108 protein-coding genes, 3 riboswitches and 1 other annotated feature (2 of these 112 cut by a window edge) are annotated in these 115,343 nt (G+C 54.1%); of the genes, 77 read left to right on the forward strand and 31 right to left on the reverse strand.

Features of this window, described 5'->3' with window-relative positions; all coding sequences use genetic code 11:
• From M2298_RS01550 to M2298_RS01580, 7 genes are all read left to right on the forward strand, one after another.
• On the forward strand, window positions 1–712 hold the 3' portion of the coding sequence (locus M2298_RS01550) for an iron-containing alcohol dehydrogenase (RefSeq protein ID WP_280648140.1). The gene continues 434 nt to the left of window position 1, outside the view; 712 of the gene's 1,146 nt are visible here — the last part of the coding sequence; its start codon lies beyond the left edge, outside the window; it ends in the stop codon at window positions 710–712.
• 14 nt (window positions 713–726) lie between these two features.
• Window positions 727–2,109 carry a hypothetical protein gene (locus M2298_RS01555; RefSeq protein WP_122963000.1) on the forward strand — a complete coding sequence of 461 codons (1,383 nt, stop codon included), beginning with the start codon at window positions 727–729 and terminating at the stop codon, window positions 2,107–2,109.
• A gap of 65 nt (window positions 2,110–2,174) precedes the next feature.
• Complete coding sequence (locus M2298_RS01560; protein WP_167470242.1) at window positions 2,175–3,548, forward strand: NAD-dependent succinate-semialdehyde dehydrogenase; 1,374 nt, start codon at window positions 2,175–2,177, stop codon at window positions 3,546–3,548.
• Between the two features lie 294 nt (window positions 3,549–3,842).
• Window positions 3,843–4,586: a metal ABC transporter ATP-binding protein gene (locus M2298_RS01565; RefSeq protein ID WP_122963002.1), complete on the forward strand. Its 744-nt coding sequence runs from the start codon at window positions 3,843–3,845 to the stop codon at window positions 4,584–4,586.
• Window positions 4,586–5,446: a metal ABC transporter permease gene (locus M2298_RS01570; protein WP_063228571.1), complete on the forward strand. Its 861-nt coding sequence runs from the start codon at window positions 4,586–4,588 to the stop codon at window positions 5,444–5,446. The genes M2298_RS01565 and M2298_RS01570 overlap by 1 nt, the downstream gene beginning before the upstream one ends.
• 18 nt (window positions 5,447–5,464) lie before the next feature.
• Window positions 5,465–6,409, forward strand: a complete 945-nt coding sequence (locus tag M2298_RS01575; protein WP_173596131.1) for a metal ABC transporter substrate-binding protein — start codon at window positions 5,465–5,467, stop codon at window positions 6,407–6,409.
• Window positions 6,410–6,620: 211 nt separating this feature from the next.
• On the forward strand, window positions 6,621–7,340 hold the full coding sequence (locus tag M2298_RS01580) for a YebC/PmpR family DNA-binding transcriptional regulator (RefSeq protein WP_122963004.1): 720 nt from the start codon (window positions 6,621–6,623) through the stop codon (window positions 7,338–7,340).
• A gap of 314 nt (window positions 7,341–7,654) precedes the next feature.
• Here the strand turns inward: M2298_RS01580 and M2298_RS01585 are convergent, their stop codons facing one another.
• Entirely contained in the window at window positions 7,655–8,605 is a 951-nt protein-coding gene (locus tag M2298_RS01585; RefSeq protein WP_122963005.1) for an ABC transporter substrate-binding protein, read from the reverse strand.
• 93 nt (window positions 8,606–8,698) lie between these two features.
• Complete coding sequence (locus tag M2298_RS01590; protein ID WP_167470235.1) at window positions 8,699–8,851, reverse strand: hypothetical protein; 153 nt, start codon at window positions 8,849–8,851, stop codon at window positions 8,699–8,701.
• 69 nt (window positions 8,852–8,920) lie between these two features.
• Between M2298_RS01590 and M2298_RS01595 the strand changes: the two genes are divergently transcribed.
• The 18 genes from M2298_RS01595 (at window position 8,921) to M2298_RS01680 (ending at window position 29,110) form a co-directional block, all read left to right on the forward strand.
• Window positions 8,921–9,787, forward strand: a complete 867-nt coding sequence (locus tag M2298_RS01595; RefSeq protein ID WP_122963006.1) for a LysR family transcriptional regulator — start codon at window positions 8,921–8,923, stop codon at window positions 9,785–9,787.
• Between the two features lie 164 nt (window positions 9,788–9,951).
• Window positions 9,952–11,358, forward strand: a complete 1,407-nt coding sequence (locus M2298_RS01600) for a YfcC family protein (RefSeq protein ID WP_173596133.1) — start codon at window positions 9,952–9,954, stop codon at window positions 11,356–11,358.
• 31 nt (window positions 11,359–11,389) lie between these two features.
• Window positions 11,390–12,499: a mandelate racemase/muconate lactonizing enzyme family protein gene (locus M2298_RS01605; RefSeq protein ID WP_173596134.1), complete on the forward strand. Its 1,110-nt coding sequence runs from the start codon at window positions 11,390–11,392 to the stop codon at window positions 12,497–12,499.
• Between the two features lie 106 nt (window positions 12,500–12,605).
• A complete protein-coding gene (locus tag M2298_RS01610) occupies window positions 12,606–13,022 on the forward strand; it encodes a VOC family protein (RefSeq protein ID WP_122963009.1) in 417 nt (138 codons plus the stop codon).
• A gap of 189 nt (window positions 13,023–13,211) precedes the next feature.
• Window positions 13,212–13,316: riboswitch (glycine riboswitch) on the forward strand.
• A gap of 229 nt (window positions 13,317–13,545) precedes the next feature.
• Window positions 13,546–13,884 (forward strand): iron-sulfur cluster biosynthesis family protein, encoded by a 339-nt coding sequence (locus tag M2298_RS01615; RefSeq protein ID WP_167470236.1) that lies wholly within the window; start codon window positions 13,546–13,548, stop codon window positions 13,882–13,884.
• Window positions 13,885–14,013: 129 nt separating this feature from the next.
• Window positions 14,014–15,426, forward strand: a complete 1,413-nt coding sequence (gene lpdA / locus M2298_RS01620) for a dihydrolipoyl dehydrogenase (RefSeq protein WP_280648141.1) — start codon at window positions 14,014–14,016, stop codon at window positions 15,424–15,426.
• A gap of 14 nt (window positions 15,427–15,440) precedes the next feature.
• Window positions 15,441–15,544, forward strand: a riboswitch (glycine riboswitch).
• 2 nt (window positions 15,545–15,546) lie between these two features.
• Window positions 15,547–15,627: riboswitch (glycine riboswitch) on the forward strand.
• Window positions 15,628–15,730: 103 nt separating this feature from the next.
• Window positions 15,731–16,984 carry a serine hydroxymethyltransferase gene (gene glyA / locus M2298_RS01625; protein WP_280648234.1) on the forward strand — a complete coding sequence of 418 codons (1,254 nt, stop codon included), beginning with the start codon at window positions 15,731–15,733 and terminating at the stop codon, window positions 16,982–16,984.
• 15 nt (window positions 16,985–16,999) lie between these two features.
• Complete coding sequence (locus M2298_RS01630; RefSeq protein WP_122963013.1) at window positions 17,000–17,518, forward strand: serine dehydratase beta chain; 519 nt, start codon at window positions 17,000–17,002, stop codon at window positions 17,516–17,518.
• Window position 17,519: 1 nt separating this feature from the next.
• Window positions 17,520–18,392: an L-serine ammonia-lyase, iron-sulfur-dependent, subunit alpha gene (gene sdaAA, locus M2298_RS01635; RefSeq protein WP_122963014.1), complete on the forward strand. Its 873-nt coding sequence runs from the start codon at window positions 17,520–17,522 to the stop codon at window positions 18,390–18,392.
• A gap of 20 nt (window positions 18,393–18,412) precedes the next feature.
• Entirely contained in the window at window positions 18,413–19,528 is a 1,116-nt protein-coding gene (gene gcvT, locus M2298_RS01640; protein ID WP_280648142.1) for a glycine cleavage system aminomethyltransferase GcvT, read from the forward strand.
• A gap of 53 nt (window positions 19,529–19,581) precedes the next feature.
• A complete protein-coding gene (gcvH, locus tag M2298_RS01645; RefSeq protein WP_274875030.1) occupies window positions 19,582–19,971 on the forward strand; it encodes a glycine cleavage system protein GcvH in 390 nt (129 codons plus the stop codon).
• Window positions 19,972–19,994: 23 nt separating this feature from the next.
• Window positions 19,995–21,329 carry an aminomethyl-transferring glycine dehydrogenase subunit GcvPA gene (gene gcvPA, locus M2298_RS01650; protein ID WP_429827471.1) on the forward strand — a complete coding sequence of 445 codons (1,335 nt, stop codon included), beginning with the start codon at window positions 19,995–19,997 and terminating at the stop codon, window positions 21,327–21,329.
• A gap of 25 nt (window positions 21,330–21,354) precedes the next feature.
• The gene (gcvPB, locus tag M2298_RS01655; RefSeq protein WP_429827470.1) at window positions 21,355–22,839 is read left to right on the forward strand and encodes an aminomethyl-transferring glycine dehydrogenase subunit GcvPB; all 1,485 of its coding nucleotides are present in this window, start codon (window positions 21,355–21,357) and stop codon (window positions 22,837–22,839) included.
• Window positions 22,820–23,698: a lipoyl synthase gene (gene lipA / locus M2298_RS01660; RefSeq protein WP_280648145.1), complete on the forward strand. Its 879-nt coding sequence runs from the start codon at window positions 22,820–22,822 to the stop codon at window positions 23,696–23,698. Before gcvPB ends, lipA begins: the two co-directional genes overlap by 20 nt.
• A gap of 149 nt (window positions 23,699–23,847) precedes the next feature.
• Complete coding sequence (gene purU, locus M2298_RS01665) at window positions 23,848–24,723, forward strand: formyltetrahydrofolate deformylase (protein WP_122963020.1); 876 nt, start codon at window positions 23,848–23,850, stop codon at window positions 24,721–24,723.
• Window positions 24,724–25,194: 471 nt separating this feature from the next.
• Window positions 25,195–26,901, forward strand: a complete 1,707-nt coding sequence (locus tag M2298_RS01670) for a DUF262 domain-containing protein (RefSeq protein ID WP_280648146.1) — start codon at window positions 25,195–25,197, stop codon at window positions 26,899–26,901.
• Between the two features lie 430 nt (window positions 26,902–27,331).
• Window positions 27,332–27,769, forward strand: a complete 438-nt coding sequence (locus M2298_RS01675; RefSeq protein WP_063228592.1) for a hypothetical protein — start codon at window positions 27,332–27,334, stop codon at window positions 27,767–27,769.
• Window positions 27,770–27,784: 15 nt separating this feature from the next.
• Window positions 27,785–29,110, forward strand: a complete 1,326-nt coding sequence (locus M2298_RS01680; RefSeq protein WP_173598395.1) for a hypothetical protein — start codon at window positions 27,785–27,787, stop codon at window positions 29,108–29,110.
• A 68-nt stretch (window positions 29,111–29,178) separates the two neighbouring features.
• Here M2298_RS01680 and def read toward each other — a convergent pair whose 3' ends face one another.
• Both def and M2298_RS01690 read right to left on the reverse strand, forming a co-directional pair.
• A complete protein-coding gene (gene def / locus M2298_RS01685; protein WP_122963023.1) occupies window positions 29,179–29,697 on the reverse strand; it encodes a peptide deformylase in 519 nt (172 codons plus the stop codon).
• 26 nt (window positions 29,698–29,723) lie between these two features.
• Window positions 29,724–29,966, reverse strand: coding sequence for a helix-turn-helix domain-containing protein (locus M2298_RS01690; protein ID WP_122963024.1), 243 nt, complete (start codon window positions 29,964–29,966; stop codon window positions 29,724–29,726).
• 200 nt (window positions 29,967–30,166) lie between these two features.
• On the opposite strand from M2298_RS01690, the gene M2298_RS01695 reads away from it, so the two are divergent.
• From M2298_RS01695 to M2298_RS01705, 3 genes are all read left to right on the forward strand, one after another.
• Window positions 30,167–31,327 carry a M24 family metallopeptidase gene (locus M2298_RS01695; protein WP_229049848.1) on the forward strand — a complete coding sequence of 387 codons (1,161 nt, stop codon included), beginning with the start codon at window positions 30,167–30,169 and terminating at the stop codon, window positions 31,325–31,327.
• Between the two features lie 295 nt (window positions 31,328–31,622).
• On the forward strand, window positions 31,623–33,359 hold the full coding sequence (locus M2298_RS01700; protein WP_217021915.1) for an ABC transporter ATP-binding protein: 1,737 nt from the start codon (window positions 31,623–31,625) through the stop codon (window positions 33,357–33,359).
• A 1-nt stretch (window position 33,360) separates the two neighbouring features.
• On the forward strand, window positions 33,361–35,208 hold the full coding sequence (locus M2298_RS01705) for an ABC transporter ATP-binding protein (protein WP_280648147.1): 1,848 nt from the start codon (window positions 33,361–33,363) through the stop codon (window positions 35,206–35,208).
• 401 nt (window positions 35,209–35,609) lie between these two features.
• On the opposite strand, the gene M2298_RS01710 is transcribed toward M2298_RS01705, so the two are convergent.
• Window positions 35,610–36,350, reverse strand: a complete 741-nt coding sequence (locus M2298_RS01710; RefSeq protein WP_280648148.1) for an MBL fold metallo-hydrolase — start codon at window positions 36,348–36,350, stop codon at window positions 35,610–35,612.
• 83 nt (window positions 36,351–36,433) lie between these two features.
• Window positions 36,434–36,700 (reverse strand): CD3324 family protein, encoded by a 267-nt coding sequence (locus M2298_RS01715; RefSeq protein WP_122963030.1) that lies wholly within the window; start codon window positions 36,698–36,700, stop codon window positions 36,434–36,436.
• A 215-nt stretch (window positions 36,701–36,915) separates the two neighbouring features.
• Between M2298_RS01715 and M2298_RS01720 the strand changes: the two genes are divergently transcribed.
• Window positions 36,916–37,329, forward strand: coding sequence for a hypothetical protein (locus M2298_RS01720; RefSeq protein WP_280648149.1), 414 nt, complete (start codon window positions 36,916–36,918; stop codon window positions 37,327–37,329).
• Complete coding sequence (locus tag M2298_RS01725) at window positions 37,286–37,840, forward strand: ABC transporter substrate-binding protein (protein ID WP_280648150.1); 555 nt, start codon at window positions 37,286–37,288, stop codon at window positions 37,838–37,840. The genes M2298_RS01720 and M2298_RS01725 overlap by 44 nt, the downstream gene beginning before the upstream one ends.
• A gap of 60 nt (window positions 37,841–37,900) precedes the next feature.
• Here the strand turns inward: M2298_RS01725 and M2298_RS01730 are convergent, their stop codons facing one another.
• Window positions 37,901–38,782 carry a LysR family transcriptional regulator gene (locus tag M2298_RS01730; protein ID WP_122963031.1) on the reverse strand — a complete coding sequence of 294 codons (882 nt, stop codon included), beginning with the start codon at window positions 38,780–38,782 and terminating at the stop codon, window positions 37,901–37,903.
• A gap of 147 nt (window positions 38,783–38,929) precedes the next feature.
• On the opposite strand from M2298_RS01730, the gene M2298_RS01735 reads away from it, so the two are divergent.
• The 3 genes from M2298_RS01735 (at window position 38,930) to M2298_RS01745 (ending at window position 41,889) form a co-directional block, all read left to right on the forward strand.
• Window positions 38,930–40,162 carry an MFS transporter gene (locus M2298_RS01735; protein WP_280648151.1) on the forward strand — a complete coding sequence of 411 codons (1,233 nt, stop codon included), beginning with the start codon at window positions 38,930–38,932 and terminating at the stop codon, window positions 40,160–40,162.
• 619 nt (window positions 40,163–40,781) lie between these two features.
• A complete protein-coding gene (locus M2298_RS01740) occupies window positions 40,782–40,997 on the forward strand; it encodes a hypothetical protein (RefSeq protein ID WP_173596149.1) in 216 nt (71 codons plus the stop codon).
• Between the two features lie 61 nt (window positions 40,998–41,058).
• Window positions 41,059–41,889, forward strand: a complete 831-nt coding sequence (locus M2298_RS01745) for a prohibitin family protein (protein WP_122963035.1) — start codon at window positions 41,059–41,061, stop codon at window positions 41,887–41,889.
• Window positions 41,890–41,956: 67 nt separating this feature from the next.
• On the opposite strand, the gene M2298_RS01750 is transcribed toward M2298_RS01745, so the two are convergent.
• Both M2298_RS01750 and M2298_RS01755 read right to left on the reverse strand, forming a co-directional pair.
• Window positions 41,957–42,346 carry a VOC family protein gene (locus tag M2298_RS01750; protein ID WP_063228603.1) on the reverse strand — a complete coding sequence of 130 codons (390 nt, stop codon included), beginning with the start codon at window positions 42,344–42,346 and terminating at the stop codon, window positions 41,957–41,959.
• Between the two features lie 20 nt (window positions 42,347–42,366).
• The gene (locus M2298_RS01755; RefSeq protein WP_122963036.1) at window positions 42,367–43,230 is read right to left on the reverse strand and encodes an S-layer homology domain-containing protein; all 864 of its coding nucleotides are present in this window, start codon (window positions 43,228–43,230) and stop codon (window positions 42,367–42,369) included.
• Window positions 43,231–43,417: 187 nt separating this feature from the next.
• Here M2298_RS01755 and M2298_RS01760 point away from each other — a divergent pair, with 187 nt between their 5' ends.
• Window positions 43,418–43,867, forward strand: coding sequence for a DinB family protein (locus M2298_RS01760; RefSeq protein ID WP_173596151.1), 450 nt, complete (start codon window positions 43,418–43,420; stop codon window positions 43,865–43,867).
• On the opposite strand, the gene M2298_RS01765 is transcribed toward M2298_RS01760, so the two are convergent.
• On the reverse strand, window positions 43,864–44,685 hold the full coding sequence (locus tag M2298_RS01765; RefSeq protein WP_122963038.1) for an MBL fold metallo-hydrolase: 822 nt from the start codon (window positions 44,683–44,685) through the stop codon (window positions 43,864–43,866). The genes M2298_RS01760 and M2298_RS01765 overlap by 4 nt on opposite strands.
• A gap of 174 nt (window positions 44,686–44,859) precedes the next feature.
• Here M2298_RS01765 and hrpB point away from each other — a divergent pair, with 174 nt between their 5' ends.
• Window positions 44,860–47,382: an ATP-dependent helicase HrpB gene (hrpB, locus tag M2298_RS01770; protein ID WP_242772220.1), complete on the forward strand. Its 2,523-nt coding sequence runs from the start codon at window positions 44,860–44,862 to the stop codon at window positions 47,380–47,382.
• Between the two features lie 156 nt (window positions 47,383–47,538).
• Here hrpB and bluB read toward each other — a convergent pair whose 3' ends face one another.
• The gene (gene bluB, locus M2298_RS01775; protein WP_063228607.1) at window positions 47,539–48,222 is read right to left on the reverse strand and encodes a 5,6-dimethylbenzimidazole synthase; all 684 of its coding nucleotides are present in this window, start codon (window positions 48,220–48,222) and stop codon (window positions 47,539–47,541) included.
• A 139-nt stretch (window positions 48,223–48,361) separates the two neighbouring features.
• Here bluB and M2298_RS01780 point away from each other — a divergent pair, with 139 nt between their 5' ends.
• The 6 genes from M2298_RS01780 (at window position 48,362) to M2298_RS01805 (ending at window position 54,450) form a co-directional block, all read left to right on the forward strand.
• Complete coding sequence (locus M2298_RS01780) at window positions 48,362–49,045, forward strand: response regulator transcription factor (protein ID WP_122963040.1); 684 nt, start codon at window positions 48,362–48,364, stop codon at window positions 49,043–49,045.
• Window positions 49,038–50,444 (forward strand): HAMP domain-containing sensor histidine kinase, encoded by a 1,407-nt coding sequence (locus M2298_RS01785; RefSeq protein ID WP_122963041.1) that lies wholly within the window; start codon window positions 49,038–49,040, stop codon window positions 50,442–50,444. Before M2298_RS01780 ends, M2298_RS01785 begins: the two co-directional genes overlap by 8 nt.
• Window positions 50,445–50,603: 159 nt before the next feature.
• The gene (locus M2298_RS01790; RefSeq protein WP_274875041.1) at window positions 50,604–52,241 is read left to right on the forward strand and encodes an efflux RND transporter periplasmic adaptor subunit; all 1,638 of its coding nucleotides are present in this window, start codon (window positions 50,604–50,606) and stop codon (window positions 52,239–52,241) included.
• Between the two features lie 3 nt (window positions 52,242–52,244).
• Complete coding sequence (locus M2298_RS01795) at window positions 52,245–52,967, forward strand: ABC transporter ATP-binding protein (protein WP_122963043.1); 723 nt, start codon at window positions 52,245–52,247, stop codon at window positions 52,965–52,967.
• Window positions 52,964–54,181: an ABC transporter permease gene (locus M2298_RS01800; protein ID WP_122963044.1), complete on the forward strand. Its 1,218-nt coding sequence runs from the start codon at window positions 52,964–52,966 to the stop codon at window positions 54,179–54,181. Before M2298_RS01795 ends, M2298_RS01800 begins: the two co-directional genes overlap by 4 nt.
• Before the next feature lie 53 nt (window positions 54,182–54,234).
• A complete protein-coding gene (locus M2298_RS01805) occupies window positions 54,235–54,450 on the forward strand; it encodes a hypothetical protein (RefSeq protein WP_063228613.1) in 216 nt (71 codons plus the stop codon).
• Between the two features lie 405 nt (window positions 54,451–54,855).
• On the opposite strand, the gene M2298_RS01810 is transcribed toward M2298_RS01805, so the two are convergent.
• On the reverse strand, window positions 54,856–55,188 hold the full coding sequence (locus M2298_RS01810; RefSeq protein ID WP_173596155.1) for a protein kinase family protein: 333 nt from the start codon (window positions 55,186–55,188) through the stop codon (window positions 54,856–54,858).
• A 235-nt stretch (window positions 55,189–55,423) separates the two neighbouring features.
• Between M2298_RS01810 and M2298_RS01815 the strand changes: the two genes are divergently transcribed.
• The 3 genes from M2298_RS01815 to mscL are packed head-to-tail and all read left to right on the forward strand — an operon-like array spanning window position 55,424 to window position 57,678.
• Entirely contained in the window at window positions 55,424–56,272 is an 849-nt protein-coding gene (locus M2298_RS01815; RefSeq protein ID WP_173598389.1) for a nucleoside hydrolase, read from the forward strand.
• Window positions 56,269–57,201 carry a nucleoside hydrolase gene (locus M2298_RS01820; RefSeq protein ID WP_122963047.1) on the forward strand — a complete coding sequence of 311 codons (933 nt, stop codon included), beginning with the start codon at window positions 56,269–56,271 and terminating at the stop codon, window positions 57,199–57,201. The genes M2298_RS01815 and M2298_RS01820 overlap by 4 nt, the downstream gene beginning before the upstream one ends.
• Window positions 57,202–57,213: 12 nt before the next feature.
• Window positions 57,214–57,678 carry a large-conductance mechanosensitive channel protein MscL gene (gene mscL, locus M2298_RS01825; RefSeq protein ID WP_063228617.1) on the forward strand — a complete coding sequence of 155 codons (465 nt, stop codon included), beginning with the start codon at window positions 57,214–57,216 and terminating at the stop codon, window positions 57,676–57,678.
• Window positions 57,679–57,809: 131 nt separating this feature from the next.
• On the opposite strand, the gene M2298_RS01830 is transcribed toward mscL, so the two are convergent.
• The 4 genes from M2298_RS01830 to M2298_RS01845 form a co-directional block, all read right to left on the reverse strand.
• Window positions 57,810–58,511, reverse strand: coding sequence for a YczE/YyaS/YitT family protein (locus tag M2298_RS01830; protein ID WP_122963048.1), 702 nt, complete (start codon window positions 58,509–58,511; stop codon window positions 57,810–57,812).
• Between the two features lie 270 nt (window positions 58,512–58,781).
• Window positions 58,782–60,509 carry an amidohydrolase family protein gene (locus M2298_RS01835; protein WP_122963049.1) on the reverse strand — a complete coding sequence of 576 codons (1,728 nt, stop codon included), beginning with the start codon at window positions 60,507–60,509 and terminating at the stop codon, window positions 58,782–58,784.
• Window positions 60,510–60,845: 336 nt separating this feature from the next.
• Window positions 60,846–61,823: a LacI family DNA-binding transcriptional regulator gene (locus M2298_RS01840; RefSeq protein WP_122963050.1), complete on the reverse strand. Its 978-nt coding sequence runs from the start codon at window positions 61,821–61,823 to the stop codon at window positions 60,846–60,848.
• Window positions 61,824–62,003: 180 nt separating this feature from the next.
• Window positions 62,004–62,774: a YheC/YheD family protein gene (locus M2298_RS01845; protein ID WP_173596279.1), complete on the reverse strand. Its 771-nt coding sequence runs from the start codon at window positions 62,772–62,774 to the stop codon at window positions 62,004–62,006.
• Between the two features lie 181 nt (window positions 62,775–62,955).
• Here M2298_RS01845 and M2298_RS01850 point away from each other — a divergent pair, with 181 nt between their 5' ends.
• The 8 genes from M2298_RS01850 (at window position 62,956) to M2298_RS01885 (ending at window position 73,393) form a co-directional block, all read left to right on the forward strand.
• Entirely contained in the window at window positions 62,956–63,882 is a 927-nt protein-coding gene (locus M2298_RS01850; RefSeq protein WP_173598387.1) for a helix-turn-helix transcriptional regulator, read from the forward strand.
• Window positions 63,883–63,972: 90 nt separating this feature from the next.
• On the forward strand, window positions 63,973–64,350 hold the full coding sequence (locus tag M2298_RS01855) for a VOC family protein (RefSeq protein WP_173596164.1): 378 nt from the start codon (window positions 63,973–63,975) through the stop codon (window positions 64,348–64,350).
• 233 nt (window positions 64,351–64,583) lie between these two features.
• Window positions 64,584–66,530 (forward strand): transporter substrate-binding domain-containing protein, encoded by a 1,947-nt coding sequence (locus tag M2298_RS01860; protein ID WP_173596165.1) that lies wholly within the window; start codon window positions 64,584–64,586, stop codon window positions 66,528–66,530.
• On the forward strand, window positions 66,511–67,878 hold the full coding sequence (locus M2298_RS01865) for a sigma-54-dependent transcriptional regulator (protein WP_173596166.1): 1,368 nt from the start codon (window positions 66,511–66,513) through the stop codon (window positions 67,876–67,878). Before M2298_RS01860 ends, M2298_RS01865 begins: the two co-directional genes overlap by 20 nt.
• A complete protein-coding gene (locus M2298_RS01870; RefSeq protein WP_173598386.1) occupies window positions 67,875–68,885 on the forward strand; it encodes a TAXI family TRAP transporter solute-binding subunit in 1,011 nt (336 codons plus the stop codon). Before M2298_RS01865 ends, M2298_RS01870 begins: the two co-directional genes overlap by 4 nt.
• A 283-nt stretch (window positions 68,886–69,168) precedes the next feature.
• The gene (locus M2298_RS01875) at window positions 69,169–70,488 is read left to right on the forward strand and encodes an MFS transporter (RefSeq protein ID WP_122963056.1); all 1,320 of its coding nucleotides are present in this window, start codon (window positions 69,169–69,171) and stop codon (window positions 70,486–70,488) included.
• A 198-nt stretch (window positions 70,489–70,686) separates the two neighbouring features.
• Window positions 70,687–72,102 carry an FAD-binding oxidoreductase gene (locus M2298_RS01880; protein WP_280648152.1) on the forward strand — a complete coding sequence of 472 codons (1,416 nt, stop codon included), beginning with the start codon at window positions 70,687–70,689 and terminating at the stop codon, window positions 72,100–72,102.
• Window positions 72,095–73,393, forward strand: coding sequence for a (Fe-S)-binding protein (locus M2298_RS01885; protein ID WP_280648153.1), 1,299 nt, complete (start codon window positions 72,095–72,097; stop codon window positions 73,391–73,393). Before M2298_RS01880 ends, M2298_RS01885 begins: the two co-directional genes overlap by 8 nt.
• 73 nt (window positions 73,394–73,466) lie before the next feature.
• Here the strand turns inward: M2298_RS01885 and ytvI are convergent, their stop codons facing one another.
• Entirely contained in the window at window positions 73,467–74,498 is a 1,032-nt protein-coding gene (gene ytvI / locus M2298_RS01890; RefSeq protein WP_122963059.1) for a sporulation integral membrane protein YtvI, read from the reverse strand.
• 264 nt (window positions 74,499–74,762) lie between these two features.
• Between ytvI and M2298_RS01895 the strand changes: the two genes are divergently transcribed.
• From M2298_RS01895 to ileS, 13 genes are all read left to right on the forward strand, one after another.
• Window positions 74,763–76,037 (forward strand): cation:dicarboxylate symporter family transporter, encoded by a 1,275-nt coding sequence (locus M2298_RS01895; RefSeq protein ID WP_122963060.1) that lies wholly within the window; start codon window positions 74,763–74,765, stop codon window positions 76,035–76,037.
• 182 nt (window positions 76,038–76,219) lie between these two features.
• Complete coding sequence (locus M2298_RS01900) at window positions 76,220–77,128, forward strand: NUDIX hydrolase (protein ID WP_122963061.1); 909 nt, start codon at window positions 76,220–76,222, stop codon at window positions 77,126–77,128.
• 24 nt (window positions 77,129–77,152) lie between these two features.
• Window positions 77,153–77,998 carry a TIGR02452 family protein gene (locus M2298_RS01905; RefSeq protein WP_280648154.1) on the forward strand — a complete coding sequence of 282 codons (846 nt, stop codon included), beginning with the start codon at window positions 77,153–77,155 and terminating at the stop codon, window positions 77,996–77,998.
• Window positions 77,995–78,708, forward strand: coding sequence for a nicotinamide riboside transporter PnuC (gene pnuC, locus M2298_RS01910; RefSeq protein ID WP_122963063.1), 714 nt, complete (start codon window positions 77,995–77,997; stop codon window positions 78,706–78,708). The genes M2298_RS01905 and pnuC overlap by 4 nt, the downstream gene beginning before the upstream one ends.
• Entirely contained in the window at window positions 78,696–79,718 is a 1,023-nt protein-coding gene (nadR, locus tag M2298_RS01915; RefSeq protein ID WP_173596173.1) for a multifunctional transcriptional regulator/nicotinamide-nucleotide adenylyltransferase/ribosylnicotinamide kinase NadR, read from the forward strand. The genes pnuC and nadR overlap by 13 nt, the downstream gene beginning before the upstream one ends.
• 78 nt (window positions 79,719–79,796) lie before the next feature.
• Entirely contained in the window at window positions 79,797–80,384 is a 588-nt protein-coding gene (locus tag M2298_RS01920) for a DUF1802 family protein (RefSeq protein ID WP_280648155.1), read from the forward strand.
• 128 nt (window positions 80,385–80,512) lie between these two features.
• Window positions 80,513–81,493, forward strand: a complete 981-nt coding sequence (locus tag M2298_RS01925) for a quinone oxidoreductase family protein (RefSeq protein WP_173598382.1) — start codon at window positions 80,513–80,515, stop codon at window positions 81,491–81,493.
• Window positions 81,494–81,531: 38 nt separating this feature from the next.
• Window positions 81,532–82,008, forward strand: a complete 477-nt coding sequence (locus M2298_RS01930) for a GNAT family N-acetyltransferase (RefSeq protein ID WP_280648156.1) — start codon at window positions 81,532–81,534, stop codon at window positions 82,006–82,008.
• 216 nt (window positions 82,009–82,224) lie between these two features.
• Complete coding sequence (locus M2298_RS01935; RefSeq protein ID WP_122963068.1) at window positions 82,225–82,665, forward strand: Rrf2 family transcriptional regulator; 441 nt, start codon at window positions 82,225–82,227, stop codon at window positions 82,663–82,665.
• Between the two features lie 74 nt (window positions 82,666–82,739).
• A complete protein-coding gene (locus tag M2298_RS01940; RefSeq protein WP_173598380.1) occupies window positions 82,740–83,132 on the forward strand; it encodes a hypothetical protein in 393 nt (130 codons plus the stop codon).
• 36 nt (window positions 83,133–83,168) lie between these two features.
• Complete coding sequence (locus M2298_RS01945; protein ID WP_173596176.1) at window positions 83,169–83,732, forward strand: thioredoxin family protein; 564 nt, start codon at window positions 83,169–83,171, stop codon at window positions 83,730–83,732.
• A gap of 32 nt (window positions 83,733–83,764) precedes the next feature.
• Complete coding sequence (locus tag M2298_RS01950; protein ID WP_122963071.1) at window positions 83,765–84,970, forward strand: MFS transporter; 1,206 nt, start codon at window positions 83,765–83,767, stop codon at window positions 84,968–84,970.
• Window positions 84,971–85,040: 70 nt separating this feature from the next.
• Window positions 85,041–85,299, forward strand: a binding site (T-box leader).
• 52 nt (window positions 85,300–85,351) lie between these two features.
• Window positions 85,352–88,432: an isoleucine--tRNA ligase gene (gene ileS, locus M2298_RS01955; RefSeq protein ID WP_280648157.1), complete on the forward strand. Its 3,081-nt coding sequence runs from the start codon at window positions 85,352–85,354 to the stop codon at window positions 88,430–88,432.
• A 54-nt stretch (window positions 88,433–88,486) separates the two neighbouring features.
• Here ileS and M2298_RS01960 read toward each other — a convergent pair whose 3' ends face one another.
• Together M2298_RS01960 and M2298_RS01965 are read right to left on the reverse strand one after the other, a co-directional pair.
• Window positions 88,487–88,867: an ArsR/SmtB family transcription factor gene (locus M2298_RS01960; protein WP_122963073.1), complete on the reverse strand. Its 381-nt coding sequence runs from the start codon at window positions 88,865–88,867 to the stop codon at window positions 88,487–88,489.
• Window positions 88,868–89,281, reverse strand: coding sequence for an SRPBCC family protein (locus M2298_RS01965; protein WP_122963074.1), 414 nt, complete (start codon window positions 89,279–89,281; stop codon window positions 88,868–88,870).
• A 198-nt stretch (window positions 89,282–89,479) separates the two neighbouring features.
• Between M2298_RS01965 and M2298_RS01970 the strand changes: the two genes are divergently transcribed.
• From M2298_RS01970 to M2298_RS01985, 4 genes are all read left to right on the forward strand, one after another.
• Window positions 89,480–90,049, forward strand: coding sequence for a TetR/AcrR family transcriptional regulator (locus M2298_RS01970; RefSeq protein ID WP_280648158.1), 570 nt, complete (start codon window positions 89,480–89,482; stop codon window positions 90,047–90,049).
• Window positions 90,050–90,145: 96 nt separating this feature from the next.
• The gene (locus tag M2298_RS01975) at window positions 90,146–91,399 is read left to right on the forward strand and encodes an efflux RND transporter periplasmic adaptor subunit (RefSeq protein WP_280648159.1); all 1,254 of its coding nucleotides are present in this window, start codon (window positions 90,146–90,148) and stop codon (window positions 91,397–91,399) included.
• Window positions 91,392–94,496 carry an efflux RND transporter permease subunit gene (locus tag M2298_RS01980; RefSeq protein WP_280648160.1) on the forward strand — a complete coding sequence of 1,035 codons (3,105 nt, stop codon included), beginning with the start codon at window positions 91,392–91,394 and terminating at the stop codon, window positions 94,494–94,496. Before M2298_RS01975 ends, M2298_RS01980 begins: the two co-directional genes overlap by 8 nt.
• A gap of 117 nt (window positions 94,497–94,613) precedes the next feature.
• A complete protein-coding gene (locus M2298_RS01985) occupies window positions 94,614–95,570 on the forward strand; it encodes a Gfo/Idh/MocA family protein (protein ID WP_348521711.1) in 957 nt (318 codons plus the stop codon).
• 94 nt (window positions 95,571–95,664) lie between these two features.
• On the opposite strand, the gene M2298_RS01990 is transcribed toward M2298_RS01985, so the two are convergent.
• On the reverse strand, window positions 95,665–96,630 hold the full coding sequence (locus M2298_RS01990) for a DHH family phosphoesterase (protein ID WP_280648162.1): 966 nt from the start codon (window positions 96,628–96,630) through the stop codon (window positions 95,665–95,667).
• Between the two features lie 163 nt (window positions 96,631–96,793).
• A complete protein-coding gene (locus tag M2298_RS01995; protein WP_122963080.1) occupies window positions 96,794–97,684 on the reverse strand; it encodes a LysR family transcriptional regulator in 891 nt (296 codons plus the stop codon).
• 116 nt (window positions 97,685–97,800) lie between these two features.
• Here M2298_RS01995 and M2298_RS02000 point away from each other — a divergent pair, with 116 nt between their 5' ends.
• Together M2298_RS02000 and M2298_RS02005 are read left to right on the forward strand one after the other, a co-directional pair.
• Complete coding sequence (locus tag M2298_RS02000; RefSeq protein ID WP_122963081.1) at window positions 97,801–98,961, forward strand: MFS transporter; 1,161 nt, start codon at window positions 97,801–97,803, stop codon at window positions 98,959–98,961.
• A 649-nt stretch (window positions 98,962–99,610) separates the two neighbouring features.
• The gene (locus M2298_RS02005; protein WP_280648163.1) at window positions 99,611–99,802 is read left to right on the forward strand and encodes a hypothetical protein; all 192 of its coding nucleotides are present in this window, start codon (window positions 99,611–99,613) and stop codon (window positions 99,800–99,802) included.
• 123 nt (window positions 99,803–99,925) lie between these two features.
• On the opposite strand, the gene M2298_RS02010 is transcribed toward M2298_RS02005, so the two are convergent.
• Window positions 99,926–100,816 carry a LysR family transcriptional regulator gene (locus M2298_RS02010; protein ID WP_173596184.1) on the reverse strand — a complete coding sequence of 297 codons (891 nt, stop codon included), beginning with the start codon at window positions 100,814–100,816 and terminating at the stop codon, window positions 99,926–99,928.
• A 148-nt stretch (window positions 100,817–100,964) separates the two neighbouring features.
• On the opposite strand from M2298_RS02010, the gene M2298_RS02015 reads away from it, so the two are divergent.
• The 6 genes from M2298_RS02015 to M2298_RS02040 all read left to right on the forward strand — a co-directional run bounded on the left by M2298_RS02015 (window position 100,965) and on the right by M2298_RS02040 (window position 107,710).
• Window positions 100,965–101,900, forward strand: coding sequence for a dipeptidase (locus tag M2298_RS02015; RefSeq protein ID WP_122963261.1), 936 nt, complete (start codon window positions 100,965–100,967; stop codon window positions 101,898–101,900).
• 26 nt (window positions 101,901–101,926) lie between these two features.
• Complete coding sequence (locus M2298_RS02020) at window positions 101,927–103,018, forward strand: DmpA family aminopeptidase (protein WP_280648164.1); 1,092 nt, start codon at window positions 101,927–101,929, stop codon at window positions 103,016–103,018.
• Window positions 103,019–103,074: 56 nt separating this feature from the next.
• A complete protein-coding gene (locus M2298_RS02025) occupies window positions 103,075–104,391 on the forward strand; it encodes a serine hydrolase domain-containing protein (RefSeq protein ID WP_280648165.1) in 1,317 nt (438 codons plus the stop codon).
• 368 nt (window positions 104,392–104,759) lie between these two features.
• Window positions 104,760–105,908 carry an ABC transporter substrate-binding protein gene (locus M2298_RS02030; protein ID WP_370641104.1) on the forward strand — a complete coding sequence of 383 codons (1,149 nt, stop codon included), beginning with the start codon at window positions 104,760–104,762 and terminating at the stop codon, window positions 105,906–105,908.
• A 17-nt stretch (window positions 105,909–105,925) separates the two neighbouring features.
• On the forward strand, window positions 105,926–106,876 hold the full coding sequence (locus tag M2298_RS02035; RefSeq protein ID WP_280648166.1) for a carbohydrate ABC transporter permease: 951 nt from the start codon (window positions 105,926–105,928) through the stop codon (window positions 106,874–106,876).
• Complete coding sequence (locus M2298_RS02040; protein WP_280648167.1) at window positions 106,877–107,710, forward strand: carbohydrate ABC transporter permease; 834 nt, start codon at window positions 106,877–106,879, stop codon at window positions 107,708–107,710.
• Window positions 107,711–107,715: 5 nt separating this feature from the next.
• Here the strand turns inward: M2298_RS02040 and M2298_RS02045 are convergent, their stop codons facing one another.
• From M2298_RS02045 to nikB, 9 genes are all read right to left on the reverse strand, one after another.
• Window positions 107,716–108,594: a phosphotransferase family protein gene (locus M2298_RS02045; RefSeq protein WP_280648168.1), complete on the reverse strand. Its 879-nt coding sequence runs from the start codon at window positions 108,592–108,594 to the stop codon at window positions 107,716–107,718.
• 75 nt (window positions 108,595–108,669) lie between these two features.
• Window positions 108,670–109,116, reverse strand: a complete 447-nt coding sequence (locus tag M2298_RS02050; protein WP_122963089.1) for a hypothetical protein — start codon at window positions 109,114–109,116, stop codon at window positions 108,670–108,672.
• 99 nt (window positions 109,117–109,215) lie between these two features.
• On the reverse strand, window positions 109,216–110,109 hold the full coding sequence (locus M2298_RS02055) for a DMT family transporter (protein ID WP_280648169.1): 894 nt from the start codon (window positions 110,107–110,109) through the stop codon (window positions 109,216–109,218).
• A gap of 64 nt (window positions 110,110–110,173) precedes the next feature.
• Entirely contained in the window at window positions 110,174–111,490 is a 1,317-nt protein-coding gene (locus tag M2298_RS02060; RefSeq protein ID WP_122963091.1) for a sodium:solute symporter family transporter, read from the reverse strand.
• Window positions 111,487–112,191: a response regulator transcription factor gene (locus M2298_RS02065; RefSeq protein ID WP_122963092.1), complete on the reverse strand. Its 705-nt coding sequence runs from the start codon at window positions 112,189–112,191 to the stop codon at window positions 111,487–111,489. The genes M2298_RS02060 and M2298_RS02065 overlap by 4 nt, the downstream gene beginning before the upstream one ends.
• 5 nt (window positions 112,192–112,196) lie before the next feature.
• Window positions 112,197–112,991 carry a sensor histidine kinase gene (locus M2298_RS02070; RefSeq protein ID WP_122963093.1) on the reverse strand — a complete coding sequence of 265 codons (795 nt, stop codon included), beginning with the start codon at window positions 112,989–112,991 and terminating at the stop codon, window positions 112,197–112,199.
• Window positions 112,992–113,086: 95 nt separating this feature from the next.
• Complete coding sequence (locus M2298_RS02075; RefSeq protein WP_280648170.1) at window positions 113,087–114,076, reverse strand: ABC transporter ATP-binding protein; 990 nt, start codon at window positions 114,074–114,076, stop codon at window positions 113,087–113,089.
• A gap of 4 nt (window positions 114,077–114,080) precedes the next feature.
• The gene (locus M2298_RS02080; protein ID WP_122963095.1) at window positions 114,081–115,103 is read right to left on the reverse strand and encodes an ABC transporter ATP-binding protein; all 1,023 of its coding nucleotides are present in this window, start codon (window positions 115,101–115,103) and stop codon (window positions 114,081–114,083) included.
• 12 nt (window positions 115,104–115,115) lie between these two features.
• Window positions 115,116–115,343, reverse strand: partial view of a nickel ABC transporter permease gene (nikB, locus tag M2298_RS02085; RefSeq protein ID WP_122963096.1) — the 3' portion only. It continues 693 nt past the right edge of the window; only the last 228 of its 921 coding nucleotides appear in the window; its start codon lies beyond the right edge, outside the window; its stop codon occupies window positions 115,116–115,118.

The following is a 115,343-nucleotide window of genomic DNA, read 5'->3' on the forward strand; positions in this document are numbered from 1 at the left end:
TATCTCGATTTTGTCCGATACGAAGGAGCAAGTAAAAAAAGGAATTGTAAGCCCTTACTTGCTGCCGGATGTCGCTATCGTCTCGCCGATGATGACGCTGACGTGCCCGCCGAGTGTTACCGCTGCGAGCGGCGTGGATGCGTTGGTGCATGCAGTGGAAGCCTATATTTCCAAGTTTGCCTCCCCAGTCACGGACGCGCTGGCGATTGGCGCGATGAAGCTGATCGCTGTTCACCTGCCAAAAGCGTACGCGGCCCCGGACAACATCGAATCGCGCGAAGCCATGATTACAGCCGCGTTGATGGCGGGTCTTGCCTTCGGAAATGCAGGGGTAGGAGCTGTACATGCCCTGGCTTACCCGCTCGGCGGACGCTTCCACATGGCGCACGGCGTCAGCAACTCGCTGCTTTTGCCTTACGTGATGCGCACGAACAAGATCGCCTGCCTGGAAAAGCTGGGAGACATCGCCCGGGCGCTCGGAGAAAATACAACTGGCCTGAGCCTGGATGAAGCGGCGGAAAAAGCGATCGAAGCGATGACGCGTCTGTGCCGTTACGTGGAAATTCCCCAGTCGTTGCGCGAGTTCAACATCCCTGAGACAGCGCTTGCCGAGATGGCGGAAGAAGCGATGAAGCAGACCCGGCTTTTGAAAAACAATCCCCGCACCTTGCGGAAAAAAGACATAGAAGATATATATCGCGCAGCTTACTAAGAGGGGGATATCACATGAAGTGGAAGCAACGCAAAGATGGTGCAGAGACTCCGTATATTCCGGCTGGCCCGTTCAAAATTCGCCTGCCGTTCGTGCATTATCGTTTTGAATGGCCTGATTACTTGCAAGGATTGCTGATGTGCGCCGTCGATCTCGGCGCCATCACGTTGCTTGCCGATCACCTTGGCATGCCGTTTGAGGTCGGCTTGGCTGTCGTCATTTTAAATGGCTTCTTGTATTTGCTGCACCACTTGCTGGGCGATCCGGTCATTCCGGGCTGGATTACCCCTGCGATTCCGTTGATCGTGCTGTTTGTCGGGCAATTTCCCGAAGGGCCGGATCGGGTGTACGCCCTGATTGCCTTCCAGTTGACGCTTGGGCTGCTATCGATTATTTTGGGCGTCACCGGGCTTGCCAAACGGGTAGTCAACTTCGTGCCGAACGCGATCAAATCAGGCATTATCCTCGGCGCGGGGATTGGCGCGATCACCTCGATTTTTGAAAAAGGCGGGAAGTTCGACCTGTTCCCGTACACGATTGCGATTTGTATCGGTTTCTGCTTTTATCTCGTATTTTCCAAGCATTTTGAAGGATTGAAGCAAAAAGGCAAGCTGTGGGCGCTGCTCGGCAATTTGGGGATTTTGCCTGCGATTTTGTTGGCGGTATTCGTAGCGCCGATCTTCGGGGAAGCGAAGTGGCCGGACATTCAGTGGGGATTCAGCCAACCGGACTTCGCCACGCTCTGGTCGCAGTATACGGTTTTCGGCTTGGGGCTGCCGGCGCTGTCCTTTTTCATCACGGCGCTTCCTGCGGTGTTCGCCACTTACCTTGTCGTCTTTGGCGATGTGCTGAAAACGAAAGCGCTGTTATCCGAATCTGACCAGGTGCGTCTCGATGAAAAAGTCGACTACAATCCTGACCGGGCGCACATGATTTTTGGCGGACGCAACATGCTGATGAGCCTGATCGGACCAGATATTACGATGTGCGGCCCGATGTGGGCAGCGATGCAGGTCGTGGTCGTGGAGCGGTTCAAAAAAGGCAAGCAGGCGATGAACTCCTTTTTCGGGGGCGCAGGCTCTTTCCGCTGGGGAACGAATACAGGTCTGCTGCTGTTGCCGATCGTCAGCCTCGTTCAGCCGATTCTCGGTGTTGCAGTGGCATTGACCTTGCTCGTGCAAGGCTACGTCAGCGTGCGAATTGGCGTGATGCAGGCGCGCAGCCAGCGCGATTTGGGGATCGCCGGAGTCGTCGGAGCCATTCTGGTGATCAAAGGCGCAGCGATGGCTTTTGGCGCGGGAATTTTGCTGTGCGTTTTATTATATGGAAAAGATTGGTTGCGCGGAGAAAAAGAGAAATTGTTTACAGCCAATGAACAGGAGGAAAAAGCGGCGTGAAACAACAACAAGAGTGGAACAAAGGGATTTACGTGAACGGAACATGGCTGACACTTGACAAGCGCATGATCGTGCAAAATCCGGCGACGCTCGCGACGATTGGCAGTGTGCCGGACGCAGGTGCGGAAGAAGCGAAGCAGGCAGTCGATGCCGCGCAAGCCGCTTTTGCAAGCTGGTCGAAAACGACGGCTTACGAGCGGGCCACTCTTCTGGAGCGCTGGCATCAGGCCATTGAAGCCAGACTCGATGAAATCGCCTACGTGATGACGATGGAGCAGGGCAAGCCGCTTGCAGAAGCGCGGGGCGAGGTGCAGTATGCCAACAGCTACATCAAATGGTACGCGGAAGAAGCGAAGCGGATTTACGGGGAGACGATCCCGTCGTCTGCCGTCTCCAAACGGATCATCGTCCAGAAGCAGCCTGTCGGTGTCGTGGCTGCGGTTACTCCGTGGAACTTTCCGGCGGCAATGATCGCACGCAAGCTCGCTCCGGCGCTTGCCGCAGGCTGCACGGCCGTAGCCAAGCCAGCGGAACAGACGCCGTTGACGGCGCTGTTGCTGGCGGAATGCGCCGAGGAGGCTGGCATCCCCGCAGGTGTGATCAACATCGTCACTACTTCGCGGGCGGGAGAAGTGGTCGACGTCTGGATGGAAGATTCTCGCGTGAAAAAGCTGACGTTTACCGGATCGACGCCTGTGGGCAAGCTCTTGATGAAAAAAGCGGCGGACACCGTGAAAAAGCTGTCTCTGGAGCTGGGCGGTTTGGCGCCGTTCATCGTGGCAGAAGATGCGAATCTCGAAGCGGCTGTCAAAGGCTTGATCCAGTCCAAATTCCGAAACGCCGGGCAAACGTGCATTTGCGCCAACCGGATTTACGTGCACGAGGCTGTGAAAGAACCATTTTTGCAAAGGCTGACAGAAGCGGTCGCTGCGCTGCGCGTAGGTGTCGGGACAGAGGACCATGTCGAGATCGGCCCGCTGATCGATGACAGAGCGGTCAAAAAAGTCCGGCAGCAGGTAGACGACGCTATCTCCAAAGGGGCTGTGCTGCATGGCAATCCGGAGCTGGAAGGTGCGGTCGGCTATTTCTTGAAGCCTGTTGTGCTCTCGGAGGTCACAGACGAAATGCTCTGCATGCAAGAGGAGACGTTCGGGCCGATTGCTCCTGTCAGCACGTACTCCGACGACGCGGACGTCATCAGACGCGCGAATGCGACACCGTACGGACTGGCGGCTTACGTTTTCACCCAGTCGTTGACGCGGGCATTCATGTTCTCGGAAAATCTGGAATACGGCATTGTCGGGGTAAACGACGGGGGGCCATCTGTCGCGCAAGCACCGTTTGGCGGCATGAAGGAAAGCGGTCTCGGCCGGGAAGGCAGTCACCAAGGAATCGAAGAATATTTGGAGGTCAAATACATTTCGCTGCAACTGGTGTAACCAACAGATGGCAAAGTGAATAAACAAAGAGCACAGCGCGTGATATGCGGGCTGTGCTTTTTCTTTATTCCCTAGAAAATGAAATTAAGGGTTGACAGTGAGAACGATTTCCAGTAAATTTTGCATCAGGGAAACATTTTTATACACAAGCATATTATTTTGCCATGGCGAATATTATTGGTTAATAACTACAATTTTGTGTATAAGCATATATAAGTGAGTCGGGACAACCAGAGCGGATGATGTAGCGCAACAGCGAGAATAAAACGACTGATTATTTTTGGAGGGAATCTCATGAATAGTGCTGTGTCAGTCAGAGAGCTTCACGTTTCCTATTTTGGAGTTGAGGTCGTGCAGGGTGTATCGTTTGCGGTTGAGCAGGGCAGCATGGTGGGCATCATCGGCCCGAACGGCGCAGGCAAATCGACCATGATCAAAGCCATGTTGGGGTTGATCGGAAAAGACAAGGGAGACGTCCTGTTTTACGGCAAAGAAGTAAGCGAGGTGCGCAAGAAAATCGCTTATGTGCCGCAGCGAAGCCAAATCGACTGGACGTTTCCGATCACGGTGATGGATACGGTTCTCATCGGAACATATCCAAGCGTCGGATTATTCAAATTTCCGAAAAAAAAGGAAAAGTTGTGGGCGATGGAGTGCCTGCGAAAAGTGGGACTGGAGGACTTCGCCAAGCGGCAGATCGGCGAGTTGTCAGGCGGGCAGCAGCAGCGCGTATTTTTGGCCCGGGCACTGGCGCAAAAACCGGAATTGCTCCTTCTGGACGAGCCGTTTGTCGGAATCGACGTCGCCAGCGAGGAAACGATCATCCATATTTTGAAGGAGCTTCAGCTTCAGGACAAAACGATCGTAGTCGTCCACCACGACTTGAGCAAAGCGAATGCGTATTTCGATCAGCTGCTGCTTTTGAACAAGGAATTGATCAAGTTTGGAGCAGTCGATGAGGTGCTGAACCGGGAAGTCATGTCCAAAGCTTACGCGCATCAGCTGCAATTTCTGGAGAAGGCCGAGGTAACTGCGTAATGGAATTTTTACAAGCGATCGGACAATATGATTTTTTGCAAAAGGCATTGTTTACATCAGTCGTGGTGGGAATCATTTGCGGGGTCATTGGCAGCTTCATCATTTTGCGCGGGATGTCGTTGATGGGCGATGCCATCTCCCACGCGGTTTTGCCGGGGGTGGCGCTCTCGTATGCCTTCGGGATCAACTTTTTCCTGGGCGCAGTCGCCACCGGGGTGCTTACAGCGATCGGGATCGGATATGTCAGCCAAAACAGCCGGATTAAAAATGATACGGCGATCGGAATTTTGTTCACTTCCGCTTTTGCCTTGGGAATCATCATGATTACGATGCTGAAAAGCAGCACGGACCTGTATCACATTTTGTTCGGGAACGTTCTGGCAGTGCGACCGTCCGACATGTGGGTGACGGTCGGGATCGGCGTGATTGTGATTGTGACCGTCTACGCGTTTTTCAAGGAACTGCTGCTGACGTCCTTCGATCCGACGATTGCGGCGGCGTACGGTCTGCGCAACAATCTGATTCACTATTTGCTGATGACGTTGCTGACGATGGTCACCGTAGCGTCGCTGCAAACCGTGGGAATCGTGCTGGTGGTCGCCATGCTGATTACTCCCGCAGCGACAGCTTATTTGCTGACAGACAGACTGTCGGTGATGATTTTCCTGGCAGCGAGCTTCGGAGTCATTTCAGCGATTATCGGCCTGTACTTCAGCTTTACCTACAACCTGGCTTCGGGGGCAACCATCGTAATGGTGGCGACAGGTTTGTTCCTTCTGGCCTTCCTGTTCTCGAAAAAGCACGGAGTTGTATGGAAATCCATTCGAGTGCGGCAAAAAAGAGCCGAGCTTTCGAAGTAAATAAAAGGAGAACTCGTCATGAAAAAATGGAATCTGTTTCTCGTCTTTCTCATCTCATCCGTCCTGCTCGCCGCGTGCGGTGCGCCGCAAAGTTCCAATCAAGAGGTAAAAACTGGAAATGAAAAGCTGCACGTAGTGACAACGTATTCGATTCTGTATGACATTGTGAAAAATGTGGGCGGAGATCGCGTGGAAATTCACAGCTTGGCTCCGGTCGGCTCGAACCCGCACGAATACGATCCGTTGCCAGCCGACGTGCAAAAAACGACGGATGCCGATGCCGTGTTCTACAACGGCTTGAATCTGGAAGCAGGAAACTCGTGGTTTGAAAAGCTGATGCACACAGCAGGCAAGTCTGGACAAGATGCACCCGTGTTCCGCATGAGTGAAGGCGTAGCCGCCAAGCATTTGACGACAAAAGGCAAAGAGAGCGAAGAAGATCCGCATGCGTGGCTGGATGTGCGCAACGGCATCAAGTACGCGGAAAATGCCAGAGACGCACTGATCAAGGTCGACCCGGCGCACAAGGACACGTACGAGCAAAATGCAAAAGCGTACATCGAAAAGCTGCGCGCTTTGCACGAAGAGGCAGTCAAGCAATACAATCAAATTCCGCGTGAACAGCGCGTTCTCGTAACGAGCGAAGGAGCGTTTAAATATTTCAGCGAAGCATACGATTTCGACGCCGCCTACATTTGGGAAATCAACTCGGAAAACCAGGGAACGCCTGAGCAAGTCAGCCAGGTAGTCGATACGATCCGCGCGAAAAAAATTCCGGCTCTGTTCGTGGAAACGAGCATTGACCCGCGCAGCATGGAGATGGTATCCCGGGAAACCGGCGTGCCGATCGTCGGAAAAGTGTTTACCGACTCGCTCGGCAAGCCAGGCGAAGATGGCGATACGTACATCAAAATGATGGAGTGGAATATTAAGACAATCTACGAAGGCTTGACGAAAAAATAGAAAGCAAGTCGTACACGGCGCAGCTCTCCATCCAGGGGGGCTGTGCTTTTTTAGCCGATGGAGGAGTTGTCCGCAACAAGAGGCGGATGAACTTTTCGAAATGATTTTCTCGTAAAAAAACACGAGATTGAGGTATAATAGTTGAGTGTGAAAATGGACTACGGAGTCTTGCAAGCAATCAATCTGTGACGTTGAAAGAGAGTGGGAATTTATGGGTCGTAAGTGGAACAATATCAAAGAGAAAAAAGCGTCGAAGGATGCGAGCACCAGTCGCGTATATGCCAAGTTCGGGAAGGAAATTTATGTAGCGGCGAAGCAAGGCGAGCCGGACCCAGAGTCGAACCGCGCTCTGAAGGTCGTCCTGGAGCGTGCCAAAACATACAGTGTACCGAAAGCGATTATTGACCGCGCAATCGAGAAAGCGAAGGGCGGATCGGAAGAAAGCTACAGCGAGCTGCGTTATGAAGGCTTCGGCCCGAACGGCTCGATGGTGATCGTGGACGCCTTGACCAACAACGTAAACCGCACAGCGTCTGAAGTGCGCGCCGCTTTCAACAAAAACGGCGGAAACATGGGCGTGACCGGATCTGTCGCTTACATGTTCGACCCGACTGCGGTGTTCGGCCTCGAAGGCAAAACCGCCGAGGAAGTGCTTGAGCTGTTGATGGAAGCCGAAGTCGATGTGCGCGACATTTTGGACGAAGACGGAGCTGTCATCGTCTACGCCGAGCCTGAGCAGTTCCACGCTGTACAGGAAGCGCTGAAAAAAGCGGGCATTACCGAGTTTACCGTAGCGGAGCTGACCATGCTCGCTCAAAACGAAGTAACGCTGGACGAAGAGGCGCAAGCCCAGTTTGAAAAAATGATCGATGCGCTGGAAGACCTGGACGATGTGCAACAGGTGTACCATAACGTTGATCTGGGAGAATAAATTTGTCCGTGAAAAAACCTTTGCTGGCAGTTGCTGCGAAGGTTTTTTTTCATGGGCAAAATAAAACCGCCTCCTAAAAGGAGACGGCATATATCGAGCTCGCTAGTTTTGAGGTGTTACCGATCATCACGTGCGACGCATCTACCTCCAGTGTGAAGTTAGAAGCTTATTGCAGTGTTGCGGTTTTCCTTACTCACTAGGTGATCGTGTAAATCATCCATGGCACATCGCCTCCGTTAGGGACTACAGCCTGTTTGAAAACACACCACCGAGCTCGATAAGTATAGTATGGTCCGATTTTGTGCTCTTATACATCATTTCAACATGCGGGCGGAAATCGCGTTCATGAAGGATTGGTTGCTGTAGGCAGTGCCCCCGGCCAAGCCCGGATTGACGGCGTTGACGTAAACCCGTCCGTCTTTGGCCACATGCAGGTTGCTCCATTCGCTTTTTTGCTGCAACTGTTCAAAGGCAGCTTCTGCGCCGGGGTCGCTGCTTTTGTCGACCATGACAAACAAATAATCGGGGTCTGTCTGGGCCAGTTGTTCAAGCGTCAGCGATACAGGCTCTTTTGCCTGTTCTACAACGTCTGGTGTCGCCAGCCCGAGATCGGTGTAGAGCAAATAGTTGTACCGTTCGTTTTTCGGGGAGACGACAAAAGCGCCCTCGTGGAACCAGACAGCCAACACCTTTTTATCCTTCAGCGGGGCAAGCTTTTCCCGCGTATTTTCGATGTTGGTTCTTACCTTGCTCACAATCGCATCCACGTTTGCGTCTTTGCCGCGCACTTCAGCCAAAAGCCGCAGGTTGTCTTCCCAGTGCGCTCCGTTCGAGGAAATAGGGATCACGGACGCTGCCTTTTCCAGCGTGGCGCGCTTTTCCGCAGGCGTCTTGTCAGAGGTCAGGATAGTGTCCGGGTAGAGAGCTTTCAGGTCATCAATCCGCTCGACGATGTCTGCCGGGAGCTTTTGCGTATTTTGCGTAATCGAGGCGTATTCCTGCGGGAACGCGCCGGATTTTTCTACCGTTGCGGCGAACGGCGGTATGCCGAGCAAAAGCGAGTCTTCAAAGCTGCTTCGCGAATCGACAAAGGCGATTTGTTTGGTTCGCGCCGGAATTTTATAGGCAGTGCCCAAATATTGAATGGACCTGGTCGGCTTTGCGTCAGGCGAGCCGTCTGCGGTTTGCCCTCCGGAACCCGCGCCGCATGCGGCAAGCAACAGAAAAACAGCCGTCACAGGGATGGCCAGTAGCTTTTTGTACATCTCTCGTCACTCCGATCGTACATATATGGTCTGTCTATGGCAGGGGAGATCATCACAGTAAATTATAGGGTACCCGAATGAGCCAGGGCTGCTTCATTCCTGAACATTTTCAGACATTCTCCCGTAAGCTTTTTCCGTCACCAAGAGCCATCGCCCCATGACGAAGCAGTATCCGTCAGCGCCAAGCGGCTTTTCGCCCTCCTGCGAGACAGGCTTTTCGGTGCGGTTTTCGTATTGTCTGTTCACAGCAAATGTTCTACGATGGACAAATACAAAACGAAACGAAAGTCTAACTGAGCTTTTGGGGTGATGGGGATGGAGCTGCGCCACTTGAAGACGTTCCACGTCGTTGCGGAATGTTTGAATCTCACCAAGGCTGCGGAAATTTTGCGCTATACGCAACCGACGATCAGCCTGCAAATCCAGGCGCTGGAACAAGACATCGGCCATACCTTGCTGAACCGGGTGGGAAAAAGGACGTTTTTGACGCCGACAGGCAAGCTGTTGAAAAAGCATACAGACAAGCTGTTTCAAAATCTGGACGAGCTGGAACAAGACTTGCGGCGGCTGGAAAAGCCGTACGGCAATTTGACCATCGCGGCGCCCGAGTTTTATTGCAGCTATTACTTGTCGCAACTGCTCAGCATTTACGTGAAGGTGCATCCGCAAGTGCAGATGAAGCTGCTCTGTTACAACAGCAAGGAGACGATCAAGCTGGTGGAGTCGAACCGGGCGGATATCGGGATTGTCGCCGGGAAGTGCAATCGGCCGGGGATTGAGGAAATTTTGATCGATCAGGAAGATTTGGTGCTGGTAGCGAGTCCGCTCCTGGTCAAGTCGCGCAGCGCCGAGGAGCTTTTTGCGGAGCATCCGTTCATTACGTACGATCTGGAAGGCGTTATTCGCGAATGTTTGGAAGAGATCGGCTGCAAACCGCTCTGGACGATCGAATGCGGCAGCGAAGAGGCGATCAAGCGGGCGGTTATGTCCCAGACGGGGATTGCCTTGATCAGCGACGTCATGATTGAAAAAGAAGTGAGGCAGGGAACGCTGCAAGTGCTGCACCGCTTTCCGAAAAGGCTTTTGACTTACTTGATTTATCCGCGCGACCAGCGCGATTACAGCACCGTCAGCAGTTTCGTCGACGTGGTGCTTGATGTGTGGCCGACTTTTCGGGCTTGAATGAAGCCGTGGTATACGACTTTCGGAAGCGATTCCGGGGGTCGTTTTTTTGTGTGGCGAAGTATGGATTTATTTATGGTTATCATTGAACAACCTCATTTTTCATGCCGAATCAAATCGACTACGATAAAAAAACAGAATAATAAAAAAAGGGGGAGTTGGAAGTGCTTCCAAACAGCAAAGAACAAGCAGCAAGACGCAAGAGAGGAATCAACGTTTTCGTGCTGTTGTTTGGCGTGCTGCTCATCGCGACGTTTCTCACCCACGTCGTTCCGGCGGGAGAATACGCCCGCGTGGAAGTGAACGGCAGAAACGTCGTCGATCCACAGTCGTACAAAGCGATTGAACAGACGCCCGTCTCCGTTTTTTCCCTGTTTAGCGCGATCCACACGGGGATGGTGGACGCAGGAGAAATTATTTTCTTTGTTTTGATCATCGGAGGAGCGTTTGGCGTGCTGACTGCGACAGGAGCTGTCGACGCTTTTATCCGCTCGCTGTCCAAAAAGCTCGGGAACAAGGAAAAGTGGCTGATCCCGATCATGATGCTGTTTTTCGCCTTTGCCGGGGCGTTTACCGGAATGGCGGAGGAGACGCTGGCTTACATCCCGATTTTGGTGCCGCTTGCTGTCTCGCTCGGCTTTGATGTCATCACGGGAACCGCGATTGTCCTGGTAGGAGCCTCGATCGGTTTTACGACGGCGATCATGAATCCGTTTACAGTGGGGATTGCCCAAGGAATCGCCCAGCTGCCGATTTTCTCGGGCATTGGCTACCGGATCATCTTGTTCGTGATCATGTATGCCGTATCGGTTGGCTTCATTTACCGCTACGCGATGAAGGTGAAAAAAGATCGCTCGCTCGGATTTTACGGCGAAGGAGTCGCAGCGTTTGAGCAGATTGCACCGACAACTGACCAACCTTTGTCCCAAACGCACAAATGGGTGCTGATCTGCTTCCTGCTTAACTTCGTCGCCTTGATTTACGGCGTCCTGCAATTCCAATGGTACATTACCGAAATTTCTGCCTTGTTCGTCATTTTGGCCATCGTAATTACGCTCATTTCCCGCATGTCTGCCGATCAGTTGATCGAGTCGTTCATGAAAGGGGCGGCGGGGATGCTCACGGGCGCTCTCATCATCGGGTTGTCGCGAGCGACACTGGTCGTGCTTGGCGACGGACACGTCATCGATACGCTGTTGTTCCATGCGTCAGGCATGCTGCACGAAATTCCGCCTGTGCTCAGCGCGGCTGGCATGTACATTTTGCAAGCGTTGATTCACTTCGTCGTACCTTCGGGCAGCGGACAAGCGGCGCTGACCATGCCGATCATGGCGCCATTGGCTGATCTGGTCGGAGTGACGCGGCAAACGGCGGTGCTGTCTTTCTCGCTGGCAGACGGAATCGGCAACATTATTTTCCCGACCTCGGGTTACTTCATGGCAGGGCTGGCGCTTGCGGGCATCCCGTGGATTCGTTGGGCGAAGTGGATTTTGCCATTGATTTTGATGCAGTTCGGGATTGGGCTGGTAGCGGTCATCATCGCCAATTGGATGCACTATGGACCGTTTTAAGAAAAATGTGTGAGCAATGGAGGGTTTCCTGTTGAAAATTGTTGCGATTGAAGTATTTGCGACCGAGCTGCCTTTGGTGCGGCCGTTTATCGTGGCCTACGATGCGTTTCACAAGCTTCCGAGCATCATTGTCAAAATGACGACGGACACGGGGCTTGTCGGTTACGGCGAAGGCATGCCCGACCCGCACGTGACGGGCGAGACATTTTCCAGCACGTACGAGATGCTGGTGAAAGACATTGCGCCGCTCGTCCTCGGGGCTAACCCGTTTGATATTGAAAAAGTTCACCGAATCATGGAGCAGGCTGTCTATTGCGCGCCATCTGCAAAAGCGGCCATCGATATCGCCTGCTACGATCTCATGGGCAAAGCCGCGGGACAGCCTGTCTACAATTTGCTTGGCGGAAAAGCGCACGACTTTTTGACGGTGCCTTATGTTGTGAGCATTTTGCCGCCGGAAGAAATGGCTCGCCAGGCGGCGCAAGCTTTGCAAGACGGATATTCGAGCATCAAGATCAAGGTCGGCGGCGATCCGGCTGTCGATGTCAAACGGATTCGCGCCGTCCGCGAGGCAATTGGCCCGGACGTCCAGCTGCGCGTGGACGCGAACCAGGGCTGGCGCAATGTGGCGACAACGATGCGCGTGTTGAAGCAAGTAGAGGACTGCCAGCTCGACTGGATTGAGCAGCCTGTTTTGGCGGACGATCTGATCGGTTTGGCAGAGGTTCGCCAAAAAACGTTCATTCCGGTCATGGTCGACGAAGGCTTGCACGGCGACAAAGAAATGCGGGAAGTCATCGTCCGCCAGGCAGCCGATTTGATCAACATCAAGCTGATGAAGTGCGGCGGCCTGTATCCGGCGCTCAAGCTGGTCGCGCAGGCAGAGATGGCGGGGATGGGATGTCAGGTTGGCTCGATGGTCGAATCAGCCGTGGCCACCGCCGCCGGGGCGCATCTGTCTTTGGCAAAAGGGATGATCTTTTCCAACGAAATGGTGGGGCCGCTCATGTTCTCCCGCGACTTCGGACAGCTTCGCTACGAGCAGGATCGCTTGCTGCTCGCAGATCGTCCGGGGCTTGGCGTGGAAGTCGATGAGGCTGTTGTGCGCGAGTTGAGTGTTTTTGCGGCGGAGGTTTCTTAGGAGGGGCGAATCAGTTGGCGTAATTAGCAATCCATAAGAAGCATCGTATCCCAAGAGATGGTACGATTTAATCAATCACAACACTTATCGAAAAGAGGGATACGCAATGGCACTGCAATCAAAACAAATTTTTGTCAATTTGCCCGTGAAAGATTTGAACAAGTCGATTGATTTTTTTACAGCGCTGGGCTATGAGTTCAACCCGCAATTTACGGATCAAAATGCCGCTTGCCTGGTGATTGGCGAAAATATTTACGCGATGCTCTTGGTGGAGGAGTTTTTCCAATCGTTCACGAACAAGCCCGTGACGGATACGGCCCAGAGCACCGAGGTCATCGTGGCGCTGTCAGCCGAGAGCCGGGAGCAAGTCGACGAGATCGTAAACAAAGCGCACGAAGCAGGGGCCAAGCCGGCTAAAGACCCGGTAGACCACGGCTTCATGTACAGCTGGAGCTTTATCGATCTGGACGGACATTTGTGGGAATACGTGTACATGGATGAGGCTGCGATTTCGCAACAGTAAAAAATAGGGTGGATCAACAGGCCAAAAGCAGGCGTTACCGCTTTTGGCCTGTTCGCGATGCCAGTCGTCATGGCGGCCCGCCGCAAAACGAATAAGGTTACCTGAATAATAATTTTTTTCAGAATTGACATCGGCAGAAGGAGTGTGATTTACTAATGTCAATGTTAGCCAACAAGTGAATAGCGGCGGATGATGATTGTAGGAGAGACTAAACGACGCGTTTAGCACCGAAGGAGCAAGTCCCATAAAACCCTTGGGATTAATCTCTCAGGTACCAGATACTACAATCGGACGCACCTCTGGAGAGCGCTGCACAAGCCACCCAAGGGGAATACTTCGGAACCGATTGATTGCCGAAGTTAAACTCTCAGGTAAAAAGGACAGAGGAAAGGTAGAGTATTCGTCACTCTATCTTTCCTCTGTCCTTTTTTGCTGAATGAAACGTCGCGTCGAGTTGCACAAAAGCGGGCGCAGACGCTTGCATTTCGGCCAAACGAAACGGATACGAGTGAAAGGTGGCGCGATGGGAAAGGAGCAGGCGATCACGAAAATGGAGCTTACGATCAAGAAAGCGGCTCAAGCAGAGCTGAAAAAACTGAATTTTCCGCAGGATACCGCGCTCAGGATTGACGTGGTGATCTCCGGCGACTGCGGTTGCGGATTTTTTGTCCAGCTCGGAGTAGATGAGTTGCGCAAAAACGACACGCTCGTGTACGAAAACGGGATTCCGGTCTGCATGGATCGGTTGACCAAACGGCATCTCGGGGATGTGCTTACCCTGGACTACGACCCTTTCCTGGGCTTCGCCTTGTCCAGCCCGGAAGAAGCTTTTGCGGATCGGCTCGCTGTTCGTCGCGGTTGACAACGGAAACAGGCAGAACAGCACGAGCAGCAGTTGGCCGACTGCAAGCAGGCGCAGGCGCCTCTTCCTGCGGGGTAAAACCGCGGGAGACGCCTTACACAGAAAAAGAAAAACAGGTGGAGAGAACAAATGACAACGAACGGAACAGTAGAGCAGGTGGATGTCCTCGTGATCGGAGCGGGGCCGGGGGGCTACGTAGCCGCGATCCGGGCGGCTCAGCTCGGCAAGCAGGTCGCGATTGTGGAAAAAGATACGGTCGGCGGCGTATGTTTGAACCGCGGCTGCATTCCTTCCAAGGCGCTGATCTCGGCGGCGCATCAATACGAAGCGATGACGCAATCCGCGAGCATCGGCTTGCAGGCAGCAGAAGTGAGCGTCGATTTCGCCAAGGTCCAGGCATGGAAGCGCAGCGTGGTCGACAAATTGACCGGAGGCGTAAGCTCGCTGCTCAAAGGCAACAAGATCAAAAGAATCAGCGGGGAAGCGCAGCTTGTCGGCGAGCAGCTGGTTGAGGTGAAAAATGGCGACGACTGCATACAGGTGCAATTCCGGCAAGCGATTCTCGCGACAGGCTCGCGTCCGATCGAATTGAAAGCCTTTCCATTCGCGGGCCGCATTCTTTCCTCGACAGAACTGCTGGCGCTTGAAGAATTGCCGAAAAGCTTGCTGGTCATTGGCGGCGGGTATATCGGGATCGAGCTGGGGCAGACATTTGCCAAGCTGGGCACGAAGGTGACGATTTTGGAAGGCTCGGACTCGATCTTGCCCGGCTTTGAAAAAGAACTGTCGCGTCTGGTGGCGAGGAAGCTGAAAAAGCTCGGCGTGGAAGTGCACACCGAAGCGCTGGCCAAAGGGGCGGAACAAACAGCCGAACAGGTCAGCGTCACCTATGCGGAAAAAGGCGAAGAGCGTCAGGCGACCGCTGACTATGTGCTTGTTACGGTTGGCAGACGGCCGAACATCGAGGGGCTGGGATTGGAAAAGCTCGCTGTCAAGCTGACAGAGCGCGGCTTCATCCAGATCGACCAACAGTGCCAAACGAGCATTCCGCACCTGTATGCGATCGGCGATCTGGTGGAAGGCCCGGCTCTTGCCCACAAAGCGTCGTACGAAGGCAAAATCGCGGCGGAAGCCATCGCTGGCAAAGACAGCAAGCTCACCGACAAAAAGATTCCCGCTGTCGTGTTCTCCGATCCGGAGATTGCCAGTGTGGGACTGACCGAGTCGGAAGCCAAAGAGCGCGGACACGAGGTGGCAGTTGGCAAGTTCCCTTATGCCGCGAATGGGCGGGCACTGTCTCTGAACGTCGGGGAAGGCTTCGTGAAGCTCGTGGGCGACAAGGAGACGGGGCTGCTGCTGGGAGCGCAGATTATCGGGCCGGAAGCGTCCAATCTGATCGGCGAGGTTGCCCTGGCGATTGAAAAAGGGCATACGCTGACAGATATTGCCGAGACGATCCACGCCCATCCGAGCCTGGGAGAAATCATCATGGAAGCGGCAGAAGGAGCGCTCGGGCACGGCATTCATCAACTGAACAAATAACTGCATATCGGCGGATGATGATCGTGGGAGAGACTGGCCGCACTGGCTGGCACCGAAGGAGCAAGTCCCAAAAACCCTTGGGATTAATCTCTCAGGTAAAGAGTACCACGATTGGACGCACCTCTGGAGAGCGCTGGACAAGCCACCCAAGGGGAAAGCTTCGCGAACCGAAGCCAAACTCTCAGGTAAAAAGGACAGAGGAAAGGTAGATTTTTTCCGAAAAAGGAGTCTATCTTTCCATTGTCCTTTTTTCGCGTTCGTACGCTTGGGAAAGGTAGCGAGCAAAAGTTGAAACGGGGGAGATATCGTGAGTTTGCAGGAGCGCGATCAAGAAATTTTGGCGGCGATGGAAGACGAGCGGCAGCGGCAGCATCAAACATTGGAGCTGATTGCTTCCGAGAACTTCGTCAGCGAAGAAGTGATGCAGGCGATGGGGTCCGTACTGACCAACAAATACGCGGAGGGCTACCCGGGAAAACGGTACTACGGGGGCTGCGAGCATGTCGATGTCGTCGAGCGTTTGGCGATCGAACGGGTGAGCAGCTTGTTTGGCGCAACGTACGCGAACGTGCAGCCGCACTCCGGGGCGCAGGCGAATACGGCCGTCTTTTTCTCCCTGCTTTCGCCTGGCGATACGATCATGGGAATGAATTTGTCCCACGGCGGGCATTTGACGCACGGCAGCCCTGTCAGCCTGTCGGGTAAATGGTTCAATGTCGTCGCTTACGGCGTGCGCGAAGATACGCACCGGATCGACTATGAAGAAGTCGAGGCTGTAGCATTGCGCGAGCGGCCGAAGCTGCTGATTGCCGGAGCGAGCGCTTATCCGCGCCAGATCGATTTCGCCCGCTTCAAGGAAATCGCGGACAAAGTCGGAGCCAAGCTGATGGTGGACATGGCGCACATCGCCGGACTGGTCGCCGCAGGCTTGCATCCTTCGCCTGTTCCGCACGCAGATGTCACGACGAGTACGACGCACAAAACATTGCGCGGCCCGCGCGGCGGCATCATCCTGACGAACGACGAAGAAATTTTCAAAGGGATCAACAAGGCCATTTTCCCGGGCATCCAGGGCGGGCCGCTCATGCATGTGATCGCCGCCAAGGCAGTGTCCTTCAAAGAAGCGTTGCAGCCGAGCTTCGTCACCTACGCGCAGCAAGTGGTGAAAAACGCCGCGGCATTGGCGGAAACGCTGAAAAGCGAAGGGGCGACGCTCGTGTCCGGGGGAACGGATAACCATCTGGTCTTGCTCGATGTGCGGCCGTGGGATTTGACAGGCAAAGAAGCGGAGCATCTGCTGGAGGCGGCAGGCATTACGGTGAACAAAAACACGATTCCGTACGATACGGCAAGTCCGTTTGTGACGAGCGGCGTGCGAATCGGCACGGCTGCGATTACGACCCGCGGCATGAAGGAAGCGGATATGGAGACGATTGGCCGGGCGATTGCCGCTGTGCTCAAAGACAAGGGCAGCGAAGCGACGACCGCCAGGGTGAAAAGCGAAATTCGCGGGCTGTGCGAATCGTATCCGCTGTATCAACAGCTCGCAGTGAGGTAAGCAGGAGGAGCGACGATGGTATACAACAGCTGCTTTGATATTATCGGGCCGATCATGGTTGGCCCTTCCAGCTCGCATACAGCGGGAGTCGTCACGATCGGAAAATTCGTCCGCGATTTTCTCGGCGGCGAAATCGAGTCAGCGACGATTGTGTTTTACGACTCTTTTTCGGAAACGTACAAAGGGCACGGGACAGACAAGGCAGTGGTCGGCGGCTTGCTCGGGATGGACACGGATGACAGCCGGATACGCGTAGCGCTGGAGCTGGCAGCGGCGAAAGGGCTGCAGGTCGTATTCGAAAAGCGGGGCGACTGCCCGTACTACGATCATCCCAATACCGTCATGATCCAGGCCCGCACAGCACGCGATATCGCCGTCATCGGCGGCGTCTCGCTCGGCGGCGGCATCTCGAAAGTGTTTTACGTGAACGAGTTCGCTGTCGATATTCCGTTGAACGCGCCGTACGATCTGGATGACTTGCGCAACAAGCTTTGGCACAATACACGCTGCGAGGCTGCGGTAGGGGGAGCATAGCATGGACTTTACTTCAATGACAGAGCTGCTCGCTCTCTGTGAATCGACCAACAGGAGCATAGCAGAAGTGATGGTGGCCCGCGAGAGCGCGAAAAGCGGGCGGTCGGAGCAGGAGATTGTGGAAACGATGAAGCTGCGGCTCGTCCGGATGAAAGAGGCGATCGATCAGGGAGTGTCCGATCAGTCCCTCGCCCCAAGCGGCATCTCGGGCGGCGATGCCTACAAGCTGGAGCGCTACCTGGAAAAAGGGGAGCAGCTGACAGGGCCGATTGTCGGGGATGCGATGAAGTTCGCTTTTGCCACCTCGGAAATGAACGCCCGCATGGGAATCATCGTCGCGACGCCAACAGCGGGCTCGGCAGGAATCTTGCCCGGCTGCCTGTTTTCGCTGCACGAAAATCAAAAATATACGTTTGAGCATCTGGTGATGGGGCTGTTCACGGCAAGCGCCATCGGCTATGTGATCGCCAACCGCGCGTTTATTTCGGGTGCTGCGGGAGGCTGCCAGGCAGAAGTAGGATCTGCTACAGCGATGGCTGCTGCCGCGCTCGTCGAGATCAAGCAAGGGACGCCGCGCCAGGCGGTTCATGCGGCTGCCATCGCCTTGAAATCGTTGCTCGGGCTTGTCTGCGATCCGGTTGCAGGCTTGGTGGAAGTGCCGTGCATCAAGCGCAACGTGATCGGTTCTTCCATCGCCTTTTCCGCAGCCGATATCGCGCTGGCTGGCATCGAAAGCCAGATTCCGTGCGATGAAGTGATCGGAGCGATGTACGAGATCGGGAAAAAAATGCCCCGCGCCTACCGCGAGACGGCTCTCGGCGGACTTGCCGTGACGCCAACCGGAGAGGCGGTCAAAGAGAGAATCATGAAATGAAGACGAAGGGATGAGGCTGGATGCAAGCTCAAGCTTTGAAACGAACGCCGCTCTACCCGCTCTACGCCCAGCACGGCGCCAAGGTAATCGACTTTGGCGGCTGGGAGTTGCCTGTGCAGTTCAGCAGTATTATCGAAGAGCATCACACGGTACGGACGAAGGCAGGACTGTTCGATGTGTCCCATATGGGTGAGGTCATGATTGAAGGCCCTGACGCCAGCGCGTTTGTCCAGTCGCTGATTACGAACGACGTGACGACGCTGCAAACGAATCAGGCGCTGTACGCGGCGATGTGCTACCCGGATGGCGGCACAGTGGACGATCTGCTTGTCTACAAGCAGGGCGAGCAAAAATTTTTGCTGGTGATCAACGCGTCCAACATCGACAAAGACGTAGACTGGATCGTCTCGCATGCCAAAGGCGAGGTCACGGTCGAAAATGTGAGCGACGCGACGGCTCAACTGGCGATTCAAGGCCCGCTTGCCGAGCAGGTGCTGCAACGGTTGACCGCAACTGACCTGTCGCAAATCCGCTATTTCTGGTTCCAGCAAGACGTGGATGTCGCGGGCATCAAGGCGCTCGTATCGCGCACAGGCTACACCGGAGAAGACGGCTTCGAGCTGTACGTGTCTGCGGCAGATGCGCCTTCTCTCTGGGAAAAAATTTTGGCGGAGGGCAAAGCAGACGGCGTGCTGCCGTGCGGACTGGGCGCGCGGGACACGCTGCGTTTTGAAGCAAGACTGCCTCTGTACGGGCAAGAGCTGGGGGCCGACATCACGCCGCTTGAAGCCGGGATCGGCTTTGCCGTGAAGCTGCAAAAGGAACAGGACTTCATCGGCAAAGAGGCGCTGCAAAAGCAAAAAGCAGCAGGCGTGCCGCGCAAGCTCGTCGGCGTCGAACTGATCGGCAGAGGGATTCCGCGCCCAGGCTATCCTGTGTTTGCGCAAGAAGCAGGGGAGCAGGATGAGCCGATCGGCTACATCACCTCTGGCACGCAATCCCCGACATTGAAGAAAAACTTGGGGCTGGCGCTGATCCGCGCAGAGTACGCAGCTGTAGACACGCCGCTTGCTGTGGAGATTCGCGGAAAGCGGGTCGAGGCGGTAACGGTCAAATCCCCTTTTTACAAACGCTAAAAAATCAGGAAACGGATGAATCCGAATACGAACGAGTCAAAGGAGATCAGGACATGAGCAAAGTCGTCAAAGGTTGGTTGTACAGCAGGGAACACGAATGGGTCGAGGTGCTGAGCGAAACGAGAGTGCGCGTGGGAATCACCGATTTTGCGCAAAACCAGCTCGGGGATCTCGTATTTGTAGATCTGCCGCAAGTGGGTGCCGAAGTTGTCGCGAATCAAAGCATGGGCTCGGTCGAGTCGGTCAAAGCGGTATCGGACCTGTTTTCGCCAGTGAGCGGCAAAGTGGTGGAAGTGAACAGCGAGCTGGAAGACAGCCCGGAAGTCATCAACAGCGATGCGTACAGCGGCGGCTGGATGATCGTCGTGGAAATCAGCAATCCGGATGAACTGTCCGAGCTGCTTTCTGCGGAACAATATGCAGATTTTGCCTTGGAGGGATAAGTGTGAACTATCGTTACTTGCCAATGACAACGGAAGACAAGCAAGAGATGCTGTCGTTTCTCGGTCTGTCTAGCGTAGAGGAGCTGTTTGCGGACATCCCGGAAGCGATCCGCTTTCAAGGCAGCCTGCAAATTCCGACTGCGCTGTCCGAGCCGGAAACCGTGCGGCATTTTACCAAGCTGGCGAGACAAAATGTCGACAGCAGCGAATACGCCTATTTTCTCGGAGCGGGCATCTACGACCATTACATTCCCAGCACCGTGAACCACGTGATTTCCCGTTCGGAGTTTTACACGGCTTACACGCCGTACCAGCCGGAAATCAGTCAGGGAGAGCTTCAGGCGATTTTTGAATTTCAGACGATGATTTGCGAGCTGACCGGGATGGAAGTAGCGAACTCGTCGATGTACGACGGGCCGACGGCGTTGGCGGAAGCGGCGAATCTGGCTGTCGGCGGCGTTGCCGGAAAAAATGTCATCGTGTCGAAAGCGGTACATCCGGAAGCGCGTGAAATTCTCGGGGTCAATGCCAAGGCTCAAGGCTATGAAGTGATCGAGATTGGCTGCAAGGGCGGCGTGACTGACCTGGAAGCGTTGGAGCAAGCGGTAAACGAACAGACGGCAGCGGTCATGGTGCAGTACCCGAACTTTTTCGGGGCAGTCGAAGATTTGGCTTCGCTTGAGAAAATCGCGCATCAGCACAAGTCGCTGTTTGTCGTCAGTGCCAACCCGCTGGCCCTCGGTGTGTTGCAGCCGCCGGGAGCGTACAACGCCGATATCGTCGTCGGCGAAGCGCAGCCTTTTGGCATCCCGATGCAGCTTGGCGGGCCATCTTGCGGTTATTTTGCCGTCAAGGAAAAGCTCATGCGCAAAATCCCGGGAAGAATCGTCGGCCAGACCGTTGACCAGGAAGGATGCCGCGGATTCGTGCTTACGCTGCAAGCGCGCGAGCAGCACATTCGCCGGGAGAAGGCGACGTCCAATATTTGCTCGAACCAGGCGCTGAACGCTCTGGCTGCCTCTGTCGCCATGACCGCCCTCGGCAAGCGCGGCGTGCAGGAAATGGCCCGGCTGAACGTGCAGAAGACCCAGTATGCGCTGCGCGAGCTGGCGAAGCTGGACAATTGCCAGCTCGTTTACCACAGCCCTGTTTTCAACGAATTTGTGCTCAAGGTGCCGAAAAGCGTAGGCGAAGTCAACCGCGAGCTGTTGAGGAAAAAGATCGTCGGGGGCTACGACCTCGGGCGGGATTACCCTGAGCTGGCCAACCACATGCTTTTGGCTGTGACGGAAGCACGCACGAAAGAAGAGATCGACGCACTTGTCCAAGGATTGGGGGAGATTGGCCGTGCAAACTAACAAGGAAAAAGAGCTGATTTTCGAAATGAGCAAGCCGGGTCGCGTCGCTTACAGCCTGCCTGAGAGCGATGTCCCAGAGGTGGAGCTGGACGCAGTTTTCCCCGCACAGTATTTGCGCAAGCAGCCTGCGGAGCTGCCGGAAGTATCCGAGCTGGACTTGATGCGTCACTACACCGGGCTGTCCAACCGCAACCACGGGATCGACTCCGGCTTTTATCCGCTCGGCTCATGCACGATGAAGTACAATCCGAAAATCAACGAAGATGTCGTTCGCTACCCCGGCTTTGCCAAAATTCATCCGTACCAGGCGGAGGAAACGATGCAGGGCGCATTGCGGGTATTGTACGACTTGCAGGCGGAGCTTTCGGAAATTACCGGGATGGATGCGGTTAGCTTGCAGCCTGCGGCGGGAGCACAGGGCGAATGGGCGGCGCTGATGATGATTCGCGCTTACCACGAGAGCCGCGGGGAAAAACGGACGAAAGTGATCGTGCCTGACACGGCGCACGGGACGAATCCGGCGAGCGCGGCAGTCGCTGGTTTGGAGACGGTCACGATTTCTTCTGATGAACAGGGAAACGTCAATCTGGAGGAGCTGCGCAAAGTCGTGGGAGCAGACACGGCTGCATTGATGCTGACGAATCCGAGCACGCTCGGCTTGTTTGAGGAAAGCATCCAGGAGATTGCCGAGATCGTCCACGCGGCGGGCGGCTTGCTGTACTACGATGGAGCGAATGCGAACGCGATCATGGGCATCGCTCGCCCGGGAGACATGGGCTTCGATGTGGTGCATCTGAACTTGCACAAGACGTTTACCGGGCCGCATGGCGGCGGCGGTCCTGGCGCTGGCCCAATCGGCTGCAAAAAAGAGCTGGTGCCGTTTTTGCCGCGTCCGCAGGTGGTCAAGGAGGGCGACACGTATCGCCTCGACTACGATATTCCGCAATCGATCGGACGGGTCAAAGCGTTTTACGGCAACTTCGGGATTTTGCTGCGCTCGTTCGTCTACATTCGCGCCAACGGGCCGGAAGGGTTGCTGCGCGTCTCCCAGGAAGCCGTGTTGAATGCGAACTACATGATGCGCAAGCTGGCGCCGTACTACGATCTTCCTTACGACCGCATTTGCAAGCATGAATTTGTCCTGTCCGGGCGCAAACAAAAGAAATTGGGCGTGCGCACGCTGGACATTGCCAAACGTCTGCTTGATTTCGGCTATCACCCGCCGACGATTTACTTCCCGCTGATCGTGGATGAGTGCATGATGATCGAGCCGACCGAGACGGAGTCGAAAGAGACGCTGGATCAGTTCATCGACGCCATGATTGCGATTGCGAAAGAAGTGGAGGAAAATCCGACGATTGTGCAGGAAGCTCCGCATACGACGATTGTCTCGCGTCTGGATGAGGTGACGGCGGCGCGCAAGCCCGTATTGCGCTATCGGAAGCCGGCAGAGGAAAACGCTGTGCCGAAAGCAGAGGGGAGCCAAGCCAATGAAGGTGCCCTCGTCTGAGCGAAAACCGGAATGGCTGAAAATCAAGCTGCATACGAATGAGCAGATGAAAGAGCTGAAAGCGATCATGCGCGGCGGCAACCTGCACACCGTATGCGAGGAAGCGAAATGCCCGAACATCTACGAATGCTGGAGCAACCGCACGGCGACGTTCATGATTTTGGGCAGCATCTGCACGCGCGCCTGCCGCTTTTGCGCCGTGAAAACGGGCCTGCCAACCGAGCTTGACCAGGAAGAGCCGCAAAAGGTAGCGATTGCGACAGCGAAAATGGGCTTGAAGCATGTGGTCGTCACCTCGGTTGCGCGCGATGATCTGCGCGACGGCGGAGCGTCGATTTTCGCGGAGACGATCCGGGCGATTCGCGAGCGCAATCCGCTGACAGGCATCGAAGTATTGATTCCCGACTTCGGCGGATCGGAGGAGGCGCTGGCGACGGTTTTGGCCGAAAAGCCGGACATATTGAACCACAACATCGAGACAGTCGAGCGCCTGTCGGATCGGGTGCGGGCGAGAGCGAAATATCCGCGTTCCTTGACGCTTTTGCAAAATGCGAAAAAGCTTCGGCCCGGGCAGAAAACAAAGTCCAGCATCATGCTTGGCGTAGGGGAAACGGACGAGGAAATCGTGCAGACGATGCACGACTTGCGCGCCGTCAACTGCGATATTATGACGCTCGGGCAGTATTTGCAGCCGACGAAAAAGCATTTGCCCGTCCTGAAATACTACACGCCGGATGAGTTTCGCGAATTTAAGGAACTGGGAATGAAGCTGGGCTTTGCCCATGTGGAATCAGGGCCGCTCGTCCGCAGCTCCTACCATGCGCATGAGCAGGTGGCGCAAGCGACGATTGCCAAATAAACGCGACTCCCGCGCCTGTTGCTTGACAGGGCGGGAGCTTGCTTGTTTGTTTGTCCATGCCATGAAAGCTGATCGCAGCTTTTCCAACGGTTTTGGACAGTCTATGTCTATGAAGAGGGAAAAGCATCCAGAATGGGAGGAACATACATATGAACCACGAGCCTGCAAAAAATGAGAACCGCGCCGTCCTCTTGATTTCTTGCCCGGAGAGATTGGGCATCATCTCTGCCGTTTCCAATCTGCTGCTCAGCTACAAAGCGAACATCGTTCAGTTCGACCAACACACGACAGACCCGCGCGACGGGATGTTTTTCATGCGCATTTTGTTTGACCTCGACTCTCTTCCGACGGCATTTTCACAGTTGGAGCAGGACTTGGCCAAAATGGCCGAGGATTACCCGATGGACTGGCGGCTCAGCAAGGAAAGCCAAAGAAAACGCATGGCGATTTTCGTCTCCAAAATGGATCATTGCCTTGTCGAGCTGCTCTGGCGAGTCAAATCGCAGGAAATTCTCGTCGATATTCCCATGGTCATCAGCAATCATCCGGATGCGAAAGAGACGGTGGAAGCGTACGGCATTCCGTTCCATCACATATCGCTTGCGACCCAGAGCAAGGAAGAGGCAGAGCGCAAGGCGCTTGAGCTGTTGCAGGGCAATGTCGACTTCATCGTTTTGGCCCGGTACATGCAGATTTTGTCTCCGCGCTTTATTACCCATTTTCCCAATCAGATTATCAACATTCACCATTCCTTCCTGCCCGCCTTTATCGGGGCGAATCCGTACAAGCGCGCCTTCATGCGCGGGGTGAAGCTGATCGGGGCAACGGCGCACTACGTCACGAACGATCTGGATGAAGGCCCGATCATCGAACAAGACGTGATTCGCGTCAACCATCGCTATACGGAAGAAGATTTGAAAGTGGCAGGCCGCCACGTCGAGCGAAACGTTTTGGCCCAGGCGATCTCCTGGCACGTGGAGGACAAAGTCATCGTGTACGGCAACAAGACGATCGTGTTTGCCTAAAAAATATTTGCTTATTTTTCAGGCTTTGTTACGCTTGCCCTATCGAAAAATGAAAGGGTGACCGAAAGCCGATGATCTCCTAATCCGATTTCCAGGAAAAACTCGTATGAAAATGACGAATTTTTTTGGACAGGATAGGTGTTGGCTTTTGCTCGTAATGATAGGGCATTTGACTTTTTCTCTGGGAAAAGTGTGCCTGTTTATTTGCGCGTGGAATTTTCGCCTCCTGTCCAAAAAATGGATAAGGGGGCTTTTTTATGTTGCGCAAAGGTCATCTGCCAGCCGTGCTTGGCGTTTTGATGGTGAATATGTTTATGGTGATGGTGGGAGTTGGCTTGATTATTCCGCCGCGGTGGCAAGAAACCTTTTGAAATGGCAAAAGGTTGTGGAAAATCGTGGTCATTTTAACTAAGATGAAAGGAAAAGACGAATATTGAATCCCGCTTTTTGGAAAAAGGAGTCCGATGGCACATGGCTAACTGGGAAACCAAAAAAGTATCCGAAATCGTTACGCGTATCCACGACAACACCCTGGTACTGCCTGTCATCCAGCGCAGGCTCGTCTGGGAAGAAGAGAAAATGGAATTGCTGTTTGACACGTTGCTCAAGGGAAACTCGTTCGGCGGGATTATGGCGATCGAGGAAGAAGAGGGCAACAAGCCGCTCTTTGCCTATAGGCATTTTACGAAGGACGGTCAGGCCATCAGCTCGATCTACGATGAAACCAATTCAAAGGATCACCTGTTCATCATCGACGGTCAGCAAAGACTCCAATCGTTTTACCTCGGATTGCTGGGAAGCTTTAACGGAAAAATTTTGTATTTCGACTTGTTTAGCGACTTTAAAAATCTCGTATTTTACTTCAAGTTCGAAAAAGACAGCGACAAGCTGCCCAAGCAGGCGACGGATAAAGAAGAGTGCGAATTGAAGACGTACAAGTGGTATTCGGTCAGCAAACTGTACCGCTCCTTGAAACAGACAAACGACGAGGATCAAGTAGCGGATGAAATCATCCAGAACTTTGCGATCACGGAAGCGCTTGAGAAGGACTACGTTCGCAAAAACATCGCCCGCTTTTACCGCAGCATTTTTAATAACGAAAGCATTGGCCTCTCGAAAGTGCGCATCAACCGTTCGCTGAACGAAAACTCCAATCGCCAGCGGATCGTCGAGTTGTTCAGAAGGCTGAACGACGGCGGGACAAAGCTGTCTTCCTTTGATTTGGTGGCGTCGATCCTGAAAGGGTTCGAGTGGAAAATGGAAGAATTTCTGGAGTCCACGCTGAAAGATTATCAAGACATCGGATTGACGCAAGAAGTTTTGATCAAGCTCGTCTTTTTGCTGAACGACAATCACAAAAAGGAAATGACCGATATCGAGGAAGCAGACGCGACATTCGCCATCGAAAATCGGGCGCGCATCCTTGAAACGTTAAAATCGTTGCGGAAGTTTTTGCAGTCCGCCAAGCTGCTCAACTACTACCGGGAAGGGAACCGTTCCTTTATCCCGCTCTACTTCATCGCGTATCATATTTTTCACAAAACGGATGTGCCGACGGACAGGCTGGAAAATCTGTTCGATACATTCGATACGAGCAACGAGGACTTCGCAAGTATTTATGAATGGATGTACTGGTCGCTGCTGAACGGGGTATTCAGCCGAGGCTCTGGATGGATTCCGTATAAAACGGGGATTCGAAAAATATTGGAGGAAATGAAGCAGCACAAAAATGCGCCTTTTCCGACGCAGCGCCTGTTTTCCATCTACACCAGCCACCCGCTCTGGTTTACGCGGAATCTCGAGGAATCCAGCATCAGCAACCAGTTTGACAGCAACTTTTTGTTCTATTTGATCTACGACCGTGAACCTGTCACAAGAAAACAGGATATGGACCACATCCACCCGTACTCGATTCTTGTGAGCAAAGGGTATTCGCTGGACCAGGTCAACAGCGTCTTCAACTATCAGCTCCTCGATTACGGCACAAACCGCGGAGTGAAAAACGCGAAGCCGTTGAAGGAATGGATTGACAATCATGTCACGAACAAAACGTTTTACATCAACCAGCATCTGATTCCAAGAGATGAGCAAACGTGGGATGCGGATCAGTTTCTCCGGTTTTACGAGCAGCGTGCTCAGTTGATTAAGGAGAAGCTTCATCCGATGTTGTATATTTAGGTTGGCGTAGAAGAGTAAGGGCATCCACATGTTGGTTTGGTGTGGGTGCCTTTTTTGGTGCGTTGGGGATCGGTGCTGTAGTGGAGGGAGGAAACAGGAGAAATTGCTTTAGGGCACCTGGACTCTTGCGGGGAAGCATGGACTGGTCCGCCTATGGCAAAAAAGGAAAACCGCGTCAAAAGCAGCGTGCTCGAAGAAGCGTAATCACGTGCTGCTGAAAAGCCGTTATCCTTTTTTTCCTCCAGTTGGGTGGGAGTCCGAAAGTTCTGCCGCTTGTTTCTTCTGTTTCCTCGACCAACGTTAGCTTTGATCCGATACTGCGTTCCTGAGCGAGTTTTGGTAAATCATACGCTGGAAGATGATTCCGAAAATAGAGGCTAACGTGTAAAATTGAAAGAGCATGGGAAAATATGAAAGTCGAGGGAATTACATGAGTATTATCGCACTAACTATTATTCTGTTTTTTGTGTTCCAGCATTATTTGCCTACTGTTACGCAGGACGATCTGTGGTATCCAGAAATGCTCGGTTATTACCAGCAGTTTCATTCGGACACGGTTGCGATCCTGATTCTCTCCTACGCTATCGCCTTTCCGCTTGGATTAATCATGGAGGGATGGATCGCAAAAGGACTGCAAAAGATTCGTTTCAAAAGGGAAGACTGGGCGATTTTAAGAGTTTTGACGGTAGCGAATGAGAATGATGGATACATTACGGCCGTGGATGTTGCCGCAAAAACTACGCTTTCCTTAACGGAATCGCAAAAAATTTTGGATGATCTGCATAACAGGGGATACGCAGACTTGAGCGTGGCGAAAACAGGGGATATTCTTTACTGCTTCCCCGGATTTTCCAATAGGGACGAATAGAAGGGAGGGGAAGGAATGGAATACTTCTTCGGGATGGCTTTTTTTATTTTGGTGGGTATTTTAATTCTTTGTGCAGTATTAATAATCCTTGGTGTTGCACTATGGAAGCCATTTTTTACTACTATACATCTCTTGATGGACAATGAGAGCATCATAGGTCTACTCTTGGTGATTCTTTCCCTGATCTACATTGGCTCCCGGATGATTGAGCGAATGCTTGCGAAAAAGAGTCAGGATATCAAGTATCATGCAGATGTGATCGGGATTGCGCTAGATTATGGCAACGAGGTTACCGCGCCAATGCTGGCATTGAAAACTTCATTGAAGCTGGCAGAATGTGAGCGGATTTTAAAGGAACTTGAACAAAAGCAGATTCTAAGCAGTTCATCTGCTGTCGGCGACGCCACAGTATATGAATTGGCGCCGCTCGTCTACGAGAATTGGCTGCCAGATGAGCGGGATTATTGTGGCAAGGTGGATGAAACGGAAGAAGATGAAAAGAAACAAAAAGCATGGAAAAAGTTGCCGAGGATTACCTTTATCGTTCTTGTGACCATCATAGCTCCGCTCTGGCTATTGGATAAACAGATGATTTATTCAGATGCATTTTTGACAGGAGCCATCATCGTCTGCACGTTAGCAGTGATCCGCCTGATTCATGTTGTTTACTTGGCTTACCGAGACTATGTGCGGAAAACCGAGCATGATGTCCTGGGTTACGTTTTGGACAACCAAGGCGTGCTATATCCGCAAGAAATCGCAGAATTTACCAATGAGAGCATGTCATCCCTCCAGCCGATGATTGATCGCTGGCACAAGAACAATCTTGTGACGATATCGTACGAGAATGACGGGACAGCGATATATTTGTTTCCGAATTGCTCGCATGAATCTATGGTGTACAATCGGGAGCCCAATTACAAGCCGCAAGCGAAGTTCAAGCATCTGCAAGAGCAGCTGATGATGACGTGTTGTTATGCTTTCTTTTATTCGTTATTGGCTGGTTACGCTTTAATGAACTGGAATAATTTCCTCTTTTATGCGGGGATTGGGGCGGTTATCGGCGGATACAGAGTTTTGTATTTAATCAGGGCTAAGGAGGAAGCAGAAAAAATGGAGCGAGTGGCTTTCCAGGTAGCCAAGCGGAAGAATGGTCGCCTGACCGTCCACGAATTGGCTTACAATGCAGTGGTCAGCATGGAGGAGGCGGCAAAACTGCTGAAAAAGTGGGAGCTTGACGGCTTCGCCAGAAAAATGGATGCCAGCGAAGAGTTCGTTCCTGTCTACATCATCAGCGGTATCGTTTCCAAAGAACAGCGACGGACTTCAGAACGCGTATAGAACGTATAAAACGAAAAATCCACCCTGAAATCATCAGGTGGATTTTTCGTTTTCCCATCAAAACCGAATTACCCTTGCTTTTGCGTCAACTTCCACACATCCATCAGGTTCACTTTGCGCTTCGTCTGGTCATGGTACAGCTTATCGCCTTCAATCCGGTCCACGAACAAAATCCCGTCCAGATGGTCGATTTCGTGCTGGATGCAGCGCGCCAAAAAGTCTTCGGCTTCCATGGTGAATGTCTCGCCAGTGCGGGTCGCAGTCTCGATTTTGACGTACTGGGCGCGTTTCACAATGCCGGAGTAGCCGGGAAAAGACAGGCAGGCTTCCGGGCCGAGCTGCTCGCCGGACATCTCCAGAATCTGTGGATTGATCAGCTCGATCAGCCCGTCTCCGCAATCCATGACGATGACCCGCTTCAAAAATCCGACTTGCGGAGCGGCCAGCCCTGCTCGGCCTTCCTTGGCGTACAGCGTTTCTGCCATATCGTCCAAAAGTTTTCCCAGTCTGTCATTAAATTCAACCACCGGCTTCGCGCTTTTGCGCAAAATCGGCTCTCCGAAAGGCAGGATTGTTTTGACTGCCATCTGCTTTCAACCTCCAAAGGTAGTAATTATGCCCCATCTTGTTGGGAGGGTGGGGTGTAGACCCATAAATCATTCGGTGTGCAGTCCAATGCCGTGCACAAGGCATCGAGCGTGTCAGCCTTCATCTGCTTGGGCTGACCGTTCAAGAGAGCGCTGATCGACGGTGCCGATATTTCGTAGCCGGCTTTTTCCTTCAGCAGACGGGCGAGCGCTGCTCCGGACCAGATCCCTCTGTCAGCCATTACTTTTCGCAACATCCACACAAGCATTCGATCACCTTCTTTTAGGTGTTGCCTAATATTTTAAGTTATTACCTAATATAACGGATTTCGCGAAAAAAGCAAGCGGGACGGCGCCCCATTTTGCCAAAAGGACATCGGCTTTCCGGTACGCAGGTGCAGAATGGAGGGCTTCGGCAGGATTTGTCGTCCGTTCTGTTGTATTGAAGGGGAAAGGCAAAGAGGCGGAAGTGGAAAAAAGCATCCTTGCCGCAGGCTATATCGGAGCAAGCGCCATCAACGGCAAAAAAGGAGAGAACGAGATGCAGGAAGCGAGAAGACAACGCCTTGCCCATCATTTGCAGCAGGAAAATACGGATGCGTGCATTTTGGTGCCTGGCCCGAATCTGTACTACTTCACTGGTCTGGCGCTGCATCAAAGCGAACGGCTCAGCCTGGCTATTCTCACGAAGGAGAATCAGCTGTTGTTTTTGATGCCCAAGCTGGAAGTGAGCAAGGTCGAGCAGGTGGCGCACGATGCTTTGTTCTCGTACACGGACGAGCAAGGTCCGGGACAGGCGTTGGCGGAGGTGCAGAAAAAACTGGGCACGCTCGGCCGGGTCGGAATCGAGTATGGGCACATGCGCGTCAAGGAATGGAAAGCGGTTGAGCAGCTTGGGGCACAGGAGTTTGTCGAGATCGAGCAAACGGTTGAGGCGTTGCGCGTGATCAAGGACGAGCAAGAGATCGAGACGATCCGGCAAGCGGTACGCATCGTGGAAGACAGCTTTCAGGCGATCCTGCCTCGCGTCAGGGCTGGTGTCGCGGAGCTGGAGGTTGCCGCCGAGCTGGAATACGAGATGCGAAAAAGAGGCTCGGAAGGCACGCCGTTTGACACGATTGTCGCGTCGGGATATCGCGGGGCGCTGCCGCACGGACGGGCATCGGACAAGCTGATCCAGTCCGGTGAGCTGGTCGTCATCGATTTCGGAGCCATTTTTCATGGGTATGTGGCCGATATTACGCGAACGGTGGCTGTCGGGGAGCTGGACGCGGAGCTTGCGAACATTTACGAGGTCGTGCGGCAGGCGCAGCAAGCGGCTGTTGAGGCGGTTCGCCCTGGCGTCACGGCGCATGAGATTGACGAAACAGCCCGCGCGATTATTCGGGATAGCGGCTATGGCGAATACTTCACGCATCGGCTTGGACATGGCATCGGGCTTTGCGGACACGAGGAGCCGTACATGATCCAGAACAATCCGCTGGTGCTTGCGCCAGGCATGGCGTTCACGATTGAACCGGGCATTTACTTGCCGAACAAAGGCGGAGTCCGAATCGAGGACAATGTCATTGTGACGGAAGACGGCTGTCTCAATTTGATGAATTTGCCGAAAGAGCTTCTGTCCTTGTAAAAAAGCGATGATGGGCGGGTGCCAAGCGCATTTTGCTGAAAAAAGCGGACGTCCAGCCGGAGATCACTCGAGACGAAGCTTGGGTTCAAGGCATAGGAAGTCGCAGCAATAATCGGAAAGCGCCGCATATAAAATAATCCTTATATATGGAAGAAACACCTCACAAGCAGCAAAGAGCAAGCATGTTCTCTGCTGCTTGTTTATCGTGAAGAGATACAACTCCCCTCGTGACAATTTGGATGGCAACAGGTATCGTGGAACGTAGAAGCTTTGCAGCAAGAAATGAGGTGACTCAATGCGGTTTTATCAAAAATACATAAAAAAATACGGCTTTGTTGCAAGCGTATCCATGATCTTTTTGACGGTGGAAGCTTTGTGCGACCTTTTGCAGCCGACGATTATGTCCCGAATCATCGACATCGGTGTCGCGCAGCGCGATCTGGATTACGTGCTGAAAACGGGCGGGCTGATGCTGTTGATTACAGCCTTGGGCGCTGTGGCTGCTACCGTCCGCAATCTGCTTGCCACGTACGTGTCGCAAAACTTCGGAGCGCAGCTTCGCGCCGATCTGTTCACGAAGGTGCAGTCGCTGTCTTTTGACAGTTTGAACAAGTTCGACCGCGCCTCGCTCGTCACGCGCATGACCAACGACGTCAATCAGGTGCAGGTGTTTGTCAACGGCATGATGCGTATTTTCGTCAAAGCGCCGCTGATGTGCATCGGCGGCTTGTTCATGGCGACCCAACTGAATGCCGACTTGGCGGTAGTGCTCGCAGTCGTGGTGCCGATTGTCGGGCTGTTGATCTTTTTGAATCTGAAAATCGGTTTTCCGTTTTTCCTCAAGGTGCAGCAGGCGCTCGACAAGGTAAACGGTGCCATGCGCGAGTATTTGTCGGGCGTGCGGGTCGTCAAGGCGTTTAACCGTTTTGACTTCGAGGTGGGCAAGTTCACCGGGGCCAATGAAGAGTTGCAAAAGAAATCGCTGTCTGCGACCCGCGTCATGTCGGTTTTCAGCCCGGCGATCATGCTCACGGTCAACCTCGGAATCGTCGCTGTGCTGTGGCTGGGCGGTTTGGGAGTCGAGCAAGGGAGCATTCAGGTTGGACACATCATCGCGTTTACCAACTACATGACGCAAATCTTGTTCTCGCTGATGATGATTTCGCTCGTCTTCAACATGTTCGTGCGGGCCAAAGCATCGGCTGGGCGGATCGGCGAAGTTTTTGCCGAGGAAAACCGGATGAGCTGGAAGGAAGCGGCGGCGGGGGCGGATGAAGCCGGGGCTGAAACAGGCCGGATCGATTTTGAAAACGTCAGCTTTTCCTATGCCGGAACAAATGGTCAGCCTGTCCTGAAGCAAGTCTCTTTTACATGCTTGCCGGGGGAAACAGTAGGGATCATCGGCTCTACCGGGTCGGGAAAAAGCAGCCTGGTCGGCTTGATTCCGCGTTTTTACGATGTGACGGAAGGGACGATTCGCGTAGACGGACAGGATGTGCGCGATGTCGAGCCAGCCAAGCTCCGCGAAAAAATGGCGATCGTGCCGCAGAAAACGACGCTTTTTACAGGCACGGTACTGGAAAATATTCGCTGGGGCAAGGAAGATGCGACGGAGGAGGAGGCGATGGAGGCGGCGCGCATGGCACAGGCGCATGAGTTTATCGCTGCTACTCCCGAAGGCTACCAGACGCGGGTAGGCCAGGGCGGGGTCAATTTTTCCGGGGGGCAAAAGCAGCGGCTCTCGATTGCCAGAGCGTTGGTGAAAAAGCCGGACATTCTCATTCTCGACGACAGCACCAGTGCGGTTGATGTGGCGACGGAAAGCCGGATCAAGGAAGCGCTCAAAACGTACGCGAAAGGGCTGACCTGCATTTTGATCGCGCAGCGGATCACGTCTGTCATGGATGCCGACAAGATTGTCGTCCTCGACAACGGCGCAGTGGCGGGGATTGGCTCGCACGAAACGCTGCTCGCTACGTGTCAGGTCTATCAGGAAATCTTCCTATCGCAAATCGGCAGGGAGGTGAGCTAACATGTCGCAACAACAAAAAGAGCAGCCGCCGATTTTTCCGACGCGGCCTGGACGCGGGTTTGGGCATGGGGCACAGCGAGGTCCGGTAAGCAAGCCGAAAAACTTCCAAGCCACGCTGAAAAGACTGTGGCAATCGTTCGGGCGGGAAAAAAGATGGCTGCCGCTCGTCTTTGTCATCGTGTTGGTAGATGGGTTCCTGATGCTCTTGGCTCCGTACCTGATCGGAAAATCGATCGATGCGATGACGGGCGGCCCCGGGTCACTTTCGCTGTTGTCGATCATCGTTTTGGCCTTGCTCAGCTCTTATGTGCTCGATGGGGCTTTGACGTTTTTGCAAGGCTGGATGGTCGCGGGAATCACGCAGCGGATCGTGACGAATATGCGCCAGGCGATGTTTGAAAAGCTGCAAAAGCTCCCGGTCGCCTTTTTCGATTCGCGTACGCATGGCGAGCTGATGAGCCGGCTGACCAACGATATCGACAACGTCAGCAACTCGATCTCGCAGTCGACGACACAGCTGATGTCAGGCGTCATCGTGATTGCGGGGTCTTTGATCATGATGATCGTGCTGTCCCCGATTTTGACGCTTGCCTGCCTGATTACGGTTCCGCTTGTGTTCCTGTTGACCCGCACGATTGCGAAAAGAACCAGTGTGCTGTTCAAAGATCAGCAGTCCGAGCTGGGCAAGCTGAACGGGCATATTGAAGAGACGATTTCCGGCATCCAGGTCGTCAAGGCGTTCAACCATGAAGAAAAGGCGATTGCCGACTTCGCGGCGATTAACGACCGACTGTGCAAGGTCGGGATGAAAGCGCAAGTGTGGTCGGGCTTTTTGATGCCGATCATGAACGTGATCAACAACCTCGGCTTCGGCATGGTCGCGATTGTCGGCGGTGTGCTCGCGGTCAAAGGGATGATTACCGTCGGCGTGATCGCCAGCTTTCTCAGCTATTCGCGGCAGTTTGTCCGTCCGCTGAACGACCTCGCCAGCATTTTCAACGTGCTCCAGTCTGGAGTCGCCGGAGCAGAGCGCGTGTTTGAAGTGCTGGACGAGCAAGAAGAGCCGCTCGATGCGCCGAATGCGGTCGTGCTTGCGAATCCGAAAGGGCATGTCGTCTTCGATCGGGTGAGCTTCGGCTATCGCCCTGATCAGCCGATTTTGCAAAACGTCAGCTTCGAGGCGGAGGCGGGCAGCACGACGGCATTGGTCGGGCCGACGGGGGCAGGCAAAACGACAGTGGTCAACTTGCTGACGCGCTTCTACGATGTGACGGAAGGAACCATTTACCTCGATGGAAAAGACATTCGCGAATATTCGCGGGACAGCTTGCGCCGCAGCTTCGGCTTCGTTTTGCAGGACACGTATTTGTTTTCCGGGACGATCAAGGAAAACATCATGTACGGCAAGCCCGATGCGACAGACGCCGAGGTGGAAGCGGCAGCGAAAATGGCGCATGCAGACGTGTTCATCAACCGCCTGCCCAAGCGCTACGATACGCCGCTGACGGAAAACGGGGGGAATCTGAGTCAGGGACAGCGCCAGCTTTTGGCGATTGCCCGCGTCTTTCTCGCGAGGCCGTCGCTGTTGATTCTCGACGAGGCGACGAGCAGCATCGACACCCGTACCGAGTTGATCATTCAGGACGCCCTTGCTTCGATCATGGAAGGGCGCACGAGCTTTGTGATCGCCCACAGGCTCGGAACGATCCGCGATGCCGACACGATCATGGTCGTCGATCGCGGGCAGATCGTGGAAAAAGGCAGCCACGACGACCTGATCGAGCAAAAAGGGATGTATCATCAATTGTTTTACAATCAGTTCAAAAACTTGGAGACGGCTTCGCAGTAGAAAAATGCCTCGGCTGGCGCGCGTTGGTGCGTGCGCAGGCGGGGTGTTTTGTTGTGGCGGACTCAGCGATTTGACGCCTATGACTTTGATGCGACGCTGAACATTGTTTCCCCGTCGTATGGACGAGAATGCGCTCCCTCCTCGGTTGCTGACGCCCTGGAACATATCGGCTTGATTTTGCACGACCATGACTGCTGTACTCTTGTGAAACCGAAGCGGTACCGAGCGAACGACGGCAAAAGCAAAGCCCTGGCATCCACTTTGGCGGACGACAGGGCTTTTTGGCGGTGACAGCTTGTGCAAGCGAAAAAAGCGAAGTTGCAAAACAACGCCAGTCCTCATTGCAACTTGTTGCCTGGCATCGGACTGCGCGCTTTTTGCAGTCGGGAGTAATCAATTTGTCATGTTGTCTGGTAACGGTGAAGCAGCTCTTCCAGTGCCTGCTTCACATCGCCCTGAAACAGCCCGCCGTGATAACAGACGAGCTGCCTGATCTCATAGTCGAGCAAGCGGCGGACAGAGCGGACGGCATCGGCAAGGTCCAATGCGTACTGCGGATTGGCAATCGCGAGCTTTCCGTCCTCGATGACCACGGCATCTCCGGCAATCAGTGTCTGGCTTGCCGGAAGATACAAAGACATATGTCCAGGCATGTGACCGGGCGTGTGAACGATCTCGATCCCGCCGCACCAGGGCAGACGATCCTGATCGACTACCGTGCGCTCGACTGGTGCTGGCTCGATCGTCTGCAAAAAGCGGATAAACTGTTCCACAAGCTCCAGCTCCTCGCCAGTGAGGGAGGCGAGCGTTGCTTGCGCCTGCAAAATTCGCAGCGAAGTTTTGGCGCCAGTTACGTATGGGGCATCTGACTCGTAGGCGATGATTTCAATTTGCGGGTATGCTTGCTTCAAAGCGGCGAGCGCGCCGATATGGTCGACATCATGGTGAGTCGCGATCACTCTGGTCAGCGCGGACAAGTCGAGCTGCTGGCTGTTCGCTGCTTCTGCCAGCAGCGGCAGGAATCCGGGATAGCCGCAGTCTACGAGGATCAGCTCGTGTTCGTCGCGCAGCAGGACGGGTGTGATGACTTGACTGTGTCCGTTTTGCTCAAAAGACAGCGAAAGCAGATGCATGCCATTCATGGAACGTACCTCCATTTGTCGTAGCGATAAGCGAAGTGTAACGTAGGAAGTGCGGTACTTGCACGGACGACTACTTTTCTGGATTATGGCTGTTCGCGAATGATGCGGCGGATGCTGTGTCTCGTCAAAAAATATTGCTCGGCCAATTCCTTGACGCCCGTTCCTTGGCGATAAGCCTGCAAGATGGCCTGGTTTCGCTCGCGAAGCAATTGCTTTGTGTCGGTGCCGTCGCCCCACTTTCTTTTGGAAGCGGAAGGCTTCGGAATATACAAATAGCTGCCCTGGACGTATTGCTGGATTTCCTGCAAAAGCGGTTCCGGCAAAACGAGTTTGGCATTTTGGTATCTCATCTGACTCTGCTCCTGTCTATATAACGTGAAGTCGGTATATAGCAGGGCAAAGAGGCCCTTCTTTTAACACTAGCGAGTCGGCCCTGAGTAAAGAGGAAGGAGGACTCTTTGCCCAGAGCCGCAATCGGCAGTTCGAACGTAAGGGTCTAGCATACGGTCAGCTCCTTTCCCTTTTAATAGTAGTAAGCGGTTTGGCGGGATGCAAGGACATTCCCTTGTGGACATGGAAAAAAGCTGCTGGTAAGATAGCTTGTGATAATAATTATCAATTTCATTCGGAGGAAACTGTGCCAAAATACGCGAAATGGATCGCGAAAGGAACGGCAATCCTCGCTTTACTCGTTGCCATGACAGGATGCGGGGCGGCAACAGAGCCAAAAGGGGCCAGCAATGAAACCCCGGCTCAGCAAGCGGCGCCAGCACAGGATAGCGTGAAGATGAAAATGTATAAAATGCCTAACGGAAAAGAAGTCCAGATTCCTGCAGCACCGAAGCGTATCGTCTCCGATCTGTATCTTGGCCAGCTTTTGTCCATCGGGGATCAAGCCGATCGGAACGACTGGCTATTCCAAGATCGCGCCGACTGTGCTGATCCCATACGGCACGTACAACGACGACATCCGCGCTGACATACGGGCTTTTGGCGAGCTGCTGGACAAGCAAGCGGAGGCAGAGGCTTGGATCAAGCAATTCGATGAAAAAGCAGCGAGTGCCCGCGAAAAAATCAAGACGGCGGTAAAAGACGGGGAGACGGTCGGAATTTACGAGCTGCGCTCTCAGGAGTTTTACGTGCTCGGAGACAACTGGGGACGCGGCGGTCAAGTCATCTACAATGCGCTCAAGCTGACACCGCCGCCAGCCGTGAAGGAAGTCGTAGATGCCAACACGCCGCCCAAGCTGATTTCCCAGGAAGTGTTGCCGCAATTCGCAGCAGACCACATGTTTGTGACCACGTATGAGACGAAGCAAGAGGATAAGGATAAGTTTTTCGGGAACGCGGTTTACGAAAATTTGCCAGCCGTCAAAAACAACCACATCTACGAGATGACGTTTGAGCAAATGTACTATTACGATCCGCTGGCGATTGAAGGCCAGCTCGACCTGGTCGTCGAACAGCTGTTGGCGCATCAGGCAAAATAAAGCAACGAATATGCGGAAAGACCCTCGGAGCACAGCCTACAGTCCGAGGGTCTTTTTCCGTCATTTCCTGAATGTGTCCAGGACAAATTCCTTGAAGCGCACGGCAGCAGGAGACAAGTAGCCGCCCTGGACCTGGGCCATGCCGATGACGCGCTGGCATTTCGGGCTGCTGATGCGGATTTGCGCGATTTTGCTTTTGTCGATGCCCCGCAAATCGGGCAGCAAGGACACGCCGAGTCCCGCCGAAACCAGCCCTGCTACGGTGGCTGCTTCTTCGCCTTCGAAGGTCACTCGCGGGACTACACCCAGCTGCTCAAACAGCTGGTCTGTCGTTCGCCGCAGGGCGTAGCCCTTTTTCAAAAAGATGAACGACTCCTCGGCAATTTCCGCGAGCAGGATGCTCTCCCGTTCAGCCAGCGGATGTCCGAGCGGAACGATGGCAAACAGTTCTTCGCTCCAGAGCGGCGTCCACAAAATCGGCAGCTTGGTTTCGGTCGGTTCTGCCAACAGGCACAAATCCAGCTCGCCGGCGTCGAGATGCGCAAGCAGCGAGTAGCTGTGATTTTGGATCATGGTGAAGCTGATCGAGGGCGACTTGGCGCGGAAAGAACCGATCAGGTCGGGAATCAGGCTGGTGCCGAGCGTGTGCAAAAAGCCAAGCGCCACTTCCCCGTGATCGGGATGAACGAGATCGCGAAGCTCCTGTTTTCCGTCCTCAAATTCCTTGAGAATCCGGTTGACGCGCTTTAAAAAAAGCTGGCCGTAGCGATTGAGCATAATCGTCCGGCCTTGTCGCTCAAAAAGCGGGACGCCAAGCTCCTCCTCCAGCCGGGCAATGGAGCGGCTAAGTGCAGGCTGGGAAAGCGACATGGCTTCCGCTGCGCGGGTGACGTGCTGGATGCGGGCGAGTGTCTGAAAGTATTCGAGCTGTTGCCATTCCATGGAAGCAACCTCCCTGTATGACGCTGATCTGTCGTCGATTCATTACTTTTGTGCATCAAAATTATGATTACAATAAATTATACATTATGAATTGTCAATGATAGTATAACAGTGAAGCGGGGAGAAACACGGGGAGGTTTCACCATCATGGGACACATCAAGCAAGGCACAGCCACTTTTCGCAAGACGAACCTGGCATTTTTTGCAGCGGGTTTCAATACGTTTGCCATTTTGTACAGCACGCAGCCATTAATGCCTGAATTTACAAAAGAATTTGGTATTTCGCCGACGATGGCAAGCTTGTCGCTTTCGCTGACGACGATCTCTCTTTCGATCAGCATGCTGATTTTCGGGACGGTGTCCGAAGTGTGGGGGCGCAAGCCGGTGATGATCAGCTCGATGCTGGCGGCGTCGCTCTTGTCGATTTTGACGGCATGCAGCACTTCCTACGAGACTTTACTTCTGTACCGCATTATTCAAGGAATTTCATTGGGAGGACTCCCTTCGATCGCCATGGCTTATCTCGGAGAAGAGATGGAACCGAAAAGTCTCGGTGTGGCGATGGGACTATACATCAGCGGGAACTCGCTTGGAGCGGTGTGCGGGCGGATTCTCTCCGGGACGCTCACGGACTTGTTCAACTGGCACGTGGCAATGGGGACAATCAGCCTGATGAGCCTGGTAGCCACACTGGTTTTCTGGATGAGCTTGCCCGCCTCGCAAAATTTTCACGCGCGTGCTCCCGAGCTGCGCAAGCTGGCAGGCTCGATGCTCGCCCACTTGCGGGACCCGGCTCTGCTTTGTCTGTTTGGCATCGGATTTTTGAGCCTTGGCAGCAACGTCGCGCTCTACAACTATATCGGGTATGTGCTGACTGCGCCGCCCTACTCGCTCAGCCAAACGCTCGTAGGCTGGATCTTCATCGTCTTTCTCGTCGGGATGTTCGCTTCCGTCTGGATGGCGAAGCTGGCCGAGAAGTTCGGGCGGACGAAAATGCTGCTCGTCTCTTTGTTGCTGACGCTGATTGGCGCATGCCTGACGCTCGATGCGCATTTGGCTGTCATCGTCGCGGGCCTGCCGATTCTCACCTTTGGCTTTTTCGGCAGCCACTCCATCGCGAGCGGCTGGGTAGGCAAGCGCGCAACCCACGACAAGGCGCAAGCGTCTTCGCTCTACTTGTTCTTTTATTACGCAGGCTCCAGCATTGGCGGGACGATGGGAGGACTTTTCTGGTCTTCGCTCGGCTGGGGTGGCGTCGTCACCATGATCGCCGGATTCATGGCCGTAGCCTTCGTGTTTGCCACAAAATTGTCCAAAGCGATAGCCATTCCGGCGCCTCCGGTTTTGGAGAAGAAGTGGTCGGTGGCGAAGATGAAGTGATAATGAGGAAAAGCCCCAACGGCTTGTTGGGGCTTTTTCTTATGAACTGCGATTCCTCGTAACACTTATCACTGCCGCTAAGTAAAGAATCGCAGCAACGATGGCTCTTAGGAACGAGCGGTCACCAGTGTCATTATTGTAAATGGAAACGGACGCCATTACCACGATGTGGCCAAGTATGTAAACCAATAGGCCGTACAGAAGTTTTTTCCACATAAGGGACCATCCTTTTTCATAATCAAAGCTGTCGTAATCGGGGGATGCCATCTCTATATCTGCAAGGTATTGTACGGTTGAGCGATGGCTGGTGAGTTTCTTTTCGGCTGCAAATACAAGGGCGCTTTTTGCTGTAATTATTTTCCTTTTCATTATATACCAGGAAATTCCGAATGAATATAATTACAAGAAGAAGTGCGAGAAGATCGATAAAAACCTCCGACATAGGACGCTTTGTACTGCCGGAGCAACGAGATTCAGGAAAAAAGAGCCGGGAAACGCTCGGGATTGCAAGTGGAGAGAGATAGGGGTTCACAAACTCGGTAAAAACGTTCAATATTAGCACCATATACGAGAAGACGACAAGATCCAGTTCTATTCATCCCGAAAGGACCTGATCAAAATGACCCTAGGCGGTTTTCAAAGCGGCTTTTCAGCCAGAAAAGTGCCGCGCTCCGAAGTGAAGTGGGAGCAGTTCCTCATTTGCAGTCACGGGTGCGAGGAAGTCATCCAGCTGATCTCCCACGTATCGGGCGAGGTTGAGTTTGAGTTGTGCAAAATCGAGGCGGAGCGAATGGGCAAGGTGTTGCTTGAAGCTGCGAAGACAGAAAGTTTTTGAAACTTCTGGGCCGCTGATCCGTATGTAAGAAGAGAACCGATTACAAAAGGGGAGGCGGAACATGAGCGAAAATCAGGGAGTAAAAATGAGTCCCTTCCAAGCCGGGGGGAAGCTGATCGTCACGATTCTCGTACTTGTCGTTTTGGTCTTGCTCGGGACCCAATCGTTTACCATCATATCAGCTGGTCACAGCGGCGTCGTTTTGCAGCTCGGTGCTGTCCAGCCAAAAGTTTTGCAGGAAGGCATGCACTTCAAAATTCCTTTTATCCAAACGATCGTTCCGATGGAGGTGCGGGTGCAAAAATCGGAGACGAGTCAAACGTCCGCTTCGCGTGACTTGCAAACCGTATCGACGACCATCGCGGTCAACCACCACCTGGACAGCGACAATGTGAACAAACTGTACCAGCAAGTAGGTTTGGAGTACAACAGCCGCATCGTCGACCCGGCTATCGCCGAGGCTTTGAAGGCGGTTACGGCGCAGTACACGGCAGAAGAACTCATTTCCAAGCGTTCCGAAGTGAGCAACAAAGTCAAAGAAGTTTTGCGGCAAAAGCTGTCCACGTACAATATCATTCTGGATGAAATCAACATTCGCGAATTTACGTTCAGCGATGAATTTAACCGCGCAATCGAGTCGAAGCAAGTGGCGGAGCAGCAAGCGCTCAAATCGAAGCTCGACCTGGAGCGGATCAAAATCGAGAAAGAGCAGGAAATCACGCGAGCGCAGGCACAGGCCGAAGCTTTGCGCCTGCAAAAACAAGAAGTGACGCCGGAGCTGATCCAGCTCAGACAGATCGAAGCACAGCTGGAAGCGATCCGCAAATGGGACGGCAAGCTGCCGAACGTCACGGGAGGCGCGACTCCGTTTATCAACGTGGGGAATCAATAACGACCAAACGAAAAGACCATCGGGCTACAGTCGGCCGGATGGTCTTTTTTTTGCAGTGAAAAGCTTGTTAGCGGGTGCTTTCAAACAACTCCAGCCACTCGCCATCCGGTCCGCGGAAAAACATGTAGCGGGAGCCGTTGGGGAGAGTGGTGATCGCCTCGTCGATAAAGGAGACGTCAAGCTGTTTGAGCCGCGCGATTTCTTCTTCCAGGTTGTCCACAGCGAGTGCGAGATGATGAACTTTGCCCTCTACAGGCAGAGAGTCGTTGTAGCCGTGGATCAGCTCCAGCTCGGTTTCCGGGCGGCCGGGGAAGCCGAGGAAAGCGAGCGTGATAACTTGGTTGGAGTGCACCAAGGTGCCTTTTAGCTCCATGCCAATCACGTTCGTATAAAAAGCGATGGACGCATCCAAATCTTTTACCATCAAGCCGACGTGCTCGATTTTTTTGATCGCCACTTTGATTTCCCCCGTTACATTTATTTGCTGGAATACTTCGCAAGCGCTCCGGTTTGCTTCAGGCGCAAGTACAGCCTGTGCAAAATCGTGACCGCTTCCGCACGAGTCAGCATGTCTTGTGCCTCAAATTCTCCGTTGTAGGCTGTCATGATGCCTGTTTTTTGCAAGAGAGCGAGATCGCTGGCGACAATGCCGCTGTAATCATCCGGGATGTGCAGTTCATTGCCGTCTTTGGCGAACAACAGAGGAAACAGCAGGTTCGTTTTATTGCCCGCGTTTTCGTCGTAGCGCCCATCCTCTTGAAGGGGATGGCCCATAAACAGCTCGTCATCTGAGTAAGAGCTGACGACTATGGGAACATCGCGCATGGCAGAAACGATCTGATACACTTCTTCGTTGGACAGATCCTCCTCCGCCAGCATGAACAGCGGGAGAAGGTTGACCGCTCCGATGCGATTCAGCTTGGCGTCAGGGTAGAACAGATACCCTTTCGGGGAGGATTGGACGGCATTCCACCAGGAGATGTTGATGAGCGAGCTGATTTCTTTGTACGCCCAATGATTGCTAGGAACATCGGCAAATTGCTTGATCGAATAGCTGTTATCGTTCGAACCTTGACCAGAGCTGTTCGGTCGGTAGCGATCAAACAGCCGATAAATCATCACGGTCATCTCCGCTTTGTCTACGAATCTCCCTGGCTTGAAGGTGCCATCCGGATAGCCGCTGATCACGCCTTTTCCGACCATAAAGGAAATGGCGTCCTCCGCCCAGCCGTACTCTGCGGAATTGACGTCGGAAAAGCGCGTAGCAGCCTGCGCGGGAGCTGATGTTGCCAGAACAGTGCCAAAAATGAAAACAAAAAATAGCCAGAGCTTTCTTCTCATGTTGCCTCCTTTGCTGATCGCGTTTGGCGAGGATCATACGGGTATGGAATCAGTGCTTCTTTCTAGTATATCGCCTGAACGAAAAAAAGGAAGACTTCACCAATACCGATGACGGCCATCGAACTCTTCTATTGGTGCAGACGGGCCGGATCTGATAGGGTGAAAAGAAAGCAGAGGAGGAATGAGCATGGAGCAACAAATTGCTAGGCTGGAAAAACATTTGCTTGCCGTTGCCCAAACATTTCAGCAGATCGGAGAGGAGAAGGCGGCAAGCCGTCCTGCTCCCGGGAAGTGGTCCGCCAAGGAAATTTTGGGTCATTTGTGCGATTCGGCGATCAACAATTTGCCCCGATTTGTCCGGGCACAGACTGAACAGCCGTATGTGCTTATTCCGTATCAGCAGGATGAATGGGTGAAGGCGCAGGCGTACCAGCAGCGGACCGTTGAAGAGATTGTTCAGCTCTACAGCAGCATGAACCGCGCGATCATCACCGTGATCTCCGTCATGCCAGCATCCGCCTACGACCATTCCTGTACGACTGCCGATGGCACAGCCGTGAGCTTGCAGTGGCTGGTGCAAGATTACGTGGAGCACATGGAGCACCACCTCGACCAGTTGCAGAGGCAAATCAGCTAGAATAGCGATGACGGCTCGCTGCTTCCTTGATCCGAGAGCACAGAAGTAACGATGTGCCGGGAGTCGAACTCACCTTCCGACAGTGCGATGATCGGAGATGTTTTTGCAAAAAGCTTCGAATGGATCTCTGCGGCAGTCAGTCCTTGCTGGTGCAAGTGCACGATCTCTCCCTGCAAATGGAGCAGGTCGTCCAGCTTGCGCGACAACAGAGCTTTTCCCTCGGCGATGTAACCCGCGTGCGCGCAGAACATGGCGCCAAAATCGCGTGTCAGCACCTGGCGAAGCGATTGGATCAGCAGCGGGATGGATTCGTCTTGCAAAATCACTTTCGTTTTCGTCCCGAGAAACAGGTCGCCAGAAAACAGGCGGCCTGTTTGTTTGTCAAAAAACGCGACGTGGTCATGCGCGTGTCCAGGTGTATGGATGACCTCCCAGTCGATGGAACGGGAATGAACAGTCTCTCCCAGAGGCTGTGCGGCAAAAGGCTCGCGCACTCCCCAAACCAATTGGCGATACAGCGGGTAGTCTGCTGGCTGCAAGCATTGCCCTACCCCTTTTTCATGGATGAAAATGGGCACGCCTTTGGTGCTGGCGATCCAGGCTGCGTTGCCGCTGTGATCTTCATGGCTGTGTGTCAAAACAACCGCGTCGAACGAGGCTTGCGAAAAACAGTCGATCAAATCAGTGGCAAGTGATTGCGGGCCAGTATCGATCATCATGCCGTCTGCCACATACACGCAAATGCCGGATTCGCGGCCAGCTCTTTTCACCACGCCTTCCAGGCACAAAACATTTTCATGCTGATGGACTTCTACCACGTTAACACCCCCGTATTTTCTTCATCCTGCTGCCAGATCCGCTTCCGCCCTGCAGTGAACGTATGCTCATTATACTATTGAATGATTATTCAGTCATTTGGCAATCTCTTTTCCTGTCGCTCCAATCGTGTATGATGATTACAGAATGGATTTGGACATGAGGTGAAACACAACATGGCATTGCCTATTGATACCGTGCTGCCGCAGCTGATCGAGACGCTTGCGGCAAGCAACAGCGCGGTGCTGGTCGCAGCTCCCGGCGCGGGAAAGACGACCAGAGTGCCGCTTGCTTTTCTGGAGCAGGCGTGGCTGTCCAACAAGCGCATTCTCATGCTGGAGCCAAGGCGTCTGGCAGCCCGTTCGGCGGCGGGTTACATGGCGCGCAAGCTTGGGGAGCAAGTGGGAGAGACGGTCGGCTATCGGGTCAAGCACGATACGCGAATCGGCCCGAACACGCGGATTGAGGTCATTACGGAGGGTGTCCTGACACGCATGCTTCAGGACGATCCGGGTCTGGAAGCTGTCGGTCTGCTTATTTTTGACGAGTTTCACGAACGCAGCTTGCATGCCGACCTCGGACTTGCCCTCAGTCTTCAGACGCAAAGCCTGTTTCGCCCCGACCTGCGCATTTTGGTCATGTCAGCGACGCTTGCGGCGGAGCCTGTCGCCCGGTTGCTCGGTGACGCTCCGATCATCGTCAGCGAGGGCAGGGCTTTTCCGGTCGAGACGCGCTTTTTGCCCAAACCGCTGAATGGTTCCGTGGAAGAAGAGATCGTCCGTCTCGCGCTCGCGGCGCTTATGCAGGATGAGGGAGACATGCTGGTATTTTTGCCGGGAGCCAAAGAAATCCGCACGACGCAAGCTCTGTTGGCGAAAAGTCAGCTTGGGGCACAGGTGCGCGTATGTCCGTTGTACGGAGCGCTTTCGCAGCAGGAGCAAGATCGGGCGTTGCGTCCCGGGCAGCCAGGAGAGCGCAAAATCGTGCTCGCGACTTCGATCGCGGAAACGAGCCTGACTGTAGAAGGCGTGCGGATTGTCATCGATAGCGGTTTGAAAAGGTATCCGCGCTTTTCTTCGCGCACCGGGATGACGCGACTGGAGACAGGGCGTGTATCGAGATCGTCCGCAGAACAGCGCATGGGCAGGGCGGGCAGGCTGGACACGGGCGTGTGCTATCGGTTGTGGACCGAGCAGGAAGACCGGATGCTTGCCGCGCACGATTCGCCGGAAATCATCGACGCTGACCTAGCGCCGCTTGCTTTGGAGCTTGCGGCTTGGGGCGTGAAGGATGTCGAGGAGCTGCAATGGCTGGATATCCCGCCAAAAGCGGCACTGGCCCAGGCGCAAGAGCTGCTTCAGCAGTTGGGAGCACTGGACGCTCATGGGCAAATAACGGCGCATGGCCGGGTGCTGGCCGGGATGGGACTGCATCCGAGGCTTGGGCAGATGATTCAGCGAGCAAGCGAGCTGGGACTGCTCGATTTGGCTTGCGAATTGGCTGTATTGCTGGAAGAGCGGGATATCGTACGCGGGAGAGGGGCTGCGGCTGACGCGGATATTGGCTCGCGAGTCGAACTTTTGCGGCTCGTGGCAGGAAATCGCGGGGAGGGCCGTTCTGTTCACGGACATGGGCTGCAAGTGGAAGAAGCCGTTTGCAGCAAGCTGTGGAACGACGCGGCGCAGTTGAAGCGGCAGTGGAGAAAAAGCGGGGAGCCAAAGACAAGCGTGAGCGGCGACATCAGCCAGACAGGCAGACTGCTGGCATTTGCTTATCCAGATCGGATCGCGCAGCGCAGGGGCGACGGGCGATATTTGTTGCGCAATGGCCGTGGAGCAGCGTTTGGGCTGGAGCAGCCACTGGCTTTTGCCCCGTATGTAGTAGCGCCGCTTCTTGACGATCAGGGAGTAGACAGCCGCATCATGCTGGCAGCGCAAATCGAAGAGAGCGAACTGCACCAGGACTGGGCCGGGCAGATCAGCGAAGAAACAGCCGTCTGGTGGGATCGTTCCGCTGGCGCTGTGCGGTCGCGTACCCGCAAGAAGCTCGGTGCGCTCATCTTAAAAGAGACGGCGGCAGACCGGGATGACGACGCCGTGTTGCACGCCTTGCTTACCGGCATCAGGACAGAGGGCCTGGCGATACTGCCATGGAGCCGTCACGCCCGCCAGCTCCGGGAGAGGTTGCAGTTCATGAGCGACCTGTTCCCGGAATGGCCTCGCGTCGATGACGAAGCTCTGCTCGCTACGCTGGAAGAATGGCTTGCGCCGCATGTGTACGGCATGCGAAAAAGAGACGAGCTGCAACAGCTGTCTCTGGCTGCCATTTTGGAAGGGATGCTCGGCTGGGACGAACGGCGACAACTGGACGAGTATGCGCCCACCCATGTGCGAGTTCCCAGCGGATCGAACATTCCCGTCGATTACAGCGATCCGGCTGCGCCCAGTCTGTTTGTCCGGCTGCAGGAGCTGTTCGGCTGGCAAGACACGCCGCGCATTGGGCGTGGAAAAGTGCCGCTAACGCTTCACCTGCTGTCTCCGGCACAGCGTCCGGTGCAAGTGACGAAAGACTTGGCGAGTTTTTGGCAGCAAGCGTACTTCGAAGTGAAAAAAGACTTGAAAGGGCGCTACCCGAAGCATTACTGGCCGGACGACCCGCTGACGGCTGTTCCGACAAACAGGACGCGCCCGCAGAACTAACTCATCTGCTTGCGCTGCCAGCACGATCGGGTGATATTTCCCAATTTCGTAGTTCCATGTGAGCAAGTCGGCTTTTCGCTGAAACTTGCGGGCAGGGTAGTTACGTCAGGAACATACCGAGATTCACGTACTACCCTCCACTTTGATTGGGGCTGCCTAGTTTTCCGGCAGCCCTTTTTGTGCGTGCCGGGCACTTTCTCCCCAGCTGTTGCGATAGATCAGTTGTTGCAAGTCTTGCCGCTGTGCCCATTTGTGCAGCTCTAAAAGCGGCCGATCCGGGTAGTGGTCTGTATAGCCAATAGATAGCAAGGCAACCGGATCGATATGCGGCGGGATGTGCAAAATGCGGCGGACGTCTGCTTTTTTGTAAAAGCTCACCCAGCCCATCGCCAAGTCTTCGGCATACGCTGCCAGCCACATGTTCTGGATGGCGCAGCTGACAGACATGATATCTGTCTCGGGGATGGAATTGCGTCCGAGGACGTGGTCGCCGCCCCGCGTCGGATCACAGGTAACGCAGATCGTAATGGGAGCTTCTTTGATCCCTTGAATTTTCAAGTCGAGAAAAGCGGATTCGCGGCCGGTTCCCTCGTAGTGGATCGCGAGCGCCCGCCGTTCTTTGTCTGCACAGTCTGCCAGCTCCTGCTTGATTTGCTCATCCTCCACGAGAATGAAATTCCACGGCTGCATGAAGCCGACGGAAGGAGCGTGGTGAGCAGCGGCGAGAATCATGGCAACTTTTTCAGGCGGAACCGGGTCGCGGCGAAAAGTGCGAATATCCCGCCGATTGCTGATCGCCTTGTACAGGCCGGTTTTTTCTTCCTCGGTCAAACGTTTCATAAGTATAGCCTCCCCAAATCTACTACAGCTTTCTTCATTTTAATGCCAGTCTAGCTATTGATCTAGACATTTGCTTGACATATTCATGTCCTACGCTAGAGAGGGAAGACCTGTCGTTTTCGAGGGGAGAGAAAGTGCAATGACAAACATCTTGATCGTGGAAGACGAACTGCCCATCTCTCGGGTACTAAAAGCGTATCTGGAGAAGCATCAGTTCCAGGTCGAACAGGCTTTTACCGGAGACGAAGCCCAGAGCAAATTCGATGCCTTCAACCCGGCGCTGGTCCTTCTGGACGTCATGCTGCCAGGACGAAGCGGGTGGAGTCTCCTAGAATACATACGTTCCAAAAGTTCTTGTCCCGTCATCATGCTGACGGCACTCGGGCATATCGACAACAAGCTCGCCGGGCTGGAGCAAGGAGCCGACGATTACATTACCAAGCCGTTTATCGCGGATGAAGTCGTTGCGCGGGTCAAGGCTGTGCTTCGCCGTTCCAAGCAAATTATCGAGGGCGATCAGGTCAAGCAGTTTGGCAGTCTCAAAGTCGATTTCAAGGCGTACACCGTTACCTTGCATGGCATTGAGCTGGCGTTTACGCCGAAAGACTTGTCCCTGTTTTTGTTTCTCGCCCAATACAAAAACCAGACATTTACACGCGAGCAGCTGATCGAGCAAGTGTGGGGGATGGATTACGAGGGAAGCGACCGGGCCGTCGATCTCGCCATCAAGCGGATTCGCCGATCGTTGGAGAACTGGCCGGCTTCTGAAGGGGAAATTCGCACGTACCGCGGCTTGGGTTACAAGCTATGTGTCTATGAGTGAGAAAAAGCGGATTACTTTGTTCCGGTATTGGACGACCCGGTATTTGATTACGCTTTGCATCGGCCTGTTGGTCATCGGTATCGCTTCCAGCTTCTGGATCAACTACAGCGAAAAGCAAAAGCGGCTCGACTTCATGCGCTTGATGGCGGCGGAAGTATCGGACCGCGTCGTGGATGCGGACGGAAAAGTCGTCATTTCGCCGTTTTTGTTCCGCTTGCTCGACAGTCGGCAAGAGTCGCTGCGCGTCAATTACAAACCGTTCATGGTCATTTTGGATGCCAATCATCGCGCCGTGTTTGGCGGGCGTGATCCGCTCAACTCTGAACTGCGGCGGATGGCCCAAGACCTGGTGGAAGCAGACGAAAGCATGTCACAGGTGAAGCTGGAACGCGGCGAAGAGTTGCTGTTCGTGAAAAAAAGCATCCGGGTCAACCAGCAAACTGTCGGCTGGGTCATGCTTTTTACCCCGAAGCAAGACTTGATGCGCAGCACGACCGAGTTTCAGTTGATGTTCATCATGCTGATCAGTCTCGGACTGCTCGGCTGGCTCGTCATTTATTTGTTGACGAAAAAGCTGTCTACCCCGATCAAGGACGTAGCAGACGCGGCCAAGCAAATCGTCATGGGCAACTACGAGATTCACTTCGAGAAAGACAGGCGCGAAGAGGAAATTGACGAGCTGATTCATTCGTTCAAAGAGATGGCTGATCGCTTGCGGCAGTTGGAGCTGATGCGCACCGAATTGCTGGCAGGAGTCACGCACGAGCTGAAGACGCCTGTCACGTCGATTAGCGGGCTGGTTCAGGCGGTCAAGGATGATATCGTCAGCGGCGAGGAAGCCAAGGAATTTTTGGAGATATGCGCGAAGGAAACCGTACGCCTGCAAAAAATGGTGGAGGATTTGCTCGACTTCAATTCGTTTGCGGTCGGGGATATCCGCATTCGCCGCGAGCAGCAAAACATGTACGAGCTGGTGCAGGAAATTACGCACCAGTGGCAGATTATGCAGGAGGCGGAGCAGATCGAGCTGTCCATCCAGAAGCCAGCCGAACCGATCATCGTGAACACGGACCCGTTGCGCGTGCAGCAAATTTTGTACAATCTGCTGAACAATGCGGCACAAGCGATGGGCTCGCGAGGGAAGATCGACGTGTCGCTTTCGGTGGTCGGCGAAGAAATTCGCGTAGATGTCAAAGATACGGGGCAAGGAATCCCGGAGGCGGAGCAGCCACTGATTTTCGAGCGGTTTTACCGTGGCGAGGAAAAGAAGCAGGTCGTTCGCGGGCTGGGGCTGGGCTTGTCTTTTAGCAAAATGATCGCGCAGGCGCTCGGGGGCAAGCTGCTGCTTGCGGAAAGCTCCAAGGACGGCAGTACCTTCACCCTTGTTTTGCACCAATAACATAGGCTTGCCACAAGCGACCATGCCAAATCGGCTGGTCGTTTTTCACATCATTCCCATTCATCTGACTTATCCCTGACGTATTCGTTCCGTATATTGATCGCAACAGGGAAGACAAGGTGTTTCCCGCTTATTACGCACAAGGCAGGAGGATTTGATGTGACGCAATCGGAGAAGAAACGGACGTTGTTTTCGGCGGCGCGAAATAGCAAGAAGAAATGGCTCATCGCCGGACTGGCGGTCGCGGTGATCGCGGGAGGGGGCGTGTATGGATACAAAGCGTTTGTGACCCCTGAGCAGGCGCAAGCAGCTTTTCAGGTTGTCACGGTCCAAAAAGGCGACGTCTCCGAAACCGTGCTGGCATCCGGGACCGTTCAGGCTTCCAAGCGTTCCTCGCTATCGTTCTCAGACGCAGAGGACGCCAAAGATTCCATCTCGACCATCCAGGTGAAAATCGGTGACCAGGTCAAAGCGGGACAGGTGCTGGCAACGATGGATGATTCCGTGGCGAAAATCCAAGTGACGAATGCGCAGGCTAATCTGTTGTCCGCGCAAGCCAAGCTGGAAGATGCGCAAAAGCGCAAGAGCACAGCGGAAATTGCCTCGCTCCAGGCGGCGGTCACTCAAGCGAAAAGCGAGCTTGAACTGGCGAAGCAAAACATCGACGGGAAAAAGGCGACAAACGATGTAGCGAAGGCCAAAGCCGCGCTCGAAAATGCGCAGAAGACATTTGACTCGCAAAAAGCGCTGTTTGCGGCAGGAGCCATCTCGCAGACCGAATACGACAACGCGAGCGACTCCTTGGAGCAAGCGAAGCGCGACTACAACTCCGCTACATTGACAGCCGGACAGACGACATCGCAGTCCAGCGTCAAAGTCGATCAGGCGGAGGCAGCCTACCAGACGGCGCAAGAAGCTTTGAAAGAAGCGAATGAAGGCCCGGATTCTGCGACGATCCTCGCAGCGAAGGCAGCGGTAGAGCAGGCGAAAGCCGAGCTGCAAAAAGCGCAGAAGGCTTTGAATGCCGTGACACTGAAAGCGCCGATGGACGGGGTGATCGTTCAGTTGAATGGCAACGTAGGTGAAATTCCCGGCAATGATTTTATTATTATGGATAATTCCAACTCGGGTGACCTTGAGGTGCTGGCGCAAATCAGCCAGAGCGACATCGGAAAAGTAAAAGAAGGTCTGCCCGTGTCTTTTACGACCAGCTCTTATACGGATGATACTTTTACAGGCAAGGTCAAGCTGATTTACCCCGAGGCGAAAACCGATTCGGGTGTGACGAGCTATGATGTGCTGCTGTCTGTGGCAAACAAAGACAACAAGCTGAAGATCGGAATGACGATGAACGTGACGATTGAGCTTGGGACGCACAAGGATGTGCTCTACGTGCCAGCTGCTGCCCTGCAAACGCAAAACGGCAAGGACGGCGTCTACCTGATGGCAGGAGAGCGTTCGGGTACGGCGGCAAATGCAACCGCAACGGCTGCGCAGACTGAGACAAAAACGGAAGCTGCCGACAAGTCGCAAGAAAAGCCGAGAAGTGAGCGAGCCAACAGAATGGCATCGATGCCGTACCATTTCACACCGATCAAAATCGGATTTTTTGCGGCGGATCGGGTAGAGATTTTGGAAGGCTTGAAAGAAGGCGATCGGGTCGTCATCCCGGTCAGCACAAGCACAGCCTCAACGTCCGCCAACTCGGGTAATATGCGCATGGGCGGAAGCGGATTCCCGGGGATGGGCGGAGGCTTCCCTAGCGGCGGAGGCGGCGTCCAGATGAGGGGTCGATAAAAGATGAGACCAGTCATTCAAATCGAAGACTTGAAGAAACAGTATCAGATTGGCGACCAGGAGATCATGGCTTTGCGGGGCGTCAGCCTGACGATTGACGAGGGCGACTTCGTGGCGATCATGGGGCCGTCCGGCTCAGGCAAGTCGTCGATGATGAACGTCATCGGCTGCCTCGATAAACCGACCTCGGGAGAGTTTTATTTGGACGGGCAGCCTGTGTCTTTGGCTCACGATGACGAGCTGGCTGTAATCCGCAATCAGAAGATCGGATTTGTCTTTCAAAATTTCAACTTGCTCCCGCGCACGACTGCGGTAGAAAACGTGGAGCTGCCGCTTCTGTACGGCGGTGCGTCAGCCAAAGAGCGGCGGGAGAGAGCGATCAAGGCACTCATCAGCGTAGGACTGGCCGAGCGGCTGAACAATAAGCCGAATGAGCTGTCTGGCGGCCAGCAGCAGCGGGTGTCGATTGCCCGGGCACTGGTCAACGATCCGGTCATCTTGCTCGCGGACGAACCGACAGGCGCATTGGATACGAAGACGAGCGAAGAGATCATGGGAATTTTCCAGCGGCTGAATGACGCAGGCAAGACGGTGATTCTCGTCACGCATGAGCCGGACATTGCCGAGTATGCCAAACGGATCGTCCGTTTTCGCGACGGTCAGATCATTTCCAATGAAGTGGTACAAGAGCGCAGAATAGCGCAGGCAGAGGAAGTGAGAACATGAGCTTGATTGAATGTGTACGTGTTTCGTTTCGCAGCATCCGGGCAAATGGCTTGCGCTCTGTGCTCACGATGCTGGGGATTATTATCGGGGTGGCAGCCGTTATTGCCATGGTTGCGATCGGGGAAGGAACGTCTTCTTCTGTCGCTTCCCAAATCAACGGACTGGGGAGCAATCTTTTGATCGTCTCGCCGGGACAGGCGACACAAGGCAGGGTAAGCCTCGGGGCCGGGTCGCTGAATACGCTGACGATGGCTGATGCCGAAGCGATCGCCGAGAACGATTCGGTCGCGGGAGTGGCACCGAGCGTCAACGGACGCGCGCAAATCGTCTGGGGAAGCAACAACTACTCCAGCTCACTGGAGGGAACGACTGCCGACTTCCTGCAAGTTCGCAATGCGGAAGTAGCGCAGGGACGCTTTTTCTCGAACTTTGAGGTGACGAGGCAGTTCAACGTGGCTGTCGTCGGGACCGAGGTCGTCAGCAATCTGTTCAAAAATGCGACGACAAACCCGATCGGGCAAACCGTTCAAATCAACCGGGTTCCTTTTACAATCATCGGGGTGTTGAAAAGTCAGGGCAGCTCGGGGATGACGAACAATGACGACAGAATCCTCATTCCGATTACGACCGCGATGAGCCGTCTGACGGGGGGCAAAAATGTCGGCACGATCTACGTGTCCGCTGCTTCCTCTGATGTCATGGACAAAGCGCAGCAAGACATCCGCCAGACGTTGCGCGCCAAACATAACTTGCGGCCGCAAAAAGAAGATGATTTCCGCATTACCTCCCAGTCCGACATTTTGAGCACAGCGCAGGAAGTGTCCAGCTCCATGACGGCGCTGTTGTCCGGCATTGCCGCGATCTCGCTTATTGTCGGCGGGATAGGCGTCATGAACATCATGCTGGTGTCCGTGACGGAGCGCACCCGGGAAATCGGCATTCGCAAGGCGATCGGAGCCAAGCGCCGAGACATTTTGCGCCAGTTTTTGATCGAGGCGGTCACTCTCAGCCTGATTGGCGGCATTTTAGGGATCGCCTTCGGTGTAGGGGCGGCGCTGTTGATCAGCAAGCTCGGATCGCTTTCGACCTCGATCAGTCTCACCCCGATTTTGTACGCCTTTTTGACCTCGTCATTGGTCGGCGTCATCTTCGGTGTCTATCCAGCGCGCAAGGCAGCCCAGTTAAAGCCGATCGATGCGCTGCGGTATGAGTAAGTGTGTATTTTTTCCAATCGGGGCATACTAGCTTCGGTGAGGTGTTTGTACAGATGGAGAAAAACGTCCAATTTTCCGTGTCGTGGCGAGAAGCAGTGCGCATCTTGAAACGGCTGAAAACGAGCAAATTGCGGTATGTTGTCAGGCAGCATGCGGGGAAAGCGGGCGTCGCCTTTGTCTTTCCGCGAGTCAGTGTCAGCCAATACGTCTATTTGTACATCATCTTTGGGCCGAGAGCTGCTGATGTGATGGACAAGGATACGAAGTAGCAGGGAATCCCTGATCGGATAGTCGGGTCAGGGGTTCGCTATTTTTCCGCTTTTTCTATCTATTTTCCCACTATTTCGCTATAAAACAAAACCTGACACTTTTCGATAGAAGAGTTTCATAGTACAATTCCAATATGAACGAACTTGGGGAAGTTCGGGATGGCGGTACCCAAACTGTGCAGGAGGGCCGCCTACTTTTTTTCAAGAGCGGGCGAATGTGGCTTTGCAGGTGGATAGAACAGGTTTTTTTGCCTAAACATACAGCTAGACCCGATAGGTACTTGGATATACAATAATCGTATTCACGTGAATACTTCCGTACTACCCTTCCCAGGAGCATATCCTGGGTTTTTTGTTGTCCAAAAACAGCAAACAGCCACCCGAAGTTGCTCATCTGGCTGGCTGTTACGATGCGGGTGTCTTGGGGGAAAAGCTGCCTTTGAGCAGGGCGTCAATCAACTGCTCCTGTGAGAGCGAAATAGAGATTCCGGGATCGGGAAGATCGGCGTGAAAACAGTCTTCCTTGTGCAAATACCAGAGGGAGCCTGTTGGCTGAAGAAGATAGAGGCGGATGTTTTCCCGGCGTTGCCGCCCAGTTTTGGCGATGTCCCGCAAAGCGGTAAAAAGCTCGCCCCACACGGGTAAATAAGGCTTTGTTTTGGATTGGATAATCGCGCGAAGCAAATGCTGTTTGGCGAGGGAAATCGAGTCAGTCGGGTGGTTTTCCACAGAGGGCATGTCGCTTGCTCCTTTTGTGAAGATTGTCGAATCGCAGGAGAATGAGTATAACCTACAAAATGGAAGTTGACGAACTTTGTCGAATATAAAGATAAGTGTAAAATAGACTGCCCCGCGATGCAAGAGGATAGCTGGCGCAAGTGTGCTGACATTTGACGACTGCTGCCGATTTCGTTAGCATAAGTACAGCACATTTTGCAAAAAAAGACATAGACCAATGCGGGAGTTGAGAGCCATGGCATCAAAACAGCGGCTGCTGATCGATTTTAGCGGTGACTCCGATCAAGCGATAGGGCTGTTGTATGCACTACAGTCGCCAAAGGTTCAAGTGAGCGGAATTATCGTGAGCGATGCCGAGCCAGATCGCGGCATCCAGCTGGCACGCAGACTGGTAGATCAGGTTCGGCCAGGTGAAGAGATTCCTGTCATGGCAGGAACGCAACAGCCGCTATTTCGCGGGGAAGCCGATCGCGCGGCTGATTCCGTCATGACCAGTGAAGCGGTCACCTTTTTGACTGAGCTTGTGCCCGATCCGGACAACCCGCTCACGCTCGTTACTTTAGGGCGTCTGACGACCGTGGCCAAGGCGATTGCCAGAAAGCCTGAGTGGCTGCAAGCTGTGCAGCGAATCGTCGTGCGCGGGGGAGCGATCCGCGTGCCGGGAGATGTGACGGCTATTGCGGAAGCCAATTTGCATGCCGACCCGGAGGCTGCTGCTTTTGTTCTCGCTGCGAAAGGGCCGCTTTTGTTCGTTCCGCTTGATGCGACCGAATCGCTCGGCTTGACGGATGAACAGGCGGCGTTGTTGGCGAAAACGGTAAGGGGAACCACAGCCACTGGAAAAGCAGGCACTGTAAAAAGCGTGCTGGGAGCGATGATTGCGGCTGTAGCGCCTGAACAGATCGAAACCGAGCGGCTGAAGCTGAGCATCGATTGCCACAGCCCACTGTCTCGCGGCGCTCTTATTGCCGACCTGCGGGCCAAGCCAAGTGCAGGAACAGATGCCGACGTCTGCATGGCGATACAATCCGAAGCGATCGAAACTTGGGCCTGGCAGCTGACGGAGGGGGAGGACAGAGCATGAAAAAGGTCATTCTGGACGTAGATACGGGAATCGATGACGCACTCGCGATCTCTTACGCCGTACATTCCCCTCATTTAGAAGTGTGCGGCATCAACACGACCTTCGGGAACATTACTGTCGAGGAAGCGACGAGAAATACGCTGCAAATGCTGGAGCTGCTCGGGGCTACCCACATACCTGTCTACCAGGGATCGTCTCGTCCGATCGTGCGCGAGCTGACGGGCAAGGCGAGGCTGTTTCACGGGGAAAACGGGCTTGGCAACGTCGTGTTGCCTGAACCGACTGCAACTGCGCAGCCAGAGAGCGCCACGCAGTTTCTGATTTCGACGATCAAGGCGAATCCCCATCAAGTCACGCTGATCACGGTAGGCAGCATGACGAACCTCGCCCGGGCGATTATGGCGGCGCCAGAAATCGTGACACTCATCGAGCAGGTCGTCGTAATGGGCGGAGCGGTCAGTGTGCCCGGCAATCGCACTCCGGTCGCGGAAGCCAATATATGCGCCGACCCGGAAGCGGCTGCCTTTGTGTTTCAATCAGGCATCCCGCTGACGATGGTCGGACTGGATGTGACGATGCAGACGTTGCTCACCCGCGATCATCTGCGGGAATGGAGAGCGCTGGATACACCGCTTGCCCATGTGTTCGCTGATATGTGCCAGGTGTATATGGACGCGTATGCCACAGTCGGCAACCTGCGCGGCTGCGGCTTGCACGATCCGCTGGCGGTCGGCGTGGTGATCGACCCGACTTTCGTGAAAAAAGTGCCGATGCACGTCGAGGTGGATACGTCCGGCGGCGCGAGCGATGCCCGCACGATTGGCGACAGACGGGCCAATCCGGCCAAGCCTGCGAATGTGCAAGTGTGCCTGGAAGTAGACCACGAGCGGTTTGTCGAACATTTTTTGCAGCATGTACTGGGACATTAAGGAGGAATTTGCATGTTAAAAGAATTTAAAGAGTTTGCTTTAAAAGGCAATGTACTGGATCTCGCTATCGGGGTCGTCATCGGGGGAGCCTTCGGAAAAATCGTGACCTCGCTCGTCAACGACATCATTACGCCGTTAATCGGTCTGTTGCTGGGCAAAGTTGACTTTACCAATCTGTTTATTACGTTGAGCGGCGGAGATTTCCCTACGCTGGCGGAAGCCAAAAAAGGCGGAGCAGCGACGCTGAACTACGGACTTTTCCTTAATTCTGTCATCGATTTTCTGATTATCGCCTTCTCGATCTTCATCGTGATCAAACAGCTGAACCGCTTCAAGCGCAAGCAAGAAGTCGTTCAGGCGCCGGTAACAACCAAGGAGTGCCCGCACTGCATCACGTCCATTCCGATCAAGGCAACCCGCTGCCCGCATTGCACCTCCATGCTGGACGGGAACAAAGCTGCACTGGCGCACGAGTAAGCGGGGGCGCAAGTCAAACGCGCAATCACACAATCACAACGATCATGGAAACGACAAAAGCAAGCCGACCAAAAGGAGCGGCTTGCTTTTGTTTTGTTTGCAACCGAATGTTTACCGTCAAAAGGATGCAGCTAGTTTTTGATAATGTTCGGATTTTGCGGGACTTTTCCGGCCTGCGATTTTTTGGACAGGTGCGTGTACAGCTTGATGTATTGGCCGACGAGGATGGCGTTGATAATCGTTCCTTCGCGGATGAACTTGATTTCGCCGAGGAACAGCAGGCCGATACATGCCGAGGCGACCAAAAGGGAGCAGTCGAATGCGGTCTTGATGTTCCCCCATTTCCACCCGGTTTTTTGGAACAGCGTATTGACGAACAAATCGACGGGAATCAGGACCAGGTTCGCCTGGAGCATGAGAAACAGTCCAAAGGCGAGAGCCGCGTCAGCGACAATCAGCAGCATGACTTTTGCCGCGTACAAATCCAACTGGATGAAGCCGGTCAACAGCAAGTTCAGGTCGAGAAACAGGCTGAGGGCAAGCGCCGGGATCAATCCGGCAAAATACTTGAGCTGGAACGCCTTTGGCATGACGAGAAAGGCAAGCAAAAGCATGAGCAGCTCCAGCATGAAAGAATAAGTGCCTTGGGTCAAGTTTGGATAAATGACAGTGAGCGTCCGGGTAAGGCTGCTCTGCGGCGAAATACCGATTCCCGCCCGGATCGCCAGGCTGATGCCAAGAGTCAGGATATAAATGCCGACCAAGTAAATGATCCACCGTTTGGTCAAACTGCCCTTCAGTTGCAGTTCCGTCGAATCCCCGTGAGTGTGCATATACCAATCCCTCTTTCTAAAGAAGTTTTATGATGCTGACAGCAAACCACCAGGCGTGAAAATGGGGAGGGAAAGTAGCGCGAGCAGGATACGATACAGCGTGAGATAGCAAATGTTCCCCCGAAATGTGCGCAGGCATGGGGGAGATGAGGCTTTTTGAGAGATCATCCCCCCATACGTTAAAGCGCTTTCTTTTTTTGTGAAAAGGATTCAGGCAAAAAAGATTCCGATGATTCAGACAGTGAATGACAGTCTTGACGAGCTTTGCCATTATTCCATGAAGCGGAAGCGGTGCAGGGAGATAAACAGGCTGAGCAGCTTGTTTACAACAGGTTCGCCTTCGTTGCGGTTGCCCATCTCTTCCAGAGCGGCGTCGATGGCATCGGCGCTTTGCGTCAGTTCGCTGACAGTCATGTTCGCCATCACCCCGTAAATTTCCAGCGGCAGCACGCTTTTGTTGGTCTTGTTATCGGTGACGATGCAAGCTCCGGAATACTTGTCCACTTCTTTGGCGCAATAGCACATTTCCTCGCTTTCTTGCCCGACGACGACGAAGTACGGGATCGGTGCTGGCCAGGAGGTTGCCACAGCGCCGTGTTCCACGTAAACGCCTTTGAACAAACCGTTGACAATATGGCGTTTGCCATCGGCATAGCGGCGAATGACAGACAGGCGGCTCAATTTTTCGCCTTCATGCTCCGCGACGACTTTGCCGTCTACTACAGGCACCCAGATTTCCTGATAAAACTTGGCGTGGCCGCGGCCGTATACGTCAAACAGGTACACTTTGGCTTGTTGCCCGTCTTCGGACAGTTCCAGCGGCACGATGTCAAGCTGCTCCGGCGTCAAGTCGTCCAGCCCGGTGACGCCTTTTGTGCACATGGCAGAGTAGTCGATGTCGGCATTTTTCAACATTTTTCTGTCTTTGGCAATCAATTCCCCGTCCTTGAAGACGTACAGCGGGTTGATTTGCGACAAGCTATCTGTCAACACGATATCGGCAAAACGGCCTGGTGTCAAAGAGCCGATTTGATGATCCATGTTAAACGATTTCGCCGTGTTGTAGGAAGCCATTTTGATCGCCTTGATCGGATTGATGCCCATTTGGGTGCAGAGGGAGATGATCCAATCCATGTGTCCCATTTTCAACAAGCGCTCAATCGAGATGTTGTCGGTGCAGAGCATGAAGTTTTCCGTCGGGAACTTGCGGTCGACGATGGAGCGGAGCAATGTTTTGATGACTTCGCTGCTGCCGACGCCAAATTTGATTTGGGTAGGGAAGCCGTAGCGGATGCTTTTTTCGATGTCGTCTCCGTTCCAGACGTCATGGTTGTTCGATACCCCGATGGCTGGCAAGTAGTTCAGCACCATGTCTGGCAGAGCGGTCAAGCCCCAGTGGCCATTCATGAAGCCGCCTTTGGCCCGCACCCACGCTGCTTTCTGGAAATCGTCCTCATCGCCTTTGCTGTAGGTGAAATGCTCGAACTCGCCCAAACCGATGACTGGCTCCATCTCCAGCACTTCTTTGGTCACCCAAGCTGCGGTCTTTTTGCCAGGCGCAAAAGCGTACAGGCGATACGGCAGCTTGTCGTAATCGCGGAACAAGTTTTGCGCCGCGCGCACGCCATCTTCGCCAGCAGCACTGAGGAGGTCCAGACATTCTGCAAAAATCGTCGTCGTCCCGCAAGGCACCATCGCTTCCGCAAGCGCCGTCGGATGAGCGAGCTGCGATTCGAAGTGCAGGTGGGCATCGATCAAGCCTGGAATGGCATACAGTCCTTGACCGTCAAATACTTCTTTTACCTGGATGACCGATTCGTCCGGGTTGAGCGCAACGATTCGTTTGTCGTAAATCAAGAGGGAGCCATGGTAGACGGTTTCTCCGTGAACATCCAAAATGTTCAGGTTTTTCAGGAGCAGGTCGGCTTCCTTTTTCCCGTGCAAAATATCGAAGATCGCACGGACTTTTTCAAGGTGGTTGATTTCTGTTTGCTTCATGGCTGAGTTCTTCCTTTCCTTGGCAAAAATTTTATATAAGTAGAGCTAGGCTCTGCACTTATCGGGAGTAGGGTGATGATCGTTAGTTAATCGTTTAACTAAAAGGGAACAAAAAGAGACTGGCTGCATGGGACGAAAATTTGCTTAGTTAAACGATTAACCAAGTGGGTGTAAAAAAGCAGCTTTCCATGCAAGCCCAAAAACGAAGGGAATTTTCAGTTAATCGTTTAACTAAAAGAGGAACGAAAGGCCAAAAGACGTGTGGTCCTTTTGCGGCCTGGTGACTGTTCTACCAACTGCGCTGCCAACTGTTCTACCAACTGTCGCGCCATCCAGTCACGCTGATTTTCGCACGACGATGCACGGCGCAAGCACAGTGACAGGTTCAAACTCTTCTTTGCGAATCTGGCTTAAAATCATTTCTGCGCTTTTGATCCCAAGCTCGCGGTTCTGCAAATCCACACATGTCAGCTCAGGGGTCGATATTTGCGACATCAAGGAATTGCCCAAGCTCAGCACAGCCATGTCTTCCGGAATCCGAATGTTGGCTTGTACGAGTGCTTTTGTCAAATAGACAGCGCTCAGCTCGTTCAGCACAAAAACGCCTTCGATGCTGTTTTCGACAAGAGTCGGAATGCAGTCTTTGACAAGCTCCAGTTCATCGGAGATTTCCAGGAGCAGTGGCTTCTCGTCGCTGTTCGTCGCCTGGCGATACCCTTCCAAAAATAGCGCGAGCAGCTGATCGGGCACTTTTTTGTGGACAAAAGCGAGCTTGTTTTTGCCGCTGGCTTGCAAATATTCGGTTCCTAACTTGCTGGCCTGGACCAAATCGGGGTACAGCAGCGGGAAGCCTTCGAACGGCATGCAGCGATTGGCGTAGACGACGGGAATGTTCCAGTCGATGACGTTTTGGATGCTCTCGGAAAAGGAAGTGTCCGAGAACAAGCCGATGAAGATGATGCCCGCTACCATGTTTTCGCGCATGAGCTGGAGGATGGCTTCTTCCTGGAGGTTCAGGTTGTCGACTTCATAAATATAGAGATTGTAGTGATGCTTCCCCAAAGTTTGGCTGATGCCGGAGGTAATCTCGGAATAGTAAAGGTTGTTGATTTTCGGCAGGATGACAGCGATGTTGAACGTCTCCTTGCGCTTGAGCGATTTTGCCACCACGTTGCGCACGTAGCCGAGTTCTTTGATGGCGTGCAAAATGCGTTCCTCTGTTTCTTTTTTGATGACGATATCATCGTTCAAATATCGGGAGACGGTGCAGGCACTGACATTCGCATGCTTGGCAATGTCTTTTAAAGTAGCCATGGGAACCTCCTTGCCAAAGCTTAGTTAAACGTATCAGTTAATCGATTAACTTGTTCTGTTGAGAGAATAGTAGCATTGTGTTTGTGGAATTGCAAGAAAATTCTGTTGTTGTTTTTCGAAAAAAGCAAAGATAGAGAATCCAGAGGCGATCTGAAAGCTCTATCCCGAAAAATGGCCCGCTCACGCTTTTTTCTTTTTGCGCCTCACCCGGTTTTTGTACTGGTAGTGCAGCCGCTTGATGTTGTGGAAGTACGTTTTGTCCTTGAGCTTGGCAAAAAGCGCGTGCGACGGAAAGTCGTAGTTGACCTCGATGATCGAGAGCTGGCCTTGCTTGTCGATGGCAAAATCAACCCCGATTTGCGCGCTGTGGCGGTACTTGTTGAAGTGCGCACAGACGCGATGACTGACCTGGATGAGCTTCGCGACGATGGCTTTGACTTGTTCCGGCTCCACGGCTTTCGACTTCGTCAAGGCATACGGAACGGTAACCGCATATCCGCCGCCGCGGGCGACGTTCGTAATTATGCTGTCGCTGCCAGCCACCTTTGCCAGCATTCCGGCATACTGCCATTTCCCGAGGCCGTTTCGCATCATCATGACGCGTATATCGTACGGTCGTCCGTCCAGCTCCGCCAAGTCCAGCCCTTTTTGAATCACGTAGTTTTTTTCCGTGCATTGGCGAGCGAGCTGTTGCTTCAACTCGGACAAGGAGCCTGCCTGTACAGGCTCTCCGCGTTCTTTGACGAGCGAAAAGCCGTCTGCTGTTTTCCAGACGCGCATGATGCCTTTGCCCATGTGGGTTCTGGTCGGCTTGATATAAACCGTGCCGTACTTGCCGAGATAGTCTTCGAGAAGCGCAGGCTGGTAGAGCGACGTGGGGGGCAAATACGGGCGAACGTACGGGCTTTTGGAAAAGAACTGATGAAGACTCCATTTGGATGAGGAGATCAAATCGTGCACCTCGCCTTTCTCCAAAGATCAAAGTTCCATTCTTGCTAACATATACAACAAATTGGGAAAAAGTGAGCAGGAGTTGGGCCATCGTGGGGAAAATAGGTTCTAGAAGCAAAGAAGCCCGCTTCGCTTCGCAAAAGCCAGTGAAGCAGGCTCGCCAAAAGAACGGAGAAACACGATGAGACGATACCGACCTGTGCAGCCGCCGACCTTGCAAAAGCCGGACTGGCCTGACCGTTACCATTATCACGAATACTTGCCGAGCGAGCGTCTGGCGAACTATGTGGCTTGCTATTGGACGTCGCAGTTTCACGGGCAGAGCACGCCGCAGTTTCACGGGCAGAGCACGCCGCAGTTTCACGGGCAGAGCACGCCGCACTTGCACCGGGTCATACCGGATGGCTGCGTCGACATCATTTTCGATCTGCAAGCCGGGACGTTTGCCAGCGGAGCTTTTGTCACCGGGTTGATGACCTCCTATGAAGTCATGCCACTGGCAGGGCCGCAGTCGATGTTCGGCATTCGCTTTTTCGTGGAGGAGGCAGACCGTTTTTTCCGCTTTCCCGTAGCCGAAGTGAGTGCAGCCCATGTCTTTTTGCAAGATTTGTGGGGGATGGAGGCGCTTTGGGCTATGGAAAGAATTTTGGAGGCGGCGAATACGGCGGAGCGGATCGCCCGTGTCGAGCAAATGCTTATGCAGTGCCTGAACCGCGACAGGCCACCGACAAACTCGTTGCTGTTGACCAGCATGCAGTACATGTACGAGCAGCGCGGAACGCTGTCCATCGCGGCTTTGGCGGACAAAGTGGCGTACAGCGAAAGAAACGTGCGCAGGCTGTTCCAGCAAGCTTTTGGCGTGGGGCCGAAAGAGCTTATGCGCATCATTCAGTTCCAAAGCTTGCTGCAAATGCTGTCCCGCAATCAGGCGGTGCCTTTTGTAGAAGCGGCTTTGCAATGCGGCTATTACGATCAGTCGCACGTGATCAAAAGCTTTCGCAGCTTTTACGGCGAGCCGCCAAGCGGAGTTTTTGCCCAGCCCCAGCGTACAGGTGTGCAGGTGCAGCAATCGCCCGAAGCTGTCCGTTTTTTACAATCCGGCAACTAGGCTTGTCTGATATGGTTGAACAAGACCCCCGCTGACGCCTGGATCGCTCTGGCGGGAGAAGCTGTGAACAAGGACAGGAGGACATTAAACATGACAATCAAGCTCGATATGGTAGGAATTGTCGTACAGGATATGAAAAAAGCGCTGGACTTTTACCGCACGCTCGGACTTGCGATTCCAGAAGAGGCGAATGGGGAGCACCACGTAGAAGTGGCGCAGGATGGCGTCCGCTTGGCTTTTGACACGGTAGAGATCGCGAAAAGCGTCTACGGCGGTTGGGAGCCTGCCAGCGGCCACCGAATCGAGCTGGCCTTTTTATGCGAGGATGCCGCCGCTTTGGACGCTTTGTATGCAAAAATCGTCGAGCGCGGCTACGAAAGCCACCGCGAGCCGTGGGATGCCGTCTGGGGCCAGCGCTATGCGATCGTCAAAGACCCGGACGGAAACTTGATCAGCCTGTTCGTCTGAGATTCAGCGGCGTCCGGCATTCTGCGATCCGCCAGATGCAGAGGAAAGAAAAGCAAGCCGATTCTCCATGCCAAAAGGAGACTCGGCTTGTTTGGTTTTGGTTTTGGCTGTAACTGTAGTTTTGGCGTTCGGGCGCATGCATTCTTTTCAAGCATGCTTCCTTCGTCCATAATAAGCTTGTTGCATCAACCCGTCTGGACGGCACGAAGAGCAGGAGAAAGGAGGCGGGTTTTTTGCGCAGGTTCGCATGGCTCATCGCTTTATTCACCTTGGTTTGCTTGTTCGTACCAATCGCTCATACGAAAGCGCAGGAAGAGCGGCTCATCCGCGTCGGCTTTGACAAAAGCTTGCCGCCGCTGTCTTACGTGGATAAAAACGGGGAAGCAGCCGGGTTTGATATTGAACTGATTCGCAGCATGGACGCCTTGCATGGCTATCAGATCGAGTATGTTCCGCTCGAATGGGAGGATGCGGTCATCAAGCTGAGAGAAGGACAGCTGGACGTGGTTGTCGGGATGAAATACACGAGTACGCGCGATACGCAGTTCGACTTTAGCGACTCGTATTTGACCGCGGCGGACGCGTTCGTCATTCCGCAAGCGATGCGGGATATTGCGGCGATCAGCGACCTGCGGGGCAAAGTCGTGGCAATTCAGCGCGACGACGCAGGCGTGTCGCAATTGGAGAGCATTCGCGGCGGCAAAAGGCTGGCTGCGTTCAGTCAGACGGATGCGCTGGAGATGCTTTTTCTCGATCGGGCCGATGTGTTTTTGGGCAACCGCTGGACAGCCGAGTATATGCTGGAGAGAACGGGCAAGGGGAGCGACTACCGGATTCGCACGGGACTGATTCCGCCGTCCGACTATGCGTTTGCCGTCCGGGAAGGAAACTACGAGCTGGTGAACAAGCTCAATGCCGGACTGGCGCAACTGCACCGCAACGGCGTGTATGAACAGTTGTATTCGCGGTATTTGGAGCCGTACAGCGCACTGGCGATCGACTGGTGGCGAAAGCTGGTCTACGGGCTGCTCATCGTGATGGGCATCGTCATCGTCGTGTTGACGGGCAGTTTTTTGTGGAACAAAAGGCTGCAAAAAGCAGTTCGGAGGCAAACGGCAGCTTTGGCGGACAGCTTCGCTTTTCAGACGACGGTTCTCAACAGCGTAGACAACGGCATCTTGTCGTTCGACCAGGAAGGCAAAATTACACTGATCAACCATGCGGCACAAAAATGGTTGGGGAACATGGACAAGCCGGAAGCCGCGTCTGTGATGGATTGCCTGCCGGAGCTGCCCGTCCGGGAGCTTTTGCAGATACAGGATGCCCGCGTGCTGGAAGGCGAGCTGCACTTGGGGGATGGCACGGGTCGGATTGTGCAATACTACCTCGCTACTTTGACGAACGGGGCTGGACAGAGAACGGGCGGGATACTCTGCTTGCAGGATCGGACGGAGCAGAAGCATTTGCAGGCCCGCTTGATTGCCCAGGAAAAAATGCGCGCGCTGGGCGAACTGGTCGCGGGCATTGCTCACGAAATCCGCAATCCGCTCACCGCGATCAAAACGTTTGCCGAGCTTTTGCCGAAGAAGCTGAATGACGAACGCTTCCGCGCACAGCTTGTGGAGCACGTTCCCGAAGAAGTGGCGCGCATGAACCGCATCATCGAAGACTTGCTCGATTACTCCCGGGAAAAGCCGTTGCAGCGCAAGTGGGAAAATCTGCTGGAGATTGTGCAATCCGTGCAGGGACTTTTTGCCAAGCGGCTGGAGAGCGAGCGGATCGAGCCAAAGCTTGACCCTACGCTCGATGTGGACGTGCTTGTCGATCGGGACCGGATCAAGCAAGTGCTGATCAATCTGTTGCTGAATGCCAGCGAAGCGATGGCGCAACAATCTGCTGACAAGCAATTGACGTTTCGCGTACTGCCCGGAGAAGCTCGGGCGGTGTGCCTGGCGATTTCCGATACCGGGCCGGGCATGAGCGAACAGGACAGGCTGCATTTGTTCCAGCCTTTTTTCACGACGAAAAGCCAAGGAATCGGACTAGGCTTGTACCTCAGTCAAAAAATCATGCACGACCACGGGGGAGAAATTACCGTGCAGAGCACAGAAGGAGCGGGAACGACGTTCTACCTGCATTTTGCGAAAGGAGAGACTGGCGATGAACATCTTGATCATTGATGATGAACGGGCGATCTGTTCGTCGCTTTCCTTTGCCCTGGATGACGAGTATCGGGTGTTCACTGCCTCCGGGCCAGAGGAAAGCTTGCAGTTGTTGGAACAGGAGCCGATCGACGGCATTCTGCTCGATTTGAACTTGCGCGGGACGAGCGGGATCGAGCTTTTGCGCCAGATCAAGGAAAAGCAGCCGGACGCAGTCGTCATCATGATGACTGCCTACGGCTCCATCGAGTCGTCCGTCGAGGCGATGAAAGCAGGTGCCTACCATTACTTGACCAAGCCGCTCAATTTGGAGGAGGTCAGGCTGCTGCTCGGCAAAGCGCTCGCTTTTCAGCAGCTGCATCGCCAGGTTCAGGTGCTGAGTCAGGCTGTCCGCCAGCAGGAAACGTACGCGGGGATCATCGGCAAGAGCCATGCCATGCAGAAAGTGTTTCAACTGGTGGAAAAGGTCAAGGACATCAATTCGCATGTGCTGATTAGCGGAGAAAGCGGGACGGGAAAAGAGCTGGTCGCCCGGGCGATCCATTATCAAGGCGACAGGCAAAAGCGCGCCTTTTCCGTCATCAACTGCGCGGCTATCCCTGAGTTGCTGTTGGAAAGCGAACTGTTCGGGCATGAAAAAGGGGCGTTTACCGGAGCGTACGCGCGGCAGCAAGGTCTGTTTGAGCGCTCGGATGGCGGCACGATTTTTCTCGATGAAATCGGCGAGATGCCGCTCGCCCTGCAAGCCAAAATTTTGCGCGTCATTCAGGAAAAGGTGGTCACGCCGATCGGCTCGCAGCAGTCCAAGGAAGTCGACGTGCGAATCATCTCCGCAACGAACCGTCAGTTGCAGGACGAAGTGGCAAAAGGAACGTTTCGCGAAGATTTGTACTACCGGCTGAACGTGATTCCGATTCATCTGCCGCCATTGCGAGAGCGCAAGGAAGACGTGCCGCTGCTCGTGGAGCACTTTTTGGCCTTGTATTCGGCGAATATGGGGGTCAGGACGAAAACGCTCAGTCCGGAGGCCAAGCGAAAGCTGTATGACTATGCATACCCTGGCAACGTGCGGGAGCTGTCCAACATCCTCGAATATGCGGTTGCCCTATCGGAAAAGGAAGTGATCGGGCCGCATGACTTGCCGGAAGCAGTGCGCGAAAAGCGGAGCAGCAGCCAGGCGCAAGCAGCAGAAGAACAAGCGCTGTTGATACCGCCAGGATTGACTTTGGCAGAAGCAGAGCGGATGTACATTTTGTATACGCTGGACAATAACAACGGGCATCGGTTGAACACGGCCAAGCAGCTTGCGATCAGCGAACGGGGCTTGCGCGAGAAGCTGAAGCAATACGGGAGAGGCGCGCAATGAGGCAGGCTCGCGCATGGATTGCCGTGACGGCTGTCGTTGTTGGATTGGCGCTTTTGGCAAGCGCTGGCGGGTGCGCTCCGAAGCCGGAGTCGACCCAGCCTGTTCCCGGTGAAGAACAAGCGCTGCTGACGATCGCAACGGGCGGCGCGTCAGGTCCGTACGACGTCATCGGGGGAGCGTTGGCTAAAGTGTATCAAACGAAGCTCGGCTATCATACGGCGGTGCGCTCCTCTGACGGCTCTGTGGAAAACGTGCGCCTGCTGGAGAGCGGAAAAGCCGATTTGGCCTTTGCGATGTCGGATGTCGCTTCGTTCGCGCTCGGCGGGCTGGAGAGCTTCCAGTCAAGCGGGCCGGTTGCGCGCATGAAGTCGGTGGCCGGGCTGTATTTGAACTACGTGCAAATCGTGACGAAAAAAGACCGGGACATTCATTCCGTGTACGATCTGAAAGGCAAGCGAGTGGGCGTAGGTGCGCCGAACAGCGGCGTCGAGGTCAACGCGCGGATGATTTTAAACGAGCACGGCATTACGTACAACGATCTGCGGCCGGAGTATTTGTCTTACTCGGAGGCGATCGAGCAGTTGAAAACCAACGCGATTGACGCAGCCTTCGTCACGTCCGGCTTGCCCAACACGGCTGTGCTCGCGCTGCAATCCACCGATGAGGTGCAAATCGTCCCGATCTTTCCCGAGCATATCGAAAAGCTGACCAAACGGTTTGCCTTTTTCGAAAAAGCCCAGCTTCCGCCTGGCGTCTACCAAAACGAAAAAGCGATCCCGACGGTTGCGATCCGCAATATTCTTTTGGTTCGCTCCGATTTGCCCAACGAACAAGTGTATCGGCTGACGAAAGCCTTTTTCGAAAATCTGGGCGCCTTGCAACATGCCCATGAAGCCGCGAAGCAAATCGACAGGCAAAAAGCGGGCGAAAACCTGGTCGTTCCGCTTCATCCGGGAGCAGCCTTGTACTACGCGGAGCTGGCCCGAGCGAAGGAGCCACAGCCGTAAAGGAAAAAAAGTACGCGTCATGTTACCGACCCGGCAAAAAATTCCGCCTCAACCGGAGTTTTTTGCCGGGTTTTTGTGTGGGCCAAGAAAAATGCTGATGGACGCAGGCGGCTGATTTGCTAGACGAAACATTTTGGCAGATCGGAAAATTCCATGGATAGCGCGCGCTCAGAATCGTTTGCCTGTGACCTGCCAGCAGTTTGCGACTGGTTTGGCATGCAACTTGCTTTTGTATATTCGCGAATGATTTTTGAAACCGATTACATTTGGAGGAGGAAAAAAAGTGAGTCAAGCAAACGATCGCGCCAATTCGCGACGCATCACGGGCAACATTTTCAAAGGTTCGATCGGAAACCTGATTGAATGGTACGACTGGTATGTGTATTCCGCATTCGCAGTGTACTTCTCGTCCGAGTTTTTCCCGAAAGGTGATCCGACCAGCCAACTGCTCAACACCGCAGCGATTTTTGCCATCGGCTTTTTAATGCGTCCAATCGGAAGCTTGCTGATGGGGCGTTACGCCGACCGTCACGGCAGACGCGCAGCATTGACGCTGTCGATTACGGTGATGGCCAGCGGTTCCCTGATTATCGCCTTGACGCCAGGCTATAGCACGATTGGCATTTATGCGCCTATTATTCTCGTTCTCGCGCGCCTGCTGCAAGGTTTGTCACTGGGTGGAGAATACGGAACTTCCGCTACTTATTTGTCAGAGATGGCGAGCAGCGGACGCCGCGGCTTCTATTCCAGCTTCCAGTACGTTACGTTAATCGCCGGACAGTTGCTTGCCCTCGGGGTGCAAATCGTCCTTCAGCAAGTTCTCAGCGAAGCGGACATGCATGCATGGGGCTGGCGCATTCCGTTCGTGATCGGGGCGCTTGGAGCTTTGGCTGTCCTCTGGCTGCGCCGCTCGATGGATGAGTCGGAGCAATTTTCGAAAATGGAGAAGAAGAGCAAGGAAAGCGCTGGTACTCTTCGAGCGCTGATGAAGCATCCGAAGGCCGTGCTGACCGTCGTCGGACTGACGCTCGGCGGAACGATTGCTTTCAACACGTACACGACGTATTTGCAAAAGTTCATGGTCAATACCGTGGGACTTCCGAAAGAAACGGTAAGCTGGATCAACTTCACGGCGTTGCTCGTCTTCGTCGTGCTGCAACCGATTGCCGGATTGCTGTCTGACCGGATCGGCCGTCGTCCGCTCCTGATGGGATTCGGTATTTTGGGAACGCTGTTTACGGTGCCGATGTTCCTGCTGATGGAGCAAACCAAAAGTCCGATGGTTGCCTTCGTCTTGATGCTGACAGGGCTGATCATCGTCACTGGCTACACTTCGATCAACGCGATTGTGAAAGCCGAGCTGTTCCCGACGGAAATTCGCGCATTGGGCGTAGGCTTCCCGTATGCGATCACGGTTGCCGTCTTCGGGGGAACGGCTGAATTTATCGCCCTCGGCTTGAAAAATATCGGTTCTGAATCGCTCTTCTACTACTATGTCGCCGGCTGTATTGCGATCAGCCTGATTACGTACTGGCGCATGGGCGAAACATCCAGCGCTTCCCGGATCGAGGCTGAGCTGGATGACCAGAAGAACGCAAGCTGACGAGGTGTACACAGAAAAAAGGCGCGTATTGCGTCTTTTTTTTTTGGGGGTGAAAAAATACTTTGAAACAAAATTTACTAAAAACGATTTGACTAACGTAATTTCATTACATAAAATGAAAACGGATGATAAAGAGCGAATATTTGAACGATTGATGGATGGATGCAGAAAGGGATTGCCGGAAGGGAGAGATTTTGGATGTTGCCTGCACCGATTCGCGCACAGCTTCGGGCCATTGTCGGCGAGAAACATTGCCTGGACAGCCAGGAAGCGCTTGTAGCCTATTCGTATGACGCGACTCCTATGCAACAAGCTTTGCCCGATGCCGTAGTCATGCCGGGGAGCACCGCAGAAGTTCAGGAGGTGATGCGGCTATGCGCCTCGGCACGGATTCCCGTCGTGACACGCGGCGCTGGCTCCAACTTGTGCGGCGGGACGATTCCGCTGGGAGGCGGCATTGTGCTGGTGCTCAACCGCATGAATCAAATCGTGGAGATCGACGAGCAAAACTTGACGATTACGGTTCAACCGGGAGTACGGACAGTCGACATTCATCAGGCGGTGGAAGCGCGCGGACTGTTTTATCCGCCCGATCCGGGGAGCATGGTCATTTCGACCATTGGCGGGAATATTGCGCTCAATTCGGGCGGACTGCGCGGTTTGAAGTACGGCACGACCAAAGATTACGTATTGGGACTGGAAGCGGTGCTGCCGAGCGGAGAGATGATTCGCACCGGAGGAAAGCTGATGAAGGACGTAGCGGGCTACGATCTGACGAAGCTTCTGGTAGGCAGCGAAGGGACGCTGGCGATCATCACGGAGGCGATTTTGAAGCTGATTCCCAAGCCGCAGACGCAGCGGGTCATGCTGGCGATGTACGCGGATATGGCGCAGGCGGCGAAGTCGGTGTCGGACATTATCGCCAACCGGATCATTCCCGGCACGCTGGAGTTTCTCGATCAGGGCACGATTCGCGTCGTCGAGGAGTTCAAAAAGGTCGGGCTTCCTACAGACGTGGCGGCCATTTTGCTGATCGGACAAGATGGCGACCCGCTGACGGTCGATCAGGACATGGATAAAATTGCTGCGATCTGCCAAAAAAACGCTGCGGTACAAATCAAAGTGGCGACGACAGCGGAAGAAGCGGACGAAGTCATGACGGCGAGACGGAGTGCGCTTGCCGCCCTGTCCAGAATGCGGCCGACGACGATTTTGGAGGATGCGACTGTGCCGCGCGCAGCCATCGCTCCGATGGTCGCCGCCATCCAGGAAATCGCCAGCCGCTACGGGCTGCAAATCTGCACCTTTGGCCACGCGGGAGACGGCAATTTGCATCCGACCTGTATGACCGATGCCCGGAATACGGAGGAAATCGAGCGCGTGGAGCACGCTTTTGAAGAAATATTCGCCGCAGCGATCGAGCTGGGCGGGACGATTACCGGAGAGCACGGCGTCGGAATCGTCAAAGCGCCCTATTTGGAATGGAAAGCAGGGGCTGCCGGAATGGAAGTGATGAAGGGAATCAAGCAAGCTTTTGACCCAAATCATTTGCTGAATCCGGGAAAAATGTTCGCCAAAGAGTCGCGCCAGAGAGTGGTGGTGCAGCGTGCTTAAAGAAGCGCTCGTCAAAAAGCTGGATTACGAGGAATTGTCCAATTGCATGCGCTGCGGCTTTTGTCAGCCAGCCTGTCCTACGTTTCGCGAGACAGGCTATGAGGCGGCATCTCCGCGCGGCCGGATAGCCCTGATGAAAGCGGTGGCCGACGGCGTCATGGAACCGGACAAAGACTTTGTCGACCAGATGAATTTGTGCCTGGGCTGCCGGGCGTGCGAGCCAGTTTGTCCGGCTGGCGTGTCTTATGGACAGCTGATCGAGCAGACGCGGGAGGCGATCGAGGACGTACAGCAGCACCCGTGGTGGGTCAAAGCCGTGCGCAAGCTCGCTTTTGTGCATCTGTTTCCCGAGCAAAAGCGGCTGCAACAGCTCGGCCGACTGCTGCGCTTTTACCAACGCTCCGGGCTGCAAAAGGCAGTGCGCAAGCTGGGCTTGCTGTTCTGGCTGCCCCGGTACTTGCGGGAGATGGAAGCGATCATGCCGGAAGCAGCCGCTGGCAGTCTCGCGGACGAATGGCAAGCTGCGGTCATCCCGGCCGTTGGGGAACGCAAGTATCGGGTCGGGATGTTTTCCGGCTGTATTATGGATGTGCTGTTTCAGGAGACGAACAAAAATACGGTGCGCTTGCTCGCCGAAGCGGGCTGCGAGGTTGTCATCGTGCCTGGTCAGGTTTGCTGTGGCGCGCTCCATGCCCATAGCGGAGAGCGCGGCATCGCCCGCAAGCTGGCGCGGACCAATGTAGCGGTCTTTCACGCAGCGAATGTGGACATGATCATTTCCAATGCGGGCGGGTGCGGCGCCATGCTGAAAGAGTACGACCATTTGCTCACGGACGACGCGGAGGTGCGCGAGCAGGCTGACTGGTTTGCGGCGCGAGTCAAAGACATCAGCGAGGTGTTGGGCGAGCAAATGGATGCGCAAACGTGGCAGTCCTTGCCGCAGCGAATCACCTATCAGTCTTCCTGTCACCTGCGCAACGGGATGAAGGTGAGCAACGAACCTGTCCAACTGCTGAAAGCGATCCCCGGTGCAACGTATGTCCCACTGTTTGAAGGGGAGCGCTGCTGCGGCTCGGCAGGCATCTACAACTTGCTCCAGCCCGAGATGGCTTCCGGTTTGCTGGACGAAAAAATGGGGTACGTCGCAAAGACGCAAGCGGACATTCTCGTCACCTCGAATCCGGGTTGCCTGCTTCAGATGAAGGCCGGGATTCATCGCGCCGGATTGGACGGGCGCATGGAAGCTGTGCATCTCGTCGATCTGTTAGCCCGCGTCTCCCCCAAGGAATAAGAAAACCGTCTGGATTGTCCAGGCGGTTTTTTGCTGTTGCTTCATATAGACGTCCAACGCCGCGACCTGCGTTTTAAAAATCAATTTTGAAGTTCAAAAAGCCCGCCTTGCGCAAGGCTTCGTAAATGATCACCAGCGCAGGGCCGATAATCAGCCCGAAAAATCCCATGACCTGAAAACCGAGGAAGAGGCTGACGAGAGCCGCCAGGGCGCTGATCCCGAGGTTGGAAGCGAGAACTTTCGGCTCGATAATGCGCCGGACAACGGTAATGACGAGGAACAGGATAATCAGCCCGATCCCCAGGCGGGCATTTCCGGTCAAAAAGTTGTAGACCGCCCACGGAACGAGAAAAGAACCTGTTCCGAGAATGGGCAAAATATCGACGAGTACGATCAGCAAAGCGACGACAGCCGCGTATTTTACGTGCAAGATGAGCAGCCCCAAAAACGAAAGCAAAAACGTCAGGAGACTGAGGATGATTTGTGCGCGCAAAAATCCGACGGTGGCGCGGTTCAACTGGGAAAAGACAACATTGACCTTCTCTCTGGCCGACACGGTGAACATCCGCAGGAAGCCAGCCCGCAGCCTTGGCAGATCCAGACTGATCAGGAACAGCGCGACCAGGTAAATGATCGTGCTGATCAAAAAGCCGGGGATGATCGCAACGGCTCCGAGAATCGCTCTGGCGACGCCTGACGCGCTCGTGATCGCCCAGTTTTTCAATCCGGCAAAGACGCTCTGGATTTGCACGACCGTGTCTGCCGGCAAAGTAGCGTAGTAGCTTTCCCAGCTTAACAGGTACGATTCCACCAGCTCGAACAAGTGCTGGGAAAAGCCCGGCAACCGCTGGGCCAAATCAATCCCTTGAATGACGATCTGCGTGGCGATCCAGTACAAAATGATGCCAAAGGAGACGAGAAAAAGCAAAAAGGAGACGCTGACGGCGCCCATCCGGTTCATTTTGACCCGACGGATGAGGAACAAAACAAGCGGCTCAAGCAAAATCGCGGTCAAAAGCGCGAGCAGAAACGGGACAGAGTATGGCAATAGAAATAGTGCAACGGCCAACAGCAAGCCCAGAAGCAACATTTTCCGAATTGTCATGAAAGTGCTCCATTCATGTTTAATGAGTCCAGCGTATTACGGTAGGCTTATTTTAGCATTTTTGCCGAACCGAGCACAATCTGCCCGCTAATTGCGGAAAAAGAGCTGGTTGTCAAAAAATAAAGAGAAATAAAAAGAATAGAAAAAAACAGGGTAGCCAAAAAAACATGATATGATTCTCATCTATATAACACTTCGTTTCAGGCGGATGTGTATATAGTGTGACAAACCATTCTTTTCAAACTATACTAGCGAGGTGTCAGAATGAAGCGGTTTGGGTTAGCGATTCAAATTGTCCTCGGACTCATTCTGGGTATCCTGGTGGGTGCCATCTTCTATGGCAACCCGGCAGTGGCGACCTATTTGCAGCCTATTGGCGATGTATTTTTGCGGCTGATCAAAATGATTGTCGTTCCGATTGTCATTGCCACTCTGATCGTTGGGGTAGCGGGAGTCGGAGACATCAAGAAGCTCGGTAAAATCGGCGGAAAAACCATCCTCTATTTTGAAATCGTTACCACGATTGCCATTGTGGTCGGTCTTTTGGCCGCCAACCTGTTCCAGCCGGGTGTGGGCGTCGACATGTCCCATCTGACGAAAACAGACATTCATACGTATGTTGAGACAGCGGAAACGACGCAAAGTCACAGCATGATTGACACATTCGTAAATATCGTTCCGAAAAACATATTCGATGCCATTGTCCGCGGAGACATGTTGGCCATTATTTTCTTCTCTGTCTTGTTTGGACTTGGTGTTGCCGCTGCCGGGGATAAAGGAAAGCCCGTGCTCGCCTTCTTCCAGGGAGTTGCCGATGCGATGTTCTGGGTTGTAAACGCGATCATGCGCTTTGCCCCATTCGGTGTATTCGCCCTGATCGGGGTGACGGTATCCAAGTTTGGCTTGTCGTCCCTTGTTCCATTGGGAAAACTGGTCATCCTCGTTCACCTGGCGATGCTGTTCTTCATCCTCGTCGTACTGGGAACGATCGCCCGCATCAGCGGAGTCAAGATCACGTCGATTCTTCGCATTTTGAAGGACGAGCTGTTGCTGGCCTACTCCACGTCCAGTTCGGAGACGGTACTGCCGAAGATCATGGAAAAGATGGAGAAAATGGGCTGTCCAAAGGCGATTACTTCCTTTGTCGTTCCGACGGGCTACTCCTTCAACTTGGATGGCTCGACCTTGTACCAGGCACTGGCTGCTTTGTTCATTGCCCAAATGTACGGCATTGATATGCCGATCAGCGCTCAAATTACGCTGATGCTTGTGCTCATGGTAACTTCCAAAGGGATTGCCGGTGTTCCAGGCGTATCGTTTGTCGTATTGCTTGCGACTCTCGGTTCCGTAGGGATTCCGCTGGAAGGACTCGCCTTTATCGCTGGTGTCGACCGACTGCTGGACATGGCTCGCACCGTCGTCAACGTGGTAGGAAACGCGTTGGCTGCTGTCGTCATCTCCCGTTGGGAAGGCCAGTTTGACCAACAAAAAGCAGAGCAGTACATTCAAGAAGTGAAAGCCGAAGCAAGAGCGGCTTAACCATCGAAACATACGAAAGCCTCCTGTTAGGATGTCCTGACAGGGGGCTTTTTGCTGTTGTTTTTGCTTGACACCAAAAACAGGAAGCAGTAATATGATGAAAATAAATTGATAATAACATTTTGTTAATAACAAAACATGCGTAACAATAAATGATTTTTTCCAGAGGTGATTTTATTTCCATGACCGATAAACCGCTTGTCAATAAAAGAGGCCAGACCGAGCAGGAGTATTTGCGCACGTACGATGCCAGCCAGTTCGAGCGGCCGTCCGTGACAGTCGATATGCTTATTTTCACCGTAGTGGACGAACAGGAAGAAAACTACCGCAAGCTCTCGCCCAAATCGTTGCAAATCTTGCTCGTGAAGCGCGGAGAACATCCCTTTTTGGGCCAATGGGCGCTGCCGGGCGGGTTTGTCTCGCCGCGCGAAAGTTTGGAGGATGCGGCCAAGCGCGAGTTGTTTACGGAAACGAACATCCAGAACATTTACCTGGAACAGTTGTACACGTGGGGAGACGTCGGGCGTGATCCGCGCATGCGAGTCATCAGCACTTCCTACATGGCTTTGGTCGATAGCTCGACTCTCAGTTTGCAGGCAGGGGATGACGCGGACGAGGCAGAGTGGTTTCGCATCGAGGACAAGTGGCTGAAGGAAACGAAAACGGCGACAGAGAACGGCACGGTAACGGAAAAATGGCTGGAGCTGCGGTTGGTCAATGCCAAGGAAGAACTGTCTGCCACGATCAAGATTACGAAGACGATCGCCAACCGGATCGTGCAGGAGAAGCGCGAGATTGTGGACGCTGGCAATATCGCGTTCGATCACGCCAAGCTGATCCAGTACGCGCTGGAGCGGCTGCGCGGCAAGATTGAATACACCGATATCGCGTTTGCCTTGATGCCGGAGCTGTTTACGTTGAGCGAGCTGCAACAGGTGTATGAAGTCATTTTGGGCAAGGAGCTGCTCGCAGCGGCATTTCGCCGGAAGGTGGCAGACAAAGTGCTGGAAACGAACCAATACAGAAAACATGCCGGACACCGTCCATCCAAATACTATCGCTTCAACCCGGAGTGGATGGAACAGTCATAGGCGCAAGCAGGGAGAGAAGAAACGATGAGCCAGGGAAACAACCGTGGCGGCCGCGCAAAAACGGCCCACGAAACGTTGCACATATTGGAGCAAGGCGAGTACGTGAATCGCCGCGGACAAAAAGTGCAGATCGCAGCCGAGCTTGCGACAGCAGTCAGCGGCACTCTGTTGTATCGTCCAGCTGATTTGACCGAGAACTCGGCGGCAGGGGTAGCGAGAACGGGCCGAGGCTCGATCCAGGTGACCTTTGAGTCGAGCTTGGGGGCAGCGGAAAGGCTCATTGTGCGGGAAAAGCGCAGCGATACGCTCTGCCTGAACTTCGCTTCGGCGAAAAATCCGGGCGGCGGCTTTCTCGGCGGGAGCCAGGCGCAGGAGGAAAGCTTGGCCCGGGCGTCCGGACTGTATCCGTGCCTGGTGCAAATGGAGGAAATGTACCAGTACAATCGCCAATTGAAAACATGCTTTTATTCCGACTACATGATTTACTCGCCCGACGTGCCCGTGATCCGCAACGCGGCAGGCGAACTGCTGGATGAGCCGTACCTGCTGTCGTTTGTCACCGCTCCGGCTGTGAACGCGGGAGTAGTCCGCGAGCGCGAACCGGAAAATGTCAGCCTAATCGCAACTGTAATGAAAGAGCGCATCCGAAAAGTGCTGCGCCTGGCTGCGATGCACGAGAAACGCACAATCATTTTGGGCGCTTACGGCTGCGGCGTCTTTCGCAATCACGCCCGGGATGTGGCGGACTACTTTGCCCAGGTGTTGCTGCAAGAAGAGTACGCGCCGCTGTTTGACCAGATCGTCTTCGCCATCTATGACCATTCGGCGCGGCAGGAAAACCTGCGGGCGTTCAAGGAGAGATTCGCATGATCGCAATGAGTCGTCGGTTTTTGGCAGACTGGAATTGGTTCGAGCGGATTTGGCTGGCTTCGTTTACGCTTGTCACCGTCTATTTGTACGTAGCGCTCGATGATACGTGGATCGGCTTGTGCGCGTCATTGACCGGGATGCTGAGTGTCGTGCTGGTCGCCAAAGGCAAGACGTTCAACTACTATCCGGGCATCGTCAATGTGATTTTGTACGCCTTCGTCGCGTATGGGCAAAAGTATTACGGCGAAGTGATGCTGAATCTGCTCTATTTTTTGCCGATGCAGTTTATCGGACTGATCATGTGGCGCAAAAACAAAGTGTCGGAGCAAAAGCAAAACGACGTCAAAATAGCCGTATTGCGCTCGTCTGAACGCATTTGGTGGAGCGTGCTGTGCGTAGTCGCTACGGTCGCCTACGGATTTGTGCTGAAACAGCTGGGCGGAGCCTTGCCCTTCATCGATTCGCTGACAGCCGTTCTCTCGATTGTGGCGATGATTTTCATGGTGAAACGGCTGGTAGAGCAGTGGGTTGTCTGGGTCATCATCGACTTGTTCACGATTTACATGTGGGTGGTCGCTTTTCTCGCGGACGGCAATGACATCTCGATTCTCGTCATGTGGTCGGCTTACCTGGTCAATGCGCTTTACGGCCTGCTGAACTGGATTCGCCAATATCGCGCGCAAAAGGAGGGGCAGCTATGGGTACCGTAGGCTTTATCGGCGGCAAGTTTTTGCCGTTGCACCAAGGGCACGTCTACGCCATTACCCAGGCGGCGTGCCGCTGCGACGAGCTGTACGTGGTGCTCTCGCACAGCCCCGTTCGCGATCAAAAGCTGTGCGAAGCGGCGGGGATGAAGCCGATACCGTACGAGGTCAGGCTGCGCTGGCTGTCGACACTGGTCAAGGATATGGAAAATGTGCGGGTAATTGCGGTGGAGGATGGCGCGGAGAGCGACGAGACGTACGATTGGCAGGCGGGCGCTGCCGACATCAAGCGCAAAATCGGCAAGCCGATCGATTTTGTCTTCAGCTCGGAGCAGTCGTATGACCCGATTTTTCGCCGCTTGTACCCGGACGCCAAACACGTCGTGCTCGATGGTGCGCGCAGTCAGGTGCCGATCTCGGCTACCCGGATCAGAAACGAGGGCGTCTTCGCCCATTGGCAGCACATTCCGGCCGTGGCTCAGCCTTTCTTTGTGAAAAAGGTGGTCGTCGTCGGGACGGAAAGCTGCGGCAAGTCGACGCTGACCCGCTATCTCGCCAAAATCTACAACACTGTGTTTGTCGAGGAGTACGGCCGCACGATTTGCGAAGAGGTGGGCGGCTGCGACACGATTTTGACGAAAGAGTATTTCCCGCACATCGCCTACGGGCACAAAATGAAGGAATACGAAGCGCTCCAGCGGGCCAACAAGCTGTTGTTCATCGATACGGAAGCGATCGTCACGCAGTTTTATTCAGAGCTTTACACAGGGACTTCCTTTCCGGTGCTGGACGAAATCGCGCGCGAACAGCATTACGATTTGTGGCTGCTCCTCGCGCCGGATGTCGCCTGGATTGATGACGGCCTGCGCGTCCACGGCGCTGAGCAAATCCGTCTGGACAATCACCAAAAGCTGTGCCGGATGCTGGATGAGCGGGGCATTGCTTACGTGACGATTACAGGTGACTATGAAGAGCGTCTGCATCGCGCTGTGCAGCAAGTCAATCAATTGCTGTAAATGTCTTCCCTTTTAGTCGGAATTAAGCTAGACTATGGTCATCAAACGATTCTGACAGAGAGAAGGGAGACGTACTGCATGCAGACGATCGTACAGCCGCAATCCCCCTTGAGCCTGAAGGAATGGGCGGTCGCTGTCAAAGCGCTCGGGGAAGGCGAGCAGATTATTACGATCCGCAAGGGCGGGTTATACGAAGAAACACGAGAATTTCGATTGGAAAACAATCTGTTTTACTTGTACCCTACTTACGAGCATCAGAAGCGCGACATGGTGAAGCCAGTTTACCACCATTTGCTGGATGCGACGCTTGCAGGCTGGTCGAGTGATCAGACGACCGTCTCCATCGAATATTTTGCCGAAGTGACCGACGATGTGGAGCTGATGGACGAAGCCAAGCTGCGCGCGCTCTCGCCTTACCACATCTGGACAGACAACTTTGCGGATGTGCGTCTGCACTGGAAAAAGAAGCAGCCGCTGCATATTTTGTTCGTCCGCATGTACCGTCTGGCGCAGCCGGTCGTGATTCCGATTGAGGCCGCTTACCAGGGGTGCAAATCGTGGCACGATTTGCTCGCAGACTTGCCGCGCAGCGAGTTTGCGCCCGTGCTTGCCGACGAAGAGTTTGCGCGGAAAAAGGCGGAAATCTTGGGCATTTTGCAAGCATAAAAGCATAAAAAAGCGAGAAGCCGTTCACGCCTTGAGCGGTTTTTTGCGTCTGATCGGCAGGAACTGGCAGGGAATCGGAAGCTCATGCGGAAGTAAAAGAGCGACCAATCAGCATGGGAGGCATGTTCATGAAGGCGATCTTGGTAACACAACTGGGCGGCCCGGAGACGATGCAGTACACGGACGTGGATATACCGAAGATTTCAGCTGCGCAAGTGCTCATTCGCGTGGAGATGGCGAGTGTCAATTTTGCCGATATCAAGTCGCGCTACGGCAAAAAGGGAGCAGCCAAGCTGCCGTTTATTCCCGGACTGGATGCGACAGGAGTAATTGAAGAAGTCGGGTCAGAAGTGAAAAATTTGCGCGTCGGGCAGCGCGTGATCGCGTTTCCGGCGAACGGCTCGTATGCGGAATACGTCGTTGCCGATGAGGCGCTCACCTTCGCGATTCCCGACTCGATCAGCACGGAAACAGCCGCAGCTTGCCCTGTGGTGTCGTTTACTTCCTATCAGTTGCTGGCAAAAGTCGCCCGTTTGGCTGAAGGAGAAACGGTGCTGATCCATGCGGCGGCGGGCGGGATCGGAACGACGGCGATCCAGTTGGCCAAGCTTCTCGGAGCGGGGCGCGTCATCGGGAGCGTGGGCAGCGCGGCAAAAGCCGCAGTCGCTTTGGCTGCCGGAGCGGATCATGTCATTTGCCACGACACGGAAGACTTTGTGGAAAAAGTACGCGAGCTGACGGACGGGGCTGGCGCTGACGTCATTCTGGACTCGATCTCCGGCCGGGTGAGCGAACGAAGCATCGAATGTCTCGCCTGGTACGGCCGACTCGTGCATTTTGGCAATGCGAGCGGAGAAATCGGGCAAATCCGCACGCTTGATCTGCATGCAAGCTGCCGCTCGGTGCTCGGTTTCAGCTTCGGCACGACGCGGAAGCTGCGTCCGCATCTTTTGCAGGATACAGCCCGGCAAGTGATCGACTTTTTGGCAAAAGGGCAGCTCGACGTCAAGATCGGCAAAGTGTTTTCGCTGGAAGAGGCGGCAAACGCCCACGCATGGGTAGAAAGCAGACAGAGCACAGGAAAGGTACTGCTGCAAGTGCGGCCCTAGCATACGGGAGAATCGAAACGGCTAAAGAGGTGCAGAGCATGAACATCATAGCGGCAAGCGAACTTTCGAAAAGCGTCATTACGGACTTTTTCATCACCAACTGGGGAAGTCCGCAAATGGTGATCGGAAGCGGCATTTTTACATGTGACGAGCTGGACGGCTATGCGCACATCGGCGCGGATGGCGCGATCCAGGGGTATGTCAGCTATGTGCTGGAGCAGACCGAGTGCGAAATCATTTCGCTGGACAGCCTGGCGGAAAACAGGGGGATCGGCTCTGCCCTTTTGGCGAGAGCGGAGCAGGCGGCGAAGGAAGCGGGCTGCGAGCGGATGAAGCTGGTGACGACCAATGACAACTTGCATGCGCTCGGCTTTTATCAGCGGCGCGGCTATCAGTTTCACGAGCTGCATGTCAACGCTGTGGAAAAAGCGCGGGCGATCAAGCCGGAGATTCCGCTGATCGCGGACAACGGGATTTCGATTCGCGACGAAATCGTGTTGGTCAAGCTGATTTAAACAGTATGAGCATGAGAGGGGAAGAGGAAACCAGAACGGAAGCCAGAGCCAGCCAGACCAAGGCTTCCTCCCGCTCAAGCCCGCCACCGCCACCACAACCACTGCAAAAGAAAAAACCAGCATATATGGAATACAGTTACGCCTCCCGCAATTGTTGACATTCTTAACTGTAAGAATTATGATTACAGTACACTTTCGGAGGGGGCCGTCTCAGACGTGAATAGTGAGTTTACGATAGCTGTTCACAGCTTGGCCTTGTTGGCTCATATACCGGGACATATGGCAAGCAGTGAGCTCATCGCGCAAAACGTGTGCACCAATCCTGCCAGAATACGCAAAATTATGGGTATCCTGCGAAAAAACGGATTTGTGAAGACAAAAGAAGGCGTAGGCGGCGGATACATTTTGGCTTGCGATCCGCATGCAGTGACACTGGCCGAGATTTACCATTCCATGTCAAAAGGAACCTTGAAGCCGCATTGGTGTTCGGGTGACCCGAAAGAAGCCTGCCTGGTGTCTGCGAATATCCACAACGTGATGGATCAAATTTTTACGGAAGCAGAGCTGTACTACACGAAGTATTTGGAGCAGCTTACCATTCAGAGCGTTCTGGATAAAATTCGTCAAAGCACGTGTCAGGATCAGGTCAGCGAATAAGCAAAGCAGACGAAGCGACTTGTTTGACTGGAAACTGTAACTATTTTTACTACATTTTAAGGTGGTGCGTTCGTATGAATCGGGAACAGTTGCTGGAAATCAGTGATTGGGTATTGGGCAAGACCAAGCATGGCGAGTTGGTTCAAGGCTTCGTGGAAACCGTCGATTCATTGCGGGGCATTGCGAAAGTCTACGTCGTCAAATGCGACAACGAAAACACGGTGGGCAAGATCGTGGCCATCCCGTTGCAATGGCTGGAGCGCATGTCGACAGGCACTTTTGACGATCTGGAATCTTTGCATGATTTGATCGACCTGTCGCTGCTCATTCGCGACAAAGCGTGGTTCCTGGAGCTTGCGGCAAAAGCAGAAGCGGTGCGGGACTCGGCAACTGAGGTGCAAACGGGCAAGGCCAGACATTTTTCTGTGCGAAATCGCCTGGGCACGTCAGCGATTTGGGAGCAATAATTTATCATTTTTGCATATAGAGGAGGAGTACCCATTATGTCTAACGTGAATCAGAGCAGTTGGTTTGAAAAAGGAATGACGTTTGAGCAGTATCGCGACAGCATGAATGTGAACAAGCAAGAGTTGAGCCGCGTCTACGAGCAGCTGACGTTCAGCGAGGAAGACCTCGCGTTTTGGAAGGAGCTGTCCGCGCGCAACTGGAAAGGCATCGTGCTGACAGCCGACTGGTGTGGAGATGCGGCGCTGTGCGTTCCGGTCATTCAACGCATCGCGGAAGAAAGCAATATCGAGCTGCGCTTCCTCATTCGCGACGAGAATCTGGAGCTGATGGACCAATACTTGACGAACGGTACAGCGCGGGCGATCCCGATTTTCGTTTTCCTCGACCAGGATGGTTACGAAGCTTGTGTCTGGGGGCCGCGCTCGCCAGAGGTGCAGGAAATGATCACAACTGCGCGGGCGACGCTGCCTGCGACCGATGCGCCGGATTTTGAGGAGAAGCAAAAGCAGCTGTATCGGACGTTCAAGGAAACGATCACGACTGATCCTGCGGTGTGGCGCACCGTGATCGAAAGCGTGAAGGCGAGGCTCAAAGCGTAAAGAGAAAAAATAAACAGGATAGGATTGGATCAATGAAAAGTGAAAATGCAGAGAATAGCGGGCGACCGATTCTCTTTTTGATGATGAACATGTTTATTGCCATGCTCGGAATCGGCTTGATTATCCCGATTTTGCCCGAGTTTTTGAAAGAATTTGGAGCAGGCGGGAAGACGGCTGGCTACCTGGTGGCAGCGTTTGGTTTGACGCAGTTTCTGTTCTCTCCGATCGCGGGAGAGTGGTCGGACAAATACGGTCGGAAAATCATGATCGTCTCCGGCCTGGTGTTGTTTACGATTTCGAATCTGGTGTTTGCCCTGGCCGAACAGACATGGGTGCTCTACCTCTCCCGTTTGATCGGGGGAATCGGCGCCGCTTCGATGATTCCTTCCATGCTCGCGTACGTCGCCGATATTACGACCGAGGACAAGCGCGGAAAAGGCTTGGGACTGCTCGGCGCGGCGATGTCTCTCGGGTTCGTGATCGGGCCGGGGATCGGCGGTTTTCTCGCCGAGCTTGGGCTGCGGATGCCGTTTTACATTTCCGCGGCGGTAGGGGCCGTGGCGACGATCGGCTCCGTGCTCTTTTTGTCTGAGTCATTGCCAAAAGACAAACAGCTGGCAGCCCGCCGTTCGGAGCAGAAGAAAGAAAATATTTTCCTGCAACTCGGCAAGTCTTTCCAGTCGTCGTATTTCATCATGCTCGTGCTGATTTTTACGATGACTTTCGGGCTGGCGAACTTTGAAGTAATTTTTCCGCTCTTCGTAGATGCGAAGTTCGGCTATACGCCGCGTGACATCTCGATCATCATCACGGTCGGAGCGTTGGCTGGAACGATTGTGCAGGCTATGCTGATCGGGAAGCTGATCTCCCGTTTTGGAGAAAAGAAGCTGATCAACTGGACGTTTTTCAGCTCGGCGGTCACGATGGTGCTGATGCTTTTGTCAGGGAACTTCTGGTATATGCTCGTCCTGACTGTGCTGTTCTTCACCTTGACCTCGATCATGCGTCCGGCGATCAATACGCTCATCTCCAAGCGGGCCGGGGATGAACAAGGCTTTGTCGCCGGGATGAACAACGCCTACATGAGTCTGGGCAACATTTTTGGCCCGGCTGTGGCGGGGACTTTGTACGGAATGCATGTGAACGCACCGTACTTGTTCGGAGCGATCGTCCTTGTCCTAAGCTTGTTCCTGTCGCGCGTGGAAAGCCGCAGAAGCTTGAAGCGGGTCGCGGCGTAACAGACCGCTTGCTTTCGTTTCTTGACAAAGCTGGAAAACTGATGTAAAAAGAAGGTACGAATTGAACCGATCAAATTCATTGACGAGAAAGAGTACGCTAAACCCCTTGTTCCCCAGAGAGTTGGCCTAGTGCTGAAAGCCAACGTTCAAGACTTAGCCGAAAATCCTCTCCGAGAAGGAAAGCTGAAGCGCAACAAAGTAAGCTGACCCGGGACCCCGCCGTTACAAGGGGCGCGTATGATGGTACGTAGCAGAGGTGTCGAAGCGTCACGTTTTCGTGATCGTTTCGGAACAAGGGTGGTAACGCGAGATGAAATCTCGTCCCTTCGGGGGCGGGATTTTTTGCGTTTTCGGACATCAATCATAGGAGGGATGAGTGAGATGAGAAAAGTCGACGTCAAAGAAAAGGCGAGGGCACGCGAGCTGCGTGTGCTGGCGCAATGGAAAGAGGATGGCACCTTTCAAAAATCGATGGACAATCGGCTTGGCAAACCGAACTACGTGTTTTACGAAGGGCCGCCCACGGCCAATGGTCAGCCGCATATCGGCCACGTGCTCGGACGAGTGATCAAAGACTTCATCGGGCGCTACAAAACGATGTCCGGATACCGCGTCGTGCGCAAAGCAGGCTGGGATACGCATGGCTTGCCTGTCGAGCTGGGGGTGGAAAAGCAGCTTGGCATCTCCGGGAAGCATGAGATCGAGAACTACGGAGTGGCGAAGTTCGTCGAGCGCTGCAAGGCGAGCGTGTTTGAATACGAGAAGCAATGGCGGGAGCTGACGGAGGCAATCGGCTACTGGACGGATATGAATCATCCGTACGTGACGCTCACTAACGACTACATCGAAAGTGTCTGGCACATTTTGGCTACGATCCACAAAAAGGGGCTGTTGTACAAAGGGCATCGCGTCAGTCCGTACTGCCCGGATTGCCAGACGACGCTCAGCTCTCACGAAGTAGCGCAAGGCTACGAAGATGTGAAAGATTTGAGCGCGACGGTCAAGTTCCGCAGCAAGCAGGGGGAGGAAGTGTTTCTCGCCTGGACGACTACGCCGTGGACGCTTCCGGCAAACGTGGCTCTCGCGGTCAACAAAGAGCTGGACTACGTGCGCGTGAAGCAAAACGGCGAAGTGTACGTCGTCGCGAAAAATCTCGCAGACAAAGTGTTCACCGATGCATATGAAGTGTTGTCGACGCACAAAGGGGCGGAATTTGTCGGGACGGAATACGAGCCGCCGTACAGCTACGTCCGCGTGGAAAAAGGGCATGTCATCGTCGACGCCGAGTATGTCAGCGATACGAGCGGGACGGGGATCGTCCATACGGCTCCCGCCCACGGAGAGGACGACTATCGCACGACCCGTCAGCACGGACTGGACTTCGTGAACGTAGTCAATCTGGCTGGGCGTTACACGGAGCAAATTACCGATTTTGCCGGGCGCTTCGTCAAGGAGTGCGACGTCGACATCGTCAAAGACTTGGCCCATCGCGGACTGTTGTTCTCCAAGGAACGGTACGAGCACAGCTATCCGTTTTGCTGGCGCTGCAAGTCGCCCTTGCTCTACTACGCGATGGAAAGCTGGTTCATCCAGACGACGGCGATCAAGGATCAGCTGATCGCCAACAACAGCAAAGTCGAATGGTATCCGGGCCATTTGCGCGAAGGACGGTTCGGCAATTTTCTCGAAGAGCTGGTGGACTGGAACATCAGCCGCAACCGCTATTGGGGAACGCCGCTCAACATCTGGCTTTGTCACGATTGCGGCAGCGAGTACGCGCCTGGAAGCATCGCAGAGCTGCGCGCAAAGGCAGCCGTGCCAATCGACGAGTCGCTGGAGCTGCACAAGCCGTATGTGGATGAAGTCAAGCTGCGCTGTACATGCGGCTCTGTGATGGAGCGCACCCCGGAAGTCATCGACGTCTGGTTTGACAGCGGTTCGATGCCTTTTGCCCAGTACCATCATCCGTTTGGCGACGACAAGCAGTTCCAGGAGCAATACCCTGCCGACATGATCTCGGAGGGGATCGATCAGACGCGGGGCTGGTTTTTCAGCCTGTTGGCTGTCTCCACGCTTTACAACGGGCAAGCGCCGTACAAAGCGGTCATCTCGACCGGGCACGTACTGGATGAGCACGGCCAAAAAATGTCGAAGAGCAAAGGCAACGGAATCGACCCGTGGGAAGTGATCGAGGAGTTCGGGGCAGATGCATTCCGCTGGGCGCTTTTGTCGGACAGCGCGCCGTGGAGCAGCAAGCGCTTTTCCAAGCGGATCGTCGCCGAGGCGAAGTTCAAGGTGATCGATACGATCCACAACACGCACGCCTTTTACTCGCTGTACGCGGGTATCGACCAGTTCGATCCGCAGCAGCATCCGGCAGTTGCGTCTGAAAACGAGCTGGATCGCTGGGTACTGTCCCGCCTGCATACGACGTTGAAAAATGTGCGCAAAGGGCTGGACACGTACGACTTCATGAATCCGGCGAAGCAGATTGAAGCATTCGTCGACGAGCTGAGCAACTGGTACATCCGCCGTTCGCGCGACCGCTTCTGGGAAAGCGGCCTGTCTGCCGACAAAATCGCCGCTTACCATACGCTGCGCGAGGTGCTTTTGACACTTGCGCGGATGATTGCGCCATACGCTCCACTGATCGCGGATGATATGTACGGCAATCTCGGCGAAGCGGGCAGCGTTCATCTGGCAGACTATCCGCAAGGAAACGAGGACGTACGCGACGAAGCGCTTGAGCGCGACATGGAGACGGCGAGACAAATCGTCGAGCTGGCCCGCAATATCCGCAACGAAACCGGAATCAAGACGCGTCAGCCGCTATCCGAGCTGATCGTCTCGCTCGATCGACCGTTTCGCCTCGACCAGTTTGCCGGCATCATCCGGGACGAAATCAATGTGAAAAGCATTCGTCTGGAACGGAGCGACGACGGTTTTGTCACCTATCATTTCAAGCTGAATCTGAAAGTGGCTGGCAAAAAATACGGCAAGCTCGTAAGCGGGCTGCAAGCGCATTTGAAAGAACTGTTGCCAGCCGCAGCCAAGCAAGTGATGGAGTCGGGGCATCTGGACGTGGTGCTGGACGATGAGCCGATTCGCGTTCCGCTCGAAGACTTGCTCGTCGAAAAGCAAGGAAAACAAGGCTTTGCCTCCGCATCCGGCTATCAAATCCACGTGGCGCTGACGACGGAGCTGACAGAGGAGCTTGTCCAGGAAGGGCGGGTGCGGGAAGTGATCCGCGTCATTCAGGACTACCGCAAACGCATGGAGCTGCCGATCGACAAACGGGTAGTTGTCACGCTCGCGGTCGACGAGGAGCTGCGGGCAGCGCTGAACCGTTTTGAGCATTTGCTGCGGGAGAGCGTGCTGCTGTCCGATGTGGTGTACACGTCCGGGCAAGAGCTTGCGATGGTGTCTTTTGGCGAAAAATCGTTCGGCTTGCATATCGAATAAGCAAAAAGGATAGGGAGAAGCGGCACGAATGCTGCTTTCCCTATCCTTTTTTCATTACAACTCATCCCGCTTGGTTTCCACAAGACGCGGCCCTGTCAGCGAATGATCCTCAGGCTGCTCGGCTTCCACCAGCCGTTTCAGTGCGGTCAGCTTGTTGTCCCAGAAGCGGTCATAGTAGGACAGCCAGCTTTTCAGCTCGGCAAGCGGCTCCGGTTGCATCCGATACCTCGTCTCGCGGCCTACACGCTGCTCCTTGACCAGCCCTGCTTCGGACAAAATGCGCAAATGCTTGGAAACGGCAGTGCGGCTGATCGGAAAGTGTCTGCTGATCGCGGTCACAGGCATTTCCTGATCGGTCAGCAATTGCAAAAGCTTGCGGCGCGTCGGATCGGCGATGGCTTGAAATACGTCATGCTTGGCGGCAGAGCTGCTCATTTACGCTTCCACATACGCTTTCAGCTTAGGCAGCACAGAAGAATCCCAGCCCTGGTTCATCCGGTCGCGGACGACGGCATGGCCTTCCCCAAACTCCGTTACCGTATCGGCAGACCAACCGGAATGAATCAGCGTGAACTCTGTTGTTTCTCCCAAATCTTTTAACGCGAACGTGATTACCCAGTCTTTGCCCCATTTGAACACGAGACGGTTCGGCGGGTCAATTTCTTGCACGACGCAAGGAGAATCGCCGTATGGGGAATGGATGGTAAAGGCATGTCCAGCTACTGGCTGAAAATCGTTTGGCATGAACCAGGCGGCAATCCCGTCTGCTGTAGCGACGGCATCCCAAACTTTTTGCAGCGGAGCTTGAAATACTTGTGTCTGAACGATATCAGGAATGGTGTTGGACATGAATACGCCTCCGTAAAAAGAAAGTAGTTTCCTAGTTTGCACATGGAAACGAAACCAAAACGTTTCGCTTTTTGCAGTATACGAAACCAAAAGGTTGCATGTCAACGGATGATAGGAAAGAAAGATTTGACAGGTTCAAGAGAAATTGATTACAATCAAAACGGAATGAACATTCATTCCGAGGTGAGGAGGTCTGGCATGTCTGAGACAAAGCGGGAGTTAATATTGGAAGCGGCGATGGTTCTGTTTGAACAGCGAGGCTTCGACGGCACGACTGTTCCGATGATTGTCGACAAAGCAGGCGTGGGCGCCGGGACGCTGTATCGCTATTTTGAAAACAAGGAAGCGCTGGTCAACACGTTGTTTCAAGAGTGCGTCAACGATGTGCTGGAGACGCTGAACCAGGGCTATCCGCACGACTCGAATGATTCGCGCAAGCAATTCGCTCATATTGCCAAGCAGCTGGTCAGCTATGCGAATAAAAATCTCACGGCCTTGCTGTTTGTCGATTCCCATGTCAATGGCTACTATTTGGACGAAGCAAGCCAGGCAGCTTACATGCGCCTGCGCACGTTTTTTTATGAGTTCATTAACCAGGGGAAGAAAAACGGAATCATTCGTCCGTTGCCTGCCGACGCATTGATCGCGATTATTGACGGTGCGTTTATATCGCTGTACAAGTCTTGCCGGGCGGGCGAGATCGAGGAAACACCGGAATTGCTGGCAGGCGTGGAAGAGGCTTGCTGGGATGCGATCAGAATTCATTGATTCTGATCTTTCTTTTGAACAGAACGGAATGAATATTCATTCCGTAAAACCGACATCGCTTGGGCATGTACCTAATTAAGCAGGAGTGAAGAGAACATGAATGCATGGATCAGGAAAGCGGCGGGAAGTGTAGCGCTCCTCTCGCTTGTGCTGGTGGGAACGGCTTGCACAACAGGGGAGCAGCCTGCAAGCAGCGTGGAAACCCGGCTGGATGCAAAAGTGGTGGAAACGAAACGCGTTCAAACGAAGACTGTCCGTACCGAGAGCGAGCTGTCGGGCACGCTTGCTCCTGTAGAAGAGGTGACGGTTGCTTTTGAAGTCGCCGGGGAAATCAAACGGATGCCGTTCAAGGAGGGGGATTCGGTTAAAAAGGGAGACGTTCTGGCGGTGCTTGGCACCACGGACTACTCGCTCCAGCTCGCAATGGCAAACGCAGAAGCAAACGGCGCGAACGCGCAATTGGCCAAAGTGAAAAACGGCTCCCGCAAGGAAGAAGTCCAGCAAGCGCAGGCAGCGGTTGAAGCGAAGCAAATCTCTTTGCAGCAGGCCGAGAGCGATTACCGCCGCATGGAGCAGCTACATAAAAATGGGGCGATCTCGCAAAGTGAGTTTGAACGGGCGAAAAATGCGCGGGAGCTGGCGGAAAAAGACCTTTTCCAGGCAAAAGCGACCTACTCTCTGGTCGTCGAAGGGGCGCGCGCGGAAGATGTGAACGCGACGCAGGCGAGCTATCAAGGAGCGATGGCAGCACGCAATCAGGCGGCGGCGACACTGGCGAAAACCGAGGCGAAAGCGCCTTTTGCCGGAACCGTACTGGCAAAAATGGCGGATGTCGGTCAGCTTGCAGGCCCGGGTGCTCCCGTGTATCGCATCGGCAACATCCAGCAGTTGAAAACGATTTTGCCTGTGCCGGATCAAGACATCTCATCCTGGCGGGCAGGCGACGAGGTCGAGCTTGCGCTGTACGGGAACAAGCGCAAAGGCAAAGTGACGAACATCTATCCGGCTACGAATGAACAGACGGGCACGATCGGCGTGGAAGTGGTGGTCGACAATGCCGCCAAAGACTGGTTTGCCGGGCAAGTGGTCAGTGCGAAACGAACCTTGGAGCAAAAAGCAGCGATTTTTATCCCGACCCAAGCTGTTTTCAGCCGCGGGTCTGAACCTTATGTCTTCCTTTTGACAGAAGGAAAAGCCCGCAAGACGACGGTAACGCTGGGGGAGTATGTCGACAACGAGCTGGAAATTACAGCAGGGATAGCGGCGGGCGATGTCTTGATCACTGACGGGGCAGACCGCTTGCTCGACGGGGATCAGGTCACTGTCAAAGGAGGCGTGAAGCATGATTGAATTTTTGATCAAGAAGCGAAAAATCACGCTCGTCTTTTTTGCGATGCTGATCTTGATGGGGGTTTACGTCTTGTTCTCGCTCCCGAGACAGGAGCAGCCTGACATCATCGTCGGCACCGCGACAGTGACTACGGTCTATCCGGGAGCGACTCCGCAAAAAATCGAGCAGACCGTCACGAAAAAGCTGGAAGAGAAGATCAATGAAGTGCAAGGGATCAAGTCGATCAACTCCGAGTCGCGTTCAGGGGTGTCGATCATTACCGTACAGACGGAAAATGATGCCAAACCGAAAGCCGTGTTTGAAGACATGCGGAAAAAAGTGAAGGACGCCGAAGCCGACCTGCCGGAAGAGACGGAGCAGCCGATCATTAACGACGACATGAGCCGCACTTTCATCCAGTCGTTCCAAATTACCGCCGATTCTTTTGAACAAATCGTGCAATTGCGCGATACGCTCGACCTGTGGAAGGATCAGCTGCGCACCGTTCCGGGCGTGTCCGATGTCTCGATCCTCGGATTGCCCGAGCAGGAAGTGAAAATCAACGTGCAGGCGCAAAAACTCCAGCATTACGGCATTTCTTGGGCGCAAGTCATGAACGCGATTCAAACGAAAAACGAGACGGTTCCACTCGGAGACATACATGTCGACAAACGCCAATACCAACTGACCATGCCTGTCAGCTACGATCCGACTTCGCTCGGAAAAGTGGTCGTGACCCTTACTGCTCAGGGAGTGCCCGTCTATTTGCAAGACGTCGCTACGATTTTGGACAGTACGAAACGGGTGGAATACAAGACGTACTACAACGGAAAGCCCGCCGTCACGGTCAGCATCAACGCCGAGCTGGGCAGCAACGTCCCGAGCGTCCAGCGCGCGGTCGACGAGAAGCTGCATTCGTTGGAAGAGCAGCTACCTTCGTGGGCGAAAAAGGAAACGGTTTACGCCCAGATGGATCGGATCGACAGTTTGTTTTCCGAGCTGTTGCATGAAATGCTGATCGCGATTGTGGCCGTCCTGTTCGTTTGCACGCTCGGCTTGAATTTGACGACTTCGATGATGGTCGCCCTCGCGATCCCGATCTCGCTTGCGTCAGGGATGGCTGTTCTCCCTTTGCTCGGGATCACGCTGAATCAGATGAGTGTCTTTGGCATGATCATCGTTCTCGGGATTTTGGTGGATGACGCCGTTGTGGTCAATGACAACATTGAGCGCAGGCTGTCCGTGCTTGGAGAGGAGCCGTATACGGCAGCTGTGCTTGGCACGAAAGAGGTTGCCGTTTCGATTGTCACGGCGACATTTGCCACGATCAGCGCATTTGGCCCGATCATTTTTTTGACAGGCGATGCCGGGCAATTCATTTTTCCGGTGCCAGTCGTCATCATTTTCACGATGACCGCCTCCATGGTCATGTCGCTCTCGCTCATCCCGATTTACCGGGAGTGGAACGAGAGACGAAAAAACAAGCGCGCGAAAAAAACGGCAGCAGACCGCAAGCCAGCCGGACTTTTGGGCAAGCAGATCGATGCGCTGACCCGCTGGTACGGAGATCGGGTCATGCCGGCGATGCTGAAAAACCCGTTGAAAACGGGAGTGATCGGGGTGCTGGTCGCTACAGCCTTTTACGGACTGGCTGCGTTTATTCCGATCCAGCTGTTCCCGGATGACGACAGGCCGCAGATGATTGTCAACATAAACATGCCGATCGGCAGCAATTTGCAGGAAACCGACCGGATCGTCCAAGGCACCAGCGACTGGATCGTCAAACAGCCGCACATTCAAAAGGTGGCTGCCTTCGTCGGGGGAGCTGCCCCGCAGATGATCACGAGTGCCCCGTCGATCGGAACAGGCGAAAACATGGCGCAGCTCGTCGTCGTCTTTGACCATACGCAGATGGATGCGCGCAAAGTCGTCGAGCCGTGGACTGTGCAGCTGAAAGAGCTGTACCCGGAGGCGAATATCATTCCGTACAGCGTGAAGGCGGGCATGTATTCGGGCAGCCCGGTCGCCATTCGCGTGTATGGAAATGACTTGTCCGAGCTGTATGCGATTTCCGAGGAAGTCAAAGCGATGATTAAAGAGACGAAAGGAACTTACAATATCAATGACACGCTCGGGAATGCGCAATATTCCCTCCAATTCCAGGTGGAGCAAGGGAAAATGGACAAGGCGCTGGTCCATGAAGCGGATTTGACGAGAACGTTGCGTCTGATCAGTCAAGGCATCCCGGTTGGACAGTTTGACAACGGGAAAAAGCTGATCGACATGACTTTGCTGGCTGATCAGGCGAACATGACTCCGCAGCAGCTTTTTAGCCAGCTTACGGTTCCGAATAGCCAGGGGCAGCTCATTCCGGTGGCGCAAATAGCGGAAATGAAACCGACTTTGTCCATCCAGAGCATTCCCCGCTACAATATGTCCCGCAGTGTCACGATTACGAGCGATGTGCGGGGGCGCACGGCGGATGACGTGATGAGCGAGCTGGTGCAAAAGCTGGAACACGTCGAAATGCCGGATGGTTACGCCTGGAAGGTGACGGGTGAATCGGAGGAGGAAGGCGACGTGCTGGCCGATTTGGGGCTGCTCGCGGTGGTGGCTGTGCTGCTCATCTTCCTGTTGATTGTGTTGCAGTTCAATTCCTTGTCGATACCGACTTTGGTGATGAGCACAGTCTACCTGGCGATCGCCGGAAGCATGATCGGGTTGTTCATTACCGACACGCCGATCGGCTTCATGACAGTAGCCGGGTTTATCTCCTTGGCCGGAATTGTCGTGCGAAACGGAATTGTCCTGATCGAGTTCATCGAAGAAGCACGGCACGCTGGCATGGGGTTGCGAGACGCGGTGATCGGCGCAGGAAAAGCGCGGCTGCGCCCGATTTTGCTGACGACTTTTGCGGCCGTGGCTGGCCTTGCGCCGATGGCGATTTCCGGGAGCGTGCTGTTCAAACCGCTGGCCATCACGATTATTTCCGGGCTGCTGTTCTCGATGCTTTTAACTTTGATTGTCGTGCCGTCGCTTTATACCGTCGTGGCGCTGCAAAAGGAAAAGAAGCGTGAGCGGGTGGAGAAGCAGCAAGAGGCTCCGGCTTGCGTGTAGCGGTTTTGGCAAAGCTTTTTTGCGCGATCTCGTTTTTTTACAAGGAATTTTCAGACAAATGGAGAAATGGGGGAGGTGCAAAAAAGACGTACTTCATCAGGAAGCGAGGAAAGACAGATGAACCAGAGCAAGTGGAAAGTGGGCGTCATCGGCGCAGGAGTCATGGGCGAACGAATGATGAACGCCATTCGCACGCACGAAACATTTTGTGTAGCGGCAGTCAGTGACGTTTCGGCGGAAAGAGCGCAGGAGGCTGCGCAAAAATCCGGAGACGTGCCGTGGTACACCGATTACAAGGAATTGCTCGCAAAAGAAGAGCTGGATTGCATCTATCTGGCTGTTCCGCCAAAATTCCACCACGCGATTGCCTTGGACGTGCTGGCTCACAAAAAGCATTTGCTGTGCGAGAAGCCGCTCGCCAACTCGCTTGGGGAAGCGGAGGAAATGCTGGCCGCAGCGAAAGACGCAGGTGTCGTACACGCGATGAATTTCCCGCTCTACTATCAGGGCATTTTCCCGGAGCTGCGCCGCAGGCTGGAGGAGATCGGCGATGTGCGCAGAATCGACATTTTGACTCATTTCCATACATGGCCGCGCCCGTGGCAGCAGACGCCATGGCTGTCCGGTCGGGAGCAGGGCGGCTTCATCCGCGAGGTTTTGCCGCATTTTACCCATTTGACGTACGCTTTGTTTGGCGATTTGCAGGTGATCCGCTCGGAGGTAGACTATCCGGAAGATCCGCAAGCGTGTGAAACAGGTGTATCTGCCTTCTTGCGCCTGGCAGACGGCACGCCTGTGACGATCAACGGGCTGGCGGGTATCGCGCATCAGGAGCATTTGGACTACCGCATTTACGGTACAAAAGGCACGCTCAGTGTGGTCAACTGGAGCAAGCTGTCTGTCGGAAGAGACAATGAAGCCCCTCAGGCAGCGGACGTGCCCGAGCAGGACCGTCTGTCGCTGTTGCTCGATGAGCTGGCGCTGGCTCTGGAAGGCAAAGAAGCCAGGCTGGTTACGTTTGAGACAGGTGTAAAAGTGCAGAAAGTATTGGAAGCGTTGCTGGGTCACGCGTAACGGAAAGGCAGGAAAAATCCCCTCGCGGAAGCGTCCGCGTTCGTCTCGTAACAGCTTGGGACGGACGTGGATGACCGGAGGGGATTTTTTGCGTTTAATGGACGCGCAGGGCTGGGTAGACGAACGTTTTCAACGTCAGCCCTGTGAACGAGCAGCCCGCCGCTTTTGGATGTCCGCCACCGCCGTAATGGGCGGCGATCACAGAGAGATCGACGTCATCGCGGTTCGTGCGCAGGCTGATCCGGCCTTTTCCCGGATCGAGCATGGCGACAAAGTCGATTGTCTCGTCGCTTTTGCACAAAAAGCTTCCCGTCGTAGAGTGGTATTGCTCCAAAAAGACGACCCCGACTGTGTACTGCTTCGGCTTGTCCAGGTCGATGTCGACCGGAAGCCGCTTCATTTGCCGCAGCTTTTTTTGCTCGTAGGCAGCGATTTTGCGTTCCTCCGCATAGATCAGGATCGCCTCCCATTCCGTGAACACAAACTGATCCGTGTCGTCGCCTTCCCCGCGCAATCGTCCGATTACTTGATCGGCAAAAGTCTCCCGTTCTGCCAAGTAAAACAACAGGTTCAACTGATGCGCCTGGTCGTTGCCGCTCGTCTCCCAGTCCCACGTGTCAAAAGCGCGAACCAGCTCTACGTAGTGGGAGAGCACGTCGGTAGGCGCAAGCGCGCCCTTTTGGATCAAGTAGTCGTAGTAAAGGCTTGTGGCCGAGGGCTTTTTCCCCGCCTCCTCTACCACGACATTCGCCCAGTCGTACTTGGCTGACAGCGGCAGCGCCGTGGGGTGGTGGTCGATCAGGACGAACGAATGCCCGCGCGCGACCTGTTTTTGAATCAGGGCGGCGGCTTTTTCGTTGACGCTGACATCGGTAATGACAACGGACATTCCGGGGGCAAGCTCCTGCTCGATGAACGTCTCGATCTCCTGGCTGACGGTATACGGAGATACGCCGCGGACGAGGACTTCCTGGCCGGCATAGGCGATTCGGCTCAGGATGGCGCACGATTCTCCGTCGAGGTCCTTGTCGGTGAAATGGATGATGGCTGGCTGATGCATTGAAGGCTCTCCTTGTGTTTGGCTTTTTGTGGGATAGCGAAGCTACCACTTAGGATGTCCTTTTCGGTTTGTGTTCGAACCAGCGGGAGGGCGAGCCGAGTCATTTTTCAAAAGTATGTGTCGTCTGAAGTTCGTTGATGAACAAGCAGTCCGCCTGCGCTTGCTAACGAAAGGTGCGAAAAGACGTTTCCAGCTTATGGATGAATGCTTTGGCGGCCACACTCATGTACTTGTCGTTGCGATACATGATCACCATTTCCCGGATCGGCGAATCTTTGATCTCGATCGCGCGAATGTTGAGTGAGGGGAAGCTTTCGATCAGGCGGCTGGGCTGGATCGTAGCTCCGATTCCGGCGTGAACGAGTTGGAGCAGAGAGGTGGCAGAGCCTGTTTCCATGATCGTCTCAACGGTCAGCCCGTATTCCAGCCCCCATCTGTCGATCAAATCTCTGCCGTAAAAGCCTTTCGGATACATGACAAACGGGATGGTGCGCAAATCGTCGGCAGACACAAATTCGTTCTCGGCAAGCGGGTGGTCGGCATGGACGTAGAGACTGTACGTTTCCGTGTAAAACGGGATGCGGGTCAAGCGCTGGTCGGCAGGCACGGCGGGCATGGACAGACCGACACCCAGGTCGACTTCAATGTTCAACACCTGATTGACGATGTCGATGGAAGGAAACACTTGCACTTTGGTTTGCGGGAATTGCTTATGAAAGTCGATGAGCAAAGAGGTGAGCCGATAGTCCAGGTCGGAGGGCAGTACGGCAATGCGCAAGTGGCTGGCATGCAGGCGGGTCAAGTCTGCGATGGCTGTTTTCGCATTTTCAAGCTGCTGCGCGATTTGTCTGGCGTGATGCTCCAAAATTTCTCCGGCTTCTGTCTTTACCGTTTTTTTCCCGATGCGGTCGAACAGGGGGACGCCGACTTCGTCTTCCAGAACGCGGATTTGCTGGCTCAATGTCGGCTGGGTGATGCCGAGCTTGTAGGCGGCTTCGGAAAAATGCAGTTCGTTGCACAGCATGAGAAAGTATTGCAGCTGGCGAAATTCCATCGCTTCCGCTCCTTTATACATAGTCTGTAACTATTGTTTGTATAGAAAAAATAGAATTGATCTATTATAATCCGGCATTTACACTTCATTCAAGGACTGAGGAAGGAAGTGCTTGCGTGAAGTTTTTTTATTTGGGTTTCGTCGTGTTTTTTCTGTCGCTGAACTTGCGGCCGTCCATTACGTCTGTAGGACCGTTGCTTGACATCATTCAAAAGGATTTGGGCATGAGCGGCGTGACCGCCAGCCTGATTACGACGCTTCCGGTCTTGTGCATGGGGCTGTTTGCGCTTTTGTCGATCACGCTTAGCCAGCGTTTTGGGCTGGAGCGAGCGTTGTTTGTCTCTATGGTGATGATTTTTGCGGCTACGGCGTTTCGGGCGGCGGTCAACGACAGTGTCAGCCTGCTGGCGACTGCCCTGATTTCCGGAATTGGCATCGGCATCGCGGGCCCGCTTTTGTCAGGCTTTATCAAAAAGCATTTTCCTGGCAGGCCGGGTGCTACGAGCATCTACTCCGTATCGCTGGTCATCGGGGCGGCGGTCGCTTCGAGCTTGTCGATTCCGATTTTTGAAGGGCTGCACCAGTCGTGGCAATATGCGCTGTGCGTCTGGGCAGGCTTGGCGGTGATTGCGGCGGGGCTGCTGCTTCCGCTGACGAAAGAAAAAGCGGCGAAATCGGAGCTGACACGGCCTTCCTTGCGGGTGAAAAATGGGCGAATGGGCAGCAGCATGGTGTTTTTCGGTTGCATGTCATCGATGTTTTACATGATTACCGCCTGGCTGGCGCCGCTCGTGCAATCGGCAGGAATCAGCCACGAGCAGTCGGGACTCGTTCTGACGTTGTTTACGATCATCCAGATTCCCGTCAGCTTTTTCGTCCCGGTCATCGTCAGCCGCACGGGCAAACGCAATCTGTGGCTCGTCATCTGTGCCCTGTCCGAGCTGATCGGCGTCGCTTTGCTGCTCGCTCACCTGTCGCCGTGGTTGGCGACCGTGTTTCTCGGAATCGGGGCAGGCGGTCTGTTCCCGCTGGCGCTTTTGATCCCGATTCAGGAAGCGGAGAGCGCTGCGGAAGCGACTTCCTGGTCAGCGGCAATGCAATGCGGCGGCTACATGCTCGGCTGTCTTGGGCCGATGCTGATTGGGTTGACTGTGGATGTTTTTGGCAATTTTACGGTTGGGTTGATCGTGATGCTGTTCATCATCGGTTGTCTGCTCTGGTCGATCAGCAGGCTCGGCGGGCGGAAGCAGGTGGTTAAAAGGACGGTGGCGACATAGGGGAGGAAACAGGAGAAACCGCCGCAGGGCACCTGGCCTCTTGCGGGGAAGCCTAGACTGGCCGCCTGCGGTGAAAAAGGAAAACCGCGGCAAAAGCAGTATGTTCGAAGAAGTGTGCTCACGTTGCCGCTTAAAAGCCGTTTTCCTTTTTCGCCTCCGGCTGGGGGGAGTCCGAAAGCCCTGCCGCTTGTTTCTCCTGTTTCCTCGGCCAGCGTTTGGCTTTGGTCGGAGTTTGTTTATTTGTTGAAAGTTAATTGGAGGAGAAAATTTTGGATGAGCTTCGTGGTGGTTGATCAGGAACTGAAATGTTAGTGCAGCTGTTGATCGGTGCTGCAGCGAAGGGAGGAAACAGGAGAAACCGCCGCAGGGCACCTGGCCTCTTGCGGGGAAGCCTAGACTGGCCGCCTGCGGTGAAAAAGGAAAACCGCGGCAAAAGCAGTGTGTTCGAAGAAGTGTGCTCACGTTGCCGCTTAAAAGCCGTTTTCCTTTTTCGCCTCCGGCTGGGGGGAGTCCGAAAGCCCTGCCGCTTGTTTCTCCTGTTTCCTCGGCCAGCGTTTGGCTTTGGTCGGAGTTTGTTTATTTGTTGAAAGTTAATCGGAGGAGGAAATTTCTGGATGAGCTTCGTGATGGTTGATCAGGGGGAAATTCAGTGCGGGAAGTAGACAATCCTTTTTCATGGATGCGTTGTATGACGCAACCGACTTCAAGAAAAACCTTAATCATGGTTTCGATTTTACCTTGTCACGGCGGAAGTGCCGATGACGCAAACTACAAAGAGTCAGCCCAAGCAAGCTTTTATGCATTCAGCTTTTTCCTTGAAACCCCCGATCGCCACGCCTAAAGCACCGATGACGCAATCCACAAAGCATCCTCCCAAGCGCTCCCCATTCAACCGAAGCCACCCAAAAAGAAAAAGCCTCGCGCACAAAAAACGTGCCGAAGCCTTTTGCCAACGGTATATCCCTCACTGCAACGCCTTGTTTTGCATCAAAAAATCGATAAACGTCCGCATGATTCCGTTCACAGGCGTGTCTTTCAAGTAAATCAGCTCAAAATTGCGGTTGATTTGCGGCAGGTTGAGGACATCTACTTCCTTCAACTCCCCGTCACTCAAATCCTTGCTGATCGCAAAGCGCGGCAAAAAGGCGATGCCAAGCCGCTGTTTCACCATCCGCTTGACGACCTCGATGTTGTCCGCTTCCATGACCACGTTGTTTTGCAGTTGAAAATGGCTGAACGCGTTGTTGATCAGCTTCCAGTCCAAAGAGCCGCGGTTGAACAAAATCAGCCGTTCGCGCGCCACCTCTTCGATCGACACCTGATGGCGATAGGCAAACGAATGCTCAGGGTAAATCGCCAGCACCATGTCGTCGGACATGAGCTGAATCCGGTTGATCTGCGGGTGGTTGACCGCTCTGGCGATGCCGAACGAAACCTCGTGGTTGAGCACCATATCGAGCACCTGATGAGAATGTCCCGTGAGGATCGTCAGCTTGATTTTCGGGTACAGCTGCTGAAACTGTTCCACGAGATCCGGCAAGATGTAGAAGGCCGAAACGAATACGGTCGAAATGGTCAGCTCGCCTTCCACGTCGCCTTGCGACCGCTGAATCGCCTGTTGGCCTTCTTGCAGTGTGTTCATGATATTTTTCGCGTAGGGCAAAAACAAGTCGCCTTCTTTGGTCAGCGAGATCGTATGTCCGGTGCGTTGAAACAGCTTGCAGCCCATCGAGGTTTCCAGCGCTTTGATCCGCATGCTGACGGTCGGCTGGGAAAGGTACAACAGGTCTGCTGTTTTGCTGAAACTCCCGGTCAAGGCAACAAAGATAAACGCTTCCAGTTGTTCCATATTCATAGGGGTAGGCTCCATTATGCAAAATTTTGAAGATGCCTATAGCAAAAATTCATTGGAATCGCACTTAAAAATACATTACCGTAAAATGAGAGAATTAGGTAGAGTTCGACCAGAGAAAATAGAGCGAGGAATGATGGGAATGCAGGGAATGATGGGAATGCCGATTATCGATTTGCATTGCGATGCGCTGTTGAAGCTGTGGGAGGAAAAGGGCAGCATCTCCTTCACCGATTCCGACAAGCTCGATGTGAACAGAAACAGACTGCACGAAGGCGGAGTAAAGGTGCAAAGCTACGCGATTTTCACGCCACCCGATCTGCCGTCGGAAAGCCGGTTCCAGTGCGCGCTGGATCAGATTCATTACTTTTACGCCGAAGTGCTCGGCAAACACCCGGAAATGAAACAGATTCGCGACTGGAGCGATCTGGACAAGCTCGGCGACGGCGAGATCGGAGCCATGTTGACACTCGAAGGGGTCGAGCCGATCGGCAACGACTTGAAAAAGCTGCACATTTTGTACCAGCTGGGCGTGCGTTCTGTTGGGCTTACCTGGAACTTGGCGAACTTGGCGGCTGATGGAGTGCTGGAAGAACGGAAGGGCGGGCTGACCGCGTTTGGCAAAGAGCTGATCCAGTTTCACAATGAACGAAAAATTTTGACAGATGTTTCGCATTTGTGTGAGCGCAGCTTCTGGGAGACGCTGGAGCTGGCAAAATACCCGATCGCGAGCCATTCCAATGCGCAGGCGATTTGCGGCCATCCCCGCAACCTGTCCGATGAGCAGGCCAAGGCGATGTTTGCCAAAGGAGCCAACGTCCACGTCGTCTACTGCACGATGTTCATTAACGAGTCGACGCCGCCGACAATCGACGATCTGATCCGGCATATCGACCATTTTTGCTCGCTCGGCGGAGTACGCCACATCGGGCTAGGCTCCGATTTCGACGGGATTTCTGCCAAAGTCGTCGGACTGGAGCATGCGGGCATGAGCCAAAATTTGATCAATGAACTGCTCAAACGATACACAGAGGATGAAGTGCGCGGGTTCGCCTACGAAAACTTTTTGCGCAACCGTCCAGTGTAAGCAAAAAAGCGCAAGGAGGAGTAACCATGGACCGCACTGAAAAGAACAGAGGAAAAATTCGCGAATGGGGAGCTGCCGTCGGCAAGCTGCCTACAGGCGAAAAAAACGATCTGACAGACGTGGCAGGTGTCCGCGTGGGGCATGTGACGATTCAGCACGAGTTGGCAGACGGGGAGTGCGCATGTACAGGAGTGACGGCGATTTTGCCGCACGGAGGGAGTCTGTTCCGCGAAAAGGTGACCGCTGCAAGCTACGTCATCAACGGCTTCGGCAAGACGACCGGGCTTGTGCAAGTAAACGAGCTGGGGGTGCTGGAATCGCCGATCATGCTGACCAACACGTTTTCGGTGCCAGCCGTCACGCAGGGCACATTGCAATACATGCTGGCTACCAATGAGGAAATCGGCGATACGACAGGAACGGTCAACATCGTGGTCGGCGAGTGCAACGACGGGCACCTCAACTCCATCCGCCGCTGTGTGGTGCGGCCCGAAGATGCTGTGGCGGCGATTGAAAACGCTTCGGAGCAAGCGGTAGAGGAAGGAGCGGTCGGAGCAGGAACGGGCATGATCGCTTTTGGCTACAAAGGCGGAATCGGTTCGTCTTCACGGGTCGTGGCGGCGGATGGGCAGAAGTACACGCTCGGTTCGCTGGTGCTGTCCAATTTTGGCAGCAAGGACGACTTTTTGGGCCACCGGCTGTTTGCCAACAGCAATACCAACGCCGACGAAACAGAAACGGCCAAACAGGCAACCGAGCGCAAAGAGGACGGTTCGATCATCATGGTACTGGCTACGGACGCGCCGCTGAGCGATCGGCAGTTGCTGCGCGTCGCCAAGCGGGCAGGAATCGGGCTGGGGCGTACGGGAAGTCACTTCGGGCACGGGAGCGGCGACATCGTCATTGCCTTTTCCACCGCACAGAAAATTCCGCACAACACAGACGCGCATACCGAGCCGCGCGTACAGCTTCGCGAGGATCACCCGATCATGAACGAGCTGTTTGCGGCGGCGGCAGAGGCGACAGAGGAAGCGATCTACAACTCGCTGTCCCAGGCAGTCACGACGAACGGCAGAAAAGGGCGCACGGTGCACGCGCTGCCGACCCCGCTTTTGTAAAAAGGTCGGCTTCAGCAAGAACGATCTCATTTATCCCAACAATATGGAGGACGGCTATGGAGCGACTGCAAACGACAGAGCTTGCGCATTACATAGAAACTTTCATGGAAGAGCACAGCGTCCCTGGCCTTGCCGTGGCGCTGTCTCTTCACGGACAAACGATCTATGCCAAAGGGTTTGGCGTGCGCGATCTGGATACAAAAGAGCCTGTTACGCCCGAAACGGTTTTCGGCATCGCTTCCGTCACCAAGTCGTTTACGGCAGCGGCGATCATGCAGCTTGTTCACGAAGGAAAGCTGTCGCTGGATGATCCGGTCAACAAATACTTGCCGTCGTTCCGACTGACAGGCTGCGATGCGGGCAAAATCCAGATTCGCCATCTCCTGTCCCATACCTCCGGCGTTCCGCCGCTGCTGCGCAAAGAAGAGCTGATCCAGTTTCACGAGCATCTCGATTATTTGGCTCACGTGGAATTTGCCGCGCTGGGCGAGCCGGGACAGTATTTCAGCTACGCCAATGACATGTTCCTGCTGCTTGGGGCGATCATCGAGCGAGTGACGGGCCGTCTGTACCGCCGTTATATGACGGAACGGCTGCTGGAGCCGCTTGGCATGCACCGCTCTACGTTCAGCCTGGATGAAGTCGCGCGTCTGTCCAATGTCTCTACCCCGTATGCGCGGCGAGGGGCAAACCAGCAGATGACAAAGGTTGCCTGGCCAACACTCGGCAACTACGAGGTTGGCGGCGGCATTCGTTCCAGCGTGGAGGATTTGCTTGCGTACGGGAGCCTGTACGTAGGCGGAGGATCCGATCAACAGCAGGAAATCGTGCCCGCCAAAGGACTTGCACCGATGTGGCAGCCCGTCCATCGGCTGACGAAAGACGCCTGGTACGGATATGCGCTCAAGACGACAACGGACTACGCGGGGGTCACGCTGGTCGAGCACGGGGGAGGGCAGCCAGGCGTGTCGTCCAATTTCGGCTTTGTACCAGAAAAAGGTCTGGTTTGTGTCGTGCTGTCCAACATGGAAAACGTGCCAATCCGCAAAGTATGGCTGGCAGCGGTAAACGCGGCGCTGGGCTTGCCGCTTGCCCACAAGGAACCAGACGCGCCGCTGTATCAGATCGACGGCGAGGAGCTGGACAAGCTTGTCGGGACGTACGCTTGCGCAGAAGGCGGGCACCTGCGGCTCTTCGTCAGGGAGGGCGTGCCCGTCGCCGATGTGGCAGGCACCGAGTTTGCCCTGCGCGCTGCCGCAAGCGATACATTGATCTTTACAGACAGCGAGCTGCCGCTGCGCTTTTTCTTCAAGGCAGATCGCCGAGCCTGGGCTGTGCTGCTCGGGATGAGGATGCTGCAACGCGTCGAATAGTCTTTTGCAAAAGCTGCATTCGCAAGCCTGTTTCACGGGGGAAGTAAGTCGTGGAACGGGCTGTTTGCTTTGCAGCGAAAAAGAGTAAAGAAAGTGAAAATATTGGTAAAAATTTTAAAACTAATAATTCTGAATATTTACTATAATACGAACTGTCTTCCAAAAGTAGAGGGGGTTCGTGTATGGGAGTTCGATCCTGGATATTTGCGGCACTCCAAGTGAGTATCGCCACGGCATTGCTGGTTGGGTGTAGTCAGCCCGCCGCCAATTCCGGCCAAACGCAGCCAGATGGCGCGAAAGAGCAAGCTGGACAAGAAGTCAGGCTGAAGATGGTCGAGAGCATTACCAGTCCGCAGCGCACAGCGCTTCTGAAGGAAATGCTGACCCAGTTTGAAACGAAAAACCCGGGCATCAAGGTAGACCTGATCTCCCCGCCTTTCGAGGGGGCCGATCAAAAAATTACGCAAATGCTGATGGCAAAAGAAGAGCTTGATGTGCTGGAGGTCCGTGAGTTCAATGCGAAGCAGTTCTCGATGAACGGCTTTATTGAAAATCTGAAGCCCTACACGGAAAAATGGAGCAATTACGACCAGCTGACCGATGTGGCAAAACGCCGCGCCACTTGGGTCGACAACACCCCTTACTATATTCCGAACGGCTTGTATCAGCGAGTCCTGTACTATCGGGCGGACTGGTTCAAGGAAGCGGGCATCGAAGCGCCCAAGACGTGGGCTGAGCTGTTGGCCGCGGGCAAAAAAATGACCGACCCGGCCAAAAACCGTTACGGGTACAGCTTCCGGGGAGGCCCTACCGGGTGGGACTACGCCTTGATTGCGATGTGGGCCTACAACGGCACCGAGGTCGATCCGTCCTCTGCTTTTTTCCTGAAAGACGGCCGGACGCTTTTTTCTACCCCGGAGTCCTTGGAGGCAATGCGCTACTACAAGCAGCTGTACAAAGAAATATCGCCGCCCGATTCGGTAAGCTGGGGCTTCCAGGAGATGGTGCAAGGCTTCGTGGCAGGTTCGACGGCCATGCTGATCCAAGACCCCGATGTCATCGATGGAGCCAAGGAAAAAATGCAGGAAGGAACATGGGCAACCGCCCCTTTGCCGATTGGGCCATCAGGTGTAGCCCAGCAAGTGGTAGGCGGACCAGGCTGGGGCATGACAGCATACTCCAAGCATAAAGCGGAAGCATGGAAGCTGATCGAATTTCTTTCTGACCCCGAGCAAAGCACCCACTTCGCCAAGAAAACATCTGTCATTCCTGTGGTAAAAAGCGCAGCGGAAGACGAGTTTTACAAAACCGGATACTTCCAGCCGTTCATTGAGATGAACCAGCAGCCGCAAACATTCATCGATGTATCCAGACCTGTCGACTACAAAGGCTGGGGAGCGTGGCAAAGCGCGGCAGACAAGGAAATCCAGAGCTATTTGCTCGATCAGCTCTCTGCGGAAGACTTGCTGAAAAAGTGGGACGAGTATTGGACAAAAGAGCGGGCTGAGCGCAAATAGACGAGGGGGGAGCGGTCTTGCAAACAGAGAAGCCCATCGTCGTAGCGAAAGAACCATTCGTTTCGCCACCGAAAAAGCCGTTTCGCCTGTCCAGGGAAGGAGCTTTCATCTGCCTGTGCTTGCTGCCAGCGGTATTGTTTGTCGGCATTTTTACTTACTATCCGCTGCTGCGCGGCATCATCATGTCCTTCCAAAACTACACGCTGTTTAATTTGCTGGATGTGCGCTTCATCGGATTGGACAACTTCTTCGCTGTCCTGACCAGCCCGGAGTTTCCCCGCGTGGCGTTGAACAGCTTTTACTGGGTGGCTGTCTCGCTGTTCTTCCAGTTGCTGCTCGGCTTTGCCTTGGCGTTGTTCATGCGCCGCCGTTTCCGGGGGAGAGGCATCTATCAGGCGTTTGTGTTTTTTCCGTGGGCGATGTCCGGGTTTTTGATCGGATTGATCTGGCGGTGGATGTTCAATGCGCAATTTGGCGTCATTAATGACTTGCTGGTGAAAAGCGGGTTGATCGCTGCCCCGATCCCGTTTTTGGCCGATGGAAAATGGGCGCTTGCGGCCGTGATCATCGCAAACATTTGGTACGGTGTCGCTTTTTTTGCCATCATGATTTTGGCTGCCCTGCAATCGATCCCGGAGGAGCTGTACGAGGCGGCAGCGATGGACGGCGCGGGGCGCATCCAGCAGTTTTGGAGCGTGACCTTGCCCTACATTTTGCCGACGATGCTGGTGACGATTCTTCTTCGGGTCATTTGGATCTTGAATTTTCCCGACATCATTTACGCGATGACCAATGGCGGTCCGGCAGGCTCGACTCACATCTTCGCCACGTATATGATCGATAAAGTCATTTTCGGACAGGATTACGGGCAAGCCTCGGCTGTAGGGGTCATTATTGTCTTGCTCCTTCTGGTGTTCACCGTGTTTTACGTCAAGGCGACCCGCATGGAGAAGGGAGGGGATTTCTAGATGCAGCGCGATCACATATGGTGGCAAACAGCGCGGGTAGTTGTCTTGGGCGGATTTTTGGCCTTTGCGATTTTTCCGTTGTACTGGATTGTCATCACGTCGCTCAAAGGGCAAAAAGAAATTTTCTCGTTGCCGATCCGCTACTGGCCCGATGAGGTGACGTTGCTCAATTATGTGGAGATTTTTCGCATCTCGCATTTTCAGGTCTATATCTGGAACAGCTTTCTCGTATCGCTGTTCGCTTCGGCGCTTGTCGTCGCGATCGCCATGCTTGGCGGGTACGTTCTGGCCCGCTTTTCGTTTCGGGGCAAAAGAGAGGTCATGTTCGGCTTTCTCGTCACACAGATGATTCCGATCTTCATCGGGATGGCGCCGCTCTATGTCATGATGTCGAAAATGCATATTTTGAACAGTCTGTTTTCTTTAATCCTGATTTACACCGTCATGCTGATTCCGTTTTGCACGATCATCATGTCCGGCTTTTTTCAACGCATCCCGAACGCGTTGGAAGAGGCGGCCATGATGGATGGCTGTTCCCGGATCAGCGCGTTGTTTCGCGTAATCGTGCCGATCATGCTCCCCGGTATCGCAGCCACGTTCATTTTTGCCTTCGTGCAATGCTGGAACGAGCTGATCATGGCCGTTTTGTTCATCGATGAAGAGTCAGTCAAGACGATCCCGGTCGCCATGAACGCTTTCATCAAAAAGTACGACATCGAGTGGGGAGCGATGTCGGCAGCTACTGTTCTGTCTGTCATCCCGACGATGCTGTTGTTTGCCTTTTGCCAAAAGTACCTGGTGGAGGGGCTGACGCAAGGAGCCGTGAAAGGATGAAGACGCTACACATAGTCCCGCATCCCCGCCCGATACGCCTGTTCATCCCCTTGCTCGATGCCGAACAATGCTTCCTGCAAGGCAAACGTGCTGCGATAAAAGCGCATGCGGACGAGGACGGAATCCAGATCGGGGTACCACGGTGACAGGCAGGACAAAAAGTTCTCGCCATAGCTCGCGGCGAATCCGGCGAAATCGTAAGCCGCGTCGCCGATGCCTGCTCCGCCGAAGTCAATGATGCCTGTGATCCGCTGTTTTTGCGCGTCGTACAAAATGTTGGTCGTGCCGAAGTCGCCATGAATGAGCCGCGGCGCAAACGCAAAGTGGGCAGGATCAGCCAGATACGTCTCAAATCGTTCAGCAATCTCCTGTTTGGCCGACTCGCGCATGGCCGGGAACAGCCGGGAGACGATTCGGTCGTAAAGCTCCGTCAGCTCGTCTGCCATGCCAACCGAGTCGGAAACAAGCTCAGGGAGCCGCTGTTCATACGGAAAAGAGTGCAGCTCATGCAAAAATCGCCCGAGCTGGGCGGCGATGGCAGGGAGCTGATTGTGACGGGCTGCTTGCGCAAACGCTTCACGCGTAAACGGCTCTCCACGTAGCAGCGGGTAGCCAGTGAAGACTTTACCAGGCTCCTCCGGTACGAAGGAACGATAGACCGGAGCGGGGATCGGCAGGGAAACGCTATCCTGGACCGCTTGCAACACGGCTGTTTCTTTTTTCAACTGGCGAATGCCCAGCGCGTACTTGGGAAAGCGAAACACGTACGCGCCGTTGACGATCCACACATCGTTGTTTTGTCCGATCTCATTGCGAACGAGAGAGTGGACAATGAAATCAGGATAGACATCCTGGATGGCGCGTATGCAGCTTTGTTCATTCATAGCCGTTCTCCTTTTAGCGTGTAAAATGTGAAAAAGAAAGAGCACTCTCCCGCGTGGAAAGTGCTCTTTTCGCATTCAGGAAGCAGCCAGCTCGAATCGGACCACCGTTTCCTTGCCGCCCGCGAGCTTTTCCTGCTCGACGACTCGCCAGTTTCTGGAGATCGTCTTGCGCATCCAGTCGAGCGCTTCAACTGACAAGCGAACCTGGCTCAGTGCCGTTTCCTCTACCTCATAATCTTGCTCGGCCAGCAGCTGATAGCGCTTATTCAACAGGAACTTGATCCCGTTTATCGTCGTGAACTTGATTTGATAGCCGTCGCGAATGGCTTGTTCCAGCGCAGCAGAATCGTTTTGGTACAGTTCAAAGAGGGGAGAGAAATCGTATTTGCCGCCTTCCACATCAGCGAAAGGCTCCGAATCGCCCGTTCTCAGCCTGTGAATGATTTCTTCATCGACAAATCCATGGGCACGAGCGGCTTCCAGAAGCATCGTCTCCCATTGGGACAGCTTAACCGTAGACATGAACAGCCCTCCTCGATCTTTGCATGTACTGTCTAGTATAATCTCTGCTTTTGTAAAACTCAACCATAATTCCGACTGTTTTTGTATGAAATGAAAACGTCACGAAGAAACAGGCGAAGCGGACTTATGATCGCGCGGCTCTTTGGAAGTGGTGGTTAGCGTAACACCTACGATGATCAGGAGCGCTCCAAACAGTTGAATGAGCGTGACGGGCTTCGCCAACAGGAAAAAGCCGAACAGCATGGCGATAAACGGCTCCAGGTTGGAAAACATCGCGGCTTTGGCCGCTCCGACTTTTTGCAGCTGGCTGTTCCAGATCAAGGTGACGATGCCGTGCATGATGACAGCGGTCACAAACAACAAAATCCACGAAGACAACTGCGTGCTGTAGGCAACTTGCGGCAAGCTGGCGAAGACGAACGGCAGCAGCGCGCCGAATCCGATCAGGTTGGAAAAAAGCGTGGTCACGAGCGGAGGCAGTCGGTGGCCGAGCATGCGGACGAGAATGATCGAGACGGCAAATGTCAGCATCGTCAGCACGATCCAGAGAATGCCGACGTCAAAGTGCAGCTCCGCCCCTGTGTAAATGACGAACAGAACGCCAGCCGTACCGATGACAGCGCCAAGCCCCATGCGCCATGTCAGCGCTTCTTTTAAAAACAGGGCGGCGAGCAGCGCAGTCGTTACCGGAGTCAAAGCCAAAATCAGCGACGAAGTAGTGGGATCAGCCGTCACCAGCCCTTTGTAAAACGACCACTGGTTAATCCCGACGCCGACAATGCCGAGAGTCGCAACCAAAAGCCAGTCACGCCGTGACAGCTTCGGAATCGTCAGTCGTCCTTTTGCCCAGATCAACAAAAACAGCGCGATGAACAGCAGACGCATGACAGACAAAAACAGCGGCGAAAATTCCGCCACCAGCATTTTGCCAAAGACAAAATTGCTGCCCCAGGCGGTGACGCAAAAAATGAGCAGCAAGTAAGATCGCAGCATGACATTCGTTCCTTCCTGTGCGATCAGCGCCAGCCAGCACCAGCAGCGTAAGGGCTTGCAGGCGTTACGCCGTGCGGAAGTAGCGCCTCCACAGCCAGGTGATGCTCAGGTAGCCTACCAGGAAGAAGGCCGTAGCAAAAGAAGCGATCCAGATCGCTTTCATCGGATCGACAAACGCTCTGCTGACGTACCCTGCTGCCTGTCCTACCACAGCGCTGATCAAAATGAAATTGGATGCCTTCCCCCGCGACCAGACGATGACGATCAAGGGCAAAATCAGGGAGGCATAGATGATGCCGAAGAAAAACAGCAAGTCGAGCAAGGTCGGCTTGAAATAGCTCGTCAGACCAAAAGACACCGCGCCAATCATGATGGCGAGCATGTAGCCCGTGCGAATTTTTTGCCGTTCGGTTGCACGCGGGCGGAACAGCTGATAGACGTTGTTGACCATCAGGCTGATCATGGAATGCAGCCCGGCTCCGAATGCGGACATGATCGCACCGAAGGAGCACAGGACGAACAGGACAAGCAAAAACATCGAATCGATTTTGCGGACGAGGTCGAACATGAGCGAGTAGATGTCGTCAAAGCCGCCCGTGAAAATGACGATGATGATTAGCGACGAAAAGGCCAGCGGCACCGTGGCGAAAATCAGTCCGGACAGCAAAAAGGTCGGGACGATTTTTTTCTCTTCCATCATATACAGCCGCTGCCAGGAAGCTTGGTCGGAAAAAACTTGTCCGAAGCCGATCAACAGCCCCGTGACGATAAACAACAGCCCTTCCTTGTTACTTGCCACGAGCAAATACGGATGGTACAGCCGCAAGCCGTTGTAGACGTGCTCGACGCCTTTTCCGATGAAAAAGTAAACCGGAATGAGAATCGCCGCAGCAAATGTAATCACAATCTGCACGATGGCAAAGCGGTGGATCGAGCGGATTCCACCGATGCCGGCAAACAGGACGGAGAACACAAAAAAACAGAGCAGACCGAGCGGGATAGGCAAGCCGAACAAAATGTTCAGCAAGACGCCGCCAGCCATCCCTTGGACAAACATCGCTTCGATCGTCGTCAACAGCAACAAAATAATCATCAACCAGTAGCCAAAAGGGTGCAGCTTGCCCTGCAAGTAATCGCCGATGGTCATGCCTTCGGAAAATTCCCGGCGCACCCGGCGGCCGAGCAAACCGAAGAAGCAGAGGGCGACTGCCCCCATCAAGGCGAAGCCGATCCCGCCGAAGATGCCGTATTTGACGAGCGCCTCTGGTGAGCCAAAAATGGTGTTGCCAGTCACCCAGCGGGCAAGAATGGAGACGGCCCCGAGTCCGATCCCGATTTTGGCTGCGCCCAGCACGTACTCGCGAAAGGATAAATACGTCAAAATACATTCCCCTTGTCCCGATATTCTTTGGGAGTTTTCCCGACCACCTTGCGGAAGATGGTGCTGAAATAGTGCTGGCTGTTGAAGCCTGTGCGCTCCGCTACGGTCGAGATGCTCCATTCCGGATGGCCGATCAGAAATTTTTTGGACATCTGAATCCGGTATTGCATCAGGTACTCGGAAAACGAAACGCCGACTTCCTCATGAAACCGTCGACTGAGATAAGTCGGATTGATGTGCACCTCTGCGGCGAGGTCAGCCAGGTTGAGCTTTTCGGCAAATTTCTGGTGGATGATGTTCATCGCATCGGAAATAATCCGGGTGTAGGCGGACAAGGCAGGACTTTTCTGGTATTTGTTCAAAATCTCGACCAGCTCGCTCTCGATGACAGGCTTCGTGATGTAATCGACGACACCGAGGCGGATGGATTGTTTGGCGTAATGAAAATCTTGGTAAGCAGTCACGATGATCAGTTCGATCTCTTTATGCTGGGCACGCAGCTCCTCGCCGAGCGCCAGCCCGGATTTCCCCGGCAAATTGATGTCCAGAAAGGCGAGATGAAGAGGCACCTTCTGGCTGATCGCCATGGCTTGGCTGCCGTCAGCGGCCTTGTACAGATTCCACAAGGGGAACATGGGCTGGATCAAGTATTCCAGCTGGTCCAGCTCCAACGGTTCGTCATCCACGAGTAGTACGTTCATCTTGTTCACCTCACATCAACATGTTCAAAAATACACGGCCATTGAACAATCACACGCGTTCCTCCCTCAGATGAGCTTTCTAGCTGTAATTGTGCGTGATCACCAAAGCAAAGGTGGAGTCGGCGCCGGATGTTGTCCAAGCCGTGGCCGCTCTTCTCATGCGGCTGTTCGGCTTCGCTGTCTGTTCCATTCTCATGCTCGAAGGCGGCGAGGTCAACAGAGCCGTTGTCTGCGACGACGAGCAAGACATCGTCTGCTTGGCGGCTGATGTGGATTTGCAAAACAGCGTCGCCCATCTTGCGCTCCAGCCCGTGTTTGAACGCATTTTCCACGAGCGTTTGCAGCACGAACGGAGGGATCGAGGCGGTGAGCAAATCGTCCGCGCATTCGAGAGTAATATGCAGTCGGTGGCCGAAGCGGAGCTTTTGAATCTCCAGGTACTGCTCGGTGTATTGAATCTCCCGGGCGAGTGAAATCAACGGCTCCGTCGATTTGTACTTGAATTTGAGAAACTGGGAGAGGACTTCGAGAGCCCTCACCAGCTCTTTTGTCCGGTTGAGCCGTGCCAGGCTGAGGATGACATTCAATGTATTAAACAGGAAGTGCGGCTGGATTTGCTGGTTCAGCTGATTGTAGAGCGCTTGCTGAAGCTCCTTTTCCAGCTCGATCTTCACATTTTTGTTTTCCAGCAGGTCGATGCGCTTTTCAAAAATGAACAAAAACAATAAAGCAATAGCTCCTATAATAGGAGCCAAAATGAACAACAGAATGAGCAGAGTGAAACCTTCGAAGCTTATCATGAGATCCCTTCTGTATGGTCGTCTTTGATTTTGCAGTTACCATCATATCATGCCGCTTGAGGTTCGCTTGCTTTTTTAGAAAATTTTAATGTCTCTTACGGCACGAGGTGGCAGGCAACCTGATGCGTGCTGTGTACGTTGGTCAGAGCCGGAACTTCTGTCTTGCAGCGCTCGACCGCGAGCGGGCAGCGCGTATGGAAGCGGCAGCCTTGCGGTGGATTGATCGGCGAAGGCACGTCTCCGCGCAGGATGATCCGTTCTTGCTTTTTGCTGACGTCCGGGACCGGAATCGCGGACAAAAGCGCCTGTGTATACGGATGCTGCGGACTGTCGAACAGCGACTTCTTGTCGGCGATTTCCACGACTTTGCCGAGATACATCACCATCACGCGATCAGAAATGTGGCGAACGACGCCAAGGTCATGCGAGATGAACAAGTAGGTCAGCTTGAACTCTTTTTGCAGGGATTTCAACAGATTCAGCACTTGTGCCTGAATCGAAACGTCGAGAGCAGACACCGCTTCGTCGCAAATGATCAGCTTGGGCTGCATCGCCAGGGCGCGGGCAATCCCGATCCGCTGCCGCTGTCCGCCGCTAAATTCGTGCGGAAAACGATCGATTTGATCCGGGCGCAGACCGACGTGGCTGAGCAGTTCAATGATGCGCTCCCGGCGCTGGTTGGCAGGGACGATGTTTTGGATCGCCAGTGCTTCGCCGAGAATTTGCGCCACGGACTGACGCGGATTCAGCGATGCGAACGGGTCCTGGAAGATGACCTGCAAGTCTTTGCGCATGCTGCGCATTTGCGATTTGGACATGGCGAGCAAGTCTTTTCCTTCGAAAAACACCGAGCCGCTTGTCGGTTCGTCGAGGCGAAGGATAGCGCGTCCGGTGGTCGATTTTCCGCAGCCGGATTCGCCTACGATGCTGAGCGTTTCGCCTTCAAAAATCGTGAAGCTGACATCGTCAACCGCTTTGACGTGATTGACGGTGCGGCCCAAGATGCCGCCTTTGATCGGGAAGTGCTGCTTGAGGTTTTGGACTTTGAGCAGTGGTTTTTTCGTTTGATCGGCTGTCATCATCATGACGTCATACCCCCATTTCTGTAGCAGTCTTGCTGGCGCCATCCCATTCAGGCGTGTACATCCAGCAGCGTACCTTGCTTCCGTCGTCGCTTGTCAAAAGCTCGGGCAGCTTGGAGTGGCACAGTTCAGTGGCATGCGGGCAGCGCGGGGCGAAGCGGCAGCCAGTCGGCATGTTGAAGGGGCTTGGAACGTTGCCCTTGATCGCCACCAGCTCTTCCACATCCTCGTCTAGACGGGGGAGGGAGTTCATCAGACCGATCGTATACGGGTGCTTCGGATTTTCGAACAAGTTTTTGGCGGTCGTGTACTCGACGACTTTTCCGGCGTACATGACAGCGACGCGGTCGCACGTCTCTGCGACGACGCCGAGATCGTGGGTAATCATGATAATGCTCATGCCCATTTCGGCCTGCAGCTTTTTCATCAGCTCCAAAATTTGCGCCTGGATCGTCACGTCGAGCGCGGTCGTCGGCTCATCCGCGATGAGAATTTCCGGGCGGCAAGCGAGTGCCATCGCGATCATGACGCGCTGGCGCATCCCGCCGGACAACTCGTGCGGCTCCTGGGTCGCGCGTTTTTCCGGGGAAGGGATGCCGACGAGGCGCAGCATGTCGACCGCTTTTTCCCACGCTTCTTTGCGGCCCATGTTCTGGTGCAGACGCAGCACCTCGGCGATTTGCTCGCCGACCGTATATACCGGGTTGAGCGATGTCATCGGCTCCTGAAAAATCATCGAGATTTCGTTGCCACGAATTTTGCGCATCTCGGCTTCTGATTTGGCAATCAGGTCTTGCCCTTTGAACAAAATTTCTCCTCCTACAATTTTTCCCGGAGGGCTGGCAATCAAACGCAAGATCGAAAGCGAGGTGATACTTTTTCCACAGCCGGATTCGCCTACCAGACCGAGCGTTTCTCCTTTGTTCAGGGAGAAATCAACGCCATCCACGGCTTTACTGACGCCATCATCTGTGAAAAAGTGCGTTTGCAGGTTGCGAACGTCCAGTATTTTTTCTTGTTGTCCTGGCATGGTGCTCCCTCCTTAGTTCAGATCGATTCGTTTATTGAAGTAGCGATACAGTACGTCGACGAGCAGGTTGACGAACACGAAGATGACGGAAGCGATCAGTACGCCGCCCTGGACGACAGGCAAATCGCGCATGCGGATCGCGTCGACGATCAGACGGCCCAAGCCGTTGATGGCAAAGACGGATTCGACGAGAACCGTACCGCCCAACAGGAACCCGAACTGCAAGCCGACAACGGTGAT

The sequence above is a fragment of the Brevibacillus sp. 1238 genome (assembly GCF_029892995.1).
Lineage (GTDB): Bacteria > Bacillota > Bacilli > Brevibacillales > Brevibacillaceae > Brevibacillus > Brevibacillus parabrevis.

Coding starts and splice junctions, on each gene's coding strand:
- M2298_RS01555 (WP_122963000.1), top strand. CDS start 727: ATGAAGTGGAAGCAACGCAAAGATGGTGCAGAGACTCCGTATATTCCG.
- M2298_RS01560 (WP_167470242.1), top strand. CDS start 2,175: ATGATCGTGCAAAATCCGGCGACGCTCGCGACGATTGGCAGTGTGCCG.
- M2298_RS01565 (WP_122963002.1), top strand. CDS start 3,843: ATGAATAGTGCTGTGTCAGTCAGAGAGCTTCACGTTTCCTATTTTGGA.
- M2298_RS01570 (WP_063228571.1), top strand. CDS start 4,586: ATGGAATTTTTACAAGCGATCGGACAATATGATTTTTTGCAAAAGGCA.
- M2298_RS01575 (WP_173596131.1), top strand. CDS start 5,465: ATGAAAAAATGGAATCTGTTTCTCGTCTTTCTCATCTCATCCGTCCTG.
- M2298_RS01580 (WP_122963004.1), top strand. CDS start 6,621: ATGGGTCGTAAGTGGAACAATATCAAAGAGAAAAAAGCGTCGAAGGAT.
- M2298_RS01585 (WP_122963005.1), bottom strand. CDS start 8,605: ATGTACAAAAAGCTACTGGCCATCCCTGTGACGGCTGTTTTTCTGTTG.
- M2298_RS01595 (WP_122963006.1), top strand. CDS start 8,921: ATGGAGCTGCGCCACTTGAAGACGTTCCACGTCGTTGCGGAATGTTTG.
- M2298_RS01610 (WP_122963009.1), top strand. CDS start 12,606: ATGGCACTGCAATCAAAACAAATTTTTGTCAATTTGCCCGTGAAAGAT.
- M2298_RS01615 (WP_167470236.1), top strand. CDS start 13,546: ATGGGAAAGGAGCAGGCGATCACGAAAATGGAGCTTACGATCAAGAAA.
- lpdA (WP_280648141.1), top strand. CDS start 14,014: ATGACAACGAACGGAACAGTAGAGCAGGTGGATGTCCTCGTGATCGGA.
- M2298_RS01630 (WP_122963013.1), top strand. CDS start 17,000: ATGGTATACAACAGCTGCTTTGATATTATCGGGCCGATCATGGTTGGC.
- sdaAA (WP_122963014.1), top strand. CDS start 17,520: ATGGACTTTACTTCAATGACAGAGCTGCTCGCTCTCTGTGAATCGACC.
- gcvT (WP_280648142.1), top strand. CDS start 18,413: ATGCAAGCTCAAGCTTTGAAACGAACGCCGCTCTACCCGCTCTACGCC.
- gcvH (WP_274875030.1), top strand. CDS start 19,582: ATGAGCAAAGTCGTCAAAGGTTGGTTGTACAGCAGGGAACACGAATGG.
- gcvPA (WP_429827471.1), top strand. CDS start 19,995: ATGACAACGGAAGACAAGCAAGAGATGCTGTCGTTTCTCGGTCTGTCT.
- gcvPB (WP_429827470.1), top strand. CDS start 21,355: ATGAGCAAGCCGGGTCGCGTCGCTTACAGCCTGCCTGAGAGCGATGTC.
- lipA (WP_280648145.1), top strand. CDS start 22,820: ATGAAGGTGCCCTCGTCTGAGCGAAAACCGGAATGGCTGAAAATCAAG.
- purU (WP_122963020.1), top strand. CDS start 23,848: ATGAACCACGAGCCTGCAAAAAATGAGAACCGCGCCGTCCTCTTGATT.
- M2298_RS01670 (WP_280648146.1), top strand. CDS start 25,195: ATGGCTAACTGGGAAACCAAAAAAGTATCCGAAATCGTTACGCGTATC.
- M2298_RS01675 (WP_063228592.1), top strand. CDS start 27,332: ATGAGTATTATCGCACTAACTATTATTCTGTTTTTTGTGTTCCAGCAT.
- M2298_RS01680 (WP_173598395.1), top strand. CDS start 27,785: ATGGAATACTTCTTCGGGATGGCTTTTTTTATTTTGGTGGGTATTTTA.
- def (WP_122963023.1), bottom strand. CDS start 29,697: ATGGCAGTCAAAACAATCCTGCCTTTCGGAGAGCCGATTTTGCGCAAA.
- M2298_RS01690 (WP_122963024.1), bottom strand. CDS start 29,966: ATGCTTGTGTGGATGTTGCGAAAAGTAATGGCTGACAGAGGGATCTGG.
- M2298_RS01700 (WP_217021915.1), top strand. CDS start 31,623: ATGCGGTTTTATCAAAAATACATAAAAAAATACGGCTTTGTTGCAAGC.
- M2298_RS01705 (WP_280648147.1), top strand. CDS start 33,361: ATGTCGCAACAACAAAAAGAGCAGCCGCCGATTTTTCCGACGCGGCCT.
- M2298_RS01710 (WP_280648148.1), bottom strand. CDS start 36,350: ATGAATGGCATGCATCTGCTTTCGCTGTCTTTTGAGCAAAACGGACAC.
- M2298_RS01715 (WP_122963030.1), bottom strand. CDS start 36,700: ATGAGATACCAAAATGCCAAACTCGTTTTGCCGGAACCGCTTTTGCAG.
- M2298_RS01730 (WP_122963031.1), bottom strand. CDS start 38,782: ATGGAATGGCAACAGCTCGAATACTTTCAGACACTCGCCCGCATCCAG.
- M2298_RS01735 (WP_280648151.1), top strand. CDS start 38,930: ATGGGACACATCAAGCAAGGCACAGCCACTTTTCGCAAGACGAACCTG.
- M2298_RS01740 (WP_173596149.1), top strand. CDS start 40,782: ATGACCCTAGGCGGTTTTCAAAGCGGCTTTTCAGCCAGAAAAGTGCCG.
- M2298_RS01745 (WP_122963035.1), top strand. CDS start 41,059: ATGAGCGAAAATCAGGGAGTAAAAATGAGTCCCTTCCAAGCCGGGGGG.
- M2298_RS01755 (WP_122963036.1), bottom strand. CDS start 43,230: ATGAGAAGAAAGCTCTGGCTATTTTTTGTTTTCATTTTTGGCACTGTT.
- M2298_RS01760 (WP_173596151.1), top strand. CDS start 43,418: ATGGAGCAACAAATTGCTAGGCTGGAAAAACATTTGCTTGCCGTTGCC.
- hrpB (WP_242772220.1), top strand. CDS start 44,860: ATGGCATTGCCTATTGATACCGTGCTGCCGCAGCTGATCGAGACGCTT.
- bluB (WP_063228607.1), bottom strand. CDS start 48,222: ATGAAACGTTTGACCGAGGAAGAAAAAACCGGCCTGTACAAGGCGATC.
- M2298_RS01780 (WP_122963040.1), top strand. CDS start 48,362: ATGACAAACATCTTGATCGTGGAAGACGAACTGCCCATCTCTCGGGTA.
- M2298_RS01785 (WP_122963041.1), top strand. CDS start 49,038: ATGAGTGAGAAAAAGCGGATTACTTTGTTCCGGTATTGGACGACCCGG.
- M2298_RS01795 (WP_122963043.1), top strand. CDS start 52,245: ATGAGACCAGTCATTCAAATCGAAGACTTGAAGAAACAGTATCAGATT.
- M2298_RS01800 (WP_122963044.1), top strand. CDS start 52,964: ATGAGCTTGATTGAATGTGTACGTGTTTCGTTTCGCAGCATCCGGGCA.
- M2298_RS01805 (WP_063228613.1), top strand. CDS start 54,235: ATGGAGAAAAACGTCCAATTTTCCGTGTCGTGGCGAGAAGCAGTGCGC.
- M2298_RS01810 (WP_173596155.1), bottom strand. CDS start 55,188: ATGCCCTCTGTGGAAAACCACCCGACTGACTCGATTTCCCTCGCCAAA.
- M2298_RS01815 (WP_173598389.1), top strand. CDS start 55,424: ATGGCATCAAAACAGCGGCTGCTGATCGATTTTAGCGGTGACTCCGAT.
- M2298_RS01820 (WP_122963047.1), top strand. CDS start 56,269: ATGAAAAAGGTCATTCTGGACGTAGATACGGGAATCGATGACGCACTC.
- mscL (WP_063228617.1), top strand. CDS start 57,214: ATGTTAAAAGAATTTAAAGAGTTTGCTTTAAAAGGCAATGTACTGGAT.
- M2298_RS01830 (WP_122963048.1), bottom strand. CDS start 58,511: ATGCACACTCACGGGGATTCGACGGAACTGCAACTGAAGGGCAGTTTG.
- M2298_RS01835 (WP_122963049.1), bottom strand. CDS start 60,509: ATGAAGCAAACAGAAATCAACCACCTTGAAAAAGTCCGTGCGATCTTC.
- M2298_RS01840 (WP_122963050.1), bottom strand. CDS start 61,823: ATGGCTACTTTAAAAGACATTGCCAAGCATGCGAATGTCAGTGCCTGC.
- M2298_RS01850 (WP_173598387.1), top strand. CDS start 62,956: ATGAGACGATACCGACCTGTGCAGCCGCCGACCTTGCAAAAGCCGGAC.
- M2298_RS01855 (WP_173596164.1), top strand. CDS start 63,973: ATGACAATCAAGCTCGATATGGTAGGAATTGTCGTACAGGATATGAAA.
- M2298_RS01865 (WP_173596166.1), top strand. CDS start 66,511: ATGAACATCTTGATCATTGATGATGAACGGGCGATCTGTTCGTCGCTT.
- M2298_RS01870 (WP_173598386.1), top strand. CDS start 67,875: ATGAGGCAGGCTCGCGCATGGATTGCCGTGACGGCTGTCGTTGTTGGA.
- M2298_RS01880 (WP_280648152.1), top strand. CDS start 70,687: ATGTTGCCTGCACCGATTCGCGCACAGCTTCGGGCCATTGTCGGCGAG.
- ytvI (WP_122963059.1), bottom strand. CDS start 74,498: ATGACAATTCGGAAAATGTTGCTTCTGGGCTTGCTGTTGGCCGTTGCA.
- M2298_RS01895 (WP_122963060.1), top strand. CDS start 74,763: ATGAAGCGGTTTGGGTTAGCGATTCAAATTGTCCTCGGACTCATTCTG.
- M2298_RS01900 (WP_122963061.1), top strand. CDS start 76,220: ATGACCGATAAACCGCTTGTCAATAAAAGAGGCCAGACCGAGCAGGAG.
- M2298_RS01905 (WP_280648154.1), top strand. CDS start 77,153: ATGAGCCAGGGAAACAACCGTGGCGGCCGCGCAAAAACGGCCCACGAA.
- pnuC (WP_122963063.1), top strand. CDS start 77,995: ATGATCGCAATGAGTCGTCGGTTTTTGGCAGACTGGAATTGGTTCGAG.
- nadR (WP_173596173.1), top strand. CDS start 78,696: ATGGGTACCGTAGGCTTTATCGGCGGCAAGTTTTTGCCGTTGCACCAA.
- M2298_RS01920 (WP_280648155.1), top strand. CDS start 79,797: ATGCAGACGATCGTACAGCCGCAATCCCCCTTGAGCCTGAAGGAATGG.
- M2298_RS01925 (WP_173598382.1), top strand. CDS start 80,513: ATGAAGGCGATCTTGGTAACACAACTGGGCGGCCCGGAGACGATGCAG.
- M2298_RS01930 (WP_280648156.1), top strand. CDS start 81,532: ATGAACATCATAGCGGCAAGCGAACTTTCGAAAAGCGTCATTACGGAC.
- M2298_RS01940 (WP_173598380.1), top strand. CDS start 82,740: ATGAATCGGGAACAGTTGCTGGAAATCAGTGATTGGGTATTGGGCAAG.
- M2298_RS01945 (WP_173596176.1), top strand. CDS start 83,169: ATGTCTAACGTGAATCAGAGCAGTTGGTTTGAAAAAGGAATGACGTTT.
- M2298_RS01950 (WP_122963071.1), top strand. CDS start 83,765: ATGAAAAGTGAAAATGCAGAGAATAGCGGGCGACCGATTCTCTTTTTG.
- ileS (WP_280648157.1), top strand. CDS start 85,352: ATGAGAAAAGTCGACGTCAAAGAAAAGGCGAGGGCACGCGAGCTGCGT.
- M2298_RS01960 (WP_122963073.1), bottom strand. CDS start 88,867: ATGAGCAGCTCTGCCGCCAAGCATGACGTATTTCAAGCCATCGCCGAT.
- M2298_RS01965 (WP_122963074.1), bottom strand. CDS start 89,281: ATGTCCAACACCATTCCTGATATCGTTCAGACACAAGTATTTCAAGCT.
- M2298_RS01970 (WP_280648158.1), top strand. CDS start 89,480: ATGTCTGAGACAAAGCGGGAGTTAATATTGGAAGCGGCGATGGTTCTG.
- M2298_RS01975 (WP_280648159.1), top strand. CDS start 90,146: ATGAATGCATGGATCAGGAAAGCGGCGGGAAGTGTAGCGCTCCTCTCG.
- M2298_RS01980 (WP_280648160.1), top strand. CDS start 91,392: ATGATTGAATTTTTGATCAAGAAGCGAAAAATCACGCTCGTCTTTTTT.
- M2298_RS01985 (WP_348521711.1), top strand. CDS start 94,614: ATGAACCAGAGCAAGTGGAAAGTGGGCGTCATCGGCGCAGGAGTCATG.
- M2298_RS01990 (WP_280648162.1), bottom strand. CDS start 96,630: ATGCATCAGCCAGCCATCATCCATTTCACCGACAAGGACCTCGACGGA.
- M2298_RS01995 (WP_122963080.1), bottom strand. CDS start 97,684: ATGGAATTTCGCCAGCTGCAATACTTTCTCATGCTGTGCAACGAACTG.
- M2298_RS02010 (WP_173596184.1), bottom strand. CDS start 100,816: ATGAATATGGAACAACTGGAAGCGTTTATCTTTGTTGCCTTGACCGGG.
- M2298_RS02015 (WP_122963261.1), top strand. CDS start 100,965: ATGATGGGAATGCCGATTATCGATTTGCATTGCGATGCGCTGTTGAAG.
- M2298_RS02020 (WP_280648164.1), top strand. CDS start 101,927: ATGGACCGCACTGAAAAGAACAGAGGAAAAATTCGCGAATGGGGAGCT.
- M2298_RS02025 (WP_280648165.1), top strand. CDS start 103,075: ATGGAGCGACTGCAAACGACAGAGCTTGCGCATTACATAGAAACTTTC.
- M2298_RS02040 (WP_280648167.1), top strand. CDS start 106,877: ATGCAGCGCGATCACATATGGTGGCAAACAGCGCGGGTAGTTGTCTTG.
- M2298_RS02045 (WP_280648168.1), bottom strand. CDS start 108,594: ATGAATGAACAAAGCTGCATACGCGCCATCCAGGATGTCTATCCTGAT.
- M2298_RS02050 (WP_122963089.1), bottom strand. CDS start 109,116: ATGTCTACGGTTAAGCTGTCCCAATGGGAGACGATGCTTCTGGAAGCC.
- M2298_RS02055 (WP_280648169.1), bottom strand. CDS start 110,109: ATGCTGCGATCTTACTTGCTGCTCATTTTTTGCGTCACCGCCTGGGGC.
- M2298_RS02065 (WP_122963092.1), bottom strand. CDS start 112,191: ATGAACGTACTACTCGTGGATGACGAACCGTTGGAGCTGGACCAGCTG.
- M2298_RS02070 (WP_122963093.1), bottom strand. CDS start 112,991: ATGATAAGCTTCGAAGGTTTCACTCTGCTCATTCTGTTGTTCATTTTG.
- M2298_RS02075 (WP_280648170.1), bottom strand. CDS start 114,076: ATGATGATGACAGCCGATCAAACGAAAAAACCACTGCTCAAAGTCCAA.
- M2298_RS02080 (WP_122963095.1), bottom strand. CDS start 115,103: ATGCCAGGACAACAAGAAAAAATACTGGACGTTCGCAACCTGCAAACG.